A 98,890-nucleotide genomic window follows, 5' to 3' on the forward strand; every position below is an offset into this window, starting at 1 on the left:
GCCGTTTGATGACACCCTTCAGATCGCCACCGTGATAAAAACCCTTGGCACTGGGGTCATAGCCGGTCTTGAGCCGATCACCGGTCAGCCCGCCACGATCATTTGCCGGATCGCCATTTTCGAACCGATCGGGCAGCAGAAAATAGATGACCTCGTCCTGGGGCAAGCGATCGCGATAGCTTGCCCCCGCCGGTGCGGTCTGCGCCGCCACCGGCAAGGCAGCAGCCACCGGCAAGGCAGCCGCCATCAGCGCCACGGCACCGAGCACACGGGCGATCATGCCGCCACCGTTTCGACAGCCGGCGCGGCGCAATGGCGCGCGATAAAGGCGGCATGATCGGGCAAAGCGACAACCACCCGATCGGTATGCTGACGGGCAAGCGTCATGAATTCGGCCAACTCCTGGCGGGAAAGCTGGTCGGCGAGCGGGTGGTAGCCAGCCGGATCGATCCCCTGCCCGATCAGCACCTGTACCCAGCCAAGCTCGGTAAACAGCTCTTCATGCTCCCGAAATATCCGGCCATTGGCCTTAAACAGAGCGAGCTTGTGGGCCAGGCTATCGGGAATCGTCATGTCGCGGCACGCCGCCCAAAAGGCGCCGTCACGCGCATTGGCGTGATAATGAAGAATCAGAAAGTCGCGGATCGATGCCCATTCGAAATCAGCCTGGCGATTGAATTCGGCAATATCGGCGGAATCGAACCCGGCGGCCGGGAAAAGCTGGAGCAGGCGGGCAATGCCCGATTGGATAAGATGAATGCTGGTCGATTCCAACGGCTCCATGAATCCGGCGGCCAGACCGAGCGCGACGCAGTTTTTTACCCACATCTGCCGGCGCTTGCCCGTGGCGAAGCGCAACGGACGAGGATCGGCGAGCGGCTTGCCGTCAAGCTTGGAGAGCAGCTGCTGGGCAGCCTCTTCATCCGCCATGAACGCGCTGCAATAGACATGGCCGTTGCCCGTGCGATGCTGCAGCGGAATCTGCCATTGCCAGCCAGCGTCGCGCGCGGTTGATCGAGTGAAAGGGGTTAGTGGTGCGGTGCGCGCACTCGGCACCGCGAGTGCACGGTCACACGGCAGCCAATGCGACCAGTCCTCATACCCGGATGCCAGCGCCTGCTCAATCACCAGGCCGCGAAACCCCGAACAATCGATAAACAGATCGCCGCTGATCCGTGCCCCGCCCGCCAGCGTGACGGCCTCGACAAAGCCGGTCTCGCCATTCAGGACGACATCGGCGATCCGCCCCTCGGTACGGCGAACGCCCAACCCCTCGGCAAAGCGACGCAGAAAAGCCGCATAGAGGCCAGCGTCGAAGTGAAAGGCATAATCCATGCCCGAAGGCGCTTGCCCGGGCTGATCCTGCAGGGGCGCGAAGCGGTGCTGCGCGGCGGCCTGCGCGCTGGCCGAAAACGCCCAGAGCGCCTCGCTGCCGCCCTCGGCGCGATGCCGGAGCCAATAATGGTGAAAGGGAATGAGCCCCAGTCCGCGGCCGATCCCGCCAAAGGCATGGATGTAGCGCGCGCCGGGCGTGCGCCAGCCGTCAAATTCAATACCGAGCTTGAAGGTGGCATTGGTCGCGCGGACAAATGCCGCTTCGTCGATGCCGAGCCCGGCATTGAACAGCTTAAGCTGCGGGATGGTCGCCTCGCCGACCCCGACCGTCCCGATCTCGTCGGATTCAATCACGCGAATCGATGCCTGAGCACCGACGAAACGCGCCAACGCCGCAGCAGCCATCCAGCCTGCCGTGCCACCACCAATGATGACGATCTCGCCGATACGCGCTGAAGCCATCAATTTGTCGCCTTGCCGAAATTCCGTCCGGCCGGGGCCGGACGGAATTTTACGGATCATAATCGTCAATAGCGGAAGGTGAAGCCCGCAAGCAGACGCCGACCATAAGTCTGATAATCAATCACGGCGCGCGGGTCAGCGGTTCCGCCGTCGCGGGTCCGCAGCGGCGTATCGGCCAGGTTCTGGCCCTGGATGAATACCGACAACCCGTTGAGTGGCCCAGACTTGAAGTCATAACCGATCTGCGCGTCATAGATGGTCTCGGCAAGTACGGTGCGCAGCGTGCGGTTGGCACCAAAGCCCGACAGTTCGCCGAGGAAGCTGGAGCGATAGCGAACACTGCCGCGGACGTTCCACCCCCATTTTTCGAAGAAGCCTGTGCCGTTGAGGACAACCTGCGAATAGCCGGGCAGCGCGAACGCGGCTTGGGTCGGATCGGGCTTGATCGTCGATTCAGTATAAGAACCGCTGCCCGTTACACCAAAGCCCGACAGCGCCGAGGTAAACACCTCGAACGGCAAGGTGGTGGCGACTTCGACACCGTATAGCGAACCGCCGCTGCCGTTGATCGGACTGGTCAGGATGCCATTGGTCGCAATTGGAATCTGCCGACCCGTCCCAGGATCGATCCCGGGACTGGAGAGAACCAGGGTGCCGGTGTTGACGAGGTTATCACGGGTGAAGATGTAGGTCTTTAGATCCTTGTAAAACCCCTGAATGGCGATGTAGCCGCGCGTGCCGAAATATTTCTCGACAGTCAGATCGAACGCATTGGCCCGCCATGGGCGCAGATTGGGGTTGCCCGAATTGCCCTGCACCACGGCAAATTGCGAGCCCGCTGCACCGAAGATATTGTAACTATAGCTGGTCGAAGCGCGCATGTCGTCCAGCCGGGGCCGGATAATTTCGCGGGCGCCCGAGGCACGGACCACCCAGTCGTTAGGCAGGCGCAGGGACAGGTTGAGGCTGGGCAGTACATCGATATAGTCGGTGCTATTGTTGCGGGTCGTAGCGCCGATATTGGGTGATCCATTGGCATTCGTGCCAAGATATATCGCCGTCGCCCCGCGCGAATTCTGATCGGTGGTGATCAGCTGGACGCCGAAATTGCCGGTCAGCTCGCTCGAGCCAATCTGCTGTTTGACATCGGCCTGGAGGTACCCCGTCAGCAGCTTCTCGCTGACCCGGAACGCCTTGAGGACAACGTCGCCATAGGCATTGGGGACGCGCTGATAGATCCCGGCATTGAGCAGCGCGATCGGATCATAGCTGATCACCGGGCCAAGCCCGTAGAGCAGGTTGGTCGTGCCGAGCCGGAATTGCGTTGGCACCGCCACGCTGGTCGTGCCGTTGGTATTGGCGACGAGCCCCAGAAACGCTTCGTCCGGGGTCAGCGACTTCGACCGATCGGTATAGTTCAGGCCAACGCGCACCTTGCTGATAAAGCTGTCATCGAGCGCCTTCGACACCTCGACCCGGTACTGATGGATCTCATCGCGCACGATGCGATTGTTATAATAGCCATCCTGGCCGCCGACGATCCGGGTGCCGTTGACTGCGGTCTGATTGCCGCCCCAGCCCTGCGGGCTGGTCAGCAGGATCGTGTTGTAATCGCCATAGTTGAGCGTCGGCCGGAAGGACGTGCCCGTGTTGGTGCTGGTAAAGCCGATCGTGTCGGTGGCGCCATTGCCGATGCCGCGACCGGTGCCGGCGTAGCTTTCCAGCACCAGTTCATTGCGGTCGGTGCGCGAATAACTCAGATCGAGATACGCGCTCCAGCCGTCGTCGCCGGCATATTTCAAATTATAGCCGAACGAATAAAGCTTGGCCTTGCGGTCGGCAACGTCGTTGCGGACAACGCCCTTAACTCCGGCAAAGGTGCCGCTGTCCACACCGCCGTTGGTGACGGACGGATTGCGCAGCGTTACGTCATTCGGCCCCGGGGTTGGGCCATAATTCGCCGCAAAACCGAGCGGCAGTTCAATGCCCCGCTTCTGCTGAATGTCATCGAAATCCGAATAAAACCCGTCAAGCGTCGCGGTCAGCTCCGGGATCGGCCGCCATTCAACCGTCCCCTGCAGGCCCAGCCGCTTCAGCGTGGTCGACGTATTATAGGATTTCGAGCCGCCGATGACGGCACCCGCTGGCGCGCCGGCATAGCCCCAGGCGTTGAATTCACGATTCTGATAAGGCTCATCAAGATAGCTAGCCGACAATGCGACACCCAGGGTATTGTCGAAGAACTGATCGACATAGGTGCCGTTGACGCGATAGCCATATTTCGTCGAGCCAGCGTTGAGGACGCCGTTATCGACATAGGTGCCGCGCCCGCCAATCGAAATGACGTGCTTCCCATATTCAAGCGGACGGATCGTCTGAAGATCGACCGTTCCCGAAAGCCCCTGCCCGACGATCGACGCGAGCGGCGTTTTGTAGACCAGCACCTGGTTGACGATTTCCGAGGGATATTGATCATATTCAACCGCGCGGTTGTCGCCGGTCGACGTCTGTTCACGTCCGTTGAGCAACGTCGTCGAGAAATCCGGGGCAAGACCGCGGATCGAGATCGACTGGGCACGCCCCGAAACACGCTGCGAGGTCAGGCCGGGCAGGCGCGCGATCGATTCAGCGATCGACGCGTCGGGCAACCGGCCGATATCTTCCGCCGATACCGATTCGACCACCTGATCGCGGCTCTTCTTGGCGTTGACGGCGCTGGTCAGCGAGGCGCGATACCCGACGACGACCATCGGATCATCGTTGACAACATCGATCTTTTCCTTGGCGGCGTCGCTGCTGCTGTCCTGCGCAATGGCAGCCGTGCCGCTCGTCGCCATGACGAGCGCCAGCGCGAGTGCCGCGGTGCTGACGCCGGAGCGCGTGCTGCTGTTGAAAGACATGATAATCCCCCCCTGTGCTGATCCGCCCCGTTTTCGGGTGGCCGGACGAATTGTTGCACCGACACCACATGCCGGCCGATTGAACAGCCCTGCATGTCGCGCCGCTGGCCAATAAAGCCAACAACAACACATACGTATTCACACCGATTCGCAGTCGCCCTTTCGCCGTGCCGCTGGCCGGTCTAGGTTGTCGCTTAACGAACCATTACAGTCAGGAGAGGCGCCGTCGCCCGCCGATGAAGGAAAGACCGACTTCTTTTGACATCGCGCAGCTGGCCGGGGTGTCGCAACCCACCGTCTCGCGGGCGCTGAGCGGCAGCCCGTCGGTCAGCGAGGCGACACGCAAGCGGATCGAGGCGATCGCGCGGCAGCTCAACTATACCGTCGACAAAAATGCCTCGGGGCTGCGGCGGCGGCACTCCAAGACGATCGCGCTGCTTTTCTTCGAAGACCCCACGCCCGATCAATCGCTGATCAACCCGTTTTTCCTGTCGATGCTGGGGTCGCTGACGCGGACCTGCGCGCTCAGGGGCTATGATCTGCTTACTTCGTTCCAGCAAATGTCGAACGACTGGCATGTCGACTATGAAGACAGCCACAAAGCCGACGGCATCATCCTGCTCGGCTATGGCGATTATGAGCTCTACCGCAGCCGGCTCGCCGCGCTGATCGAGCAGGGCACGCATTTCGTCCGCTGGGGATCGGTGCAGACGGGCGAGCCGGGCATTACCGTCGGCGGCGATAATTTCAGCGGGGGCCATGACGCGACCGCGCATCTCATCGAGGGCGGGCGGCGGCGGATCGCCTTTATCGGCCAGGCGTCGAGCCATTATCCCGAATTCCACGATCGCTATCGCGGGGCGTGCGCAGCGCAGGCCGCCGCCGGGATCGCACTTGATCCCGGGTTGCAGGTCGATGCACTCAACACGCAGCAGGCAGGGTACGACGCCGTCATGGCACTCAAGGCCCGCAGCACCGCCTTCGACGCGATTTTTGCTGCCAGCGACACGATCGCGATCGGTGCGCTCAGCGCGCTTGAAGAACTCGATCTGGCGGTCCCGCGCGATGTCGCGGTGATTGGTTTCGACGATATTCCCGCCGCCGGGCTCACCCACCCGCCGCTGACGACGGTAGCGCAGAATTATCTGCTGGCCGGTGAAGTGCTGGTCGATACCTTGTTGCGGCTGATCCGCGGCGAGCCGACCGAGAGCGCCACCCTTCCCGTCCGCCTGATCATGCGCCGATCGAGCCTGCCGGCAGGATAGCGCGCCATCACCCTGCAATCGGGCGAGAAAATCGTGATTGCCGCTGCCCGATCGCCCTGCCACCCTCGCGCGCGACAATAAGTTTGGGGAGAGCGATGAACATGCGGCCGCGCCAGTCGCCCATTGGGCTGTGGAATATCTCGTTCGGATTTTTCGGCATTCAGGTCGCGTTCGGGCTGCAAAATGCCAATGTCAGTCGCATCTTCCAGTCGCTTGGCAGCGATGTCGACAGCCTTGCTTTTTTGTGGATCGCAGGCCCGGTTACAGGCCTGCTGGTGCAGCCGCTGATCGGCCATTTCAGCGACCGGACATGGGGCAGGCTTGGTCGCCGACGGCCCTATTTTCTCGCGGGCGCCGTGCTGGCGGCAACGGCACTGGTGCTGATGCCCAATGCCGGGCTGCTGATCGCCGCCGCCGTGCTGCTCTGGATGCTCGATGCGTCGCTGAACGTGTCGATGGAGCCATTCCGCGCCTTTGTCGGCGACATGGTGGGGCCGGCGCAGCGTACCGCCGGCTATGCGTTCCAGACCGCGTTTATCGGCGCCGGCGCCGTGCTCGGCTCGCTCGCCCCCGCCCTATTGTCAGCAATGGGGGTGGCGAATACCGCCCCCGCCGGCACCATCCCACCCTCTGTCGTTTTTTCTTTCTATATCGGCGCGTTCGCGATCCTGGCGAGCGTGTTGTGGACGGTCGTCACCACCCGCGAATATCCGCCCGAGCAACTGCGCGCCTTCGAGGAAACCGGCGAGCATCGCGCCACCGATAGTCCGCCGACGGCGCCGCCCCACGGCTGGCGATGGGTGGCGGCAGGGGTTGCGACGCTGGCGCTGGTCCTGCTGCTACGGCTGGAGCGTGACCTCTATGTGTTGGGGGGGGCGCTGCTCGCCTTTGGCCTGGCGCAGCTGGTCGCGCGATCACAGCTGCTGGCCGGGCGGCACCACGGTGCCCTCGTCCAGATTATGAGTGACCTTGTACAAATGCCTGAACAGATGAAGAAACTTGCCGTCGCACAGTTTTTTTCCTGGCTCGCTCTGTTCATCATGTGGATCTACACCACCCCCGTCGTCACCCAATATGTGTTCGGATCAACAGACACGACGACCAGGGCCTATAACGCTGGCGCAGACTGGGTGGGCATCCTGTTTTCGGTCTATAACGGGGTCGCTGCCATTGCTGCCTTCTTGCTGCCGCCGCTCGCCAGGCGGCTCGGCCCGGCGCGCACACACATGGCCTGCCTGCTGGTTGGGGCAGCGAGCTACGCGGTGATCGTCTTCATGCGGGACGCCGACCTGCTGATCCTGCCAATGATCGGCATCGGCATCGTCTGGGCCTCAATCCTGACCATGCCCTATGTCATTCTGGCCGGCGCGCTTCCCCCTGGAAAGCTGGGCATCTATATGGGAATCTTCAATTTTTTCATTGTCCTGCCGCAGTTGATGGTGGCAACGATCATGGGCGGGGCGATGCGTGCCTTTTTCCCCGGACAGCCGATCTGGACAATGGTCGTGGCCGCCTGCGTCATGGCGATCGCCGCGCTCGCGATGTTGCGGATCGACGACGGTTCGACGCTGGCCCGGCAGCGATAGCACCGCATGATGCCGCCGCTGGCGCCATCACGCGGTGCTATTCCATGCGGGGATCAGCGTCTTCCCTATCGTCCCCCAAGCGGTGGTGGATGATGTTCTGGACTTGCGCACGAAAACTGCGGCCAACGGCGAGTTCCTGGCCATTGGTCAGCGTGATCCGATAGCCGCCGGTTGCCCGCCGTCGGATCGACACCGCGCAATCGCGGTTGATGATGTAGGATCGATGAATCCGCAGGAACCGCTCGCCGTCCAGCCGCCGGATGATCGAGCTGATCGGCTCCCGGTGCAAGTAGCTGGTCTCGCCGACATGGAGACGGACATATTCTCCTTCGGCGGCGACCCAATCGACCAGATCGAGATTGACCCGCACGGTTTCGCCGTGCCGCGGGACCCAAAGATAATTGCCGCTGCTCAAATTCCCGCGGCGCTCCTCGCGCAGCATCGACAATTGCGCGACGAGATCGTGCAGTCGACGCTGCGCATCGCGATCCTCGATGGCCGCGCGAACCCGTTGGACCATCGTTTGTAATCGGCCCAGTCGGACAGGCTTGGTCAGAAAATCGGTCGCGCCGGTATCAAAGGCATGGGCGGCAAATTGCGGGTAGGCGGTGACAAAAACGATCAGTGGCGCTGCCTGATTCCGCCGACCAAGTTCCTCGACCACGTCAAATCCATCGAGCGCCGGCATTTCGATATCGAGCAACACAACGTCGGGTGACGTAGCGGCAATAGCATCCAGCGCCGCCTGGCCATTGGTTGCCACGCCGACGACCTCGACCCCCTCAATCCTGCCGATCATGGCCGCAAGCCGGTCAACCGCCAGCGATTCGTCGTCGCAAAGGAGCGCCCGGATCATTGCTCAAGCCGTCGCATAAGGCAGGCTGAAGGCGACGGCGAACCCGCCATTGCTATGGGCGCCTGCCGTGAGTGAGGCGCGATCGCCGAACCGGGTCGCCAGCCGATGCGCAACGTTGCTCAAGCCTACCCCGGTACTCTGGCCAGCGCAGGGCGGTGAACAATTCCCCGGGCCGTTGGCGATCGTGACATGGGTGCAACCAGCAGCAACATGCGCCGAGATCGTCAGCGTGATCGGGCAGGTGCTGCGGGCAACGGCGTGCTTGATGACGTTTTCGATCAGGGGCTGGAGCACGAGGCTGGGCACGAGCGCCGCCTTCGCTGCTTCGCTCACCTCGGTCCGCACTTCGAAACGATCGGCAAAGCGCACCGCCTCGATCGCCAGGTACAGTGACTGCAATTCCAGCTCGCGGGCGAAGGAGATGTCCTCCTGCGTGTCCAGCGACAGGCTAGCGCGCAGAAAATCCGCAAGGTTTTCAACCATCATTTCGGCCGGCTTCGGATCGCCGCGCGCGATCAGCGCCGCGATCGAATTAAGGGTATTGAACATGAAATGCGGGTTAAGCTGATAACGCAGCGCCCGCATCTGCGCGGCATCCGCAATCGCGCGCAGTTCCGAAATCCGGCGCTCTCGATCGGACAGATCAACGCTATAGGCAATCGCGAGTAAAAGCCCTGACAGCGCCAGATATGCCCAGAACCAGGAAATCAGCGATACCATATAGCTGACAAATTCGAACGGCAGCCAATCGGCACGCGGCACGAACAATCGAAAAATCAGGAAATTGCCGGCCGCGTGGAGATTGCACCCGACAAGCGCGCAGGCCAGCGCAATCAGCAGCCGCGTTCTCAGCGCCTTATCGGGGAACCGCTCGCTGATCCACATGATGGCGAAGGACAACGCTACGCCCAAAGTTGTTACGCACAGCCGCGGCAGAATGAAGGACAGGCCTTCTTCGGGCATCATCATCAACCGGTTCGCTGTCAGCAGGCTGAACTGCGTGGCCCAGAACAGGATGATGAACAGCACGCGGCCAAGCCGAACGCTCCTGATCTGCGGATAGGGGAAGAGCGTCGGCATAATGCCTTGTAGAACGCCCCATTGGTGCCAGCAAACATCACCCCGGTGTCATTGATGGTATTGGCGGGGTCGTTCGTGCCTAAAGGAAGGTAAATCCAGCAGATCGGGCACTTGAAGGGCCAGCGAAGCCAGGCCGGATTCACACGCGCCGATCAGGATCGTTCGCGCACCGGCCAGATCCGGCTCGATCATGAAGCGGACCCCCCAACCCTTGACGGTCTCGATCGGATTGGCGGCACCGATCCGGTCGAATTTGCGCCGGATTCGGTGAAACATGACGTCGCGGCTGCGAACGCTGGCGCCGAGCCGGGCCATCAGCACATCAATTTCGGTCCAGCGAACCCTGCCCCGCTGCACCACCAGGGCAAAGATCTGCGCCTCAAGGGACGATAGCGGCGCCAGTCTGCCGTTCCAGCGAATCTCGATCGGATCAAAGGTCAGCGTGATCGCGCCGCGCTTGATCATCGGCCGCCGTTCACGATCACGCGGCACGAGACCAACGGCATGGTCGGCATCATGCCGCGCCATCGTCATGCGCGTCTCGATCAACTCGGCAAATTCGGCGATCGATAGCGCCGTGTCCTTGCTCGCCAGTGTGGATCGGAGCAACGCCACCGCGCGGTGCGCCTCGACCGCAATGGGATGACCGTCCGCCCGCTGTTGCCAGACGGACAGGATCTGCTCCAGCCGGCCGCCAAGCGGGGCATTGATCTGATCCTGATATGTCGAGGCGAGCCAGTGCAGATCGGCCGAATCGCGATCGACAATCACCTGCAGATCGCGGTGGTCCTGGCAGGTGAGCAGTTGAAGGGCCTCGCCAGCATAGGCGGCAATCGCCTCGCGTCGCGTCCCCCCGTTCGTTACGGAAGATGGCAGCAAAGCCGTGGTGCGATCCAGCAAATGGACGATGACCGCACGATATAGATCGTGATGATCATTGAAGTGCCGCAGGATCGTCGCCCGGGCGATCCCGAATTGCCCCGCCATGCGGTCCAGCGAAAAGCAGCGATGCCCGTCGGCGACGATCAAGGCGCGGGCCTGATCGATCAGATGCCGACGCTCGGCCTCGCTATTGCGGCAATCTACCCGACTCCGGGGGGCGGGCTGAGCATGACCGCTATCGGCGGCTAAACTATCAGAAATGGTTGCCATGATGTTGAAAAGGCTAGGCAGCCCGACCGGCAATGAGAATCACAATGCTGCAAACCGTCGCCCGAAACCCACCAACGACCATCCTCGATGGACAGCCATTTCCACGCCACAAACGTCGCCCGGTGCCGATCGCCAGAGTCCTTCAACCCATCAAATGCACGACCTGTAAGGATTAGGCGCAGAGATTGCTTTGCTGACAATATGGTTCAGTCATACCGGCGTAAACACTCATGCAATCTAATTGTAATTTTGGTCGTCCTCTGGCTATAAAAACGTACCATAATTGCAACACCTTATCATTTCTCTCTCAAAATTAGCATAATTTTTCTTATTAGTTTCCTATCAACATTACACTTAAATAACATTATCGTCAATTTACGACTGTTACCGCCAAGCCACAGGCATTATTTGAAGAACCTACTGACCACTCTTGGCATGTTTACTTGTCGTTTTATTGCGATCAACTTTCACCATTCGACGCTCTCAGTTGCTTGCTGTGAGACCGTCGCAACAGGGTCGCGGCCGCTGCCGCGCCCGGGGGAAAGAAGGAAAGCCACGTGAATATACCGAAACATCGCAGCCATCTTGCACGCCTTTGTGCAGGCATTTCGTCGGCGAGCTTCCTGCTCGCCCTGGCCAGCCCCGCGCTGGCGCAGGATGCACCGACAGCGCCGAGCCAGCCCGTCGAAGACAGCAGCACGGCCCCCGATATCGTCGTCACCGGTTCGCTGATCACCAACCCCAATCTGGTGCGCTCGACGCCCGTGCTGTTCGTCAGCCGCGACGAGATCGAACTTCGGCAATCGAATGTCGCCGAAGAGGTCATCCGCAATATCCCGGGCGTCGTCCCCAATGTCGGTTCGGCGGTGAATAACGGCAACAATGGCGCATCCTATGTCGACCTTCGCGGGCTCGGATCGAACCGGAATATCGTGCTGCTCGATGGCGTGCGGATCACCCCGACCGGCACCGCCGGCAGCATCACCGGCCTGGGCGGCCGCGTCGATCTCAACAATATTCCGCTGGCGCTGATCGATCGTGTCGATGCGCTAACCGGCGCCGCCAGCACCACCTATGGCGCCGATGCCATCACCGGCGTGGTGAACTTCGTGACGCGGCGCGATTTCTCCGGTGTCGAACTGGCAGGGTCGAGCCAGATAACCGAGCGCGGCGACGGCTTCACCTATCGGGCCGATGCGACTGTCGGCGGCAATTTTGCCGACGGCCGCGGCAATGCGGTGCTGAGCGTCGGCTATCAGCATGCCGACGCGGTATATCAGGGCGGCCCGCGTGCCTATTCTGAAAATGCGATCGAATCGCTGCAGGCCGAGGCGGGCGGCGGATCGCCGACGGCGACCCCGTCTTCGTTCAGCGTACCGGGCCGGGGCCAGCCCCAGATCGACGCTTCAGGCAATCTGGTACCAGCGTTTTCGACCTTCAACTTCAATCCATTCAATATCTTTCAGACACCGTTCAATCGCTACAACATCTATGCAGCGGGACATTATGAAGTGAGCGACGGCATCGAAGCCTATGCTCGCGGCCTATTTTCCAAGAACACGGTGTCGACGATTGCCGCCGCATCGGGTGTGTTCAACCAATCGGTCACAATTCCGGTGAGCAATCCCTTCCTCCCGGCCGGCGCGCGCGCGACATTCTGCGCCAATAACGACTTTGATGCCAACACGCCCGGCGTCCAGACGCTGAGCGTGGCGCAGTGCAATGCGGCTGCCGTGGCGACGAGCCCGAGCGACCCCAATTATCGCACCTTCACCACCAATTTGCGCCGCCGCACGCTCGAAGTCGGCAATCGCACCAGCGATTATCAGACAACCTATTTCGATTATCGGCTCGGCTTCCGCGGCGATTTGACCCCGACGCTCAAATGGGACGTCTGGGGCTCCTATGGCGAGAGCGAATTGCTGCAGACGCTGACGGGCTACACATCGGTGCAGCGTGCGCGGCAATCGTTGCTGGCCACCAACCCAACCTCCTGCCTGCCCGGCACATTATCGACCTGCGTGCCGGTCAACTTCTTTGGCCCCCCGGGCAGCATCACGCCGGCGCAAGCGGCCTTCCTGAACGTCCAAAGCACGACCAATGTGCGGACCTCACAAGCCCAGGTTCACGGCCAGCTGAGCGGCGATGTGGGCTTTGCCAGCCCGGCTGCATCGGATCCGATCAGCTTTGCGGTCGGTGGCGAATATCGCAAATATACCGGCAAGCAGAATGCCGATCTGGTCGCGCAGGATCCCGGTGATCTGGGCGGCAGCGGCGCGGCGATCCTGCCGTTTCAGGGCGGATTCAACGTGTATGAAGGCTTTGGCGAGCTTGTCGCGCCATTGGTTCAGGACAAGCCGTTCTTCCGCAGCCTGACGCTGGAGGCCGGCGTTCGCCAGTCGCATTATACGGTCGATGCGCCGAGCAGCCCGAACTTCAGCACGACGACCTACAAGGCGGGCGGCAGTTGGGAGCCTGTCGAGGATCTCAAAATCCGCGGCAATTATTCGCATGCTGTGCGCGCACCCAATATCGGTGAGCTGTTCGCCCCGCAAAACACGTCACTGACCAATTTGGGCAATGACCCTTGCGCGGGCGTGGCACCACTCAACAACGCCAATCTGCGGGCCATCTGTTTGGCGCAGGGCGCACCGGCGTTCACCATCGGCAACATCGCCAACCCGGCCGCCGGCCAGCCCAATTCGACGTCTGGCGGCAACTTGAACGTCAAACCCGAATCGGCAGACACCTATACGCTGGGGGCGGTGTTCCAGCCGCGCTTTGTTCGCGGACTGTCGCTGTCGCTTGATTATTATACGATCAGGGTGTCGGGCGCGATCACCGCGCCAACGCCGGGCGACGCGATTTCGGCCTGTTTCGGGTCGAACCCCTCGTCCCCGCCGGCAGGGGCTGCATCCAGTGCGGCCTGTACGTCGATCCGGCGCGATCCAGGAACCGGCGGCCTTGATGGTGACGTCGCCACCACCCCCGGTCTCTCGTTGCTGCTTTCCAACCTCGGCACCCTGAAAACCAGTGGGCTCGATCTGGCGATCGACTACAAGACCGATCTGGGCTTTGCAAAGCTCGCGCTGAATTTCCTCGGCAACTACACTCTCGAGTCCAAATTCAGGGCCACGCCGTCGTCGATCAATCGCGAATGCGTTGGCTTTTACAGCGTAAATTGCAGCTTCACCGGCTCCATCCAGCCGAAATTCCAGTGGAGCCAGCGGACGACCTTGGACTTTGGCGGGGTGGATCTGTCGCTGCTGTGGCGGCATATCGACGCCGTCAACCTCGAGCCGCTGGCGCTCGCCGATCAGTTGGCAGCCGCGGCGGGTGATCCGGCCAATTGCCCCGATCCCAATGGTGCCGACCCCGGCGCCTGCGTGTTCGACCCGCAGTTCCGCCATATCAACGCCGCCGATTATTTCGATCTGTCGACGCGCTTCAAGGTGGGTGAGCATTACACGCTGACCTTCACGGTGCAGAATCTGCTGAACCGCCAACCCCCCGTGGTCGGCAATGACATCGGCGCCACCGCGTTCAACAGCGGCAATACCTATCCGTCGACCTATGACGCGCTGGGCCGCCGGTTCAACGTGGCGTTGAAGCTGAAATTCTGATCTCGGTGCACCAATCGATGGGGGGACGACGAGCCATCGCCGTCCCCCTTTCGATTCCCTTGAGGGATCAGCGCATTACCGGCATCAGCTCAGGCGAGCGCAGCGCCCAGATCAAGCGCGATGCCACGCTGCGCCGCCAGCGTCTCCGCCCACAGAGCGACCTTTTCGATTTCGTCGGCATGGCCGGCTTCGGCGGCACGCTGTTCGCGGCGGCGCTCGGCAGCGTCGAACGGCTTGTCGAATTTGGAATGCCGAGAAAAGGCCGGGCCGGCGACGATATCGGCAACATCGGCCTCGCCGACGCCAAGGCCGAACAGGTCTGCAACCCCCGTCATCGCCGCGGCCGGGCGCTCCAGCAGCTTTTCACTGTTCAGCGTGCGGACGCGTTCGGGACCGAAGGTCGTGACCAGCTTGCCGAACTGGACGTGCTGGGCAAGCCAGCCAATGGCGGCGATCTGCAGATCGGTCTGCCCGAGATAGGCGATCTCGTCGAAGCCCATATCGACCATCCCGTCCTGCAGCATGGCAACGAAAAACTCGCGCACCCACAATCGCCCCCACATCCCCTTCTTGGCGATCGATGCCAGATAGACGCGCAGCGGCGCGTAAAGCAGGACTGCGTGGCTGCTTGGCCGCATGGCGAGCGCCGCTCGCGCCAGCCCGTTGACGATGTTGGAGGGCTTCACGACCACCACTTCACCAGGTGCAAACGGCTGAGCGAGGAGGGTCATCGCGCCATCGAGCATTTCGGCGACAGCCGCCGGAGGCCCGCCGCGCCGCCGCCAACCGACAATATCGTTGAGGATGACGGGCTCCTTAAGGCCCATTGCCATGCCCGGCCGGTCCATCGCCCGGGCAAGCAACGTGGAGCAGCAATAGGCCGAATGAAAGATGAAGTGGAGCGGCGCGGCCCCGCCGCGCCCGGCAGCGACCGACGGGCCGCGTTCCAGCACCAGCTTGTCGGCATCGGCTGGCAATTCGGCGTCGATCAGGAAGGTCGCGGCGCGATGGTCGTCACGCGCCAGGCGCAGGAAGTGAACGGCATCATGGCCGGGGTCATATCGATGCGGAAACCACAAGGGATCTCGGGCGATACTGGCCAGTTCGGCGGTAACGATCATGACCCATCCCCCAATGATGCCGGCCCGGCCATAAACGGCCTCTAGGAGCAGACGAATGGATCAATCCTCATGGCTTTTGCACGATGCAATCAACGCCCAGGCTGCAGGCCGCACGCTGGAAGCCATGAACGGCTTCCAAGCGGTCATTCTGGCCAAGCCGGATCACGCGATGGCATTGAACGCATTGGGAATCATGGCGATCGATCGCCGCGACTATACGGTTGCGGTCGGCCTGCTTGCCCGCGCTGCAGCCGCCGACCCAGAGGCGATCCCGCTATGGATGAACCTTGCCAAGGCGCAGCGGGGCCTGGGCGACGACGAAGGCGAGCGGGCCAGCTTGAGCCGGGCGCTCGCCATCGACCAAACCGATTTCATGGCGCTCGTTCGGCTTGCCGAACTTCACCAGCGGCTTGGCGAAGCGGCGCAGGCCGCAGCCCGCTGGACAGGCGTGCTCGCGCTGGCGACGCAGATGCCCGATCGGAGCACGGCACTCGACGCGATGCTGGCGGCGGCACGGGCCTATGTTGACCGCCATCACCGCGCCTTTGCCGAGATCATCGATAGCCAGCTGGGCGCAGCACAGGCGGCGGCGAGCGGACGCGCCAAGCGGCGTTTTACGGCCTGCCTCGATCATGCGCTGGGGCGGCGGCCACTCTACACCAATCAATGCGCCGGCCTGCACTACCCGTTTCTGCCGGCCGACGAATTTTTTGACCGTGAGCTGTTCCCCTGGCTGGCCCAGGTCGAGGCGGAGACCGATGCGATCAGGGGCGAGGCGCTGCGTCTGCTGGCGGCGGGCGGGGCGGGATTCGTCCCCTATGTCGATCAGGCACCCGGAACGCCCGCCAATAAATGGACGCCGCTCGATCGCTCGACGGATTGGGGCGCGCGCTATCTCTGGCAATATGGGCAGCGGATCGATGACGGTTTTGAGGCCTGCCCGGCGACCGCGGCGGCATTGGACGCCGTACCGATGGCAACGATGCCGGCCCGCGCGCCGACGGCCTTTTTCTCATTGCTTCGGCCCCGCACCCGAATTCCCCCACATAGTGGCGTCAGCAATACCCGGGCGATCGTGCATCTGCCGCTGGTCATCCCGCCGGGCTGCGGCTTTCGCGTCGGCGGTGAAACCCGCCAATGGCAGGAAGGTGTCGCTTTTGTGTTTGACGACACGATCGAGCACGAAGCCTGGAATGACAGCGATGCGCCGCGCATCGTGCTGATCTTCGATGTCTGGAATCCGCATCTCGATGCGGACGAACGGGCGCTGATCTGTGATTTCTACGCCGCCGCCGACACCAGCGGGTTTCGGCCAGAGGCCATCGATGCGGCAGCAGCAGGCGACCCACGGCTGTAAATCGCCCGACCTTTCGGCACGATGATCCGGGTTTGATCGAGTGGGCACAATCCGCCCTCTGGCGTTCTTCGTCGAAAAAGGGCGGCCCCGTGGCCGATCGACGCCAATTTCATCATTGCCGAACGTCCCTCTCGGCATTGCAAAGCTAGATCATCGCCGGCAGTTCGTGCCGTTGGATGACGAGGGTGCGTGTTGGCTGGGCAGCGCCTGTCGGGATCAGCAGCATCAATGCATCCGCCGCCAGCGTCAGCAGCGCAACGCCGGCAACGACCGAGCCGATCTGTTCATTCGGCCCGAGAAGGATCGCAACCGCAGCGGCAAAGGCCAGATCCTTGTTGGGGACAAGCGGCAAACGCGAAAAGATCATCCGCGCCGCGATCAGCATGAGCCATGACTGCAGCGGGACTTGCGGCAGGGCAAAATGCCATGTCGCGACTGAAAACAGGCTGTGAACGACGGTACGGGCACTCAACGCAACAACCATGTCCGGCAGGCCGACGCTGCGCACCATCTTTTGCCGCAGCGTTATCAGCGCCAGCGGGATGGCGGCCAGAGCGACTGCAATGACGACGACCCGATCATCGAATTGCGCGCCGGCAAGGACCTGCAGCGGCCCGCGCATCTGAAACAGAAGAGCAAGCGTTGCGACATTGTTCACGAGCGCAGAGACGATCGCCATGTCGCACACCAGACCAAGGGCCGTTTTCGCATTGCCGATATGCCGTTGCAGCCAGGCAAGAAAGAGGGTGTCGCCCGCACAGCTGAAGAGCAGCATGTTGAGCGATTGCTTGCGCAGCAGCGGGGCGATCGTCTCCAGGCCGGTACCGAGCTGGCGACGCAAGATCCAATAGCCGGCAGCGGGCTCAACCAGCATCATGGCGATGAAGGCAGCCCAGAAAGCAAAGCCGCTGGTGACCAAGGCGACCAACGGTTGGCTGCCCTGCTGGCTGAACTGGTGAAGCGCTACCCCGAGCCCTCCCAACGTCGCAGCGCCGCCGATCACTGAAATCACCATTGGCTGAAAGCGCCTCACGACGGCAAGCGCGCGCTTGATCGACCGGCCGGCGATATCGTTCAACGTTCCAGTGTCGATGACAGGCATAAGGCGGGTTCCGGTTGTTCCTAACCCAAAGACCATGCCGATCGCCGAAATCCTCACCGATATGCCGGCAGGCGAGAAATTATTGCGCGCGCGCGATCCAATCATGGTGCGCTTTCCGGCCAATTCTGTCCGAAAAATGCGCCAATCGCGCCAGCGATGTGGGGAATACGGCGCCTGGCGTCGTCAACAGTGTGCAGAAGCGCAGTGCAGTGCAGATGCGCAGTGCAACGGATGACAACTCGATGACGATGCTTCGATTGATGTGGCCAAGGATTCCGGCGCAGACCCAGCCAATCGTTTCGCGCTGGTTGAGGCAGAATCCGGTCGCTGGGCCCCGGCATGGACGGATAGCCGGCGCCTTACCCGTTACTCAACAAGGGCATCGCTGATCGTGACCATCCCAATCTTCAAGTCGATCTGGCGCTGGTCCATCCGGCGGAAACAATTCACCGGTGATCCAGCCGTTCTCGACGCCATGTATCAAAAGCCAGATCCATGGAATCTTGTTGTTCGCGAACAGCCGCGCTTCGTCGCGACCAATGCCCTCATCGCGCAATATTGCCCGCGGGTGGAATCCCTGCTGGAAATTGGCTGTGGCGAAGGCGCGCAAACCCGCCATTTCAGCGGACTTGCCAAGCATGTCACCGGGGTTGACCTTTCGCCCACCGCGCTCGCACGGGCGCGGGCAGCGCTGCCGGCCCCTGTTTTTCTGGAAGGGCGGCTTGGCGACCTTCTGCCGTCATTGCCCCGTCAACGCTACGACATCGCCACGCTGTGCGAAGTGCTGATCTATGGCAATGATCCGGCCGGCCTAATTGCTGACGCGCAGCGCTGCGCCGACCATCTTCTGGTGACCAATTTTGAGCCGCAATCGCTGGTCCTCGCGCACCTGTTCCAGGGCGAGGGATGGCAGGAACTGCCAGCCATCGAAGTCGGTCAGAAACGCTGGAGAGCCTATTTCTGGACCGGGCCCGTCGAGACAACATAACCAGGCGGGAAATGCCGATCGCTGCCCCGACGCCAGCCTCAACCGGGGGCAGGACACTGGTAAATAATCAGTAAATATTCTTGTGCCCGCTACTGCGGAAACGCGAGCGCTGCATCGTCTTATCACCGGAGAGCAGGTTTGGTGCCGGCGCTCAAACTGCCGGGCGTTCACAGGAGGACCACCCCATCAGTTTGGCGACGGCACCGGCTTCTCGCTCGGACAGGAGAGGTGATGCGCATGTTTCTTGATCTCGATCGGCGTCGGCCTTCAGCCGCCCCCTGGGGAAATCGCGAGATCCGCAGCGACTGGACGGTCTTGATTCCGTTTTTCAACGAGCGCGACTATCTCGCTGCGACCATCGCCAGCATCGCCGCTCAAAGCCTGACTCCCTGGCTGATCCTGATCGATAATGGATCGACCGACGGCAGCGCCGATCTGGCGCGGGCGGCGTGTGAAGCCCATCGTTTGAACTTCATGCTGATCACGGAGACTTCGCCAGGCAAAACCGCAGCGCTCTGTGCCGCCATGCCGATGGTTTGCACGCCCTATGTCGCGACCTGCGATGCCGACACCCTTTATCCGCCGCATTATCTGGCAGCCGCCCAGAAAATCCTCGATCGTCCGGGTTGCGCTGTCGCGGGTGCCTATTTTGTTGCCCCTGGGACAAGCGAAGCAGACCGCGTTGCACGCGCGCGTACAGTTGCAGCCGCCGCGACATTGCTGCCCAAACAGTGCCATACCGGTGGAGCGGGTCAGGCCTTTCGGAGCGCCGCCCTGCGTGCGGCCGGTGGCTTCGATCCGACGCGCTGGAACTTTGTGCTGGAGGATCATGAGATCATCCACCGCGTCACGGCATTTGGCGCGATGCGCTATGCCGCAGACCTGTGGTGCATCCCTTCATCGCGCGACCGTGATCGTGACTCGATCCGATGGACGCTGCTTGAGCGCCTTGTCTATTCCATGGCCGCCCCCTTTGCAGGTGATTGGTTCTTCTATTCATTTCTCGCACGGCGGCTGCGACAGCGCCGGCTGAGCAGCAATCGGATGCGCGAGCGTCAGTTTCATCATTTGGAAGGGCCGCCCTTTGCCACGTCTCATCCTATGTGCTGACGATTTCGCATTTTCCCGCGCCGTGAGCGAGACGATTGTGGCGCTGGCCCAGGATGGCAAACTCAACGCGATCAGTTGCATGGCCGTGATGCCCGGCTGGCACGCCGACAGCCAGTTGCTGTCCGGTCTGCCGAAGCATGTGGACATCGGCCTGCATCTGACGCTGACCGGTGAACCTCCGTTAACGCCAATGCCCGCCCTTGCGCCGGCAGGTCTGTTGCCGGGCATCAATGCGCTTGGGCGTCGCGCGCGCGGGTCGCGAATCCCGCTGGATGAAATCACCGCCGAGGTCAGTGCGCAATTCGATGCGTTCTTCGCAGCGACGGGGCGTCCACCGGCCTTTGTCGATGGCCATCAACACGCCCATGCGCTGCCGGGCATCCGCGACATCGTCCTGAAGGAAACCGCGCGCCGCGCGCCGCGCGCGTGGCTGCGCAATTGCGTGGATCGGCCTCGGGCGATGATTGCCCGGCCTTTCCTTGGCAAAGCGATTGGCAGCGCCTTTCATTCGCGCGGCTTGCGCGCCGCTGCCGCCGCCCATGGCCTGCGCTGCAATGACGGTTTCGCCGGCCACTATGACTTTACCAGCGATTATGCCGGACTGTTCGCCGGTTTCTTGCGCCAACCGGGCGCGATGCATCTGGTGATGTGTCACCCCGGTGCCGGCAATCGGGCCGGAGATGATATCGCCGACGCCCGGCCTCGCGAAGCTGCCGCCTTGCGCCGCCTGCCAATTGCCGACATGGCCATGGCAGCGGGATTGGCGTTCCCCAGATGACATTCAAAGGGGCAGAGAAGGCGTGGCAGCAGACGGACTGACGGCCGTTTTCCTGGCGCGGCGGGTGATGCTCCTCCGGCTCTTCACCGCGCGGCTCGGCAGTCGCGACGAGGCCGAAGACCTGTTGCAGGAAATGTGGCTGAAGATCGACGGACTAAGTGACTATCCCGTCGCAGAGCCGGCTGCATTTCTCTTCCGCGTCGCTGCAAATCTGGCGACCGATCGGCGCATCGCTTCCAGCAAACGCGCCGCGCGCGATACGGCCTGGATCGAGCATCGCCCCGCCGCCGATGACGTCCCCGATGCTGAACGCGTGCTGATTGCCAAGGATGAATGGCGTATCGTCGAGGCTGCGCTGAACGATATGCCCGAGCGGATGGCCACCGCACTGCGGTTGTCGCGGATCGAGGGCAAGCCACAACGCGCGATCGCCGAAGCGCTGGGGATTAGCGTGAGCGGGGTCGAAAAGCTGTTACAGCGTGGCTATCGCAAAATTTATGACCAATTCGGTCAATCCGATGCGGATATGGGCGGTCGACATCGTCTTGATCAGGAAGGGAGCCCAGATCGTGCGCGCTGACCAGGACGTGATTGTCGAGCAAGCGATTGGGTGGCACGTGCGGCTCGCCGAAGCGGGTGAGGACGACTGGGCCGATTTTATCGACTGGATGGAGGCAAGCCCGGAAAATGCGGCGGCCTATGACGAGATCGCCAAGCAGGACCGCGTGATCGCCGGTGCCCGCTTTCCTGAACCGGTGGCGGCGGCGGCCAACGACAATGGTCGCAACCATTGGCTGCGGGGGGCAGGTGCTATCGCGGCTGCGGCTGCGATAGTTGCCCTCGCCCTGCCCAGCCTGCTGGCGCGGCATGCTTCGCCCTACGAGGTCGCCACGGCACAAGGAGAGCGCCGCGCCATAACGCTAGCCGATGGCACCAGTATCGAGATTAGCGGAGGAACGCGGCTTCGGCTCGATCACGATGACATGCGGATCGCCGTACTCGAACAGGGTGAAGCGACTTTCCATGTTCGCCATGATGCGGCCCGGCCGTTTGTGGTGATGGCCGGCACCACCAAAATCAGAGATCTCGGCACGGTCTTCAACGTCGCGCGCCAGGATAAAAACCTGTCCGTTGAAGTGGCGGAAGGGTCGGTACTGTATCAGCCCGACAGCGAAGCGGTGAAGCTGCTACCCGGGGATGCCCTGAGTGCCGACGAGACGCGTGGACGGGTAACATTGTCAAAGATCGCCCCTGCCCTGGTGGGCGGCTGGCGGTCTGGCCGACTGAGCTTCAGCGGCCAATCGCTCGATCATGTCGCGGCTACACTCAGCCGGTTGTATGGCACAAATCTGATATTGGCGGCCGACTTGTCGGCGCGGCCCTTTACAGGCATGGTTCACTTTACCGGGGACGCCGAACGGGATGTACCGCATCTGGCATCTCTGATCGGGGCAAATTGGCGGCGTGACGGCAAGCGGTGGATATTATCTGACGGCGCGCCGCTTTCGCGCTAGTCTTGCGCCGATACTCCTTGGGGTGTCGGCGGCAATATCGGCACCTGCCAACGCGCGCGAGACGGCGATGTCGATCCCGGCAACAACGCTCGACACGGCACTGACAGCCTTGGCGCGGGCGGCGAATGCGGAAATCGTCAGCACCGAACCCGGGCTTAATCTCATCCGTACCTCGCGGATCGACGGACAGATGTCAGTGCGTCAGGCATTGGCAAGGCTGCTCAAGGGTACCGGCCTTCGCGCCATTGCTGTTGGGCGTGGCGGTTATCGCATCGTTCGCGCAACGCTGCCGAAATCGATGCGCGCACCAGCACGCGCTGCGCCGTCCAGCGAGCCCAAGCCCGCAGACGACATTCTGGTGACCGGCAGCAAGCAGCGGGTGCCATTGCTGCGCTATCCCGGCAGCATGATCTTGATCGAAGGCGGGACGGCCCTGCCCCCGCAGGGCGCGGGCAATCTGACCGATGCCGCGCAGGGGCACCCGATTCTCCAAAGCACCCACCTTGGTGCCGGGCGCGACAAGATATTCATCCGTGGCGTCGCCGACAGCAGCTTCAACGGCAGCACGCAGGCGACCGTCAGCCTGTATCTTGACGACGTGCAGCTCAACTATACGGGGCCAGATCCGGGGCTTCGCTTGTATGACTTTAAGAGCGTCGAGATTCTGGAGGGGCCGCAGGGGACGCTTTACGGTTCCGGCGCGATCGGCGGGGTGGTCCGGCACACATCAAATCCAATCGATCTCCATCGGGCGGCCGGGTCGATTGGTGGCGGCGCAACAGCGACGTATAGCGGCGCGCCGGGGTTTGATCTTGCCGGCATGATCAATCTGCCCATCCTCACCAATACACTCGGGCTACGGGCGGTTGCCTATCGGGTGCGGGACGGCGGGTATATCGACGATACCCGGCGTGGCCTTGCCGATATCAACCAAGGCGATACCGTGGGCGCCCGTCTCGGCCTTCGGCTCGATCCCGGCGATGCGTGGCGCGTCGAGATGAGCGGCGCCTATCAACGCATCGACACCCGCGATGGCCAATATGCCGAGCCCGTATCGGGCACGCTGGCACGGCGGTCCCGGATTGCGCAACCTTTTGACAATCAATTGTTGTTCGGTCGTTTCGCGCTGTCGAAGGATTGGGACAGCGGCCTGCGCTTCTTTTCCTCCACCGGCATTGTCGGCTATCGCTCGACCGACCGGTTCGACGCGACCCCAATGCTGCCCGTCGGGAGCAGGCTGGTTCCGGTGACCTACACAGCGGCCCGCAACAAGCTTTTGTTGAGCCAGGAAAGTCGGCTGTCGCGCTCACTCGACAATGGCAGTTCCTGGGTCGCCGGCTTTTCCTATATCAGCGATCGCGACATTCTCTCGCGCGCCATCGGCTCGCCAGACAGCGATCCGAACATCATCGGCGTCACCAACGTTACCCAAGCGGTGTCAGGATTTGCCGAGGGGACCGTAAAAATCCTGCCGACAGTTTATGCCACCGTCGGTGGTCGGGTGACGTTTGCACGGGTCGACGGCGAACCATCCAGCACGCCGCGTTCGAGCAATTTCGTGCGCGGCCGGTCAACGCGCCGAATCGATCCGACGGTTGCCCTATCGTGGACCATCGCGCGTCATCTGTCGCTTTTTGCCCGCTTCCAGTCGGGTTATCGAACCGGTGGTCTGGCGGTGGATCGCGGGATCGGGCGTGTGGCGGATTATAAATCCGATTCGATCATCGTGGGCGAGATCGGAATCCGCAAATTGCGCAGCGGCGAGACTGGCCTTGCCTTCTCGAGCAGTTTGTCGCTGGCCCGCTGGCGCGGCATCCAGGCCGATCTCATCAATCGGCTGGGGCAGCCTTTTACCGCCAATATCGGCGACGCGCAGATCGAAACGATTGAGGGCAGCGCGGACTGGATCCCGGTCAGGGGCCTCAGGGCCGACGGTTCCTTTCTATACGCCAACAATTCGGTGACAGGGCCGATGGCTGATCAATCCAAGCGCAACAACCGACGCCTGCCGGAGACGCCACCATTTGCCGCGCACCTTGGCATTTCCTATGAATGGCAGGCCGCCGCCATGGCGCCGCGCATCGGCATTACCGCAGATTATGTCGGCCGATCGGTGCTTGGCACCGGCGATCTGTTCGACATCAGCCAGGGCAATTATTATGCCGTCGGCCTGATGTCGGGACTGCGCTGGAAAGCGATCGATGTTGCCCTGACGGTCGATAATGTGACCAACCAGACTGCCAGCCGCTTTGCCTTCGGCAACCCGTTCAAATTGGCTGCACGCGATCAGACGACACCGTTGCGGCCGCTCAACGCTCGTCTCGGGATTTCTGTTGCCTGGTAGCGATGTCAGCCAAGGTAGAGCCGACCTTACGCTGTCCAGCTCGCCCGCGCCGACCGGCGGAGATCGAACCACACGACGATGCCGCCGATAACCGAGATGTCGCCGATAACCGGTTGATCAGATGGGGGGGCTGGGATCCACCGATACATTGCGGCAGCTACCGCGCACCCGGCATTGAAACCACCGTGCGCGGCCCCGCGCTGGGATTATATTTCCAGCTTATCGTCTCAGCGAACAAAATGGTGGAGCCGTGGGGGATCGAACCCCAGACCTCTGCAATGCCATCGCAGCGCTCTCCCAGCTGAGCTACGGCCCCATCCTGTTCGCTAAGAAGCGTCGCCATTATCGAGGCGACGCTTCCTTGGCAAGTAGCGCGATGTGCGCTTTTTCATTCGAGGGCCTTTTAGCGCTCTTCCTCGTCGTTGGACGTTTCCACGCCCAGATCATCATCCCCGCCGAGATCGACTTCGTCATCGGGCGAAGGCTCCTCGTCGTCGGCAGCGATGTCCAGATCCTCATCGTCGCCAGCGAGATCGTCATCGGTCTTTTTGGCCACGACTGCCTTGGGCGCGTCGAATGGCAGGGGCTGCTTCGATTTCAGAATCGGCTCCGGCTCCCAGGCCTGGCCGCATTCGATGCAAGTCACCGGGTCATCCTTGCCCAGATCGTAAAAACGCGTTGCGCATTTCGGACACGTTCGCTTCGTGCCCCATTCCGGCTTCACCATGAGGTGCGTGACCTTTTCACCATGAGGTGCGTGACCTTTCAAAGAGATGGGATTTTGTGGCTGTTGAGCCGCAAAGTGGGGCGCGCCTTGCCATAGCGCAAGCGCGCTGTCAAAGCCGCCGCCAATGTCGCACCCTGCCGCCTCCCCTCGCTCTTTTGTCGCCCATGGTCCGTTACGCGGGCAGATGACGGTGCCCGGCGACAAATCGATCAGCCACCGCGCCTTGATGTTTGCGGCTTTGGCTATTGGCACCAGCCGGATTGAGGGATTGCTGGAAGGCGAAGATGTGCTCGTCACCGCCGCCGCGTTGCGCGCGATGGGGGCAACCATCATCCGGCATGATGATGGCATTTGGGAAGTCAGCGGGGTCGGCGTCGGTGGGCTGCTCCAGCCGACCCAGGCGCTCGACATGGGCAATTCGGGCACCTCTACCCGGCTGCTGATGGGCCTTGTCGCGAGCCACCCGATCACGGTGACCTTTGTCGGCGACGCATCCTTGTCAGCCCGGCCGATGGGGCGGGTGATTGAGCCGCTGTCACAGATGGGCGCCGACATCACCGCCAGCCCCGGCGGCAAATTGCCGCTGATGGTGCGCGGGATCTGCCCCGCCGTGCCGATCAGCTACACGCTGCCGGTTGCCTCTGCGCAGGTGAAATCGGCAGTGCTGCTCGCGGGCCTCAACACGCCCGGTATCACCCGCGTGATCGAGCCAATCGCGACGCGCGACCATAGCGAGCGCATGCTGAAGGGCTTTGGCGCGACGCTAAGCGTCGACGAAACCAACCAGGGCCGACTCATTTCGATCACCGGGGAGGCGGAGCTCAAGCCGCAATCGATCATCGTGCCGGGCGACCCGTCTTCAGCCGCTTTTTTTGCAGTAGCGGCGTCGATCATCCCGGGGTCCGATGTGTTGATCGCCAATGTCGGCCTGAATGTCACCCGCACCGGCTTGTTCAGCGCGCTGCGGATGATGGGGGCTGACATCACCAAGGAAAATCCGCGCGAGGTGGGCGGCGAGCCGGTCGCCGATTTGCGCGTCCGGCATGCGCCGCTTCGGGCGATCGATGTGCCGCCCGATCTCGCCCCCAGCATGATCGACGAATATCCGATTCTGTTTGTCGCGGCCGCGCTTGCCTCGGGCCGGACAGTGGCACGCGGCGCGCATGAACTCCGGGTTAAGGAATCAGACCGGATCGCGACAATGGCCGCGGCACTGACGGCAATTGGGGTGGAGATAGAAGAATTTGACGACGGGCTGGCGATTACCGGCTCAGGCGGCGCGATGCTGCCCGGCGGCGCAACGATTGCGTCAAAGCTCGATCACCGGATCGCGATGAGTATGGCGGTTGCCGGCCTCGTCGCGCAGGCCAGCGTCACCATTGACGATGTCGCCCCGGTTGCGACAAGCTTTCCGTCCTTCTTCGAAACGCTTGACGCACTCGCCGGTTAGGGCCTTTGGTACGCAAATGATCATCGCCGTCGACGGACCCGCCGCTTCAGGCAAAGGCACCCTCGCCCGTGCCCTGGCGAAACATTATCGCTTGCCGCACCTTGATACCGGATTGCTCTACCGAGCGGTTGGGCTGAACGTGCTGCGCCAGGAGCTAAACCCCGAAATCGAAGCTGATGGCTTTGCCGCCTGCGATTTCGACGACTCAATCCTTGGCGATCCAGCGTTGCGCAGCGATGAGATCGGCAAGATCGCTTCGGTCGTCTCGGTGCATCCGCTGGTGCGTACCGCCCTGCTCCACCGTCAGCGGCGCTTTGCCAACCAGCCGGGCGGTGCGGTGCTCGACGGGCGCGATATCGGCACGGTGATTGCGCCGAATGCCGATGCCAAGCTGTTCATCAAGGCCACCCCGCAAATCCGCGCCAAGCGCCGCCATGCCGAACTGCGTACACAGGGATCAACCGTCAGCCTCGACAAGGTGCTCGCTGACATCCGCGCGCGCGATTTGCGCGACATTGGCCGGGCTGCCGCGCCGCTGGTGATGGCGGACGACGCCAATTTGCTCGACACGAGCTTTTTGTCGATCGAAAGCGCTGTGCAGCGGGCGATCGAACTGGTCGAAGCGCGGGTGCGCGCCAAGACGAGCTGAACGGGCGTCGCGCCAAGCCTATCGGTTCACGCCCCTGGCTTCGCCTCGCTCGCCAGCCGCTTGTTGAGAATTTTCGTATAGTCAGCGCTCAGATTTCGGCAGCTCTTGGGATCAACAAACGGGTTCGGCACGGCGCGCCGCTCAAACTGCGCGAACTTTGTGTCGCCACCCGAATTATCGGGATGGGCCGTAAACAGGATATCGCAGGGCATCGCTGCGACCCTGCTGATCGTCTGCCGGAACGACGCGACAATCGACCGGTGGGCCGGGTCCGAGAAACGATAGCCATCAACCGACACCGGATTAAGGCTGGAGGCGAACACCATATTCAAACAGCGCTTGGCTTCACAGGATTGCCAGCGCCAGCTCATGCTGCCGGCGGTATGGCCAGGCGTCGCCTGTGCCAGCACGCGGGTAGCGCCCAGCCGAATGACCTCGCCGTGGCGGACGACCCGCAGCTTGCCGGTGATCGCGGGCAGATCGGCGAGCTGGCCGAATTGCGGATCGTCGGCGCCGCTTCGGCCCTGGCGCAGCACCTGGGCTGCGGCGGCGCTGGCGACCACCGTTGCGCCGCTATCGCGCGCCAGAGCGGCAATGCCGCCCGCATGATCATAATGCGGTTCGGTGCTGAGGATCAGCTTCACGTCGCTGACCTTGAAACCAAGCGCACGAATATTGGATTCCACCGAGGATACCGATTGCGGCAGCGCGCCATCGATCAGGATTAACCCCGCGCCGGTATCGATCAGCGCGACATTCATCTTGCGAAAGCCGACCAGGTAACTGTTGCCGAAGATGCGCTTGGGCGGCTGCGGCGCGAGCCAGCGCGCGGCAAATTCTGCAGCGATGGGCCGGGTCAGCGGGTCGACATCCGCCTGCGCAAGGGCTGCACCGGCAATCGCGGGCATCGCCATCGCCGCAACCGCCAATTGCAAATTCCGCATCACCTAATCCCCCTGCTAATGCGAACCCGATACACGCAAAGCCTTTGGGGCATCAACCGGATGGGCCCGCTTGCCTCTTGCCCCCCCATGCGCTAAGGCGCGCCCGTCCGGCGGGCAGGTGCTCGCGGTGGAAGGCGCGGAGGCATGTCCTCTAGCGCCCTTTTCGCATTTTGCGTCTAGGCCCCTTCCCCGCTTCCCCGCGCGCCCGGATGCCGCGACCGGCAACCGGCCGCCGCGGTAACATGGCCAAAGACCGCCGGATACAACCGGCTGGCCGGACAATGAACTTGGGATACTGAAATTTTATGGCCTCTTCGGCAAACCCCACGCGCGATGATTTCGCCGCCCTTCTTGAAGAAACCCTTGGCGATGCAGACGGCTTTGAAGGCCGGGTTGTAAAGGGCACCGTTACCGCCATTGAGAATGACCTTGCCGTCATCGATGTCGGTCTGAAGAGCGAAGGCCGCGTGCCACTGCGCGAATTTGCGATGCCGGGCCAAAAGGCCGACCTGAAGGTTGGCGACGAAGTCGAAGTCTATGTCGACCGCGTTGAAAACATCCACGGCGAAGCAATGCTGTCGCGCGACCGCGCCCGCCGCGAAGCCGCTTGGGACACGCTGGAAACCGAATTCGCCAAGACCGCGCGCGTCGAAGGCGTCATCTTTGGTCGCGTGAAGGGTGGCTTCACCGTCGACCTGAACGGTGCCGTTGCCTTCCTGCCCGGTTCGCAGGTCGATATCCGCCCGGTGCGTGACGTGACCCCGCTGATGGACATTCCGCAGCCCTTCCAGATCCTGAAGATGGACCGCAAGCGCGGCAACATCGTCGTTTCACGCCGCGCGATCCTGGAAGAAACCCGCGCTGAACAGCGTTCGGGCCTGATCCTGAGCCTGGCCGAGGGCCAGATCATCGACGGCGTCGTCAAGAACATCACCGATTATGGTGCGTTCGTTGATCTGGGCGGCATCGACGGCCTGCTGCACGTGACCGATCTCAGCTACAAGCGCGTCGGCCATCCGAGCGAAGTGCTCAACATCGGCGATACCGTGAAGGTGCAGATCATCCGCATCAACAAGGACACGCAGCGCATCTCGCTCGGCATGAAGCAGCTTGAGAGCGATCCGTGGGATGGCGCGATGGAGAAATATCCGATCGGCGCCAAGCTTTCGGGCCGCGTGACCAACATCACCGAATATGGCGCGTTCGTCGAACTGGAAGCAGGCATCGAAGGCCTGGTCCATGTCAGCGAAATGAGCTGGACCAAGAAGAACGTCCACCCTGGCAAGATCGTGTCGACCAGCCAGGAAGTCGATGTCATCGTCCTGGAAGTCGATTCGGAAAAGCGCCGCATCTCGCTTGGCCTCAAGCAGGCGATCAGCAATCCGTGGGAAGCCTTTGCCGAAGCACACCCGGTTGGCTCGACCGTCGAAGGCGAAGTCAAGAACGCCACCGAATTCGGCCTGTTCATCGGCCTCGACAACGATGTCGATGGCATGGTCCACATGTCCGACATCGCCTGGGGCGTATCGGGCGAGGACGCGCTCAACCTGCACCGCAAGGGTGAGACCGTCCAGGCAATCGTGCTCGACATCGATGCCGAAAAGGAGCGCATCTCGCTTGGCATGAAGCAGCTTGAGCGTGGTGCCCCCGCCGTTGGCGGTGGTGCAGCGACCGAAGGCGGCGAAGTCGGCGGCGCACGCCTCAACAAGAACGCCATTGTCACCGTCACCGTGCTTGAAGTCCGCGATGCGGGCCTTGAAGTGCAAACCGGCGACGCTGGCGCGACGGGCTTCATCAAGCGCACCGATCTTGGTCGCGACCGCGATGAGCAACGTCCAGAGCGTTTCCAGGTCGGGCAGAAGTTCGATGCCATGGTGACGGGCTTTGATCGTTCAAAGAAGCCGACCTTCTCGATCAAGGCGATGCAGATCTCCGAAGAGAAGCAGGCCGTTGCGCAATATGGTTCATCCGATTCGGGTGCATCGCTGGGCGACATCCTGGGTGAGGCCCTCAAGGCAAGGTCGGGCGACACTAAGAAGTAACATACTCAAAATGGGGACATTGCCCGGCGCAATGTCCCCATTTTCGTCATTTTGTGACGTTTTGTTGCGCCGCGTTTCTGGCCAACTGAATAACATAAGGATAACAAGGTGCTTGAGCGCATCGCTGCGGGGGCGGCGGTGCGTGTGTTTTAAAATTGGGGAGAATGCTATGATACGCTCGGAGCTTGTGCAGCGCCTTACGGACGATAATCCTGACCTCACCCCGCGCGAAATCGAAGCAATCGTCTCTACCTTCTTCAACGAAATTTCCGCTCGCCTCGCCGCTGATGGCCGGGTTGAGCTGCGTGGCTTCGGTGCCTTTTCAACCCGCGCTCGTGACGCACGCACCGGTCGCAACCCGCGCACCGGCGAAGTCGTCGATGTCTCTGCAAAGCGCGTTCCCTATTTCAAACCCGGCAAGGAAATGCGCGCACGTCTCAATTGTGAGGCGTGAGTCGTAACCCTGCTTGACCTGTGGCCGGCATTCGGCTTGCGTATCCGTCAAGCGGACGTGGCGAAACCGGTAGACGCAGGGGACTTAAAATCCCCCTCCTATGGAGTGCGGGTTCGAGTCCCGCCGTCCGCACCACCGACTTGATCGGGCCGGTGGCGTCCGACCGCAAGCGATGGCAAAGGAGAGTCATGACTCTCGCCGCCAACCCGCACCACCGGTTAACTGTGCGTACCGGATCGAAAATCGGTCGCCTTTTCTGCGCCGTGATACTGCTGGCCGGCTGCAATCAGCGTAGCGATGTTGGCCCGGTAATCGTCAGCGCGATTGGGGCGCCACCGGCAATGGTCGATCCAGGCAGGGCCGAACTGGGCGGCCCCAGCCGACTGCTGCTTGATTCGGTCGCGCAGGGGCTGGTCCGGTTTGATGCGGCTGGTCAGATCGCCCCGGCGCTGGCCGAGCGCTGGATCGTCATCGACGACGGCATGAGCTATATTTTCCGCCTGCGCGAAGCAACATGGCGCGACGGCAGCAAGGTGACCGCTGCACAAGTCGTCCAGCGCCTGCGTCGTCAGCTTGCACCCCGATCGCGCAACGCGTTACGACCCTATCTGAGCGCCATCGACGAGATTGTCGAAATGACGCCGCAGGTTATTGAAGTTCGCCTGAAGCGCCCCAGGCTGGATCTGCTCAAGCTGTTTGCCCAGCCGGAACTCGCGGTGATCGACGAACGGCTTGATAGCGGCAGTGGTCCGTTTCGGATCAATTCGCGGGGCAAGATCAGTGTCCTGCTTCATCCGGCGATCGATCCGGTACGCGCGGTGGATGACGAGATCACGGCATCGGGCCCCGAACAATCCGTGCAGGTGATCGGCGAACGCGCCTCTCGGGCAATCGTGCGCTTCATCGAACGACAATCGGATCTCGTCACTGGCGGCACCTTTGTCGACTGGCCATTGATTGCGTCCGCCACTGTAGCCCCGGCCAATTTCAAGCTCGATCCAGCGGCTGGACTGTTCGGGCTGGCGATCGTCAATCGCGATGGTTTCCTTGCTGACGCCCAGAACCGGGTCGCACTTGCCCAGGCGCTTGACCGCGAGGCATTGGTCGCGGCGTTTGCGCCGGGCTGGGCAGCGGCAAGCCAAATCCTGCCCGACCAACTCGATTCCGCCGCCGCCCCAACGGTCCCCGCCTGGGTCAACCTGCCGCCTGAGGAACGCCGCAGCGGCGCGCGCGCGCGGGTAAGGCGTTGGAAGGAAACGCATACGGCCCCGCTGACGCTGCGGATCGCCCTGCCCAAAGGGCCGGGATCGACGATATTGTTTGGCTTTATCGGTGCGGCTTTCCAATCGATCGGTATTGAACCGCGCCGGGTGGCAATGACCGAAAAAGCCGATCTACGGCTGGTCGATGCGGTTGCCCCTTATGACAGCGCGCGGTGGTATCTGGCGATGGCCTGCCAGCGGTGCGGCCCGGCAGCGCAAGAGGCGCTGATCAAGGCGCGCGATGCCAATAGCCTGGCCGAACGCGCGCAGAACATTGCGGAGGCCGATGTCGCGGTTGAACAGGATGCCGCTTTCATCGTCATCGCGCGTCCGCTACGCTGGTCGCTGGTCGCGTTGCGGCTGCGCCAGTGGCAAGGGAACAGCCGGGCCTGGCATCCGTTGAATGCATTGCGCGACAATAGCCAGTAAACCAACCAGAGCTGAGGGCCATGGCCAACCGTACCACCCGCATCGACCCCGAACAGATCCGCAAGATTGCCGCGCAACTGCCGCTGGGGCGCGATCCCGGCACGGTCCGACGCCGGATCGAAGCGATGGAGCAGTTGCTCGAAGGATTGATCACCATTCCGGGCATTAATCGCAAGGTCGGGCTGGACGTGATCCTTGATTTCATTCCCGTCGCCGGGCCAACGATCGCGGCCGCGATGGGCGGCTGGATGATGTGGGAGGCCCGCAATCTGGGCATGACCAAAACGCACATGGCGCGGATGGCTGGCAATATCGGCTTTGATTATCTGCTCGGGCTAATCCCCTGGATCGGCGCGGTGCCTGATTTCTTTTTCCGCTCCAACACCCGCAATTTGAAAATGATCAAACGCTTCCTTGATCATCATCACCCGGCAACCGCGATCATCCAGGGCTGATCCGGCGCCTTAACGCACCCCGCGCCAGATCTTGATCGGCTTGGTGGGGGCCAGCCCGCCCTGATGCGTCGGGCAGCGCGCATAGCGGGTCTGGGTATCCAGGCACAGCCACACCTCGTCCAGCCAACCCTGGCGATTGGCGGTGATCCGCATCATCTCCGCGCTGATCCCGGGATTGGCGCGGGCAATCGCACTGGCGAGCTGCCCGGCAGTGAGGCGGCGGCGCGACAGCGCGTTCATATCGGGATAGCGCAGCCGAGTGAACAGCCGGGTCGCGCGATCAAAATAGGCCTTGGGGCTGTCGCTCATGCAGGTGCCGTGCTTGGCCCATTCATGCTGCAGCAATTGCGCGGACGGCGTCGCACAGAGATTTTCGCGGATGACAGCCGGCGGCAGAATATCGGCAGCGCGGCAATATTGCGGCCATTTCTCGCCCTCACCATCGGGCCATAGCCCGTGCAGCGTGAAGCCAAAACGGTTGCCCCTGCCACACTGAAACTGAGCAGAGGCATCGCGCGCATTGCTGCGGCAATATTGCGGCGCCCAGCTGATCGCCAGCGTATAACTGCCGATCGGGAGCACGCGCTGGGGCTGGCTGGCGCTGGGGCCATCGGCGCGCGGTACGGGCAGATCGGCGGGGACCGCGCAGCTATAGGCCTGGGCGCTGGCTGCGGCGGGCAGGCCCAGCATGACGGCGGCGACAATGATCGTGAAATGCCGCATTACCGAGTCTCCCTGGAGAACCATGCCCGTGCATCCTTCCTAAACAGGCAGATTACGGCAAACAACTGCAAAGAATAATTGATGATTGTGACCACGAACTGGATCGGCGTAACCAGCGCAAGACGATGTCCAATCGTTCCACTGACCACGCCAGTCAGACCCAACAGGAAAAACAGCGTAATGAGCCATTTTGCAACTACACTTCTGCGCCGACCGGCTGCGTAACAAAGTAACAGGCCGATCAATATGCTGAATCCGGTCATCAACGCTACCAACCCAAACCCAAGCAGTGCAAACACTACCCCGATCGCGTGATTAAAGAGGTAATTTCCAACAGCACTCATAATTGTGATAGCGGTGGAACCAAGATAAAACTGCTCAAATCGGACGATTGATACCGGGCGTTCCATGAAATACCCCTTTGTTGACAGGGTAATTTCCCAACTATTTCATGATATTTCGTTAAAATCCAGTCCGATGTCCGCTGCCGGCGCCGATTGCGTCAGCCGCCCCACGCTAATGAAGGTCACGCCGGTTTCGGCAATCGCGCGGATCGTGTCGAGCCGCACGCCGCCCGATGCTTCAGTCGGCACGCGCCCGCCGATCAGCGTCACTGCGCCGCGCAGGATCGGCGGCGGCATGTTATCGAGCAGCAGATGCGTCGCCCCCGCCGCCAGCGCCGGTTCGATCTGATCGACGCGGTCAACCTCGACGATGATGCGCGCGATCCCCGCCACCTTGGCGCGCCGCACGGCTTCTCCCACCGATCCGGCGACCGCGACGTGATTGTCCTTGATCATCGCTGCGTCCCACAACCCCATGCGGTGATTGGTCGCGCCGCCCATCAGCGTCGCATATTTTTCCAACCGACGCAGGCTCGGGATAGTTTTGCGCGTATCGAGCAGGATTGCCCCCGTCCCCCTGATCTTGTCGACATAGCCGCGCGTCATCGTCGCGATTCCCGAGAGATGCTGGACGGTGTTGAGCGCCGACCGCTCCGCCGTCAGCATCGCCCGCGCCAGCCCTTCGATCCGCAGCAAATCGGTGCCCGCCGCCACCCGGTCACCATCCTCAACCAGCCGCTCAATCCGGACATCGGGATCAAGCGCGCGGAAAAACGCCTCGGCGATCGGCAGCCCGGCGACGATGATCGCATCGCGGCTGTCCATCACCCCCGTGAAACGGGCATCGGCCGGGATAACGGCAGCGGAGGTGATGTCCCCACCCTCCCCCATATCTTCGGCCAAGGTGGCGCGGACGAAGGCGTCGAGATCGAAACCGGGGAGTGTAAAGGTCATGATTTCCAACGAAGTTGCGGACGTTGCAGGTCACCGTCGCGGGGTGCAACGGGACGCACCGGGCGCATCGGTGCGGGCGTTGGCAGGGCGATCGAGCGAGTCATGATGGCATCTGTGCCACACTCAATGGGGTTTAGGACAGGTCAATCAGCGGCGCGGTTATCTTGCCGTAGCGGGGAGAACGGTGCGCCAGTCAAGCAGACTAAAAATCATTAATCCCTGAAAATAAAGGACATTTGTTGGCCTGATCAGCCGAAAATAGCATGCCCGATATCCAACCCGATCTGAACACCAACGGCACCGGCGTAAAGCCACACCGCGCCCAAAGCGGTCCATGCGAGGCGGCGTTGCAATCGTTCATTCAGCTGCATGGTTTGTAACGATCCCCTTTTGCGGCGGGACGAGGATCGCACAACCGTGAAATGACCGCAACTTGGGCAATTGGACGCGCAATCGGCCCCTATACCGTATCATGGAGATAGATATTTACATCCGTTTTGAACATAATCGTTGCTGCCAGCCGATTTGGGGCAACCCTTTTGCGGTGGTGGGGGATAGGCCGGAGCGGGATGCCGCCCCCGGCCTGTTCTTTTTGCGGGTGCCGAGAAATTCCCCCTATCCCTTGCGTGCGCATCACCAAAATCAAGGCTAACGGCCAAAAAGGTGCGTCATGTCGATGAGGCTTAACTCCATTTTCACCCATCCGCGCGTAGGTGAAGCCAACGCAAGGGAGTGCACCAATGATTTTTCGCAAGTTCATCCGTAACAATCGCGCTGCGACGGCAATTGAATACGGCTTGATCGCTGCGTTGATCGCCGTAGCAGCCATTGCGGCGATGCAGGGTCTCGGCAACAAGCTCAAGACAACCTTCTCAAACGTATCGACCAATATGAAGGCGACCTAATCGGTCGCCGGTGGCTGTTGCTTGGCGTCCTGATCGGCTAGCCGATTGCGCCCCAGGCCCAGAACAGCAGCAGGGCAAAGCCGATGGTGCCAATGGCCGCGTGCACGGCGAGCGACCCGCCAATAATGCCGGGTCGCGATTTGGCGATGATCGGCACGAACAGCCCGGTGGCCAGCGCACCCGCGACGATGAGCGCGACGGTCGAACCCATGGCATGGCGGGGCAGCGTCTCGCCGCTCGGTGCGCCGCGCAGCAGCATCACCAGCAGTTCCAGCCCACCCGCCCCCAGCAGCAGGTGCACCCCCGCCAGTGTTTGCGAATTGCGCTCCCCGCGCAGATAGCGATAGCCCATATAGGCACCTATCGCCACGCCCATGCCCAGCAAGAACACTACCGGTACCACGGTCATTGCCTGCCTCCCCCTGCTTTTCCCACTGCCGCAGCATACCGGAACTTAGCGCAGCATTTTTGCTTTTTACATGCTAAAACAACATCCTAAACATCGCTCATCAGGAATGACTTACGGCTGAGACCTGGCCGGGAAACGCGATCAATTGCCGACATCGCCCTTTCAAGTCCCTCACCATCCCTGCGTCGCCGTGCCCGCAACCACATAGAGCGTCACCAACAACCCCGAAATCAGCGCGCCCGGCCGATAGCTGCCGGTGCGCCGCCACGTGAAGATCGCGATCACCGCCACCGTCGCCAGCACGACCGGGAATTGCAGCGCGATCACCGTGCTGAGCGGATCGAGCGCGGTCGGCAATTGGCCGGTGACGAAGAACACGCCGTAATCGAGCAGCAGCATCACCACAAAGCCAAGCGACAGCGCGAGCTTTGCCCAGCCATACTGCGCCACCCAGCCATCGCCCTGCACCGTCAGCCGCTCGACCAGCGTCTTGACGCTCGCCAGGAAGCCGATCGTCAATGGCACAACATAAATAGCGGCAATCGCCAATTGCGTGGCGCTGGGCAGTTTCACCGCAATGATCCAGAGCCGGAAATCGGTGTGGAAAGCGCGATCAACCGCGAACAACAGCGCATAACCCGCCGCCACACTGAGCAGCGCGGCGGTGATCGACTGCCCCCAATCCGATTGCCGACCGCTGACCATCTTGCGCCCGATCAGCCAGCTGATCCCTGCGCCGACCAACCCCCAAAGCGTGATCTGCGTGGTCACTGTCTGCGGCAGGATCGGGTTGGGCTGGACGAGCAGGAAAACTGCGACGAACACCGGGAAAAACGTGATCGCGGGCAGGAAAGCGGTGAGCAGCAACGCGCGCCACCAGCCGCCGTCACGGGCCTCGACGCCGGGCTCGACCGGCCCGCGCATCGCGGCAAAGGCGGGCAGCCGCACCAGCAGATCGAACACCGCCAGCACGACCATGACGAAGCCAATCAGGCCCAGTGCCGTGCCCGCTTCTTTCCAATACCAGATTTGGTTGGCCGACGGGATCGGCGTGCCGCCCTTCAGCGTGACTGAAAACCAATCGATCGCGCGGGCAATCGCCTCTGGCGAGATATGGTCGCCCGGATGGGTGACGGCAGGCGTGGCAAGGATGCGCGCGGTGCCGTTCGCGATTGATCCATAGAGCTTGCGTGGGACGATGCGCTCGCTGGTGCCGAATACTGTTTTCAGCTTGGCCGAATCGCCAATGTCGCGCGCCTTATCGACGCCCCACATCAGCTTCGAAAATTCGTCATACTGGCTATAAACCAGCCCCAGATTGCGCGGCCAGCTGGGGCTGCCCTCGCGCGCATAGGGTGCGCCGGTTGACGATCCCTCCAGCACAATCGCCTTATAATCATCGGGATAGGCAGCGGCGGCGGCGAGCACCGTCCAGCCGCCCATCGAATGGCCTTCCAGCCCGATATTATTGGGATCGACCATCGACAGCGAACGGAGATGGACGAGCCCGTCCGGCCCGCCAAAGCCGTTCGCAAAGGCCGGGCCATCGCTATAGCCATGGCCGGTCTGATCAAGCGCGAGCACGACATAGCCGCGCCGCGCAAATTCAATCGCAAAGCCATCCTGGGTTTCGCGCGAATTGATATAGCCGTGGACGGCAAGGATGCCGGGGGCCTTGCTGGTGGCGGTCGCGGTTGAGGGCACATAGAGCAGTGCGCTCATCGTCTTGCCGCCGGTGCCCTGGAAACGGATGTCGCGCACTTCGATGCCGCCGGTCGTCTGGATGCGGCTGGCCAGCATCGCCCCGCCAATCGCCAGCGCCAATCCAAGGATCAGCATCCACCAGCCGCTTTTCGGCAATCCTTGCGCCATGATTCCGCCCCCGATTGACCGACACGCCGAAACTGGCAACGTCGCGCCTCATACCAAAACCGTTGGAGAGCCGAACATGGCCAAGGTCAAGATGCTGGCGTTCGATGTGTTCGGCACGCTGGTCGATTGGCGGACGAGCATTGCACGCGAAGCACAGGCAGTGTTTGCGCGCGCAGGGCGCGACGACATTGATCCAGCCGGGTTCGCCGATGCCTGGCGCGGGCTGTATCAACCCGCGATGGAGGCGGTGCGATCCGGCAAGCGGCCCTTTACGCGGCTCGATGTGCTAAACCGCGAGACGCTGGATATGCTGCTGGCGGCCCATGATGTGAAGCTGGACGACGCGGCTGCGCAGGATTTCGCCTTTGCGTGGCGCAGGCTCGATCCCTGGCCCGATGTCGTCGACGGGCTCGCGCGGTTAAGGGCGCTCTTTCCGATCGTCACGCTTTCCAACGGCAATATCGCGCTGACGATGGAAGTCGCGCGGCGCGGCGGGATGACCTTCGATGCAATATTGGGGGCGGAAGCCGTGCAGGCGTTCAAGCCGATGCCAGCGGCCTATCTGCGCACCGCCGATCTGCTGGGCATTGCACCAGGCGAGCTGTGTCTGGTGGCGGCGCATCACAGCGATTTGGCGGCGGCGCGGGGCTGTGGCCTGACATGTGCCTATATCCACCGGCCGATGGAATATGGCGGCGCGACCGCTCCGGATGACCATATGGCGCAGGATTGGGAATGGTCGGCGGGCAGCTTGGTCGAGTTGGCGGTAGCGATGGGCGGATAATGTTCGTTGAACTCGCCGACTAGTGGGGACCGCCGTTACGCGGTCTTTTTGGCTCTCCGAATTTCATCACGGCGTACATCGCCGCCATCTGAGCGAAAAAGATCACGATGAACAACGGCATCCTGCCCGCTTGGAGGTTATAAAAATTGAAGACAAATGTAGCTGCGGTGATCAGCAACAGTGCCAAGTTTTTGGCGTAGGTTGGTTTGATGCGGTATTCGTCATCGGTCATGGCGATTTCCTTGCCGGTCGTTTGTTGCCGAATGCGGTGATGGACCCTGGCCGTAGTAAATTATCAAAAGATAACGGGCGAACCCCATATAAGACAAGCGGTTGCACGACTTTTTTTGCTTATCATCGACGCCCATCGTGGCGCAAATTTTGATCTGCACACGGGACCTGGCGAACTACACGACAACGTTCGCCCACCCCCCCGGGGTGACGGCTGCCGCAAACTTCGCCACAACCTCGAAAAATCATAAAACTGGAGACGATCAATGAAAGCAGCGGTCTATTACAGCAATGGCGATCCCAGCGTGCTGGTGTACGAGGACGTCGCTGACCCCGTCTGCCACCCCAAGGGCGTCGTCATCCGCGTTGAGGCGGTCAGCATCGAGGGCGGCGACACGCTCAACCGCTGGCGCGGGCCGCTCGTCACCACGCCGCACATCGTTGGCTATCAGGCAGCGGGCGAGATCGTCGAGGTCGGCGCCGAAGTCACCCATTTGAAGGTCGGCATGCGCGTCGCGACGGTTGACGCGTTCGGATCGCATGCCGAGCTGCGCCCTGTCCCTGCGCGCAATTGCTGGCCGATCCCCGCCGGGCTTGACCCCGCCAAGGCCGCCGTCGTCCCGGTCGCGTTCGGGACGGCGCATGAATGCCTGTTCGGGCGCGGTGGCTTGAAAGCCGGCGAGGTCGCGCTGATCCAGGCGGGCGCGAGCGGCGTCGGCATCGCCGCGATCCAGCTGGCGAAGCAAGCAGGCGCGACGGTGCTCGCCACCGCATCGAGCGACGAGCGGCTCGATCGGCTGAAGGCGTACGGGCTGGATCACGGCATCAACTACACGCGTGACGAAGTAGCCGCCGAAGTAAAGCGGCTTACCGGCGGCAAGGGCGCGGACGTGGTGGTCGATTCGGTCGGCGGCACCACCTTGCAAGGATCGATCGATTCGCTCGCCTATCGCGGGCGGCTGTCGATGGTCGGCGCGGCGGGGCGGGAGGCGATGAAGGTCGATGTCGGTTCGCTGATGGGCGGCAACCGCTCCTTAAGCGGCGTGTTCCTGGGGGCCGAGATCATAACCGACCGCGTGCATGACATGATCCAGGGGCTGATCGAGGATGTCGCGGCAGGCAAGCTGGACGTGGTGATCGACCGCCGCTTCGCGCTGTCGGAAGCAGCGGAAGCGCATGCCTATATCGAGAGCCGGCAGGCCGTGGGGCGGGTTGTGCTGGTACCTTGAGGACAACAGGTTGGTATTAGTCTGCCGCTATTTTTGCGGTTTTTTCGAAATGAGCTGCAACCAGAATCGCCGCGCCTCCCACCAGCTTCGATGAATACAAAGCGCCGCCGGACGATCGGCAAATATCGGTGGCGCATCCGCCCTTTCACTGCGCTTCGCAACCTCGGTGAGAAGCGTTGCAACCTCTGTCGGAGATACGAGGTCAAGATACAGTAGCCGTGTCCGTAACGGATCAAACCCCATGCCGGCGGCGCGATCAGCATCCAGCAGCCATCGCGTGAGCGCCGCGCGACCGGCAGGGGTAATGCTATAATCGCTTCGTTGGCGTTTACCCGTTGAGGCTGCATGCGCCTCCAGATAGCCGCGTTCGGTCAGCCGCCGAACCAAGGGGTAAACCGCGCCCGCCGATCCTGACCAATATTCCGATGGCGATTCTGCAAAAGTGTTGGCGATGACATAGGTGGTCGCCGTTCCCCGCCGCGCGACCTCCGCCAGCGTTGCCCCTTCGAGATCAGTCAGATCATTCATCTCCTTCCCATTGACACGATCGAGCTTAAGCATCAATTAGTATATTACGAATCGTAATATGTGGAGAGCGAGAAATGCGGTTGTTGCTTTTGAGCGTGCTGGGGATGGGTGTCAGCAGTTTCGCGCTTGCGAAGGACAAGGTACCGACCGTCGCGAAGGCACCCGTAGACGTCAGCATCCCTGTCGACCTGACATCGGGCCGACCCGCGGTGATGGCGCGAATTGCAGGCGGGGAACCGATCGCCGTCGAGTTCGACACCGGATCGCAAGGCGCGGTCATTCCCCGGGCGCTCGCCAATAAACTAGGATTGAAGGAAACGGGTGAAATCCAGTTGGGCAGTCCATTTGGCGGCAAGCCGATTACTGCCAAGACCGTATCACTCGGTACGCTGGAGATCGGTGGCGTGGCGGCAACAAATGTCACTGCCGTCGTTCAGGAAGATGCGAGCTTTATGGGGCCCGATGCGCGGCTAGTGATTGGGCCAGCGCAATTCGGCAACAAGGTGGTCGCGCTTGATTACCCCACGCGGACGCTTCGCATCGCGAACCAGATCAACGCCGATAACCGCCGTTGGCAGCCGCTAAAGAACGGCCTGCTGAAAACCGATCTTCTGCTCGCTGGAAAATCCATTCCGCTGCATATCGACAGCGGCAACCCCGGCACGTTGATGCTACCAAAGTCCGTTGTCGGAACCTTATCGCCGAAGCCAGACTTGCGTGAAGTCGGTCGCGCGCGCACCGTCGACAAGGAATTCGTGATCTATGTCGGCAGCGTGAATCGTGATGCAACGCTTGCGGGCGTTCCGATTCGGCTGGGCGACATCGCTTTTGGCGATGTGCCATCCGCCAATTTGGGATCACAGGGACTGGCGCAATTTACCGTCATCGTCGACTTCAGCCGCAAGCGCTGGCAGCTCGTCGTCCCCGAAGGTGTGACGCCGTTGATGACGGCGCGTCAGCGAGCGCCCCAGCCACAATAGCAGGTCTCCTATTCCGCATAGCCCGGATTATGCCGATCCAGCTTCCTGAGCAGCGCCGGCCACGCCAGCCCCTGCGCGAGCATCGCCATCCCCGCGCCGCTCGATTGTTCCTCGACCTTGTGCTCCACCCCCTGTGGCGGGTTGTGCAGGCCGCTGCGCCCAGCGCTCAGCATATGCACCTGCGCTTCGCACGCGCGTTCCAGGAAATAGAGCCGCAGGAACGCCTGCGCGACCGTCGCGCCCACCGCGAGCGTGCCATGGTTGCGCAGAATCATCGTGTGCTTGGTGCCGAGATCCTCGACCAGCCGCTCGCGCTCCTCGAGCTCGGTCGCGATGCCTTCATATTCGTGATAGGCGACATCGTGCCCCGCAATCATCGATGTTTGGGTGTGCGGCAACAGCCCATCCGACATCGCCGACACCGCCTGACCATAAGGCGTGTGGAGATGCATGACCGATGCGGCATCCTCGCGCGCCATATGGATCGCCGAGTGGATCACGAAGCCCGCGCGGTTCACCGGCGCAGGCGTATCGTCAACCTTGTTGCCCTCGACATCGATCTTGACCAGCGCCGAGGCGGTCATTTCCTCAAACATATGCGTATAGGGGTTGATCAGGAAATGATGCTCCGGCCCCGGCACCCGCGCCGACAGGTGCGTGAAGATCAGATCGTCCCAGCCATACATGGCGACAAGCCGGTACGCGGCGGCGAGATCGACCCGAGCCTGCCATTCCTCAGGCGAGCAGCGGTCGCGGATCGTTTCGGCGGGCTTCAGGGCGGTGGCCATGTCGTCTTCTCCTGGTATCACGGTCAAGTTGCGCTGCAGCATATGTTGCGCAGCATAAATAACGGCACAGCATGTAACGCTAGCAGGCCAAACGCCGCTTGACGAGCCGAGACAGCGGGTGAAGGATAGGCAAATGGCTGGCCCTACCCCGACTGATCCCGCAGCGCTGTTTCGCGAAATGCTTGGCCAATGGGAATCAATGGCCAATGAATTTGGCGGCAACCTGATGAAAAGCGGCGAATTTACGCGCGTGATGCACGGCGCGAACGCTGCCAATATGAAATTCAAGGAAGCCCGCGCCGAGATGATGGACCGCGCGCTCGACGCCGCCAACATGCCGACCAAGGCCGAAGTCGGTGATCTTTCGGCGCGACTCCACCGAATCGAGGCGACTGTCGACCGAATCGAAGCGATGCTGGCGGCGCAAGCCGGCGGATCGGCAACGCCCGATCGGCCCAAGCCAAAACGCACCCGCAAGCCCCCTCAAAGCAAGGCGGCCGGGTGAGCGACGGGAGTCCCGGCATTGTCGAGCAGGCCCGTGTCGAGTTCGACCGTGCGCTGAAACGCAATATCAAAGGGCTCGGCTATTTCATGTCGTCCGCGCCCGTGCTGGGGGCATCGCCCAAGGATCGGCTGATCCAGCGCGGCACGATGAACCTCTATCATTATCGCCCGATGTCCGACGAAGTGTACCGGGTGCCGTTGCTGCTGGTGATGGCAACCACCAATCGCGGCTATATCTTTGATATGGTGCCGGGACAGAGCCTGGTCGAATATCTGCTGCGGGCTGGCTACGACGTCTTCATGCTCGATTGGGAAGCGCCGCGCGCTGACGAGAAGCATCTGGGCATGGCTGATTATGTGCTCGATTTCCTGCCGAGCGCGATTGCGCGCGTGCAGCAGGAAACGGGCGAAGAAGATTTCACGGTGGTCGGCTATTGCTTTGGCGGCGCGCTGTCGGTGCTGTGGGCGGGTCTGCACCCCGAAGCGCCAATGAAGAACCTGGTGTGCTTCACCACGCCGATCGATTTTACCAAGATGGAAATGTTCCAGGCCTGGTCCGACAAGCGCTTTTTCGATGTCGATCGACTGGTCGATACGTTCGGCAATTGCCCCGGCGATTACCTCTATACCGCGTTCGACATGCTGCGGCCGGGCGCGCGGATGGTCGCCAATATCCGGCTTTACGACAATATGTGGAACGACGAATTCGTGAAGTCATACCGCATGTTTGATCGCTGGGCGGCGGACATCTTGCCACTGGCGGGCGAATATTTTCGCGAAACGACCAAACAGCTGATGTGGAACAACGAGCTCTACGAAGGCAAAATGACCGTGGCGGGGCGCAAGGTCGATCTGGGCAAGATTACCGCGCCATTCCTGCACGTCACCGCCCAGCACGACCATATCGTCCCCGCTGCCGCCTCAGCGCCCCTCATTGAGATGATCGGATCGGCCGACAAAGAAGCCGTTGAGCTGAAGGGCGGGCATGTCAGCCTGGTCGCCGGGGGCAATGCAATCAAACGGCTATGGCCGAAACTGGCCGACTGGCTTTCGGAGCGATCGACATGAGTTACAGCATTCGCCGGTTCGTGAGCAGCGATCAGGCGGCAATGCTCGCCTTTACCGCGACGCTCCCCGACCATGACCTGCTGTTCCTGAGCCGCGATGTGCAGCATCCCCGCGTGGTGGAGGCCTGGGCGCAAGCGATCGGCGAAGGGGTGATCGACAGCCTGGTGGCGGAGGATGGTGGCAAGATCGTCGGCACCGCCGCGCTCGTCCGCGATCCGCTAAGCTGGAGCCGCCATGTTGGCGAGGTCCGCCTGCTCGTCTCGCCCGATCGCCGCGGCGCTGGCCTTGGCCGCGATTTGCTGGAGGCGATTTTTGCGATCGCGCAGGCGCACGGCACCACCAAGCTGATCGCGCAGATGACGCCGGACCAGACCGGATCAGTCGCCTTGTTCGAATCGCTGGGTTTCCGGGGCGAAGCAATGCTGCGCGATCATGTTTGCGACCGTTCGGGGCAGTTTCATGATCTGGTGATACTCAGTTTACGCATGGGCGCGCTCGCCGCGAGTCACCAAGCGTTCGGCTGGACCGAATGAACAAATGAAAGAAGCCGGGCATTGATCCCGGAGACGACAGGAGAACGACCGATGGCTACCCAATTCAAACCGCAGGCTGATGTCAGCCCGCCCTCGCTGCTGCTCGCGCTGACGGAATTGCCGCGCGCGATTGCCGAGCTAACGTCGCTCGCGCCAGCGGCGCCGTTGCTGGCAATGGCACCGCGTGGTGACGGCCACCCGGTGATGGTCTTGCCCGGTTTCGTGACGAGCGATATCTCGACAACGTTGCTGCGTCGCTTTCTGACCGGGCTTGGCTATCACACCCACGCCTGGGACCTCGGCCGCAATCTGGGGCCGAAGGCGATTGGCTGGGGCGGCGAAAAACTGATCGCTCGGCTTGACGAAATCCACAAGGACACCGGCAAGCGCGTGTCGCTGATCGGGTGGAGCCTGGGCGGTGTCATGGCGCGCCAACTCTCGCGCCGCGTGCCCGACGCCGTGCGGCAGGTTATTTCGCTCGGCTCACCCTTTGCCGGCACGCCCAAGGCAACCAATGTCTGGCGTGCTTATGAAATGCTGACCGGCCAGAAAATCGACGACAAGGATACGCGCGATCAATTGCGCGAAAGCGCAACCCCGCCGCCGGTGCCATCAACCTCCATCTACACGCGCGAGGACGGCGTGGTCGCGTGGCAGAATTGCGTCGAGCCCAAGGGTGCCGAAACCGACAATATCGAGGTGCATGGCAGCCATTGCGGGCTGGGCGTGAACCCGGCGGTGCTCTACGCGGTGGCGGATCGTCTGGCGCAGGATGAGGGCGACTGGCACCCGTTTGAGCGCAAGAGCGGGCTCAGGCCGCTGGTATATCCTTTTGCGGGGCATGCGTGATATCGAAACCCGAACATCCCTTTGCGGTCCGGTCGTTGGCCTTTGAGGCGCTACACATTTCACCGCGATGGTAGGGCTCTGAAGGGATATTCGCGTTGATGGTTCTCCTGAGCGCCGCGCTTTCCGGCTCCATGTCCATGGCGCCCGCTCCTCCACCAGCGTCTGGTCCGGTCACCGTTTTGGCGAAGGACCAGCTCGCCTTGGCAATTGCCGAACGAGACCTTTGTGGAAAGCGGGTTGCGTTGCTGGGCGAAGGACCGACGCATGGCGACGGCCATACCGAAGCCTTCAAGGTTGAACTGGTCAAACGACTGGTCTCGCGATGCGGGTACCGGGCAATCGCTTTCGAAAGCGGAGTCTATGACTTTATTGCCCTGAACCGCGCCCTGCGCGCCAACAGTGCCACACCTGCCATGGTTGCCGATGCGGTTGGGGCGGTGTGGAAATTTGATCGCGAATTCCAGCCGCTCATCGACTTTTTGTTTCCCCTGGCCGCAGCAGGCCAAATCAAACTTGCCGGGCTCGATTTTCAAATTGGCGGCCTGGGCGAGAGCTTTACGAACGAACAAATGATCCCTGAATTGACGCTCGATTTGCCGCCTGAGCAGGCGAACGCGTGTCGTGCAGCCTTCGACCGTCACATCAAATGGGCTTATTCCACCGCCCAACCTTTTGGACCAACGGCGAACGCTGCGCTGCTAGCCTGCGTCGCAGCGATGAAGCGCGCGGTCGCTGCCAGCACAGCGACCGATGATCGCACCCGAAAAGAACGAACCATGATGGTACAGAATCTGGACTCGATGCTGCGGCCAAGCCTGGGTACCGATGGGGAAAAGATCCTTGCCCGTGAAGACGCCCTGTACCAGAATTTCACCACCTTTGCGGGAAGGCTGGTTCCCCGCACCAAGATCATCATCTGGGGGGCAACAACCCATTTGGCTAAGGATCCTGGTGCAGCATGGGGGATTCCGGAATTTCGGTCCTTGGGTGCGCGTGTTCACGATCAATATGGCAATCTGGCGGTATCGATAGGTTTCTCCGCGCTGAAAGGCAGCTACCGCAATTCGCGCAAGCAGATCGCCATTGCGCCGCCGCCAGCGCTCGCCCTGGAATTGGAAGTCATTTCGAACAGCACGTCCAGCGCTGTTTATCTCAACCTGGCGCTGTTACGCGCCATCGGCACCAGGCCCGCCGCGGCACTGGACCATGTCTACCGCACGTTGGATTGGTCGCAGGTCATGGATGCGATGGTGATTTTTGAAGAAGAATGGCCTTCGCACACCATGCGACCTGGATATGAGGACGTTAGTCCCTAGGTTTGCGTCAAGTTCGGCGCCTTGCCATCTGGGGTGACCCAGAGGACAAAATCAGGAGGCAGGCTCCGTCTGCCCAGCTCCCCTGTCCGATCAGGCACGCGCCAATGCGTCGATCAGTGGGTCTTCCCCCGACGCGACAATCGCGCGGAGGCGAGTGAGCGTCGCGCGGCGGACCTGCTGCTTTACCAAACCAAAAGCGGGCTGATCGGCAAGCTGGCGCACACGGGCTTGTGCCGTCGACAGCAGATCCTCCGCTGAACAAAGTTCGTCAATCACGCCGTGCCGGTGCAGCGCCGCTGGGGACAAGGTCTGGCTGGTCAGCGTTAATCGACGCAGGAGTTCGGGCGATAATTCGGCCTTGATGATCTCCAGCGGGGCTGCCGGAAAGGGGACCCCTGCTTTGGCTTCGGTCAGGCCCAATTTCGCCTTGTCGTCATTGACCGCGATTCGAACGTCACCGGCCAGCATCACCACGAACCCGCCACCCAGGGCGTGACCGCCCACGGCGGTGACCACGGGACAAGGCAGCGCATAAAGTGCTGTAATCATCGCCGAGATTGCCAGGATCATGCGCGCCCGATCTGCTGGCGTATAGGAGCCGAATGCCCGGGTATCGACACCAGCACTAAAGCACTGTCCGCCACCACAGAGCACAACCCCCTTTGGCGGCGCGGCAGCCATGCCGATCGCGAGATCACGAAGCTGTTCGACCGTTTCGACATCAAGGGCGTTTACGGGCGGACGGCTTATCGTCAGCAAGGCAACGCCGTCCGAATGCGCTAGATCGATGTTCATCCTGCCCCCTGTCGGTTTCGTCTGGCCAGCAGAGGATCAGGCTTGCGTCAAACTCAGCGCGTTGCCGTCCGGATCGTTGAAGAACGCAACCTTTGCCTTGCCATCTGGCGCGGTCCAGATGCCGAGGCCATCCTGCCCCATGCCGTCATAGATGGTGAAAGTAACGCCGCGCCCCCGCAGCGCCATGACGGTCGCCGTAATGTCGTCCACCTGCCAGCCGAGCACTGGGTGCGCAGCGGGCGTGTGGCCCGGCACTTCGGTGATCCGCAGCGGCACGCCTGCAAGGTCGAACACCGCCGCAAAGCCGTCATCGACGACGAACGGCAGGCCGAGCGTGTCACGGTAGAAGGGCTCCGCGATTTTTCGATCACGCGTGATAATGAAGCTGATTGGGGTTTGCGCAGCAAGGGTCATGGGCTGTCCTTCAAGACCAAAAAGCCCCTCCCCTTCAGGGGAGGGGTTGGGGTTGGGGCTGCCCCCATGCAAGTCGGTCTCGGTGAGACTGACAGCCCCCACCCCCGGCCCCTCCCCTGAAGGGGAGGGGTGGAAGTCACCTCATTTCTTGCCGCTGAGCGGTGCAACCGCCTCTTTGCCAAATTGCATGATCAGGTCGCCAATCTCGCGGGCCTGGCTCATGCTGCGGGTGCCCTGGTCGCGCAGGAAATCGCCCTGCACCTTCATGACCTCGGTCAGGTCCTTGGCCTGGGCGGCGGCGCGCATCGCGGCGAAGGCCTGCCGCGTGTTTTCCTCGGCCTGGTCAAGCATTTTCATGCCCACAGTCGATCCACCCTCGGCAAGCTTGGCGCCCGATGATTTCATGGCTTCGCCAGCCTTTTTCGCCGGGTCAACGATCTTTTCGTTGATCGTGTCCTTCACCTTGTCGGCAGTCTTTTTGGTATCGGCCATTATGCGGTTTCCTTCGCTTTAGCGGCCGGCTTGCGCGCGGCAGCGGTGGTTTTGGGTTTGGGCGCAGCAGCCTTCTTTGTGGGTGCCTTGCGATCGGCAGGCTTTACCGCAACCGCTGCTGTCTTCGCAACTGCCGCAGCGGCAGCCGCCGGGTCCGCCGCTGCCGCCTTCAGTGCCTCAAAAGCGGAGCGAAGCGATGCGGCATAGACATCGGGATCGGGCATCATCACCCGGTCGCAAGTGAAGGAAATCGCGATCGTATCGGTGTAGCTGTAGATCGTGTTGATCAGCCCCATCGAATCAAACACTGGGCCCAGGCCATACATCGCCACCATTTTCGCGCCGCAGAAGAACAGCGGTACCCGGCTGCCGGGCACGTTCGTGACGACGCAGTTGAACACCGGCGCGTGCGCATTGGCAGCGCCAACCCGCGTGTAGAGCCGCGCGGCGAGGCCTGCGAGTCCCGACGGGATCAGCTGGCTATAATCGGTCAGCGTCCGTGCGCCGACCGCGCCCGTCATTGCCTTGGAATTGGCGGCCTCTGCATGGACGTGCGCCAGGCGCTCGAGCGGATCGGCGATATGCGTGCCCAGCCCCACCACCATTGCCGAAACGAGATTGCCGAGCGCTGCCTTCTCGCCTTCTGCGCGCACCGAAATCGGCGCCATCGCGGTCAGCGATTCGGCCGGCAGCTCGCCCTTGGCGTCCAGATAGCCGCGAAGGCCACCGCCGACGATCGCCAGGATCACATCGTTGACGGTCGCGCCCGGCACGGCGTCCTTGATCGCGCGGATGTCCTTCAACGGGAAAGGGGCCGCATCAAACACGCGGTGCGCGGCGACCTTGCCATTGAAGCGCGTCTTGGGCGCGAGCTTGGTGTTGGCGATGCTGATCTCGCCCTTGCTGACGCTCATCGTCAGCTTGGCCATGCCGGGCAACGACCGCCCGATCGTCTCGGCCACGCGCATCGGCTGGCGCAGCGAGTTGAAATAGCTGCGCATCAGCAATTCGGCGACATTGGGCATCGATTCAGGCGACCACGCATCGGTCGCCTCGCGCGGGCGCATGCTGGCGTCGAGATCATGGACCGCGGCGGACATTTCGACGCCGGACATACCGTCGATCGCGGCGTGATGCACCTTGGAGACGAGCGCGAAACAGCCGGGCGGCAGCCCCTCCACATTGTCGAGCCCTTCGACGATAGTGAATTCCCACAAGGGCTTGTTCAGATCCATCGGTCGCGAATGCAGCCGCGCCACCTGAATGCACAGCTGCCGCCAGTCGCCGGGCTTGGGGAGCGCGATGTGGCGGACGTGGAATTCGATGTCGAACTCCGGGTCCTCGATCCAATAGGGATGATCGAGATCGAACGGCACCCGCACGAGCCGCTGGCGGAAACTCCGCGCGCTGCCCAAGCGGCTGGCGATAAACTTCAGGATATCCTTGAAGCGCACGAACCCGCCCGGCGCGGTCGATGGATCATAGATGCCGACCGAGCCAATATGCATCGGCGTGTGCGGCGTCTCCAGATAGACGAACGATGCGTCCTGACCTGATAATTGTAGCATTGCTTCCTCCCCGCTCTAATTCCTCCCCAGTGTGGGGAGGGGGACCATTCGCCTCTTTCGGCGAATGGTGGAGGGGGCTCACCACCAGCGCGACGCTTGTGGCTCGCCCCCTCCACCGCTTCGCGGTCCCCCTCCCCGTGCCGGGGAGGAAAGTTTTTTACTTCCCGAACCCGAACACATCCTGGTGGAAGCGTCCAGCCTCGATCATTGCTTCAAGCCAATCGGAACCGCTGGCGTGGTCGCCGTCCTGCTTGTCCGCCGCGATGCGGATCAGCGCGTCGCGGACGGCGGGGGCCATGAACTTGCCGTCGCCGCACAGATAGATTTGCGCGCCGGCTTCGGTGGCTGACCAGATCGCGTCGCGGGCGTCCCACATCGCGTCCTGCACGAAGCGCCATTTGAAATCCCTCACAGCGGAAAAGGCAACATAGGGCGCAATCACGCCGTCCTTTGCCCAAGCGTCCATCTCCGACCGGCAATACCAGTCATGATCGGGGTGGCGACAGCCAAAGAACAGCAGCGATTGCGCGACCGCTGCCCCGCCTGCCATTTGCGCGGCGCGTTCGGCGATGAAGCCGCGCAGTGGCGCAAAGCCGGTGCCGGGGCCGATCAGGATCATCGGCACGCTCGCGTCCTCGGGCGGGGCGAACGGTGGATTGGGGCGCCGGACATAACCGAACACCGCATCACCGGGCATCACCCGCTGCATATAGCTCGAAGCGAAGCCGCGATGTTCGCCAAGTCCCGACCAGGCGGGTGCCTCCATCGTGCCAACGATCAGGTCAGCGATATGGGGATCGACCAGCGGCGAGGAAGCGATCGAATAGAAGCGCGGGGCGATGGCGGAGGAGAGCTCGACCAGGCTGTCGAGCGAGAGTTCCGCCGCCGGGTGCATTTCGAGCAGATCGACAAGGGTGAGCCGCTTGGCGGCAATCTCGGCGTCGAAGGCACCCTCCAGACGCGCCAGTTCCTTCTTCGTGTTCGGGCAGCGCGTCTGTTCCGCGATGACCGCCAGCGCACGGCGCGGCAACGTATCCGACAGCTCGATAAAGTCGCTCAGCAGGTGCCGCACCGTCACCGTTTGCCCTAACGGCAGATGGCGGAAGCGCCCGCCTTGCGCGTCAATCCTGAGCTGGGTCGCACCATCTAGCGCCAGCACCGCAATCGCGCGGTCGACCAGTTCCGGGCGGTTATGCGCATAAACTGCGATGTGATCGCCGGTGTGGTAACGCTGCCCCTCGGGCAGACGCACCCGGATGAAGCGCGTTGAGGGGCGCGGCGGCTCGATGGCGAAATCCCATAGGCCATCGGCGGGCGCGACCATCTCGTCATTGGCGATGATTTCCAGCCGCTGGGCGTGTTCAGGCAACACCTGCGCGCGGGTGGCGGCGGCGTCCACAGGCTGCAGCGACAGCGTCGAGCGTTGTTCTGAGGGCGCAACTTCGCTGCCCAGGGCCTTCCACAAATCGCGCACAAAACTGGCGACTGCGCCGTCAAAATCGCCCTGCCCGTCCGCCTCGCCGCGCGGGACCAGACGGGTGGCGCCAAGCGCTGCAATCGTGTCGTCCACACGCTTGGGGAAATGCTGGTAATTGGGCCATTGGCTGTTGCCGATGCCGAGCACCGCGAATTTCGCGCCCGACCAGTCGAGCACATCGACCTGCCCTGAATCGATCAACCGCTCGATTTCCACCGCGCTGTCGGGCGCGCGGCCATTATAGGTGGCGGTGACGATGACGATCACCTTGTCCTCGGGCAAATGCCCGGCAACAAACGCCTCGTCCATCGATCGGACAGCGGTTTCGAAGCCATCGACGCTGGCGCGTTCGGCGATCTCCTCGGCGATGTCGCGGGCGGTGCCCAGGCTGGTGCCATAGAGCACGGTGAAGCGCTGGCCATTGCCCGATACGGCGGCGGCGGGGGCGGTTTCGGTCGGGACCTTGGTGGCGGGGGCGACCGACATCCGCTCATGCGGTTGGCGGAGGCGGACCCGCATAAAGAACTGGTCGGGCTTGATCGACAGCGTTTCCTTGATCCGAAGCTGATACATGTGCGGATCGCCGATCGCGAATTTCTGCAGGATCATCGCCAGCGCGAGCTTGGCCTCGACCATTGCGAATTGCCGACCGATGCACGCGCGCTCGCCATTGCCGAACGGCTTGTAGCTGTGCGGGTGGTGCTTCGCCTCATTCTCTGGCAGCCAGCGATCGATATCGAACTCATCGGGGTTGGCCCAGGCGCCGGGAAAGCGGTGCAGGCCGGGCGAAAAGACGTTGACGGGGCGGTCCTTGCGCAGGGTCCACTTGCCGTCGCCGATGCTCGTGTCCTCGAACGGGGCGAGGGTGAAGGCGGGCGCGGTCGGCCAGAGGCGGAGCGCTTCCTTCAGGATGCGCTCAATCACCACCAGTTGTGCGTTCTGCGCATAGTCCGGACGGGTATCGCCGGGCAGGACGCGGTCAACCTCGGCATAGGCCTGCGCCAGGACGTGCGGATTGCGCAGCAGATGGTAGAGCGCGAAGGTCAGCATCCCCGACGTGGTTTCATGCCCCGCGATCAGGAAGGTCAGCACCTGATAGCGGATGTTGATGTCGTCCAGCGTCTCGCCCGTTTCGGGGTCGGCCGCCGCGATCATCAGATTGAGCAGGTCTTTGCCGTCGTTTGGATGCGCGCGGCGTTCGGCGATGATACCGTCCACCAGCGCGTTCATCAGCGCGATATCGGCCTCGAACTGGCGCTCGGCCTTTTTGGCAAAACGTTGCTGCATCGGCAGCCGGGTGATCATGTTGAGCGATTCGCCGAGCGCCCGACCCAGTGCCTCCAGAAACGGATCGAGCTCCTCCATCTCGAAGCTGTTGAAGCGGTGACCGAATCCCGCCACCGCGATCGAATCGAGCGTGAAGCGGGTCATGTCGTCCGCCACCAGCACATCATTGCCCGACAGCCGCGACCATTTGGCGACGAGCTGGTCCGCCACCTCCAGCATCATGTCGAAATAGCCCTTCATCGCGCGCTGGCTGAACGCGGGGAGCAGGATGCGGTGCGCCTTCCGGGAAATCGCGCCCTGCGTGCAGCAAATAGCCGATCAGACCCTGGCGGATGATGTGGTGAAGATGGCCGACAACGGGCAGCGCAGGGGGCGACGGAAAGGTCGACGCTTTCTCGATTACGGACGCCATTTATTCTTCTCTCCCGCTTGGCAACACATCACCACATGGGCGGCGGAAGTGCAATGCGTGCGGTGGTTAGGGGTTGAGAGGGCTGGAGGATGTGGTGTGCTTTTGGGTTGGACGCGAACGTTAGGCGCGCCCATTGCAGAAGGCGTGAGGGGTACCACGGTTTTTCGGATTGTAATCGATGTGCACTACCGTGCAGCCACCGTCCGAGATCGAAGGCAGATCACGTGCCTGTTCTATCCACCGGCGTTGCCCTATCGGCAAATCGTAATATCTGTTTTGCTGATCAAAGTCGGTTATATAGACTCCAATCACGTGACCGCCATCAGTGGCGTAATAACGAGCGTAATTATGCAGTTTCTTCGTATGTTCGGGAAGCTGAACGCGCTGCTCGATATCTTGCATTAGGAGCTGATGTTGGCGTTCCGTTGCATCAGAGCACCCCGCTAAAAGCAGCGCTGAAAGTACGATGAGGCTTTTCATCGCTTTATATTGTCACAGCCGGCAAAAGACCGCAACTGCGACGCAAGCTGACATCCTTGATTACCGTCACCCCGGACTTTATCCGGGGTCCCGCTTTTTCTGACGCGGGCGAAGGCAGCGGGACCCCGGACCGAGCCAAGATTGGCGGCCGCATGCACCGATGCTTTCCTACATCATACTGCGCTGCTACCCTTCGCCCGCTCTTTCACATCGTCGACCGCCATACGCGCGCAACCGGGCAAGCCCTGCCCGCTTTGTCAAATTGCTGCCCTGTCGAAGCCATTTGGCGCCCCTCATGGTCAGTGCGACCATTAGGGAACATTCGCCACCGTACCGCGCCGAATCGACCTCCGCTGACCGAGAATCGTCGGATCATTTGGAATCGGAGCGTGTGGATGCAAACCGCCACCCACACCCCATCGTCACCCCGGACTTGATCGGGAGTGACGGTTAGGGTTTTTGACCGTCGATAGCGCCCGCCACCGCCAGCACGCGTTCCGCCTCCACCAGATGCAACCGCTCGACCATGCGCCCATCGAGGCGAATCGCGCCCTTGCCTGCGTGCTCCGGCATCGCAAATGCTGCAGTAATGCTGCGGGCACGGGCGATCTCCGCTTCGGTTGGCGAGAACACCGCGTTGCAGGGGCCGATTTGTGCCGGGTGGATTAAGGTCTTGCCGTCGAAGCCGAGCGCCAGGCCTTGTTCGGCCTCAACGCGGAACCGATCGAGGTCACTGAAATCATTGCACACCCCGTCAAGCGCGATCAGCCCGCGCGAACGCGCCGCGGCCAGCGCAAATGTCAGGATCGGCAGCATGTTCGCGCGATCGGCCATTGTCCGGCTGCGCATTTCCAGCGCGAGATCGTTGGTGCCCATGACGAAGCCCGCTAGCCGCGTGGTGCGCGCGGCATCGGCGATGGCCTGCAACCGGCCGACCGCCAGGCATGTCTCGATCATGACCCACAGCTTCAGCCCCGGCTGCGCTGCGGCGAGCGCTGCATCATAGCGGGCGATATCTTCCGGCCCGTTCACCTTGGGCACCAGCACCGCGTCGATATCAAGCGTTGCCGCCGCCGCAAGATCATCGGCGCCCCATTCGGTATCGAGGGCATTGACGCGCAACACCTTCAGCCGATGGCCGAACCCGCCTTCAACAAAGGCCGCCACCGCTGCCATCCGCGCGGCCACCTTCATTTCGGGCGCAACGGCATCTTCCAGATCGAGGATCACCGCATCGCATGGCAGGGTGCGCGCCTTCTCGATCGCTCGGGGGTTTGATGCGGGCAGGTAAAGCGCGCTGCGGCAGGGGCGGATTTCGTATATCATACGGCTCTTGTACCGGGTGGGGCTGGACAAATCGACGCCCAAGCAGGAAGCGGGCGGCAGGTAATCGCAGGAGCATGCACGATGAGCACCATGGGCCGGTTCGACTGGGCGGATCCCTTCAACCTCGACGATCAGCTCGACGAGGATGAACGCATGATCCGCGATACCGCAGCGGCTTACGCGCAGGACAAGCTCGCCCCGCGCATCATTGACGCGTTCCAGCACGAGACGACCGATCCCGACATCTTCCGCGAGATGGGCGCGCTCGGGCTGCTCGGGCCGACGGTGCCGGCCGAATATGGCGGCGTGGGTGCTTCCTATGTCGCGTACGGCTTGGTTGCGCGCGAGGTGGAACGGATCGATTCGGGCTATCGATCGATGATGTCGGTGCAATCAAGCCTGGTGATGTACCCGATCCACGCCTTTGGCTCCGAGGAGCAAAAGCGCAAATATCTGCCCAAGCTAGCGACGGGCGAATTTATCGGTTGTTTCGGGCTGACCGAACCCGATGCCGGATCCGACCCCGGCGGCATGACGACCAAGGCAGTAAAGATTGATGGCGGCTATCTGCTTTCAGGCGCCAAGACCTGGATCTCCAATGCGCCGATCGCCGATGTCTTCATCGTCTGGGCCAAATCCGACGCGCATGGCGGCGGCATTCGCGGCTTCATCCTCGAAAAGGGGATGAAGGGGCTGGTCACCCCCAAGATCGAGGGCAAATTGTCGCTGCGCGCGTCGATCACCGGCATGATCCAGATGGACGAGGTCGAGGTCAGCGAAGACGCGCTGCTGCCCGAGGTGCAGGGGCTGAAGGGCCCGTTCGGCTGCCTCAACCGCGCGCGCTACGGCATCAGCTGGGGCGCGATGGGCGCGGCGGAATTCTGCTTCCATGCCGCGCGGCAATATGGGCTGGATCGCAAGCAGTTTGGGCGGTCACTGGCAGCGACGCAGCTGTATCAAAAGAAGCTGGCCGATATGCAGACCGATATTGCGATGGGCTTGCAGGCGTCGTTGCGCGTCGGGCGGTTGATGGACCAGCACAAGTTCGCGCCCGAAATGGTCTCGATCGTCAAGCGCAACAATGTCGGCAAGGCGCTCGATATCGCGCGGGCGTCGCGTGATATGCACGGCGGCAACGGCATTTCGGGCGAATATCAGGTGATGCGCCATCTGATGAACCTGGAAACGGTCAACACCTATGAAGGCGCGCATGACGTCCACGCGCTGATCCTGGGGCGGGCGATCACGGGGATTTCGGCGTTCTGATGAAAGAGCCGATGCCGTTTGATCCGCAACCGACCTTGGTCGGGCCGATGGTGACGCTGTCGCCGCTGCGCGCGGAGGATTGGGATGCACTGTTCGCGGTCGCCGCTGATCCGCTGATTTGGGAAGTCCACCCGGCGCATGATCGCTGGCAGGAGCCGGTGTTCAAGCAGTTCTTTGCCAATGCGATGGAGTCGGGCGGCTGCCTTGTCATCCGCGACAAGGCGACCGGCGCGGTAATCGGGTCAAGCCGCTACGACCTGACCCGAGTTGAACCCGGCGAGGTCGAGATCGGCTGGACGTTCCTTGCCCGCAGTTACTGGGGGGGTGGCACCAACCGCGAGATCAAGACGCTGATGATCGCGCATGCGCTGCGCTGGTTTGATGCCGCCGTCTTCTATGTTGGTGCCGGGAATATCCGGTCGCGCCGCGCGATGGAGAAGATTGGCGGAGAATTACTGCCTGGCCGAACGATTGATTTCGAAATGGCGGGCGTGCCGACAGCGCATGTCGTGTACGCCATTCGGACACCGCTATCGTAATGTCGCGCAAGCCAATCATCCTTATTCTTCGTCACCCCCGCGAAGGCGGGGGACCCGCTGCCTGTTCAGCGCTCGGCAAGAAGAAGCTGGATCCCCGCCTTCGCGGGGAAGACGGTGGAGCGTGATCTGATGAAACCCCTGTCTGGCATCAAGGTGGTGGAACTCGCGCGCATCTTGGCGGGGCCGTGGTGCGGGCAATTGCTCGCTGATCTGGGTGCCGAGGTGGTCAAGGTCGAGCGTCCCGGCGCGGGTGACGACACCCGCCATTGGGGGCCGCCCTTTATGATCGGTCCGGACGGGGCCAATCTCGACGCGGCTTATTACCATTCAACCAATCGCGGCAAATCATCGGTGGCGATCGATATCGCGACGCCTGAGGGGCAGGCGCAGGTGCGCGCGATGATTGCCGACGCCGATGTCGTGATTGAGAATTACAAGGTCGGCGGCCTCGCCAAATATGGGCTTGATCATGCCACCCTCTCCGCGATCAACCCGCGGCTGATTACCTGCTCGATCACTGGCTTCGGGCAGACCGGGCCCTATGCCCACCGCGCTGGATATGACTTTATCATCCAGGGCATGGGCGGCAGCATGTCGATGACCGGCGAGCCCGATGGCGCGCCGCAAAAGTCGGGCATCGCCTATGCCGATATCTTTACGGGCGTCTATTCGGCGGTCGCCATCCTGGCAGCGTTGCGCCAGCGCGACGCCACGGGAAAAGGCGCGCATATCGATATGGCGCTGCTCGATACCCAGGTGGCGGTGCTCGCCAATCAGGCGCTGAACTGGATGGCATCGGGGGTGGTGCCGCACAGGATGGGCAATGGGCATGCGAACCTGACCCCGTATCAGTCTTTCGTCTGTGCCGATGGCGACCTGATCATCGCGGTCGGCAATGACGGGCAGTTTCGCAAGCTGTGCGACGTGCTGAACGTGCCGCTCGCCGATGATCCGCGCTTTGCCACCAATCCGCAGCGTTTGGGCAATCGCGCGGCCTTGATCGCCACGCTTACCGCAACGATTGTCACCTGGCGCAAGGCCGATTTGTACGAAGCACTTGAAGTGGCAGGCGTGCCGGCAGGACCGATCAACCGCGTCGACGACGTATTTGCTGATCCCCAAGTGATCGCGCGTGGCATGCAGATCATGCGTCAGGGCCTGCCCGGCGTCGCCAGCCCGATCGTGATTGACGGCAAGCGCATGGTCGCCGAGCGTGCCAGCCCGCCCCGCCCGGCCAAAGGAACCGCCGCATGACCCGCTTCACGGTCAACAACCAGCCCGTCGAATATCGGCTCGATCCGAAAACGCCGCTGCTGTGGGCGCTGCGCGATGCCTCAAACCTTACCGGCACAAAATATGGCTGTGGTACTGGCGACTGCGGTGCCTGCACTGTGGATATCGATGGCGAAGCCGTGCGTTCCTGCCAGGCGACGATCGGGTCGATCGAAGGGGCGTTTGTCACCACCATCGAAGCGCTGTCGCGCGAGCGGGCGCATCCCGTTCAGCAAGCCTTTATTGCCAAAAACGTCCCGCAATGCGGATTTTGCGTGCCGGGAATGATTATGGCCGCGGCGATACTGATCAAAAAAAATCGCGACCCATCCGAACAGGATATCGAAGAGGCGATCACCAATTTGTGTCGCTGTGGCATATACCCACGGATTATTGAGGCCATTCAATTGGCCGCTCGTGTGCAGCGGGGCGACGAAACCATTGAAGTCACTGCCGCGCCGGATATCAATCATGCTGATGCCGCCCGGTCGATCCCGGCGCTGACACCCACCACCGGACCCGCCAAGGGGGCGACCACGCCACCGAGCCGACGATAGTTTCCTTTCGCTAACCTTACATCGCAATTCAGAAACGGCTCATCGACTCTGTTCCATTACGGGGCATCGCTTCTCCGGACCGTTCGGGCAGCGCGTGATGTGGAGGAACTTATGCGTAGATCGTTACTAGTCACTTTGCTGGCGGCGACCGCCATGCTCCCAGCCTCCGTCATGGCAAAGCCACAGCAAGCGGAAAATGAGCTTCGCACGGCTAATGAGGTGGACCAGGTCGCGCAGAATGATGGCGGTCGCCGCGGTGGTGGTGATTTTCGTCAGGCCCCTGCCGATCGCTTCCAGAATGACCGTGGCAGCCGCCCGCCGCGCTTTGAGCGTCAGCAAAGCGCCCCGCCGCAAACCGAATTTCAGGCTCCACGCCAGGCCGAACCTCGGTTCCAGCCTCAGGTCCAGCAACCTGCGCTGCCTGCCGTTGTGCAGCAGCAGCTGCAGCAACCGCAGCGCGACTTCCGACAGGGTCGCCAGGGCTTCGGCCAGGATCGGCAGGGCTTTGGCCAGGATCGGGGCCAGGATCGGGGCCAGGATCGGGGCCAGGATCGCCGAGCGTTCCGCCAGGACCAGCAGCGCGGGTTCAGCACCCCGCCTGTCGTAACCACCACACCCCCGGTCGCGCAGGTAGATCGGCAGGACTTCCGGGCGGATCGCCAGGGTTTTCGCGACGACAGACGTGATGACCGGCGTGATGACCGGCGTGATGACCGGCGCGACGCCCGGCAGGGCCAAGGGTTTGTCCAGCAAGACCAGCGCTTCAACCAAAATGATCGGCGTGGCCCAGCGTTCAACAACCAGGGTTTCAATAACCAGGGCTTCAACAACCCAGGCTATACAAATCAGGGGTATCGCGGGCAGCAATTTGGCAATCGCAATCGCAGCTTTAACGATCGCGGGCGCGAATTTAACAATCGCGGCAACTGGAATCGCGGCTGGCGGCAGAACCAGCAATTTAACTGGCAGGGCTATCGCGGCTATAACCGCAATGCCTTTCGGCTGCCGCGTTACTATGCGCCCTATGGCTGGAACTATGGCTATCGCCGCTTCGGGATTGGCTTCACGCTGAACAGCATCCTGTTCAACCAGAGCTATTGGATCGACGATCCCGAATATTATCGCCTTCCGCCTGCCTATGGCCCCTATGAATGGGTGCGCTATTACAACGATGCGCTGCTCGTCGATATTCGGACCGGCTATGTCGTTGATACGGTGTACGATATCTTCTGGTAATCGTGGTTGAAAGGTTCGTTCGTCGCGAAGGGTAAGGCCCGGTGGGTAACCACCGGGCCTTGCTTTTTATGCGCCCCCCGGCAGAGTGATGGGCATAATGAGATGGTTCAAAAAGCCTAGCAACGCCTCGCCCCTTCGCGCGCATATCGGCACGCAAGTCGGCCAGCGACTAGCCGCCAATCCCGCCGCGCAGCAGGTCGTGATCCCCGGCGTTCAGGTCTATTATGTCGAAGATTTCCTCGATGCCGCCACCTGCAAGCGGCTGATCGGCCTGATCGATGCCAATCGGCGGCCATCGACGCTTCTGACCGACAACCCGGATGAGAATTACCGCACCAGCGAAAGCTGCGACATGGATCGCTGGTCACCCGATGTTCGGCCGATCGATGAAGGCATTGCCGGGCTGCTCGGTCTCGATCCGCTATACGGCGAAACAATGCAGGGCCAGCGTTATGCGCCCGGCCAGCAGTTTCGCGCGCATCATGATTATTTCTTCCAAACCGAAAGCTATTGGGAACGCGTCACCCAAGATGGCGGCCAGCGCACCTGGACGGCGATGATCTATCTCAACACCGTCGAAGAAGGCGGCGCGACCTGGTTCCCCCAGGCGGGTATCCGCATCGCCCCCAAACGCGGCCTGCTGCTCGCCTGGAACAATATGAGCGCCGATGGCAGCCCCAACCAGCTCACCCTGCATGAAGGGATGCCAGTGATCAGCGGCGTCAAATATGTGATCACCAAATGGTTTCGCGAAGGGCCGTGGATCAAGCCATAGCCACGCCTAATCGCCCGCCCCCTTTGGCACCTCGCCATCGCCGGGTACCAGATCATAGGGCGCGACGAGGGTCCATATATGCGCGGGGATCATGGATTTCATCCGGCGCGGCTTTTCCCGGCGGAGATGGACGACGGTTTCGGCCGCCTTCATTTCCACGCGCGTCCGCGCAAATTCCAATCCGCGCGGGCCAAAGCGCGGCATTAGCCAGCCGACAATCGGGCGCACCCATTCGGGCATTCGGCGGAGCGGTAGGCCACCTGCCGCGCGCTCAACATTGACGATGAACCCCTTCACCGCGCTTGCGCGCTTGCCGGCATTGCCGGGCGGGGCGAGCTTCACTTCGTCACCCAGCAGTGCGAGCAATTCCGCACCGCGTTCATTGCGAACGACCAGCCATTGCTCCCCTTCCCCTGCCATATAGCCCACCGTCAAGTCAGCGAGGACATTGGTGTAATCCACGCAAGTGCGGCAGGTGAGCGGGAAGAAATCAGGTGGCAGCTTCGAAATCGGCAATTGCAGGAACGGAATCGCCTTCACCCGGCCATCGGTGAAGCGCAGTTCGACATGATAATCGGCGCGAAATTCCAGATAGGTGATGCTGTCCGGATCGTCCGCCAGCAACGCGAGAAAATCGTGGAACCGTTCGGTGGTGGTATTATCCGAGCACGGCGTGCCGATCACATAGACGCGCTCGAACCCCAGGCTCGCTTCGATCTTGCGCAGCGCATGCACCTGACACGGGATACCGATGACGGCGATGCGCTTATACCCCGCGTCGCTGGCCGGCTGGAGCAAAGCGAGCAGCGGCGCATAGCCCATCCGCATCCCCCGCACCTGCGCCATCCCCTCTGGCCTGGTGACCAGCACCGGCACCGGCTTCCAACGGTCGTCCGGGTCAGGCGCCATCGTCAGCACCGCATCGACCGCATCTGTTTCGAGCAGCTTTTCGGCTAGTCGCGTAGTGATCCCGGTCCATTGCGCACCCGGCAAGGCCTTGCCCAGCCGCGCGCGAAACATCTGGCGATAAGGGCCAAAGAATAGCTCATCACCCTTGGCCGGATCACGCGCACGGCCATGCACTGCCTTCTCTGTCGCTGGATAATCAGGCTTGATGAACTGGCAGGCCGCACCGCAGCGTTTATGCTCGGGCGTCCGCGAGATGCCGCAATCGGTGCACAGATCGCGCGGCACCGGTGCTGCCAGCGATGGTGCCCAGAGCGGCGCGGAATCATGGGGGCTGGTCGGCAATTCGGGCAAAGGCATGGTCTCTGAAAAAGCCGCCGGGCGGACACACCGGCCCGCGAAGGTTCGGCGATCCGCGAAACAATGTCTACCACCAGATTTGGCAATGACCCGGCCCGATTTCCCTCCCTGCTGCAAACCGCTAGAGCCGTGCTGATGAATACTGTCCTCAACATCAGCCACTCGATCCTCGGCCAGCCCTGGCGCTGGCGCGCGCTGAGCGCCGATGCGCGCGACCCGGATTACGCACCCGATGATCTTGTCACCCAATTGCTGATGGCGCGTGGGTGCCCGCGCGAGGAGCTCGATTCGCACCGCGCGCCGAGCATCCGAGGCTTCATGCCCGACCCGTCAATCTTCAACGACATGGATCGCGCCGCAGAGCGGCTGGCATCGGCGATCATTGCGGGGGAGAATGTCACCATCTTCGGCGATTACGACGTAGACGGGGCAACCTCTGCCGCGTTGATGATCCTGCTGCTGCGTGATCTGGGGCTCGAGGCGAAGGCCTATATCCCCGATCGGCTGATGGAGGGCTATGGCCCGTCGGGCGAGGCGCTGGTCAAGATCGCCGCCGGGGGCGCATCGCTGATCGTCACGGTCGATTGCGGCGCGCAAGCGTTTGAGGCGCTGGAGATGGCGCGGACGGCCGGCGTCGATGTCATCGTCGTCGATCACCACCAATGCGCGACCGCGCTGCCGCTGGCCTATGCCCTAGTCAACCCGAACCGCCGCGATGAGGGCGAAGGTGCGGCGCACGGTCATCTGGCGGCGGTCGGCGTTGCCTTTCTGCTCGGCGCGGCGCTGATCCGCACGCTGCGGGCCAAGGGCCATTTCGTCCCCCGCCCGGAGCCACGGTTGCTCGATCTGCTCGATATCGTCGCGCTCGGTACGGTCGCCGATGTGGCGGCGCTCAAAGGACTCAACCGGGCCTTTGTCGCGCAGGGGCTGAAGGTAATGGCCGCGCGCCGCAATATCGGGCTCAATGCCCTGATCGAAGCGTCGCGACTCACCCGCGCGCCGACCGCGACCGATCTGGGCTTTGCATTGGGGCCGCGCATCAATGCCGGCGGGCGCGTGGGCAAGTCCGATCTCGGCGTGCGCTTGCTCACCACGCGCGACCCCGACGAAGCCCGCATGATCGCGACCGAGCTTGATCGCCTCAACGAGGAGCGCCGCGCGATCGAGGGCGAGGTGCAGGTCACCGCCGAAGCGATGGCCGTCTCGCAAGCCAACCGCGCGGTCATCGTCGTTGCGGGTAAAGGCTGGCATCCCGGCGTGATCGGCATTGTCGCTGGGCGGCTGAAAGAGAAATATGGCCGCCCCGCCATTGTTATTGCGTTGGACGATGCCGGGATCGGCAAGGGTTCGGGCCGCTCGGTATCCGGCGTCGATCTCGGCAATGCCGTGCTCGCCGCCAAAGACCATGGCCTGCTCGTCGCCGGCGGTGGTCACGCGATGGCGGCTGGGCTGACGATTCATGCTGACCAGATCGGGAGCTTTGGCGATTTTCTTGAGGAGCGTCTTGCGGCCGGCGTTGCCCGCGCATCGGGCGACCGGGCGCTGCTCGTCGACGCCCTGCTCGCCCCTGGCGGCGTAACCCCGGCATTGGTGGCGGCGCTGGAGCAAGGCGGCCCCTATGGCATGGGCTGGCCCGCGCCGCGCGTGGCGGTGGGGCCGGTGCGGGTGATCAAGGCCGATATCGTCGGCAACGGCCATGTCCGCGCGGTGGTGGCAGGTGATGACGGCAAGAGCATCAAGACGGTCGCCTTCCGCCAAGCCGATTCGCCGCTTGGGCTAGCCTTGCTGGGCGCCCCGCCCCACCGCCGCCTGTGGATCGCCGGGCGCGCGAAGATTGATGACTGGAGCGGGCGCGGGACGGCCGAAATGCATCTCGACGATGCCGCCTGGGCGGATTGAAGAGGATGAAGGGGGCCTGCAATGTTCAGCCATATTACGCTTGGCAGCAACGACATGGCACGCGCCCGAGCTTTTTATGCGCCCGATCGCGCGGCCGTTGCTGCCTTTTACGCTGCCGCGCTAGCCCATGGCGGCAGCGACGAAGGGGCACCGGGTTTGAGGCCGCGCTATCACCCACATTATTATGCCGCCTATGTCCGCGACCCCGATGGCAACAAGCTGCAAGCCGTCTGCCATCATGATACCGACGATAGAGCGGGTTGACCGCGTGGCCGCATTTGCCTAGGCGCTTTTTCCACGCCAACCGGTCGAACCGGCAATGGCCCCTTCGTCTAGCGGTTAGGACGCGGCCCTTTCACGGCTGAAGCACGGGTTCGATTCCCGTAGGGGTCACCATCACCAAGCCAGAATCGTCGAGATCCAGGGCTTTTTGCCGGTATTGCGAAATCCGCACCCACTTATGATCCCACATTTTTGATCGGCTTCAATGGCGGCCTCAACCCCCGCAATGGCAGCGGGATTCAACTACTGAACCCTATGGGCGCCGGATCCACCACAATGCCACAATCCCCGCCATGGCAGGCACCCCGATCGCAGCGATAACGGCGGGGAGCGAGGGTATCGCGGTTGGTCCCGCTGCGGCGCCAGCAAAGGCGTAAAGCGCGCCGAGGCAGAGATTGGCGAGCGACGCCGTCGCGAGCACACCAGACATCCGCGCACGGCCTGCGCCGGCAACGATCAACGATGCTTCGCCAAGGACCGGCACCGCGCGGCATACCAAGATAGCAACGAGGCCGTGGCGCCCGACCCAGGCTGCAAACGCATTGAAGGCGCTTTCGCCGAGCAATCGCCGCGTCAAAGCGGTGCTGGTCCATCCGCCGAGGAAGCCGATCAGGCATCCCGCCGTCAGCCCGAGCGCATTGACCAACGTGCCCAACCAACCGCCCAGCACAGCTCCCATGACGGTCGCCACCACGCTCGACGGCACCGGCAGGGCAATATCCGCCGCCAGCAGCGCGAATCCACCTAGGCCCACCAGATCCTGACTCTTTCCAACCAGAGCGATTGCCAGATCGTCGAGATATCCGCCGAAAAACGCAAAGGGCAAGATGATCACCGCCAGCAGAATCGTCATGACGCCGGCACCGCGCGCCAACGGCCCGACCGCCAGTTCAGAATCGCGGATCATGCGGACGGTGTCCTGAAAAAATTGCTGGGGCAGTATTGTGACACCCGTTGATTCCCTCCCGCTGGCCGTGAATCCTGCCCCAACCCGAACCAGGCTCGGAATTGATCAACCTGTGGCATCAATACCCCCGAATATCGCCGCTTCAGGCCTCGCCAGGGAAGCCGCCGACGGGCGTATGGCTGATCGGCCCGTTTGGCGGATCCCGACCATCACGCGCATTCGGCAGCATGCGATTTTGGCGCTCAGGGCTCTGAAGCGAATCTATGGCTTCCAGCGGCCGATGTCGCCCCAAGTCGGGGCCCGCTTTCGCATCGCCTTGCCAAGTTTTTCAGTACCTACTTTCGAAGCTGGGGGATTGAAGAGCTGGCAGGCGGGCAAGGTGGTCGGATCGATGCCGGCAACCTCAGACCAGAGATCCTGGCTGGGCTGGGTTGGCGAGAGGCCGACATAATTCTGGCTGACGATGGGCGCGTTGGCGGGATCGAGTGGATAGCCCGAAAAATAGAAGGACTGAGGCATGATCTTGCCCGTCTTGTCCGTGTCGAAGCCGTAGCCGAACAAGATGCCGCCGTCGGCGGTCCGGTCTGGGCTTGCGCCGACCTGGATCACATAACCATTGGCTGCGCTGATCCAGAAGGAATAGGCTTGACCGCCCTTGCCGATCCGCTCGCTGTCGGCAGCGCTATAGGGAAGATGTTTTACAAAATCGCGCCGCGGCGGGTGGTTCAATGGCGAGAACAGGCAGAGGCGCGGCATCCAAGTCGGCCGCCCCTCCCCCGCCACGAAATAAGCGACATCGCCCAGCGAGATGAATTTGCACGAATAATGATTGTCGATCGGGAAAATCGGCAGACAATAATCGTCGTACCGCTCCACCATCGCGCCTTCGCCCGATTTGCCGCGCCAGCTTGAATCATAAAAGGTCGCGCCGTGCGAGGTTTGGTAATCGACGCCGTCCTTGAGCGGCGCAGGCGGCTTGCCGACATATGGGGGCGGAAATTTATCATAGCCCGAATAGACCCGATACATGGTCCAGTCGGATTGCCAATATTCCGGCCAGATCGGGTTGGCAGGCTCCCCGGCACTGCGCTGATATTCGCAACCTTGCACAGCACATGGGCTGCCATTTGGTGGATTATGAGTACCATAGGTTTGGTATTCTTGAGCGTGCGCGCTCGACAAAAACAAATTCAGCCAGACTATCAGCAGCGGGATCATCAATGATCTACGCATATTTGTCTCCTATAGTTCATCACTACTGATACCCTATGGGCATTTTATCAAGTGTTTCAACTATCCTACAATCAAATCTGACGCAACGAACTCGTGATAATCTGTACAGCACAATTGATTAACGTACAGCTTGCGACTCACTGGCTTTTGCCATAACACTGTACACATCATTCTACGCTTCTGACTAGATTTATCCTCAATATCTGCATTGATCCGATTCGGATGAATTGGTGGTCGTTTCGGTTTTTGAAATTTTTTGTACAAACAGTCTTTGATTGCGCGTCATCAGTTGTTCGCAGGCGGCATATTGCTCATCGGCAAGACATGAGCAGCCCGCCGATTTGGAGGGGCCATGATCAGGGTACAATGGAATGAACCGGACAACGTCACCGACGTTCAAGGATTAGTGCAGAGCGCGATTGATATCGAGTTCGCCACCCTACCACCCTATCTCTACGCGCGCCTCACGATCCTTCCTGACACCAACGCGGCGGCGGCAAGCCGGGTGCAATCGATCATCGGACAAGAGATGATTCATATGTGCCTGGCGTGCAACATCATGAACGCGATCGGTGGTTCCCCTGCAATCAACCCGCCACATTACCCCGGAACTTTGCCGCATGACGTTGGCGGCGGACTGGAGCTGCACCTGCTGCCCTTTTCCGAGGCAGCCATGCAGCAAGGCATGGCGATCGAGGAGCCATCAACGCCGATCGATCCGCCAAGCATGAAGCTCGCCGCCGAACCCGGGATTACTATTGGGGAATATTATGAGCGACTTAAACTCGCGCTGAAAACCCTGCCGACATCGGCCTGGACACCCAATCGCAACCAGATCGACGATTCGCAGTTCTTCCAGGGGCAAGTCTTCGCAGTAAACGACTATGACGATGCATGTCGGGCCATCGACAATATCGTCTCCGAAGGCGAGGGCACACCTGTTTCGCCCGGCACCACAGGCAGTCCGCTCGATTTCCAGAACGACCTCGCGCATTATTATCGGTTCTGGGAAGTCGCGAAGAACCAGGTGCTGATGAAGGCCCCCAACCCCGTCGGCTATGCTTGGGGTCCGCCGCTAGGGGTTGATTGGCACGCGGTCTATCCCGCGATCGCCGATCCCGAACTGCATGATTTCGCGCAAGACCCAGTCGATGCCCAGGCGGCGCAGATGGCGTGCAACACCGCTTATTCCGCCATGGTCGATGCCCTTGTCGGTGCCTTTAATGGCAAGCTGGGTGGGCTCGGCGAGGCGGTCCGTGCGATGTTCGATCTTCGCATGGCGGCGATCAAGGCCCTGAACACACCGCTGGCCGACGGGCGTTCGGTCGCGGGACCCGCCTTTGTCTATCTCGATCAAAATAAGGGAGCGGCAGCATGAGCGTTCTCGAGATTCCCAGGATCTACTATAAGGGCGAAATCAGCTGGGACCCCGTCACCACTAACAATTATGCGCCGACTAGCGCCCCGGCTGGTTATGATGAGAATGATTGTGACTCGACGCTAGATCAGGCGACCGTCCGCGCTGCCCAAGTTGCGAATTTCCGCGACGCCGCCGTTGCCGAGATTGTCAATAGCGGCAACTGGAACCCGGCCGGCAGCTATCGCTCGTCCTTCTTCAACAGTTGCATCACCGGCGTGGATACCGGCGGTGGACTTGATACCAGCGACCCGTTCGTCAACGCGCCAGCATCGTTCACCGGCATGCTTGTCGACTGCGAGCCCTATGGTGCGCTGTCGTCGCAGCTGTTCTTCGATGGCATGTCGTTCGGCATCGCCGGGGGGTGTCGTGTCGCGGGCAAACGCGTATCGCGGTTCAGCGACCGGTACATCAACTTTTCAGCCAACCCCAACAACAACATGGTCGCGGGCGTCGCGTCGGTGCTGTGGCAGACCTGTTTCCCCAAGGATGCCGGGCTGGAAATCGACGCATTTGATTCCGTCGCCTTGATGCGGCTTGCTCAAGCGATGGATAATCCGAACGTCCTTGGCGTGATGACTCGCTTCGTCACCTATCGGACGGTCTATTATGACGACCCGACGCTGTCGAACGGATCAGCCGGCAGCGTCACAGCTGGCACAACGCTGCAGCAGAAATTCGCGGCCAAGGGGTTCCAGCCCAATCCCGCACGCAGCCTGCTGGTCGGCACGATCGGCCTGTGGATGCGGGACGATCCATTTCACGAACCGGCGAACCGTGCGCTGTTGACCACCAGCGTACCGATTACCGTCAGTACCAATCCAAAGATCGGCCCAGCCGTGTGCGGCACTGGCTGGGCATTGGTTGGCGAAGACCGGATTTCGCTCGACCTATCGAACTGCATTCCTTGGGCCAGCCGCGCTCCGGACAAGGTCGATCTTGGCGTGCTGACCCTCACCGCCGCCGATCCGCCACCCGCCGTTGCGATTATGGAAGTCGCGCAAATCCAGCCCGACCAATATGATCAAGCCGCGTATGAGGCGACGTCGGGCATTATCGACATTCCCCTAAATCCCGGCACCGCCGAGCTGCTCAAGAATATGAATCTGAGCCTCGTCGGCGGCGACGGCACGAAATATCTCGATGAGGCGCCGCTGCGAGCGATCCCCAGCGAGCCCAACCTTTATCTCAACGAAGGTGATACCCACATCACGACCGTTCGGGTCTTCGGTCGCGGGGTCCCGGCCGGTCCTGGCGTCAAGGTCACCATGTCAGAACTTGGCGCGGGCCAGAATACGGGTGTGACGCTGTCGACCGACGCGACCGGGATCGTGCGTTTTCCGCTTAGCGCCACCCAAGGCAGCGTGACGGGCCTGGTTTTCCAGCCCGGCGACAATCCCAAACTGCCTGTCACAAACCGAGCTTTCGATACCCAGACCTATACCTATATGTACCTGCGGGTGCTGCCGGCTGAAGCCGATATCGGCGCGATGGATCCGACCTGGGACAATGTCCACAATTTCGTCCTGTCGAACTGGGAAGCGATGGCACCGTGCATGGACAATTGGTTGCTGCTCGGCGACGAGCATCAGGTAAAGTCCTATGCAAACGTGATCCGCAAGCTCACCGACCCTGCCAATTTCGAGCTGTTCCGCTTCATGCCGGTGACGCGCGACATGACGATTGGCCAGCGGACATTGCTCTATAATTTCCTGAACGACGCCATCGTGACCAAAGCTGTCGTCGGCGCCAGTCCCGGCCTGATGGCCAAGGCAGAAGCCGGTCGTGACTTCGACAAGCTCAGCCGATCGATGCGCGCTCCTTGAACGACTCCGGATTGCGGCGCGCCATTGCGCGTCTTTCACTGGTCGCAACGGTGCTATTGGCGCCTTCGGTTGCCGATGCGCAAAGTAAACCGGTCTGGGATGCGGATGGCAGCATCGTCGTCACGGCGTCGCGCATTGACAATGCAACCGACGTTGCCGTCACCGACCGCGCGGCAATCGAGCGCCGCCAGGCGAGCTCGCTGCTCGATCTGCTTGATGACGTGCCGGGCGTCCGGGCATTTTCGACCGGCGGCCCTGCCGGCGGCAGTTTCCTGTCGATCCGCGGCGGCGAGCCCAATTTCACGGTCGTGTTGATCGATGGCATCCGCCTCAATGATCCGACCAATAGCCAGGGCGGCGCATTTGATTTCATGCTGCTGGACCCGTCGGCGGTCGAGCGTGTCGAGGTGCTGCGCAGCGCGGCATCGGCGGTGCATGGATCAGATGCGCTGTCGGGCGTGGTGCAGATCATCACAAGACCACCAACCCGCACCGGGGTGGATGCCGCCGCGCAGGGCTGGATCGACAGCAATTATGGCGGCAACGCTTCGGCCAATCTGTCCGGTGGCTGGGGCAGCGGCGGGGCACGCGTTTCGGGCGGCTATTTTGACAGCGGCGACGGCAACCCAGCGGGCACGCTGCGGCGCAGTCACGGGCTTGCCCGCGCGCGGCAGCAGATTGGCGGTTTCAGCCTCAACGCGATTGGGCTTTATGCCGATACCGATGGCACCGCCTATCCCCAGGACAGCGGTGGCCCCTTGCTCGCCAACAATCGCCAGCGGGAACTACGCCATGGCTCGCTGGCGGTCGCCGGGCTGTCGTTGACGCGCGACCGGTCGGCAGTGCTGCGGCCCAGTTTGTCGTTCAATCGATCGCTGCAGCGCGGGGACAGCGATTCACCCGCAATTGCCCCGGGTGCGCTTGGCGGCGTTCCCGCAACAGTCGCCAGCACCCGTTTTGAGCGGATCGAGGCCATTGCCGCCATAGTGGGCGACCTTGGCCGAGTGACGGCGTCGGCCGGCGGGGTTTTCCTTCGCGAGGATGGACGCAGCGACGGGTTTCTCGACGTCGGTTTTCCCCTGCCGACGCGGTTCGCCCGCGTGCGGACAACCTATAGCGGCTTTGCCGAGGCAAGCGCCGCCCTGCCCGCCGGCTTTTCCGTCAGCGGCGCGCTGCGCTATGACAGGCAGGCGGGCAACGGTAATTGGACCGGACGCGGCGGTATCGGCTGGTCGACCGGCGTGGGGGGACCACGTTTCAACGCAACGGTCACGACCGGTTATAAGCTTCCCAGCCTCTTTGCGATCGGCCACCCGTTGATCGGCAATCCCGCTCTACAGCCCGAACGAAGCCGCACCGTGGCTTTGGGCATGGAGTGGCCCTTTCAGCAGGGCCATGCCAGCGTGACGCTATACGATAATCGCTACAACGACCTCATCGACTTTGACCCCGTTGCTTTCCGGCTCGTCAATCGCGCGCGTGTCGGGACGCGCGGCGCCGATGCCGACGTGGCGGTGCGCCTGGCCAGCGAATGGTCACTTGCGGCGGCGGGTGGCTATCTCGCTATCGACAGCCCGACACCGTTGCGCGGGCGGCCGGCCTGGAAGGGCAATATGCGCCTCACTTGGGAGCGAAGGCGCTGGCAGGCGACGGCCGCCGTGCGTGCCAACAGTGCATTTAACGACAGTTCGATCCCGACCGGCGCGAGATTGACCGCGGGCCATGTCGAGGCCGATGCCGGAATCCGCTATACTGCCAGCGATCACCTGACCCTTCGCCTGACATTGCTGAACCTGGGCGACAACCGCAGCTGGGATGCCGTCGGCACCCCCCGCCCCGGCCGCAGCCTTAGGCTGACGATCGTGGTTGAATAGATCTGCACGCCACACCCGTGATGACAAAACAAGAAAATCATACGCTGGCTTCGTCACGCTACCTTCAATCAAGCTGCGGATTTCGCTTGTCGATGATCTCTAGATTGACACGATCGGCGTCGCCAGTGCGCGAACGGGTGCCAACGCAGCAAGCGCCGGGGGCAGGAAATCATCGATGCTGAGGCCTGGGTGCAGATAATGGAACTGTTTGACCGCCATCGGCAGCACGACGCCCTCAGCGAAGCCGGGCATGAAGTAATTGCCCTGATAGCGGTTGGGCCGGGTCATTTCCGTATCGCCTGAATAAACTGCGCCGATCGAAGCGTATTGCAGATCGGTACCGAAAACGGCCATCGGCGCGTTATCGCGCAGACCATCGCCAACAGCGAAACGCCCGCTTCAAGGCGCGCGACATGCCGGTGCCGAATTTCTCTAGTCTGTTACCGCAAGTCCACAGCAGGCTCTCGGTTGCCCGCCCACGCATAACCCTCACCCACGGCATGGCAGCAATGGGCACGCACCAGCCAATGGGCGGCAACATCATCCTCGACAGCGACATTGCCAGGCGATTGCCCCGTGTCTGTCGCCTCAGGAAAGCCGTGCACTGTCGCTGAGGGCATGAAAATCCTCCAGCAACTTATCGAAGAAATGCAGCCGCGGCGCATCGAACGTCACCATATAGAGCTGCCCCTTGGCCAGCGCCGCGCGGGCCTCCCCCTTGCGGGGCAGGTTATCATTGTCGACATATTCATAGCTGAACCGGATCCCGTCCTGCCCCAGGAACCGATCCGGTGCGGAACTGATCACCTTGAAACTGCCGATATCCTTTGCACTGCGATAGGTTGCCTCCAGCAGCTCGGGCAGTTCCACCAGCAAGGTGGCGCTGGTGAATTTCGGCAGGGGTTTGCGCTTCTTGCTAATCTCGCGCACCAGCGGTTCGCCCGGCGCAATGCCGCCGAACCAGGTCACGTCGTTTAGCTGCTCACCGTCCAGCGTCCATGTCTCTGCCTTTTTGCCAGGCTTGATGGACAGCTGGTTCCAGTCACGCGATGGCGTGACGATCATTGCTGCGTTGGCAACCGGCACCGGCTTGTCCTTTGCGCGATAGCCGTTTGCGGTCGCCGGCGACATGGCGAGCGCTACCGCCAACGCCATCGGAACCAATGGGCTGATCCATTTTTGAGTGATGCTCACAAACTACCCCCGTTCGTTGCGGCCAGCAGACCAATCATGCTTGCGTCCGACGCATTTGGTTTAAGCTCGAGATAGCGGCGCAAAGAGGCCTGCCCCTCCGTCCGCCGACCGATCTTCATCAAGGACAGCCCAAGCCCGCGATGCGCCTCTGGCAGCGCCGGTTCCAATGCCACCGCATTGCCGTAAAAATCCGCCGCATTGACCAGGTCACGCGGGTTGCCGCGGGCGCGATACAAATCGCCGCGTGCCAGCCACAGTGGCGCCGTCCAGCCGTTCCCGGCCAGCGTCGTGATGAGGTAATCGCTCCCGCCGAAATCGTTGAGCTTGACCTGATCGTCCAGAAAGATCGGCAGCCATGGTGCCATGGCTTGTTTGTACCGCGCTGCGCCATCGTCGCGCGCCGCGCCCTCTGGTGCGGCAAGGCTGGCCAATGTCGCTGCGCGCTCGGCCTCAGGCGGATGCGTGGCAAAGAACGCAACCTTGTCGAACCGGGGCTTCTTCAGCCCGCGCGCTTTTGCGGAAGCTTCGGCCTCGGCGATGATGTTCTGCCAAACCACGGATGCAGACTGTGGGCGCAGCGCACTGGCGTTGAGATAGCCCACACCGAACCGATCAGCTTCGCGCTCTTGATCGCGGCTGAAGTGATAAAAACTGCCGTACACCGACAATTGAATCTGGTCGAAATTGGATCGCGCGCCATAGGTCGCCGCCGTCGCTGACAACACCGTTGCCCAGCTCAACAAATCAGTCGCACTTCGCTGCACCTTGAATTCGGCAAGGCTGTGGCGGCGCTCAAAATGCCCGAATTCATGGCCCAGCACCGCGCCCAATTCGGCCTCGTTGCGCGCCCGCAGCAGCAATCCGCTTAACACCCGCATCGCGCCATTCGGCATCATGCTGGCGTTGAAGATGGGCGTGCGTAAAATGTAGATCCGTGCGCTCTTGCAGCGTTCGGCACCAACGGTGTCGCATAACACGCGGCGGACATAGGCGTTCAGCGCCTCGTCGCGAATGACGATCGGGGCGTTGGCAAGCATCCGCTCGTCTTCATCAGCATCCTTCCACACGCCAATCTCGTCCACGCCGTTCGGCTGATAGACGCCGGCATAAGGGGGCGGAGGCGGCGCGACATCCTTGGGCGCTGGCCCCGTCACTGGCACCCCAAGCATCGCGCTCGCAGCGATCATCGGGGCAATCAAGGCAATCACTGGCCGGTGGCCGGTTTGGGTTTAGCGCTGCCGGGAAAGTCCTCCAGCAGCTGTGCAACGCGCTTTTTGGCGCCTTCCGGGGTACGGACATCGCCCCCCATTGCGCTATCGGCGTTGAGCCAAAGCAAGTCACCCGTCTTCAAATCGACAAGCCCCGCATAGCCGGCATGCTCACCCGATTTGATCGCGATACCCGGCCCCAAAAGCGCAACCACCTGGAGTAACTTGCGCCCAGTCGAGCCATAGGCATCCTGGTTGTAGATAAACAGCGCATAGTCTGCGTCCTTCGCCCCAGGCAACGCGGCGATACCGCTGCCCAACGACCAGTCGAACACATTCGCACTATTGTCGCGCTTCTTGGTCGGCAGCCGATTGCCGACAAAAAACTGATAGTCGATGACCGATTTCGACACCGCCGCAAACAGCGCTGCATATTCCTCGACAAGCGCCGCATCCGCCCCAACGGCATCAGGCGCCGCGATGACGCGGTTGCCAAGCGTCCCCTGCTGGTCAGCCAGTGCAGTCTCGATGTTTTTCCGCGCTTCGTCGGTCCAATCGCCATTGGGTTCGAAAAGACCACCGGTAGATTGTGCACCGACGCGAACCGACGGCCGCAAGACCAAAATCGTCTTGCCGCCGTCAGCGGGCAGCGCAAACCCGGCCCTTGTGGCGCTGCGCTCCTGCGCGGCAACGGGTTGTGCCATCACCGCCGCCGTCAACAAAGCAGCCAGCACGAAACCGGATCTCATGTGCACCCCCCCCCTTTTGCGTTCTTAGCGACGCAAACGATGCACAAACCAAAAACAAGCTTCCGTCCAATGATTTAACTATCGCTACAGTCCAGAAATGGATGCGAATAAGCCCAAGCGCGGCGCCATGAATAAGGAAACAAGGTCGCAATCGCGCGCAACACTGAAAAGCGTCATCATCGACGCGAGCCCCGCCGATAGCAGCGGCGCGCCTGGAAAAGCGCGCACCGCGCCGTCGTGGCTAATCCCTATTCGTCATACATCGTCGCAACCCGGGCAGCGACGCCACGCGGGCCGAGCACAGAGAAGCCCGTATCGATCAGCGCCAAATCGCTTTCGACCATCTCATGCACCAGTTGATTGAACCCGATCCGCGGCGCCCAGCCAAGCACGCGCCGGGCCTTGCTGGCATCGCCGCGCAGCGCATCGACTTCGGTCGGGCGGAAATAGCGCGGATCGATGGAAACCAGTGTCCGGCCTGTTACCCTGCAACGGCCGATCTCGTCCGCCCCATGGCCTGCCCAATCAATGCCGATCCCGACTTCGCCAAAGGCGGCTTCAACAAAATCACGAATGGAGTAATCCACACCGGTCGCAAGCACATAATCGTCGGGCGTGTCCTGCTGGACGATCTGCCACATGCCTTCAACATAATCGCGCGCATGCCCCCAATCGCGGCGCGATGTAAGATTGCCCAGGACCAACCGATCCTGACGATCACGGGCGATCGCGGCGACCGCACGGGTGATCTTGCGCGTAACAAATGTTTCACCGCGCAACGGACTTTCATGGTTGAACAAGATGCCGTTGGACGCATGCATCCCATAGGCTTCGCGGTAATTGACGACGATCCAAAACGCATAAAGCTTGGCGACGGCATAAGGGCTGCGCGGATAGAAACGCGTCGTTTCCGATTGCGGCGGCGGTGACGCGCCATACATCTCTGATGTCGATGCCTGATAGAGCTTCGTTGTCCGTTCAAGTCCCAAAATTCTAATCGCCTCCAACAGCCGCAGGGGGCCAACGGCGTCGGCATTAGCGGTGTATTCAGGCGTCTCGAAGCTGACCTTCACGTGGCTTTGCGCGCCGAGATTATAGATTTCATCCGGCAGGATCGATTGCAGGATGCGGATCAGACTCGATGTATCGGTCAGGTCGCCATAGTGCAGAAAAAAGGGGATATCCGCCTTTTCACGCTCGATGATGAATTCGTCGAGTCGCGGCGTATTGAAGCTGGAAGATCGCCGCTTGATGCCATGAACTTCATAACCCTTGGCCAATAAAAATTCTGTGAGATATGCTCCATCCTGCCCGGTGATGCCAGTGATCAACGCCTTTTTCATCATCATCCAACCTAGGTCTGCACTGCACCGTGCTTGGCATTTGGCTTTGCCAGTGATGCCTTCGGAAGGAGATGATAGCAACCATGCGACGCTTAATAGCGCCAATGCTTCTCAGTAAAGTAACCCGATAGATCGCGCAGCCGCAAAGGAACGACACGCCACCGGACACGTTTATTGTCACATGAATTGAGCGCGCGGGTGTCCTTTCAAGGACACATATTCCGATAACTGATCAGGAAGCGCGACCGAAAGTTCGGCTGATACTTGCATTGCAAGTCCGACGATCATGCCCGGCAAACAAGCCGCCAATGGCATTATATCAGCGTGAATCCCAAGTCTGCGATCGGCCCGGAAGTTATCCGCGCCCAATCGAGTAATAGGTGAAACCGGCCCGCTCAGCATCGATTGGCGGATAGATATTGCGCAGATCGACCATGACCGGTGTCACCATCGTGGCGGCCAAGCGTTTCAGATCGAGCGCACGGAAGATATCCCATTCGGTAACGATCGTGACGGCATCGGCCCCGGCTGCTGCTTCATAGGCATCGGTACAGAAAACAACGCCCGGCAGCATCGCCCGCGCCGGTTCCATGCCTTCTGGATCATAGGCGCGGATCGTGGCGCCCGCGTCGAGCAGGGTTTGAATAATCGCAAGGCTCGGTGCATCGCGCATGTCATCGGTGTTGGGCTTGAAGGTAAGGCCCAGGACCGCAACTGTCTTGCCGCGCGCTTCGCCGCCAAGCGCAGTGATCACCTTGCGCCCCATGGCAAGCTTGCGGTTGTCATTAACCTCCACAACCGCCTCCACGATGCGGATCGGCGTCCCAAAATCCTCAGCGGTCTTGAGCAGTGCAAGCGTATCCTTTGGAAAGCATGACCCGCCATAGCCTGGCCCGGCATGCAGGAATTTCGACCCAATCCGGTTATCCAGCCCAATGCCGCGCGACACATCCTGCACATTGGCGCCGACTGCCTCGCACAGGTCGGCGATTTCGTTGATGAAGGTGATCTTGGTCGCCAAAAAGGCATTGGCGGCATATTTGATGAGCTCCGCCGTGCGGCGTGCCGTGAACAGGATCGGGCTCTCGTTCAGGTAGAGCGGACGATAAATATCGCGCATCACTTGCATTGCGCGGGCATCTTCCGTGCCGATGACGATGCGATCAGGGCGCTTGAAATCGCCGATCGCGGCGCCTTCCCGCAGGAATTCCGGATTGGAAACGACCGCCACATCCAAATTGGGCGCGATCTCGCGCAGGATTGCTTCTACCTTATCACCAGTGCCGACAGGGACCGTCGATTTGGTGACAACGACACTCGGGCCGGTCAGCGCTTCTGCAATTTCTCGTGAAGCATCGAACACATAGGTCAGATCGGCATGGCCATCGCCGCGGCGCGACGGCGTGCCGACCGCGATGAAGATAGCATCAGCCCCCGCAACGGCTGATTTCAGATCGGTCGTGAAGGTCAGCCGCCCAGCATTGACGTTAGTGGCAACCAGCCCGCTCAGCCCGGGCTCGTAAATCGGCATCCGGCCTGCCTTCAGCGCCTCAATCTTGGCCGCATCCTTGTCGACGCAAATCACGTCATGGCCGAAATCCGAAAAACAAGCGCCCGAAACCAAGCCCACATAGCCCGAGCCGATCATCGTAATCCGCATAAGTCAAAACCATCCCTATTCGCGGCGTGCCCGCCTGCAAGCGCAGGCCCATCTAACTCAATCTCCTCCGATTGCCAGTACTCGCTGCCCCTAGAAGAACAGCTTACGGACTGACAGCCGGATCGATCGGCCGACAGGATCGAGATAACCGGGCTGATAGCTGATTGGCACTAAGCCATTCTGATCGGTCACGCGTTGGCGTTCATTGAACAGATTGTCGACCGACAGCACGACGCGCATGCCCCGCATCCACGGGTATTTCTTCAGCAGATCGAGCCGCTGGCCAAGATCAGCAAACAGCCGCAGATTGGCCGTGCCCAGCGACGAAAAACGAAGCGTATCGGGATTGAGGTTGGTGCCGCTGACAACGGTCGTGCCGCTCCGCCAGTTCACCGATAGGCGCGCGCCAATGCCATTATTGTTATAGCCAGCCTGCGCCTCCAGCTCGTGGCGGACCTGCCCGCCGCGATCACCAATCGTATCACCGCGCAGGAGATCAAGCGTCGGACCAGTCGCCCCGATCTGGACGCGATTGGTGAGGTGGATGGTGTCATAAAGGGCAAATTGCAGGCGCCCCCCACCGGGACCGCCGCGACCGCCGCCGCCACCGCCAAAACCACCACCACCGAAACCGCCTCCCGGCGCGCCACCGAAACCACCGCCCCCCGGTCCACCACCAGGTCCACCACCAGGCCCGCCACCAGAGCGCGCGCCGCCGGGGCCATCGCCCTGCCCAGCTCCAGGCGGTCGGCGACCGCCCGGCGGAATCAGCCCGGCAAAGGGATTGGGGCCAGTGCCCGCGCGAAACGCCTCAATCTGCTTTTGGATCTTGGATTTCAGCACGGTGGAAAAATTCACCCCGAGCCTGATCTCCGAACGGCTGGTCTGCGCAAAATTGATTGAGCGCTGATCGATTGTCAGCAACCGGCCATTCCCATCGCGCGTAAATCGATCAGGAAAAGCATCGGTAATCGCCGCCGTCACGCTGGGGAAGCCGGCGACCGGGTTATTGGTGCGGCTATCAACATAATTGGCCGAGAAGGTCAGCTCCTGCTTGTCGAACGGCTTGACCGTCAGCCCCAGCTTTTTGACGAGCCGATTCTCGCTGATCAGGCCGCGATTGCCCCCCGTTACGACAGACACCAGCGCATTTTCGCCGCGAACATAATCAAACACGACAATATTGGGCGTCGTGATCGCCGGATTGCCAAGTGCCTCCTGGGTTGGCGCTTCGTCCTGCTCAGTGACCGATGCGATCACGCGAACGGGCTCAATCGGGGACCAGTTAAGGCCATAGCCCAGCGTGCGGAGCGCGTTGAAATCCGAAAGATAATCATAGGCGATATTAAAATTCGCCGACAAGTTACCCGCAAAACTCAAAAAATCAGTTTTGCGGCTGGTGATCGGGACGTCGATATTGACCTGCCCATTGGCGACATTGCGCGTCGACTGCGCGGGCTGCACGATACCGGCGCGGATGGCGGTAGAGGAAAAATCGGTAACGACGCCACCAACCCGCACGCTTGTTGAAATCGCGCCGGCCGGCAATTTCCACAGCGACCCGCTAAACAGCGCCGTCGCAGCTCCGCGATTGCGATTGGAGATGGACTGGATGCCAGGCAGTGGCCCGAAATCATCGGCAAGCACGGGACCGAACGGGTTCGCTGTTGGATCATTGGCGCGCAGCCGGGCCTGATAGCTCGTGATATCAAAGCCAGTGTCAGTGATCGTCTCGCTGTCATTGCGGTCATAAGTGCCCGTGAAGGTCCACTGCCATTTGCCCAGCGTGCCGTTGAGCGTCAGCCCCAAATAGCCCGAAAACACCTTGTTGCGCTGGCTAAGCGGGCTCACCCCGTCAATCAGCGCGCGATCGATCATTACATCCTGCGAAAAAGGCGAAAAGCGATTGCCGACCGGCAACGTCAGCGCAACGCCGGGCAGGCCGAGCAACCGGTTGCTGTTTGACGTGCCAATCTGCCCGTTAAGACTGGCGCTGACATCGCCAAAAATCGTGGTCGCATACACCACGCTCAAGTTGAAATTGGTCGACGATGGCGACAGCGTTCGAAAGGGCGTGAGATCGGTGACATTGGCGCGGTTGGCTGTCGCTGCAAAATCATTGAGCGTGGGGGGCTGAGTTGCGGCACTGGCCGGCACACCAGCCACGGTAACCAGCGATCCGGCCCGCGCGCTCAACAATGGATCAATCTCGCCCCCGGTGCGGCCGACAATATTGCCGCCAACGGCAAACAGATTAGGCGCAAGGGTAATGTTGCGATCAGCCTCCGTAATCGATTCGCGACCCTGCACATCGGCATGGACAGTGATGCGACCGGTGCGGTTGATCCGAAGCAAGTCAAATTCGCCCTGCGGGCTGGCGATACCGCCTTCGGTCGTGAAACGACTGTTCAACTCGGTCGTCACCGCCCGAAAACGCGGGCGAAGGACGAAATTGATGACGCGCTGATCAGCGGCAAAGCCATATTTCAGCGCCACTTCTTCGGGCAGAATATCGACGCGCAAAATCGCTTCGGTTGGCAAATCGCGGATCTCGCCAAAGCCCGCCACCCGCTTGCCATTCACCAGCACCACCGGCGCGCCGCCGCTCCCGCGCCCGCTCCGCGTCTGCGGGGCCAGCTCGGCAAGCAGATCAGCGACGGAACTCACCCCATAGGACCGGATATCGGCTGGGCTAAGCTGTTGCTCGGGAGGAATATCACCAGCGACCGATCCCACCGGACGTGCGCCACGGACAACGATATCGGCATCGCCAGCATCACCATCGTCGGCGGCTGGCGGCGTCGATGGCCGGTCCTGCGCGCGCGGCACAACCGGCGCGGTCTGGGCCGATACTGCGGCTGGCGCCACGCCGAGCAAAAGAAGGAAGCTAAGTCGAGAGGTACGCATAAAATCCATTCGCAAGGGGCAAGCCGCCTGAGCCAAGACTGGCTCAGCGCCACCTATCGGCCATGTGTCGCAAAACTATGTCGGAATTGGGAAAATCGGCAATCAGTCGAGAACCGCTTCGCGCACAATCAACCGGCTGGTGGCCCGCCCCCGAAACGAACACAAGATGCCAAAGGGCCGTATTGCCATGATGCGATCTTTTCTTTCTTCGTCACCGCCTTGAACGAAAAGCCTCGGACCTGCATTAGGCAGACACAGGGACAATCGCAGGCCGCTAGGCCGCAACCAGGGCGGATGATGCTAGCAATGTCGTTATCGAGCAGAGCAGCATGGTCGGCCCCGTTGCAAATCACCCTCATGTTGCTGGCTGGGTGCGGTGGAGGTGCCGAAGAATCGGGCGGCAAGGCTGGCAAGGGCGGCACGCCTGAAGTTGGATATGTTGTCGTCCAACCGGGCGCTGTTCCGGTCATCGCCGATCTCGCCGGGCGGACGAGTGCCTATCAAACGTCAGAGGTGCGGCCGCAAATCTCCGGTATCATCCGCCGCCGATTGTTTAGCGAAGGCTCTTTCGTCCATGCTGGGCAAACGCTCTATCAAATTGATTCAAGCCTTTACCGGGCGGCCAGTGACGAAGCGCGCGCAAATCTGTTGAGCGCCCAGGCAAGTGCCGATGCCGCGCGCACCAAGGCCGATCGATTCAAACCGCTCGCTGCGATCGAGGCGGTGAGCGCGCAGGATTATACCGATGCTCTCGCTCAGGCACGGCAGGCGGAGGCGCGCATTGCCCAATCTCGCGCCCAGCTTGCCACGGCGCGGATCAATCTGCGCTTCACCAATGTGCCCGCGCCGATCAGCGGGCGGATTGGCCGATCGTTGTTTACCCAGGGCGCCCTGGTTACCGCCAATCAGGCTGATCCGCTGGCGGTGATCCAGAATTTCGATCCCATGTTCGTCGATATTCAGCAATCAAGTGCCGATTTGCTGGGGCTGCGCAGGGCACTGGCGGCAGGCCAAGCGCTACCCAGCAAGGCGGCGGTGACGCTGAAGCTGGAAGACGGCACTGATTATGGCCACACCGGCACTGTCGAGTTCACCGAAGTCACGGTGGACCAGGCCACGGGCACCGTCACCTTGCGCGCGCGTTTCCCCAACCCGGAAAATCTGCTGCTGCCCGGCATGTTTGTGCGGGCAATGTTTGTCCAGGCCGTGGCGACCAACGCGTTTCTGGTGCCCCAGGCCGGGCTCGCCCGCGATCCGCGCGGCAATGCCACGGTGTTGCTGGTCGGCCCGGGCAATAAGGTGATCAAACGCGCTGTCACTGCGGATCGCACCCAGGGGCCAAATTGGATCGTGTCTGCCGGCCTTTCGCCTGGCGACAAGGTGATCGTCGAGGGGACGGTGCGCGCCAAGCCGGGTGCTCCGGTAAAGCCGGTACCAGCCGGCTCGCCGCAACGCATTGCCCCGCCCAAAGACGGCGACGCCGCCCGGCCGGGTCGCTGAATCGGGCATGATTTCCCGCATCTTCATCGATCGGCCGATCTTTGCCTGGGTGATTGCGATCATCATCATGCTGGCGGGTGTCGGTGCGATCCTGACACTGCCGATCGAGCAATATCCCGATGTGGCGCCGCCCCAGGTCAACATCCGGGCGAGCTATCCCGGCGCTTCAGCGGAAACGCTGGAAAACAGCGTAACGCAGATCATTGAGCAACAGCTGACCGGGATCGACGGGCTGCTCTATTTCAGCTCGACGTCCAGTTCGCGGGGGCAGGTGAGCATTTCGGTCACCTTCGAAAAGGGCATCGACCCAGACATTGCCCAGGTGCAGGTGCAGAACAAGGTGCAGCAGGCGATCTCGCGCCTGCCCCAGCAGGTTCAGCAACAGGGGCTGAGTGTCACCAAATCCAATCCCGATTTCCTGATGATCTTTGCGATCTATGACACAACCGATCAGGCGACCAATCAGGATGTTTCCGATTATCTCGTCTCGACCTTACAAGATCCCATCGCGCGGCTGCCCGGCGTTGGCGACACCAATGTGTTCGGCGCGCAATATGCCATGCGGATCTGGCTGAACCCCGAACGGCTGACCGCTTATGCGCTCCAGCCCGGCGACATCATCGCCGCGATCCAGGCGCAGAATACCGAAGTTGCCGCCGGTGAAATCGGCGGGCAGCCGATGCCGGATACGCAAATGCTCAGCGCCACTGTCAAAGCGCAGTCGCGGCTGAGTACACCTGCCCAATTCGCCAACATCATCGTTAAATCCGCGCGCAATGGATCGGTTGTGAAGCTATCCGATGTTGCCAGGGTGGAATTGGGCGCGGAGAATTATACGACACGCAGCCGCATCAATGGCCATCCCGGCGCGGGCTTTGCCGTTTCGCTTGCCCCAGGGTCTGATGCGCTGAAAACCGCCGAGCTCGTCAAGGCAAAGGTGGCAGAGCTGACCCGCGCACTGCCGCCCGGCTATGCCGTCGCCTACCCGTCGGACAGCACGTTGTTCATCAAAGTGTCGGTCGAAGAAGTGGTCTGGACGCTGATCGAGGCGATCATCCTGGTCGTCATTGTCATGTTCGTCTTCCTGCAGAACTGGCGCGCAACGCTGATCCCGACGATCGCTGTGCCCGTGGTGCTGCTCGGTACCTTCGGGATTTTTTACCTTGTCGGCTTTTCCATCAACACGCTGACGCTGTTCGGGCTGGTGCTGGCGATCGGTCTGCTGGTCGATGATGCCATTGTCGTGGTCGAAAATGTCGAGCGGCTGATGGACGAATATCCGGAAATGAGCCCGCGTGAGGCGACGATCAAGTCGATGGATGAGATCACGATCGCCCTGATTGCTATCGCGCTCGTGCTGTCGGCGGTGTTTCTGCCGATGGCGTTTTTCGGCGGATCAACTGGCGTTATCTATCGCCAGTTTTCGATCACGATCATTTCAGCAATGGTGCTCTCCGTCGTCGTCGCCTTGGTGCTGACCCCGGCGCTCACCGCCACGCTGCTGCGCCGCCGCGCTGATGAGAAGCAGGATGGCTGGTTCGCCCAGCGCACTGCGGGGGCACGCCTTTGGTTCAATACGGGCTTCGAACGGATGGTCGATCGCTATGCCGGTAGTGTCGAAAAAGTCGTCGATCGGAAATTCCTCTTCCTGTTAATCTATGCCGGGGTCGCTGCGCTGCTGATCCTGATGTTCGTGCGGTTGCCAACCGGCTTCCTGCCTAATGAGGATCAAGGCGGCGCGCGGGTGCAATTCACCTTGCCGCCAGGAGCTACCCAGCCGCGCACCGTCGCGGTTCAAAAGGCGATTGAGCGCTATTTCCTCAACGACGAAGCCGCCAATCTAAAGGCGATGCTGACCGTCAGCGGCGGCGGTGGAGGCGGGGCGGCCGGCCAGAATGAAGGGCGCGGCTTTATTGCGTTCAAGGATTGGGACGAACGAACGGGCAAGGCCAATACCGCAGATGCCATCACTGCACGTGCCGCCAAGGCGTTTGCCGGCTTCCGCGATGCGCGCGTCAATGTGCTGGTACCGGGCGCCATTCGCGGGCTAGGCCAGTCGAGCGGTTTCACGCTCGAACTGCTCAACAGTGGCAACCTGTCACGGGAGGCGTTCAAGGAAGCGCGCGACAAATTGTTCGCCGAAGCCGATGCCGACCCCGTGCTTGCCCAGCTTCGCTTGACCGATTTGGACGACCAGCCGACGCTTGATGTCGACCTTGATCAGCAGAAACTGCAAGTGCTCGGGCTCAGCCAGACTGACGTCAACAATACGCTCGCTACCGCCTGGGGCGGGCGGTACGTCAATGACTTTACCGATCGTGGCCGGGTGAAGCGCGTCTATGTCCAGGGCGACGCCCCCTATCGGTCGCGCCCGGAGGATCTGTCGCAATGGCGTGTCCGTGCCGCCGACGGATCAATGACGCCCTTTTCGTCCTTTGCCCGGACAAGCTGGTCGGCGGCCCCGCCCTCGCTGGCGCGTTTCATGGGGGTGTCATCCTATGAATTTTCCGGCCAGGCTGCACCGGGCAGAAGTTCGGGCGAAGCGATGGACCGGATAGCCAAGCTTGCCGCCAAATATCCCGGCACAACTGTCGCGTGGAGCGGGCTTTCTTACCAGGAACGGCTGACGTCGGGACAAGCCCCGTTGCTCTATGGCCTGTCCCTTCTTGTCGTTTTTCTGTGCCTCGCCGCGCTGTATGAAAGCTGGACGATCCCGGTCGCGGTGCTGCTGATCATTCCGCTCGGGCTGGTTGGCGCAGTATTCTTCGTCACACTGCGCGGGCTGCAGAATGACGTTTATTTGCAAATCGGGCTGCTGACGACGATGGGCCTCGCCGCCAAAAACGCGATTTTGATGATCGAATTTGCCGAACAAGCCGAAAAAAAGGGCAAGCGGGTGATCGTCGCCGCGATTGAGGCCGCACGGCTGCGGCTGCGCCCGATCCTGATGACCAGCCTGGCCTTCATCTTCGGCGTATTGCCGCTGGCGATTTCAACGGGCGCGGGCGCGAATAGCCGTATCGCGATCGGCACATCGGTGATCGGCGGGATGCTGACCGCGACGGTGCTGGCGATCTTCTACATTCCGCTGTTCTTCGTGCTCGTCCGCCGCACCACCCGCGACACGCTGAAGCGCTTGCATCACGAACCCAAGGCACCGCCGAGCGAGGCAGGGATATGATAGATCGCCGGCTATCGATCACGCTGCTGTTGCCGCTCGGGGCCTGTTCAATGGTGCCCACCTATCAGCGCCCTGCCCTACCCGTGCCGACCGCGCTGCCAACTGGCGCGGCCTATGGCGAGCCCAGCCCCAATAGTGCCGATGCGGCGCTGCCATCACTGCCCTATCGCGACGTTTTCCGCGATCCCCGGCTGCAAGCCGTGATCGATCAGGCGCTCACCAATAACCGCGATTTGCGCATTGCAGCCGCCAATATCGAGATCGCGCGCGCCCAATATCGCGCCCAGCGCGCCGAGCAGCTGCCGCTGATCAACAGCAACAATAGCGTCAATATCGTCGATGCCGGTACCGGTCGGACGAATATCGGCGGCTCACCAGTCACGGGCGGTCAGCGCACCAATTATGCGCTGAATTTAGGCCTGACCCAGTTCGAGATCGACATTTTCGGGCGACTAGCAGCGTTGAGCGAGGCGGATCAGGCGCGTTATTTTGCCAGCGATGTCGGCGCGCGAGCGACCCGGCTGGCGCTGATCGGCGATATCGCGACTGCCTGGCTGCAATATGCCACCGATAAAAGCCTGCTGAGCGTTGCCCAGCAAACCGTCGATAATGCCGGTGCCAGCGTCAAGCTGATCAAGGCGCGGTTGGATGGCGGCATCGCACCACGCACTGATCTGGCCCAAGCCGAGACCGTGCTGGCAACCGCGCAGTCGGACCAGGCCCAGCAACTGACGGCGCTGGCGCAGGATATCAACGCGCTGCAATTGCTGGTCGGCGCGCCAATCGATACCGCGCTGCTCCCCGGATCGATTGCTGAGGCCGCTAACGGTATTGGCGACGCCCCGGCCACGCTGGAATCGACAATATTGTTGCGCCGGCCCGATGTCGTTCAGGCAGAATATCAGCTGCGCGCCGCCAATGCCGAAGTCGGCGCGGCGCGCGCGGCACTGTTTCCGCGGCTGTCGTTGACGTTGCTGGCCGGGCTCGGCTCCAACGGCCTGTCGCAGCTCTTCACGACGCGCGCTTTCAACTATTCGGCCACGCCCGGGGTCAGCTATCCGTTGTTCGCGGGCGGGCGCAACAAGGCGGCGCTGGCGCAAGCGCGCGCGCAACTTGATGTGGCCGTAGCGGTTTATGAACGATCGATCCAGATTGCGTTTCGCGAAGTTGCCGATGCGCTGGCGCGGCGCGGGACGATCGACGATCAATTGGGCGCGCAGCAGCGGCTCGCCCAAGCAACGGCGGTCTCGTTGCGGCTGACCGATGCGCGCTATCGCGGTGGGATCGACAGCTTCCTCGCCAATCTTGATGCGCAGCGTTCGGCCTATCAGGCACAACGCTCGCTCGCGCAGACGCAATTGGTGGCGGCGGCGAACCGGGTGACGCTGTATCGGGTGCTAGGCGGCGATGCGTTGACCGATATGGGACCAAAAGGGCCAGTGCCCGCGATCAATGAAAGTCCCGCGACTTCGGAATGATCCGCACGTTGCGCGGGTGACTGCCGCGCGGCTGCGCATTGTGCGGGATCTTGCCACGCGGATGCTGGGGGTTGTCGAACTCGTCGGCGCGTGAACGTTCAACTGGCGTCTCGCCACGTTCTGATAGCGTATCGAGCATCGTAGTCCGGTCGATGATCCGGCTCGCCATCAAATGCACCACGCCCTCAACGCTACGCTGCAATTGCCCCTCGACCAGCATCAGCCGCGACGCCATCACGTGCCGCCTGAAAATCTCGAACTGCCGCGCCCAGAGCACGACATTGGTGACGCCGGTTTCGTCCTCGATCGTGATGAAAATCGCATTGCCCTTGCCCGGCCGCTGGCGAACCAGCACGATCCCGGCGGTACGGACGCGGGTATCGTTCTTCGCGGCACTTGTCTCGGCACAGCTCAATATCCCCTCGGCGCGCAATTCCTCGCGCAGAAACGCCATCGGATGCGCCTTCAGCGACAGCCGCGTCATCTGATAATCGGCGACGACATGCTCGGCGGGCGACATGATGGGCAGCGCGGTGTCCTGCTCCTCGCCCAGCTCACGCGCGCGGGCAGCGGCGAAGAGCGGCAACTCGCCGGTCGGGGTACGCCGCACCTCCCATAACGCCTCGCGCCGGTCGAGTGCGATCGAGCGAAACGCATCGGCATCGGCTAGCAAGCGCAATGCACGTTGCGGCAGGTGCGCGCGGCGGGCGAGGTCTTCGATCGAGGTGAAGGGCGCCGCGGGGCGGGCGCGGACGATAGCCTCGGCCCATTCCTGCCGGAAGCCGGTGATCTGGCGGTAGCCGAGGCGGAGCGACTGGCCCGTATCCTCCAACCCATTATCCCACCCGCTCGCCGCCACGTCGATCCCACGCACCGCCACCCCATGTTCGCGCGCATCGCGGACGATCTGGGCGGGCGCGTAAAAGCCCATCGGCTGCGAATTGAGCAACGCACAGGCGAATACCGCCGGATGATGGCATTTGATCCATGACGACACATAGACCAGCCGCGCAAACGCCAGCGCATGGCTTTCGGGAAAACCATAGCTGCCAAAGCCCTTGATCTGTTCAAAGCAACGCCGCGCGAAATCGGCCTCATAGCCCCGCGCGACCATGCCGCCGACCATCTTCTCCTCGAAAAGCTCCATCCCGCCGGCATGACGGAATGTCGCCATCGACTTGCGCAGCCGGTTGGCCTCGTCGGGGGTGAATTTGGCCGCGACGATGGCCAGCTTCATCGCCTGTTCCTGGAACAGCGGCACGCCGAAGGTCTTGCCGAGCAAGTCACGCAATTCATTGGCCGGGCCATGTTCGGGGCTTGGCGAAGGATATTCCACCTTCTCGCGCCCCGACCTGCGGCGCAGGTAAGGATGCACCATATCGCCCTGGATAGGCCCCGGCCGGACGATCGCGACCTGGATGACGAGATCATAGAGCTCGCGCGGTTTAAGGCGCGGCAGCATGTTGATCTGGGCACGGCTTTCGACCTGGAACACGCCAATGCTGTCGCCCTTGCATAGCATGTCATACACTGCCGGATCATCGGCCGGAATGCTGTCGAGCTGGTGATCGGCCAGCCCCTCCGCGCGCAGCATCTCGAAACTTTTCTGGATGCAGGTCAGCATGCCAAGCGCCAGCACATCGACCTTCATCAGCCCGAGCGCGTCGATATCGTCCTTATCCCATTCGATGAAGGTACGGTCGGCCATCGCGGCATTGTGGATCGGCACCAGTTCGTCGAGCCGCCCCTGGGTGAGCACAAACCCGCCGACATGCTGCGACAGATGGCGGGGGAAATGCAGCAACTGATCGACCAGCGTTTTCAGCCGCAGCATCGCCGGATCGTCGAGGCTGAACCCGGTTTCAGCGAAGCGCTTCTCCTCCATCGCGCTGGCATAGCTGCCCCAGACGGTGCTGCTGATCCGCGTCGTCACATCCTCGGTAAAGCCGAGCACCTTGCCAACCTCGCGCACCGCGCTGCGCGGGCGGTAATGGATGACGGTCGCGGCGATCCCGGCATGGTCGCGACCGTAACGCGCATAGATATGCTGCATCACCTCCTCGCGGCGTTCATGCTCGAAATCGACATCGATATCGGGCGGCTCGTCACGCTCGGACGACACGAAGCGCGAGAAGAGCAGGTCATATTTCATCGGATCAACCGAGGTGATGCCGAGCAGGAAACACACCACTGAATTGGCCGCCGAGCCGCGCCCCTGGCACAGGATCGGCGGGTCGACTGAGCGGGCGAACTTGACCATCTCGTACACGGTCAGGAAATAATAGGCGTAGTTGCGCTCGTGGATCAGATCGAACTCTTCATAGAGCAGCCGGCAGAGCTTCCCGGGCAGCGCGCCGGGGTAGCGGGCTTGCGCGGCGATCAGAACGATGTGCTGGAGCCAGGCTTGCGCAGTCCAGCCATCGGGGACGGGCTCGTGCGGATATTCATAGCGGAGCTGGTCAAGCGAAAAGTGGATTTGGCTGATGAGATTGGCGCTCTCGGCGATCGCCTGCGGGTAATCGCGGAACAGCCGGGCCATGTCGTCGGGGCTTTTCAGGTGGCGCTCGGCATTGGCCTCGAGCAATTTGCCGGCGGCGGCGATCGTCGTTTTATTGAGGATGCAGCTCAGCACATCATGCAGCGGCCGCGCCGCCGGGCTGGCGTAGAGCGCATCATTGGTCGCGATCATCGGCACGCCGAGCTTGGCGGCCAGCGCCGCCCGCCGCGTCAGCATCCGCCGATCACGACCGCCATAGGGCATCCGCGCGGCGAGCCAGACGCGGTCAGGCGCGGCCTTCAACAGCCAGCGCAGGCGATCCACACCCCCGCTTCCCTGGCGCAGGCGGGGGTCCAGTGCGTCAACCGGCACATTCTCCTCGGCGACAAAACTCGTCTCGGGCAGGATGATCAGCAGCAGGTCGTCGGCATGCGCGATCAGGTCGCTCAAGGCGAGCAGGCACCCGCCCTTCACCGCGCGCCGATTGCCCAGCGTCAGCAATCGGCACAACCGCCCCCAGCCATGCCGGGTTGCGGGGTAGGCGACGATATCGGGGGTGCCATCGGCAAAGACGAGCCTGGCGCCGACGACGAGTTTGAAGGCGATATCGGGGGTTTTTTCCATCGCCTCCCTCACCGCAACATGCGCGCGGACGACCCCGGCGACGGTGTTGCGATCGGCAATGCCGATGCCCGATTGGCCGAGCGCGATGGCTTCGGCGACCATCTCCTCCGGGTGCGATGCACCGCGCAGGAAGGAATAGTTGGTGGCGGTGACGAGGTCAGCGAACATTGGTTTTTTAGAAGAAGAAGGGTGGTTCGCGCGGAGGCGCGGAGGCGCGGAGGGGGTACGCGGCTTGGCGATGGCGCTTTGTGATCATCAGGGGGCGGTGCTTGCTGCAGCCGAAATTGAAAGCCCGCGAAGCGGGCAGAAAATCTTCCGCCCGAAACTTGCAGAGCGACGCTGCACCCTGGCGCACCCCCTCCGCGTCTCCGCGCCTCCGCGCGAAAATCTCTTCGCTCTGCGGAGCGTCCCGCCGGGCATGATCCCTGGCGATGACGGTTTCGACAAATAACGATTTAGAAGGGGGTTCGCGCAGAGGCGCAGAGGCGCGGAGGGGGTGCGCGGCTTGGCGATGGCCCTTTGTTAGCTTCAGAGGGCGGTGATTGCTGCAGCTGATATTAAAAGCCCGCGAAGCGGGCAGGACAGCTTTCGCCCGAAACTTGCAGTGCAAGGCTGCCCCCAGGCGCACCCCCTCCGCGTCTCCGCGCCTCCGCGCGAACCCAATTCCATTCAAGCCAGTGAGGTGCCTTATCGGCACCAAGGCCCGCCCCCCACCAACCCCACTCACGCGAATAACCCGTGCATGTACCAGCCCGGGTTGACCTTCTCGGTCCCGTACAGCCCATGCCGGAAAATCCAGAAGCGCCGCCCGCGCGCATCCTCGACCCTATAATAATCACGCGTCAGCCCTCCCCCCAATCCTGAAGGACCACCCGCCCGCTTCCACCATTCCGCTGCGATCCGTTCTGGCCCCTCGAAGCGCGTCACTTCGTGCAGCGTGCGCCGCCAGCGGAAGCGGTGCGGCGGGCCGTCGGGGACTTCGGCAATCACCTCGATCACTTGCGGCGGATCAAACAGGTGAATCGGGCGCAAGGGTGGCTCCCCCGCTTCGGGTTCAGACCAGGGCGCCGGTTCGGGCGCATCGATCGCGGGCAGTGCGAGCGTCGCCTGCTCGGGGATATGTGTGTCCTTCGCCCGCAGCCGTCGAAAATGCCCACGCCCCACCCGCGTGCTCAGCCGGTCGATCAGCGCGGTCAGCTCGCCAGACGCCACCGCCCCGCCCTCAAGCTGCAACTGCGTCGGCGCGAGCGGCTCCAGTACCGGCACCGCCAGCCGGATCAGATCGAAGCCGAAACCGGGATCGATCGGGTCGTTCAAGGACTCGATCCGCTCAGCAAACAGCCGCATCACCACCTTGGGATCGCGCAGCGGCAGGCTCACCTCAATGCCCAGATCGCGTACCATCCCATCACTGCGATACAGCCGCACAGCGAAACGCCTGCCGCCCTTGTGCTGTTCGAGCATCGCCGCCGCCGCTTCCCCCGCCAGCTCACCCAGCACCGCCAGCGCATAATCGGTCTGCGCGATCGGCTCGGCAAAGCGGCGTTCGAACAACAGCGCCGGTTCGGCGCGGCGGGGCGAGATGCGGCTGTCCGATTTGCCGAGCAGCCGTGCCAGCATATCGGTCGTCTCCGCGCCGAACCGCGCCGCAAGCGGTGCGCTCGGACGGCCCGCGAGATCACCGATCATCTTCAGCCCTGCCCGCCGCAGCGCTAATTCGGTCTCGTCATCAGCGCGCAGTGCGGCGATGGGCAGGCGCAATATGGCGGCCTTTTCATCGGTGGCTGGCACCGACTGGTAGCGCGCCAGCGCCTGCGCCGCCTCAGGCGTGCTCGCCAGCGCATAGCGCAACTGCATCCCGGCCCGCCCCGCCCAATGCTCGACATCCTCCACCAGACCGGCCTCGCCATCCTTATGCGGGCAGCCGGTGATATCGAGCGTCAGCGCCGCCTCATCGAGCGCAACCATCGGCGTGAAGCGATCACAACTATCGGCCAGCCGATCGAGCAAAAGCTGATCGGCAACCGGATCATCATCGACCGCGAGCAGATCGGGCACCCGCGCCCGCGCATCGGCAAGCGCGAGGCCCAGATGCGCGCGCGCTGCCTCATCCGCTGCGACAATCCGCATCGCGCCGCGCTGTTTCTGGGTGAAGACAACGCCGTCAGCCGGTGCGAGATTGCCCATCCGTCGCCAGCGATCCGCCGCCAGATAGGGGAACCACAGCGCGAGAAAGCGCCGCTTCCCGGAAGATGCCTTGGTCACGATCCCACTCCATTTCCCACTGTCGATCGGCACTGCCGCCACGCTGGCGCAAAAGGCGCACCGACAATGTCGGGTATCCAGGAGCCTCTGCCTCCAGCGGCACCGCCGCGGCAGAGGCAACCGACCAGCGTGTTTGTGCCGCGCTTGGCCCCGGTTCGGCATCGGCGCGCAGCATCAGCACCGTGACGCCCGATGCTTCGGCCGCCACCGCCAGCCGTCGGCTCGCGGTAAGATCGAGTACGCGCGGGTTCTTCCACAATTCGATCACCGCAACATCGATATCGGGGCAACGCACCACCTCCGCCGCCACCCGGAGCAGCCCCAACGCATCATCCATCACCCCCAAAATCACCCGCCCCGGATCAATGCCCAGTTCGGCAAGTCCCGGCGCATGCAGGCACCCCCCCCGCGCCTCCGCCGCCCTTTCGCGCAGCCAGAAGATCGTCGCGCCAGGTCGCGCCAGCTGCATGCCAAGCATCGCCGCAAAACCAGCCGCGCTGCCGCCATCATCGATCGTTTCAGCAAAAATCTCATGCAGCCGCGCGCGCATGATCCCGCCGCCAATCGCCGCATCGACAGCGTCATGCCCCATCGGCACCACCACCGGCGCATCGCGCGCGCGCGCGCGTTCTACGTCCGCTATACGGGCGCGCAGCATCCTGATCGTCTCGGGCGAATCATGCATAATTGTTCCTGTTATGTTCTAATTCGGCGCATGCCAATGCCGAGTCAAGCGGCACAGCGCGAAACCTGATCAAACGCCCCAAGCCAAAGCCGCAGGCTACAGGAAGCTAATGATAAAATGCTGTCCCCAGAGCGGTGCCGGGATCTCTGGCCAAGAACGCTTGCCAAGACCGCTGGCTGGGGCGGCAGGGTTCGAACCTGCGAATGGCGGCATCAAAAGCCGCTGCCTTACCACTTGGCGACGCCCCAGCAGAGCGGGAGGCTTTAGGGGCAGATGGTGCGGGTGAAAAGGGGCAAGCGACGCTCTTTACCCCAAATCGTCATTTTCAATCGATGCGGTCTACCCAGCCATAGGGATCGGGCGCGGTGCCGCGCTGAATTGCCGTCAATGTTTGGCTGATACTCTGGGTCAGCTGACCCGGGCCACCGCTACCGATCACAAATTCATTTTCACCCAGCGTCATCCGGCCGATTGGCGTCACCACAGCGGCGGTGCCGCAGGCAAAGGCCTCGACCAGCCTTCCGCTCGCTGCATCGGCCTGGCACTGATCGATCGCATAGGGCGTCTCTGCCACCGTCAGGCCACGATCGCGCGCCAGCTGGATGATCGAATCGCGCGTGATGCCCGCCAGGATCGTGCCCCCCAAAGGCGGCGTCCTGATCGATCCGTCATCGAACACGAAAAAGATGTTCATGCCGCCCAGTTCCTCAATCCAGCGGCGTTCGACCGCATCGAGGAACAGCACTTGATCATGGCCTCGCCGGGTCGCCTCGGTCTGCGCCACCAGGCTGGCCGCATAATTGCCACCGCATTTCGCCGCCCCGGTGCCGCCGGGGGCCGAGCGCGTAAATTCCTGCGACACCCATAACGACACCGCCGGAGCCTCACCCTTGAAATAGGCGCCGACTGACGAGGCGATCACGGCATAGATATATTCAGCCGAGGGTTTGACGCCCAGAAACACCTCGGTCGCGATCATGAATGGGCGCAGATAGAGCGATCCACCCTCAATCGGCGGAATCCAGTCGCGCTCGACCTTCACCAGCCGCCTGACCGATTCGAGGAACAACTCCTCGGGCAGCGGCACCATCGCCATGCGTTCAGCAGAAGCACGAAAGCGCCGGGCATTCGCCCGGGGGCGGAACAGCGCCGTGCCGCCATCGGGCAGGCGATACGCCTTCATCCCTTCGAAGATTTCCTGCGCATAATGCAGCACGCCGGCGGCGGGATCCATTTGAAAGGGCGCGCGTGGGCAAATCTGCGCGTCATACCACCCCTGGGCCTCGCTATAGCGGATCGTCGCCATATGATCAGTGAAGACGCGCCCGAAACCGGGATTTTCCAGCCGCGCCGCGCGCTCGGCGGGGGGCGTCGGCGACGGGTGCGGCAACTCGACGAAGCGCAGCTGGCCCGGCATGTCGCTGGTCGTCTGGTCGAGCATCATCCTCACCGCCTAAATTTTCAGGGCTTGACCCCTCTATGGAAGGCGGCAAAGTTGGTCAACATGGCTGCCCCACCGCCCTCCGCATCGCCGCTCTTTCTGCGCGAATCAGAAGTGCGGCGCGGCATTGAACTGCTCTATTTCGGCTATAGCAACCTTACCCGTGCTGCTGATCAGGGCCTGGCGACGCAGGGGCTTGGCCGTGCCCATCACCGCGTGCTGTATTTCGTCGCGCGCCAGCCCGATCTAACGGTGAGCCAGTTGCTTGGCTTACTCGCGATCACCAAACAATCGCTTGGTCGCGTACTGTCCGAACTCGCCGAACGCCAGTTGGTCGAGGTACGCCCCGGCGATCGTGATCGCCGCCAACGCTTGTTGCGGCTGACGCCCACTGGCCAAGCGCTGGAGGCCGAGTTGTTCGATCGGCTGCGTGCAAAACTGTCTACCGCCTATACCAGCGCCGGGCAGCATTCGGTTGGCGGCTTCTGGGCAGTGCTTGAAGGGCTGATCCCAGACGAGGACAAGGCGCGGGTCGCGGCGCTCAGGGATTAACGCGCCGCCGCCGCCATCTCGGCATTGCGCCTCGTCGATGCCGCCAGCGTCTCACTGATCAGGCGGAACAGCGCCTTATCCTTATCGAGCACATTGAGCCCTTCGCGGGTTGAACCACCGGGGCTGGCAACTCGATCAGCGAGCGTGGCGGGCGGGGCGTCGGCACCTGCCGCGAGCAGCCCTGCCCCTTCTACCGTCGCCAGCGCCAGCCGCGCGGCTTGATCAGCGGGCAGGCCCAGCGCAGCACCGGCCGCAGCAAGGGCATCGATAAAGCGATAGACAAAACCTGGCCCGCTGCCGGCCAGCGCCGTCACCGTATCGAACAAGGCCGCATCGACCCATTCGACCAACCCGAGCGGTGCCATCAGCGCAGCAACGCCCGCGCGGGTGGCTTCATCGGCGTTGTCTGTGTGCAGGGCGACCACGCCCTTGCCGATGCCGACGGGCAAATTGGGCATCGCGCGGACAATCGCCCCAGCGCTGAAACGGCGCGCCAGTGCCGCCTCCTCAACCCCTGCCAGAATTGACAGCAAGATCGGCACGCCATCCAGCCGTGCGCCCCACTGCGCCGCAATGTCGTCAAGCTGCTGTGGCTTCACCGCCAGCATCACCAGATCGGGGAGTGGCCCATCGGGCAGCGATCGGGCCTGGCGAACCCCCGCTGGCAGATCGCGATCGCTTCGGTTGACGACATCGACCTGATCGGCGGCAACAGCGCCACTGGCGATCCATTGGCGAAGCATCGCCCCGCCCATATTGCCGCAGCCGATCAACCAGAGCCGCTTTGGGGTCACGCCTCGCCCTGGGTCTCAGTGAGCGCAGCGGCGAGCGCTTCCTTGGGGCTCTTGCCGCCCCACATCACAAATTGGAACACGGGATAGAAGCGCTCACATTCGTCGATCGCCGATTCAATCAGCAATTCGGCCGCCGCCAGCGACAAGGTGCCGCCATCATCGGCATCGATCAGCGCGGCATGGCGATACAGCAAGATGCCGCTCGACGACCAAAGCTCGAAATGGCCAACCCAAAGCTGTTCGTTGACCAGCCCCATCGCTTCATAAACGGCGCTGCGCCGTTCGTCGGTCACGCGGATATCGGGGAAGGCCAGAAATTGCAGGACGCTGTCTTCCTCACGCCATAGCGCGCGCAGCTCATATTCAGTCCAGCTGCCCTTCACATGGGCAACCACCTCGTCATCCTGGCGTTCATGCGTCCAGCCATGGGCCGCAAAATAGCTTTCCAGCATATCGATCGGCGCTGCATCCTCGCGCTCGTCATCGGCTTCGTGAAGCGTCACTTAATCAATCCTTGCCAACGCACCTGTCGCCTGATGGTGCGTGCCAATATGCCCGGCGATCGGCAAGGCTGGGCGCCCGCCGGGTAACAGAAATCTGTGGACAATATTGGCGTCGCCAATCAGGCGGCGCCCGACGACTTCTTGGTCTTGGCAGGGGCCGACGCGGCTGGCTTTGCAGCGGCTTCGAGCGCGTCGAGCCGGGCGCGCAGCGCTTCGGCTTCGTCGCGGGCCGCCGCTGCCATCGCCTTGACCGCCTCAAATTCATCGCGCGAAACGAATTCAAGCCCGCCAATCCATTCCTTGGCGCGGGCGCGGGCGCTCTGTTCAGCCTCACGGCCAACACCGGCGAGCGTGCCAGCGGCCCCGTTCACAAATTTGGCGAAGTCATCAAACAGGCGATTTTCGGATTGCATCGTGAATTCCCCGATTCGGTCAGCGAATGATTTGGGTACTCGTCGACGATGGCACAAGGGTTTCCGCGCCAGGATTAAGCTCACCGATCATATAAGTGAGATAACCTGCAAAGACGATCCAGCCCAGATACGGCACCATCAGCAGCCCCGCCCCCGTCCTGATCCGGCCAAAGGCAATCATCGTTGCAAAGGTCAGCGCGAACATTGCGCCAAGCGTGATCAGCGACCAGAAAATCTGGTGGGCACCAAAAAATAGCGGCGTCCAGACCAGGTTGGTGGCCATCTGTGCGGCAAACAAGGCCACTGCTGCCCCCCGCATCGTCGATCCGCGTGCGTGGATAACCATCGCCAGCGCCAGCCCGATCAGCACGTAAATGACGATCCAGGCGACCGGGAATGCCCAATCGGGTGGGGTTTCAGCTGGCTTGACCAGGGCTGCATACCAACGATTGGCCGATCCGGTCGGCACACTCCGCGCCGACGTAAAGCCCAATAACAGGATGAACGGCACCGTCACGACCGCCCACCGCATAAACGCCAGTCGAAGCTGCTGCTTCGATGCAATTTCTCTCACACCCATTCCTTCACGACTATATGTCCGGGCAACTGGCCAAAATCCAGCACGAGACATATTCGGACATCTTTCGTGCCGCCAAATCAGCGGATCGGCAAGCACCGATAGGTACCTTAATAGGTTAAATTGACACTTCGTCGGTGATCCGATGCGCGGCAAGCAGGAATTCAACATTCCCTTCTGGCCCGGTAATCGGGCTTTGGCTGATGCCATCGACCCGCCAGCCCTGATCTGTGAACCAGCCTGCTGCCGCATCGCACACGCGCAGGTGAATGGCGGGATCGCGCACGACGCCCCCCTTGCCCACCTCTTCGCGCCCTGCCTCGAACTGCGGCTTGACCAGCACCAGGGCACGCGCATCGGCCCTGGCAAAGGTCAGCGGCACCGCCAGCACCTTGGCGAGCGCAATGAAGCTGGCATCGCAGACGATCAGATCAACCGGCTCGGGGATATGCACCGCCGTCAGGATGCGCGCGCTGGTCTGTTCATGGACGATGACGCGGTCGTCCTGGCGAAGCTTCCATGCGAGCTGGTTGGTCCCGCTGTCGACCGCATAGACACGCCGAGCGCCCCGGCTGAGCAGCACATCAGTAAAGCCGCCGGTTGACGACCCGACATCGATCGCAACCGCGCCAGTCACATCCCAGTCAAAATGATCGAGCCCATGCGCCAACTTCACCCCGCCGCGCGATACCCAAGGATGGTCGCGCCCCTTGACCTCAATGGTGGCGTCATCGGGCACGGTCTGCCCGGACTTTTCGATCTTGCGGTCGCCGGCAAAGACCAGCCCCGCCATCACCAACGCCTGCGCCCGCGTCCGGCTCTCGGCCAGGCCACGGTCGACGAGGAGTTGATCGATGCGGATTTTGGACACCTGTCCAGCCTAGCCGCGAAAACCCCCGTTGTCAGTCTGCGCCAATGACTTTATGTTTGGTGCGAAAGGTTCCTCGCATGGACGCCCTCAATCTTGATCCCGAACTTGAAGCACGCTTGACCGCGATAGTCGCCGAAACCGGCAAGACAAAAGTGTTTCACATCGAAGCCGCGCTCGCCGATTATCTCGACGACCTGGAAGACCAGGCCCTGGCCGAGGAAGGGATGCGCGATTATGATTCGGCACAGAATGTCCCGCTCGACGTTGTAAAGCGCGATCTTGGCCTGGACAGTTGAGGTAGCGCCACGCGCTCGGAAGGCATTGGGCAAGCTCGATCGGCAAGTTGCCAACCGCATCATCGCGATGCTCGAAGACATCTCGGCGCTCGAAGACCCGCGCATTCGTGGTCATGCCCTGACTGGCAAGTTCCTGGGGCTTTGGCGCTACCGTGTCGGCGACTGGCGCGTCATCGTGAAGATTGAGGAGGGACGGCTAGTGATCGTCGTCGTTGCAGTCGGCAACCGACGCGATGTGTATCGCGACAAATAAAGTCAGGAACGCCGAAATATCGTTGATTTCTTGTCGTGATTGAATGCCGCATTTGCCGCTTCACAAAAGGCTCACGCCCGCACTTCTCCGACGGCTTCTTCGTTCCAGCGGAGCGCCTTTAGCACGGCGTCAATGATCGCGTCAGCGTCGAGTTTTGCCTCGGCGTATTGGAGTTCGGGCTTGTCGTGGTCCTGGAAAATGTCGGGCAGGCGCAAGGTGCGCAGTTTCAGCCCGGCGTCGATCAGCCCGCTGTCGCTGGCATAAGTCAGGACGTGGGCGCCGAGGCCCCCGACCGCG

At 62.0% G+C, this 98,890-nt stretch carries 87 protein-coding genes, 4 tRNA genes and 2 pseudogenes; 45 read left to right on the top strand and 48 right to left on the bottom strand.

All coding sequences use genetic code 11. The features are described 5' to 3' along the window. From B7Y43_RS16885 to B7Y43_RS16895, 3 genes and pseudogenes are all read right to left on the bottom strand, one after another. Positions 1-280, bottom strand: a pseudogene (locus B7Y43_RS16885) (alpha-amylase); the annotation flags it as partial. Next, entirely contained in the window at positions 277-1,797 is a 1,521-nt protein-coding gene (locus tag B7Y43_RS16890) for a tryptophan halogenase family protein (RefSeq protein WP_374132850.1), read from the bottom strand. The gene B7Y43_RS16890 and the pseudogene B7Y43_RS16885, both read right to left, overlap by 4 nt. A 65-nt stretch (positions 1,798-1,862) precedes the next feature. Next, on the bottom strand, positions 1,863-4,697 hold the full coding sequence (locus tag B7Y43_RS16895; RefSeq protein WP_374132851.1) for a TonB-dependent receptor: 2,835 nt from the start codon (positions 4,695-4,697) through the stop codon (positions 1,863-1,865). Positions 4,698-4,933: 236 nt separating this feature from the next. Between B7Y43_RS16895 and B7Y43_RS16900 the strand changes: the two genes are divergently transcribed. Further along, positions 4,934-5,962 carry a LacI family DNA-binding transcriptional regulator gene (locus tag B7Y43_RS16900; protein WP_374132852.1) on the top strand — a complete coding sequence of 343 codons (1,029 nt, stop codon included), beginning with the start codon at positions 4,934-4,936 and terminating at the stop codon, positions 5,960-5,962. A 95-nt stretch (positions 5,963-6,057) separates the two neighbouring features. Further along, positions 6,058-7,548, top strand: coding sequence for an MFS transporter (locus B7Y43_RS16905; RefSeq protein WP_374132853.1), 1,491 nt, complete (start codon positions 6,058-6,060; stop codon positions 7,546-7,548). Between the two features lie 37 nt (positions 7,549-7,585). Here B7Y43_RS16905 and B7Y43_RS16910 read toward each other — a convergent pair whose 3' ends face one another. The 3 genes from B7Y43_RS16910 to B7Y43_RS16920 are packed head-to-tail and all read right to left on the bottom strand — an operon-like array spanning position 7,586 to position 10,636. Further along, positions 7,586-8,404: a LytTR family DNA-binding domain-containing protein gene (locus B7Y43_RS16910; protein ID WP_374132854.1), complete on the bottom strand. Its 819-nt coding sequence runs from the start codon at positions 8,402-8,404 to the stop codon at positions 7,586-7,588. Positions 8,405-8,407: 3 nt separating this feature from the next. Further along, the gene (locus tag B7Y43_RS16915; protein WP_374132855.1) at positions 8,408-9,484 is read right to left on the bottom strand and encodes a sensor histidine kinase; all 1,077 of its coding nucleotides are present in this window, start codon (positions 9,482-9,484) and stop codon (positions 8,408-8,410) included. 48 nt (positions 9,485-9,532) lie between these two features. Then, positions 9,533-10,636, bottom strand: a complete 1,104-nt coding sequence (locus B7Y43_RS16920) for a hypothetical protein (RefSeq protein WP_374132856.1) — start codon at positions 10,634-10,636, stop codon at positions 9,533-9,535. 557 nt (positions 10,637-11,193) lie between these two features. On the opposite strand from B7Y43_RS16920, the gene B7Y43_RS16925 reads away from it, so the two are divergent. Then, entirely contained in the window at positions 11,194-14,259 is a 3,066-nt protein-coding gene (locus B7Y43_RS16925; RefSeq protein WP_374132857.1) for a TonB-dependent receptor domain-containing protein, read from the top strand. 89 nt (positions 14,260-14,348) lie between these two features. Here the strand turns inward: B7Y43_RS16925 and B7Y43_RS16930 are convergent, their stop codons facing one another. Next, on the bottom strand, positions 14,349-15,380 hold the full coding sequence (locus B7Y43_RS16930) for a hypothetical protein (RefSeq protein ID WP_374132858.1): 1,032 nt from the start codon (positions 15,378-15,380) through the stop codon (positions 14,349-14,351). Positions 15,381-15,435: 55 nt separating this feature from the next. Here B7Y43_RS16930 and B7Y43_RS16935 point away from each other — a divergent pair, with 55 nt between their 5' ends. Then, the gene (locus B7Y43_RS16935) at positions 15,436-16,737 is read left to right on the top strand and encodes an aspartyl/asparaginyl beta-hydroxylase domain-containing protein (RefSeq protein WP_374132859.1); all 1,302 of its coding nucleotides are present in this window, start codon (positions 15,436-15,438) and stop codon (positions 16,735-16,737) included. Positions 16,738-16,882: 145 nt separating this feature from the next. On the opposite strand, the gene B7Y43_RS16940 is transcribed toward B7Y43_RS16935, so the two are convergent. Continuing rightward, positions 16,883-17,839, bottom strand: a complete 957-nt coding sequence (locus tag B7Y43_RS16940; protein ID WP_374132860.1) for a hypothetical protein — start codon at positions 17,837-17,839, stop codon at positions 16,883-16,885. Positions 17,840-17,873: 34 nt separating this feature from the next. Between B7Y43_RS16940 and B7Y43_RS16945 the strand changes: the two genes are divergently transcribed. The 7 genes from B7Y43_RS16945 to B7Y43_RS16975 all read left to right on the top strand — a co-directional run bounded on the left by B7Y43_RS16945 (position 17,874) and on the right by B7Y43_RS16975 (position 24,573). Continuing rightward, the gene (locus B7Y43_RS16945) at positions 17,874-18,074 is read left to right on the top strand and encodes a hypothetical protein (RefSeq protein WP_374132861.1); all 201 of its coding nucleotides are present in this window, start codon (positions 17,874-17,876) and stop codon (positions 18,072-18,074) included. A gap of 156 nt (positions 18,075-18,230) precedes the next feature. Then, positions 18,231-18,827: a class I SAM-dependent methyltransferase gene (locus B7Y43_RS16950; RefSeq protein ID WP_374132862.1), complete on the top strand. Its 597-nt coding sequence runs from the start codon at positions 18,231-18,233 to the stop codon at positions 18,825-18,827. Positions 18,828-19,058: 231 nt separating this feature from the next. Next, on the top strand, positions 19,059-19,937 hold the full coding sequence (locus B7Y43_RS16955) for a glycosyltransferase family 2 protein (RefSeq protein ID WP_374132863.1): 879 nt from the start codon (positions 19,059-19,061) through the stop codon (positions 19,935-19,937). After that, a complete protein-coding gene (locus B7Y43_RS16960; RefSeq protein ID WP_374132864.1) occupies positions 19,912-20,715 on the top strand; it encodes a ChbG/HpnK family deacetylase in 804 nt (267 codons plus the stop codon). The genes B7Y43_RS16955 and B7Y43_RS16960 overlap by 26 nt, the downstream gene beginning before the upstream one ends. Positions 20,716-20,737: 22 nt before the next feature. Continuing rightward, positions 20,738-21,295 (top strand): RNA polymerase sigma factor, encoded by a 558-nt coding sequence (locus B7Y43_RS16965; protein ID WP_374132865.1) that lies wholly within the window; start codon positions 20,738-20,740, stop codon positions 21,293-21,295. After that, positions 21,285-22,229, top strand: coding sequence for a FecR domain-containing protein (locus tag B7Y43_RS16970; RefSeq protein WP_374132866.1), 945 nt, complete (start codon positions 21,285-21,287; stop codon positions 22,227-22,229). The genes B7Y43_RS16965 and B7Y43_RS16970 overlap by 11 nt, the downstream gene beginning before the upstream one ends. Continuing rightward, complete coding sequence (locus tag B7Y43_RS16975) at positions 22,180-24,573, top strand: TonB-dependent receptor plug domain-containing protein (RefSeq protein ID WP_374132867.1); 2,394 nt, start codon at positions 22,180-22,182, stop codon at positions 24,571-24,573. Before B7Y43_RS16970 ends, B7Y43_RS16975 begins: the two co-directional genes overlap by 50 nt. Positions 24,574-24,813: 240 nt before the next feature. Here B7Y43_RS16975 and B7Y43_RS16980 read toward each other — a convergent pair. Together B7Y43_RS16980 and B7Y43_RS16985 are read right to left on the bottom strand one after the other, a co-directional pair. Further along, positions 24,814-24,889 (bottom strand) — tRNA-Ala (locus B7Y43_RS16980). Between the two features lie 87 nt (positions 24,890-24,976). Next, positions 24,977-25,300 (bottom strand): FYDLN acid domain-containing protein, encoded by a 324-nt coding sequence (locus B7Y43_RS16985; protein ID WP_374132929.1) that lies wholly within the window; start codon positions 25,298-25,300, stop codon positions 24,977-24,979. A gap of 124 nt (positions 25,301-25,424) precedes the next feature. Here B7Y43_RS16985 and aroA point away from each other — a divergent pair, with 124 nt between their 5' ends. Both aroA and B7Y43_RS16995 read left to right on the top strand, forming a co-directional pair. Then, on the top strand, positions 25,425-26,750 hold the full coding sequence (gene aroA, locus B7Y43_RS16990) for a 3-phosphoshikimate 1-carboxyvinyltransferase (protein WP_374132868.1): 1,326 nt from the start codon (positions 25,425-25,427) through the stop codon (positions 26,748-26,750). 16 nt (positions 26,751-26,766) lie between these two features. Further along, the gene (locus B7Y43_RS16995) at positions 26,767-27,399 is read left to right on the top strand and encodes a d(CMP) kinase (protein WP_374132869.1); all 633 of its coding nucleotides are present in this window, start codon (positions 26,767-26,769) and stop codon (positions 27,397-27,399) included. Between the two features lie 26 nt (positions 27,400-27,425). Here B7Y43_RS16995 and bla read toward each other — a convergent pair whose 3' ends face one another. Next, positions 27,426-28,343, bottom strand: a complete 918-nt coding sequence (gene bla, locus B7Y43_RS17000; RefSeq protein WP_374132930.1) for a subclass B3 metallo-beta-lactamase — start codon at positions 28,341-28,343, stop codon at positions 27,426-27,428. Positions 28,344-28,648: 305 nt separating this feature from the next. On the opposite strand from bla, the gene rpsA reads away from it, so the two are divergent. The 5 genes from rpsA to B7Y43_RS17025 all read left to right on the top strand — a co-directional run bounded on the left by rpsA (position 28,649) and on the right by B7Y43_RS17025 (position 32,985). Beyond that, positions 28,649-30,385 carry a 30S ribosomal protein S1 gene (gene rpsA / locus B7Y43_RS17005; RefSeq protein ID WP_374132870.1) on the top strand — a complete coding sequence of 579 codons (1,737 nt, stop codon included), beginning with the start codon at positions 28,649-28,651 and terminating at the stop codon, positions 30,383-30,385. 169 nt (positions 30,386-30,554) lie between these two features. After that, positions 30,555-30,839 carry an HU family DNA-binding protein gene (locus B7Y43_RS17010; protein WP_374132871.1) on the top strand — a complete coding sequence of 95 codons (285 nt, stop codon included), beginning with the start codon at positions 30,555-30,557 and terminating at the stop codon, positions 30,837-30,839. A 51-nt stretch (positions 30,840-30,890) separates the two neighbouring features. After that, positions 30,891-30,974: transfer RNA gene (locus B7Y43_RS17015), tRNA-Leu, on the top strand. A gap of 53 nt (positions 30,975-31,027) precedes the next feature. Next, positions 31,028-32,530 carry an ABC transporter substrate-binding protein gene (locus tag B7Y43_RS17020; RefSeq protein ID WP_374132872.1) on the top strand — a complete coding sequence of 501 codons (1,503 nt, stop codon included), beginning with the start codon at positions 31,028-31,030 and terminating at the stop codon, positions 32,528-32,530. Between the two features lie 20 nt (positions 32,531-32,550). Next, complete coding sequence (locus B7Y43_RS17025; RefSeq protein ID WP_374132873.1) at positions 32,551-32,985, top strand: DUF4112 domain-containing protein; 435 nt, start codon at positions 32,551-32,553, stop codon at positions 32,983-32,985. Positions 32,986-32,994: 9 nt separating this feature from the next. On the opposite strand, the gene B7Y43_RS17030 is transcribed toward B7Y43_RS17025, so the two are convergent. From B7Y43_RS17030 to nadC, 3 genes are read right to left on the bottom strand one after another with little or no spacing between them, the layout of a single operon-like run. Then, positions 32,995-33,708, bottom strand: coding sequence for a ribonuclease T2 (locus tag B7Y43_RS17030; RefSeq protein ID WP_374132874.1), 714 nt, complete (start codon positions 33,706-33,708; stop codon positions 32,995-32,997). Further along, entirely contained in the window at positions 33,708-34,118 is a 411-nt protein-coding gene (locus B7Y43_RS17035) for a hypothetical protein (RefSeq protein ID WP_374132875.1), read from the bottom strand. Before B7Y43_RS17035 ends, B7Y43_RS17030 begins: the two co-directional genes overlap by 1 nt. Before the next feature lie 39 nt (positions 34,119-34,157). Continuing rightward, positions 34,158-35,006, bottom strand: coding sequence for a nicotinate-nucleotide diphosphorylase (gene nadC, locus B7Y43_RS17040; RefSeq protein WP_374132876.1), 849 nt, complete (start codon positions 35,004-35,006; stop codon positions 34,158-34,160). Between the two features lie 740 nt (positions 35,007-35,746). Between nadC and B7Y43_RS17045 the strand changes: the two genes are divergently transcribed. After that, positions 35,747-35,911, top strand: coding sequence for a Flp family type IVb pilin (locus tag B7Y43_RS17045; protein WP_374132877.1), 165 nt, complete (start codon positions 35,747-35,749; stop codon positions 35,909-35,911). A 37-nt stretch (positions 35,912-35,948) separates the two neighbouring features. Here the strand turns inward: B7Y43_RS17045 and B7Y43_RS17050 are convergent, their stop codons facing one another. Together B7Y43_RS17050 and B7Y43_RS17055 are read right to left on the bottom strand one after the other, a co-directional pair. Then, positions 35,949-36,320 (bottom strand): hypothetical protein, encoded by a 372-nt coding sequence (locus B7Y43_RS17050; protein WP_374132878.1) that lies wholly within the window; start codon positions 36,318-36,320, stop codon positions 35,949-35,951. A gap of 171 nt (positions 36,321-36,491) precedes the next feature. After that, positions 36,492-38,192: a S9 family peptidase gene (locus tag B7Y43_RS17055; RefSeq protein ID WP_374132879.1), complete on the bottom strand. Its 1,701-nt coding sequence runs from the start codon at positions 38,190-38,192 to the stop codon at positions 36,492-36,494. 76 nt (positions 38,193-38,268) lie between these two features. Here B7Y43_RS17055 and B7Y43_RS17060 point away from each other — a divergent pair, with 76 nt between their 5' ends. Next, positions 38,269-38,976, top strand: a complete 708-nt coding sequence (locus B7Y43_RS17060) for a haloacid dehalogenase type II (protein WP_374132880.1) — start codon at positions 38,269-38,271, stop codon at positions 38,974-38,976. A 19-nt stretch (positions 38,977-38,995) separates the two neighbouring features. On the opposite strand, the gene B7Y43_RS17065 is transcribed toward B7Y43_RS17060, so the two are convergent. Beyond that, positions 38,996-39,208, bottom strand: a complete 213-nt coding sequence (locus B7Y43_RS17065) for a hypothetical protein (protein WP_374132881.1) — start codon at positions 39,206-39,208, stop codon at positions 38,996-38,998. 265 nt (positions 39,209-39,473) lie between these two features. Here B7Y43_RS17065 and B7Y43_RS17070 point away from each other — a divergent pair, with 265 nt between their 5' ends. Then, positions 39,474-40,436, top strand: coding sequence for a zinc-binding alcohol dehydrogenase family protein (locus tag B7Y43_RS17070; RefSeq protein WP_374132882.1), 963 nt, complete (start codon positions 39,474-39,476; stop codon positions 40,434-40,436). A gap of 27 nt (positions 40,437-40,463) precedes the next feature. Here B7Y43_RS17070 and B7Y43_RS17075 read toward each other — a convergent pair whose 3' ends face one another. Further along, the gene (locus tag B7Y43_RS17075; RefSeq protein WP_374132883.1) at positions 40,464-40,964 is read right to left on the bottom strand and encodes a PadR family transcriptional regulator; all 501 of its coding nucleotides are present in this window, start codon (positions 40,962-40,964) and stop codon (positions 40,464-40,466) included. Between the two features lie 74 nt (positions 40,965-41,038). On the opposite strand from B7Y43_RS17075, the gene B7Y43_RS17080 reads away from it, so the two are divergent. Then, positions 41,039-41,944, top strand: a complete 906-nt coding sequence (locus tag B7Y43_RS17080; RefSeq protein ID WP_374132884.1) for a retropepsin-like aspartic protease — start codon at positions 41,039-41,041, stop codon at positions 41,942-41,944. Between the two features lie 8 nt (positions 41,945-41,952). On the opposite strand, the gene B7Y43_RS17085 is transcribed toward B7Y43_RS17080, so the two are convergent. Next, on the bottom strand, positions 41,953-42,732 hold the full coding sequence (locus tag B7Y43_RS17085) for a class II aldolase/adducin family protein (RefSeq protein ID WP_374132885.1): 780 nt from the start codon (positions 42,730-42,732) through the stop codon (positions 41,953-41,955). Between the two features lie 133 nt (positions 42,733-42,865). Here B7Y43_RS17085 and B7Y43_RS17090 point away from each other — a divergent pair, with 133 nt between their 5' ends. From B7Y43_RS17090 to B7Y43_RS17110, 5 genes are all read left to right on the top strand, one after another. Beyond that, positions 42,866-43,237 (top strand): poly(R)-hydroxyalkanoic acid synthase subunit PhaE, encoded by a 372-nt coding sequence (locus B7Y43_RS17090; RefSeq protein ID WP_374132886.1) that lies wholly within the window; start codon positions 42,866-42,868, stop codon positions 43,235-43,237. Next, complete coding sequence (locus B7Y43_RS17095) at positions 43,234-44,304, top strand: alpha/beta fold hydrolase (protein WP_374132887.1); 1,071 nt, start codon at positions 43,234-43,236, stop codon at positions 44,302-44,304. Before B7Y43_RS17090 ends, B7Y43_RS17095 begins: the two co-directional genes overlap by 4 nt. Beyond that, positions 44,301-44,837 (top strand): GNAT family N-acetyltransferase, encoded by a 537-nt coding sequence (locus B7Y43_RS17100; RefSeq protein WP_374132888.1) that lies wholly within the window; start codon positions 44,301-44,303, stop codon positions 44,835-44,837. Before B7Y43_RS17095 ends, B7Y43_RS17100 begins: the two co-directional genes overlap by 4 nt. A gap of 51 nt (positions 44,838-44,888) precedes the next feature. Next, positions 44,889-45,686 (top strand): triacylglycerol lipase, encoded by a 798-nt coding sequence (locus tag B7Y43_RS17105; RefSeq protein WP_374132889.1) that lies wholly within the window; start codon positions 44,889-44,891, stop codon positions 45,684-45,686. A 98-nt stretch (positions 45,687-45,784) separates the two neighbouring features. After that, the gene (locus tag B7Y43_RS17110) at positions 45,785-47,002 is read left to right on the top strand and encodes an erythromycin esterase family protein (RefSeq protein ID WP_374132931.1); all 1,218 of its coding nucleotides are present in this window, start codon (positions 45,785-45,787) and stop codon (positions 47,000-47,002) included. Positions 47,003-47,092: 90 nt separating this feature from the next. On the opposite strand, the gene B7Y43_RS17115 is transcribed toward B7Y43_RS17110, so the two are convergent. The 7 genes from B7Y43_RS17115 to B7Y43_RS17145 form a co-directional block, all read right to left on the bottom strand. Beyond that, the gene (locus B7Y43_RS17115) at positions 47,093-47,797 is read right to left on the bottom strand and encodes an enoyl-CoA hydratase/isomerase family protein (RefSeq protein ID WP_374132890.1); all 705 of its coding nucleotides are present in this window, start codon (positions 47,795-47,797) and stop codon (positions 47,093-47,095) included. 36 nt (positions 47,798-47,833) lie between these two features. Further along, complete coding sequence (locus B7Y43_RS17120) at positions 47,834-48,211, bottom strand: VOC family protein (RefSeq protein ID WP_374132891.1); 378 nt, start codon at positions 48,209-48,211, stop codon at positions 47,834-47,836. Positions 48,212-48,352: 141 nt separating this feature from the next. Then, positions 48,353-48,703, bottom strand: coding sequence for a phasin family protein (locus B7Y43_RS17125; RefSeq protein ID WP_374132892.1), 351 nt, complete (start codon positions 48,701-48,703; stop codon positions 48,353-48,355). Continuing rightward, the gene (locus B7Y43_RS17130; RefSeq protein WP_374132893.1) at positions 48,703-50,271 is read right to left on the bottom strand and encodes a wax ester/triacylglycerol synthase family O-acyltransferase; all 1,569 of its coding nucleotides are present in this window, start codon (positions 50,269-50,271) and stop codon (positions 48,703-48,705) included. Before B7Y43_RS17130 ends, B7Y43_RS17125 begins: the two co-directional genes overlap by 1 nt. A gap of 157 nt (positions 50,272-50,428) precedes the next feature. After that, positions 50,429-53,275 carry a cytochrome P450 gene (locus B7Y43_RS17135; RefSeq protein WP_374132894.1) on the bottom strand — a complete coding sequence of 949 codons (2,847 nt, stop codon included), beginning with the start codon at positions 53,273-53,275 and terminating at the stop codon, positions 50,429-50,431. A 292-nt stretch (positions 53,276-53,567) separates the two neighbouring features. Further along, on the bottom strand, positions 53,568-53,927 hold the full coding sequence (locus tag B7Y43_RS17140) for a hypothetical protein (protein ID WP_374132895.1): 360 nt from the start codon (positions 53,925-53,927) through the stop codon (positions 53,568-53,570). Positions 53,928-54,377: 450 nt separating this feature from the next. Beyond that, on the bottom strand, positions 54,378-55,253 hold the full coding sequence (locus B7Y43_RS17145) for a CoA ester lyase (RefSeq protein ID WP_374132896.1): 876 nt from the start codon (positions 55,251-55,253) through the stop codon (positions 54,378-54,380). Between the two features lie 81 nt (positions 55,254-55,334). On the opposite strand from B7Y43_RS17145, the gene B7Y43_RS17150 reads away from it, so the two are divergent. The 4 genes from B7Y43_RS17150 (at position 55,335) to B7Y43_RS17165 (ending at position 58,887) form a co-directional block, all read left to right on the top strand. Next, positions 55,335-56,519 carry an acyl-CoA dehydrogenase gene (locus B7Y43_RS17150; RefSeq protein ID WP_374132897.1) on the top strand — a complete coding sequence of 395 codons (1,185 nt, stop codon included), beginning with the start codon at positions 55,335-55,337 and terminating at the stop codon, positions 56,517-56,519. Continuing rightward, a complete protein-coding gene (locus B7Y43_RS17155) occupies positions 56,519-57,058 on the top strand; it encodes a GNAT family N-acetyltransferase (RefSeq protein ID WP_374132898.1) in 540 nt (179 codons plus the stop codon). The genes B7Y43_RS17150 and B7Y43_RS17155 overlap by 1 nt, the downstream gene beginning before the upstream one ends. Positions 57,059-57,187: 129 nt before the next feature. Continuing rightward, the gene (locus B7Y43_RS17160; protein ID WP_374132899.1) at positions 57,188-58,312 is read left to right on the top strand and encodes a CaiB/BaiF CoA-transferase family protein; all 1,125 of its coding nucleotides are present in this window, start codon (positions 57,188-57,190) and stop codon (positions 58,310-58,312) included. Beyond that, on the top strand, positions 58,309-58,887 hold the full coding sequence (locus tag B7Y43_RS17165; RefSeq protein WP_374132900.1) for a (2Fe-2S)-binding protein: 579 nt from the start codon (positions 58,309-58,311) through the stop codon (positions 58,885-58,887). Before B7Y43_RS17160 ends, B7Y43_RS17165 begins: the two co-directional genes overlap by 4 nt. 126 nt (positions 58,888-59,013) lie before the next feature. Here the strand turns inward: B7Y43_RS17165 and B7Y43_RS17170 are convergent, their stop codons facing one another. Further along, the gene (locus tag B7Y43_RS17170) at positions 59,014-59,844 is read right to left on the bottom strand and encodes a hypothetical protein (RefSeq protein ID WP_374132936.1); all 831 of its coding nucleotides are present in this window, start codon (positions 59,842-59,844) and stop codon (positions 59,014-59,016) included. A gap of 123 nt (positions 59,845-59,967) precedes the next feature. On the opposite strand from B7Y43_RS17170, the gene B7Y43_RS17175 reads away from it, so the two are divergent. Both B7Y43_RS17175 and B7Y43_RS17180 read left to right on the top strand, forming a co-directional pair. Continuing rightward, positions 59,968-60,123, top strand: coding sequence for an RcnB family protein (locus B7Y43_RS17175; protein ID WP_374132932.1), 156 nt, complete (start codon positions 59,968-59,970; stop codon positions 60,121-60,123). Positions 60,124-60,220: 97 nt separating this feature from the next. After that, on the top strand, positions 60,221-60,898 hold the full coding sequence (locus B7Y43_RS17180) for a 2OG-Fe(II) oxygenase (protein WP_374132901.1): 678 nt from the start codon (positions 60,221-60,223) through the stop codon (positions 60,896-60,898). A gap of 6 nt (positions 60,899-60,904) precedes the next feature. On the opposite strand, the gene B7Y43_RS17185 is transcribed toward B7Y43_RS17180, so the two are convergent. Continuing rightward, positions 60,905-62,164 carry a Coenzyme F420 hydrogenase/dehydrogenase, beta subunit C-terminal domain gene (locus tag B7Y43_RS17185; RefSeq protein ID WP_374132902.1) on the bottom strand — a complete coding sequence of 420 codons (1,260 nt, stop codon included), beginning with the start codon at positions 62,162-62,164 and terminating at the stop codon, positions 60,905-60,907. Positions 62,165-62,299: 135 nt separating this feature from the next. Here B7Y43_RS17185 and recJ point away from each other — a divergent pair, with 135 nt between their 5' ends. From recJ to B7Y43_RS17200, 3 genes are all read left to right on the top strand, one after another. Then, positions 62,300-64,063 carry a DHH family phosphoesterase gene (recJ, locus tag B7Y43_RS17190; protein WP_374132903.1) on the top strand — a complete coding sequence of 588 codons (1,764 nt, stop codon included), beginning with the start codon at positions 62,300-62,302 and terminating at the stop codon, positions 64,061-64,063. A 21-nt stretch (positions 64,064-64,084) separates the two neighbouring features. Continuing rightward, complete coding sequence (locus B7Y43_RS17195; RefSeq protein ID WP_374132904.1) at positions 64,085-64,327, top strand: hypothetical protein; 243 nt, start codon at positions 64,085-64,087, stop codon at positions 64,325-64,327. A 57-nt stretch (positions 64,328-64,384) separates the two neighbouring features. Continuing rightward, positions 64,385-64,459: transfer RNA gene (locus B7Y43_RS17200), tRNA-Glu, on the top strand. A 139-nt stretch (positions 64,460-64,598) separates the two neighbouring features. Here the strand turns inward: B7Y43_RS17200 and B7Y43_RS17205 are convergent. Next, positions 64,599-65,252 carry a VTT domain-containing protein gene (locus B7Y43_RS17205; protein WP_374132905.1) on the bottom strand — a complete coding sequence of 218 codons (654 nt, stop codon included), beginning with the start codon at positions 65,250-65,252 and terminating at the stop codon, positions 64,599-64,601. 261 nt (positions 65,253-65,513) lie between these two features. Beyond that, positions 65,514-66,485, bottom strand: a complete 972-nt coding sequence (locus B7Y43_RS17210; protein WP_374132906.1) for a hypothetical protein — start codon at positions 66,483-66,485, stop codon at positions 65,514-65,516. A 352-nt stretch (positions 66,486-66,837) separates the two neighbouring features. On the opposite strand from B7Y43_RS17210, the gene B7Y43_RS17215 reads away from it, so the two are divergent. The 3 genes from B7Y43_RS17215 to B7Y43_RS17225 are packed head-to-tail and all read left to right on the top strand — an operon-like array spanning position 66,838 to position 71,602. Next, on the top strand, positions 66,838-67,863 hold the full coding sequence (locus tag B7Y43_RS17215; RefSeq protein WP_374132907.1) for a ferritin-like protein: 1,026 nt from the start codon (positions 66,838-66,840) through the stop codon (positions 67,861-67,863). Then, positions 67,860-69,728 carry a hypothetical protein gene (locus B7Y43_RS17220; RefSeq protein WP_374132908.1) on the top strand — a complete coding sequence of 623 codons (1,869 nt, stop codon included), beginning with the start codon at positions 67,860-67,862 and terminating at the stop codon, positions 69,726-69,728. Before B7Y43_RS17215 ends, B7Y43_RS17220 begins: the two co-directional genes overlap by 4 nt. Further along, on the top strand, positions 69,725-71,602 hold the full coding sequence (locus tag B7Y43_RS17225) for a TonB-dependent siderophore receptor (RefSeq protein WP_374132909.1): 1,878 nt from the start codon (positions 69,725-69,727) through the stop codon (positions 71,600-71,602). The genes B7Y43_RS17220 and B7Y43_RS17225 overlap by 4 nt, the downstream gene beginning before the upstream one ends. A 99-nt stretch (positions 71,603-71,701) precedes the next feature. On the opposite strand, the gene B7Y43_RS17230 is transcribed toward B7Y43_RS17225, so the two are convergent. The 7 genes from B7Y43_RS17230 to B7Y43_RS17260 form a co-directional block, all read right to left on the bottom strand. After that, the gene (locus tag B7Y43_RS17230; protein ID WP_374132910.1) at positions 71,702-71,890 is read right to left on the bottom strand and encodes a hypothetical protein; all 189 of its coding nucleotides are present in this window, start codon (positions 71,888-71,890) and stop codon (positions 71,702-71,704) included. Between the two features lie 300 nt (positions 71,891-72,190). Further along, positions 72,191-72,796, bottom strand: a complete 606-nt coding sequence (locus tag B7Y43_RS17235) for a hypothetical protein (protein WP_374132911.1) — start codon at positions 72,794-72,796, stop codon at positions 72,191-72,193. After that, positions 72,793-73,983, bottom strand: coding sequence for a M48 family metallopeptidase (locus B7Y43_RS17240; protein ID WP_374132912.1), 1,191 nt, complete (start codon positions 73,981-73,983; stop codon positions 72,793-72,795). The genes B7Y43_RS17235 and B7Y43_RS17240 overlap by 4 nt, the downstream gene beginning before the upstream one ends. Positions 73,984-74,000: 17 nt before the next feature. Beyond that, positions 74,001-74,753, bottom strand: a complete 753-nt coding sequence (locus B7Y43_RS17245) for a hypothetical protein (protein WP_374132913.1) — start codon at positions 74,751-74,753, stop codon at positions 74,001-74,003. Positions 74,754-75,001: 248 nt separating this feature from the next. Beyond that, positions 75,002-76,102 (bottom strand): GDP-mannose 4,6-dehydratase, encoded by a 1,101-nt coding sequence (gene gmd / locus B7Y43_RS17250; protein ID WP_374132914.1) that lies wholly within the window; start codon positions 76,100-76,102, stop codon positions 75,002-75,004. Between the two features lie 349 nt (positions 76,103-76,451). After that, positions 76,452-77,756, bottom strand: coding sequence for a UDP-glucose/GDP-mannose dehydrogenase family protein (locus B7Y43_RS17255; RefSeq protein ID WP_374132915.1), 1,305 nt, complete (start codon positions 77,754-77,756; stop codon positions 76,452-76,454). Between the two features lie 90 nt (positions 77,757-77,846). After that, positions 77,847-80,663 (bottom strand): TonB-dependent receptor, encoded by a 2,817-nt coding sequence (locus tag B7Y43_RS17260; RefSeq protein WP_374132916.1) that lies wholly within the window; start codon positions 80,661-80,663, stop codon positions 77,847-77,849. A 357-nt stretch (positions 80,664-81,020) separates the two neighbouring features. Here B7Y43_RS17260 and B7Y43_RS17265 point away from each other — a divergent pair, with 357 nt between their 5' ends. The 3 genes from B7Y43_RS17265 to B7Y43_RS17275 are packed head-to-tail and all read left to right on the top strand — an operon-like array spanning position 81,021 to position 86,822. After that, complete coding sequence (locus B7Y43_RS17265) at positions 81,021-82,163, top strand: efflux RND transporter periplasmic adaptor subunit (RefSeq protein ID WP_374132933.1); 1,143 nt, start codon at positions 81,021-81,023, stop codon at positions 82,161-82,163. 7 nt (positions 82,164-82,170) lie between these two features. Continuing rightward, positions 82,171-85,344 carry an efflux RND transporter permease subunit gene (locus tag B7Y43_RS17270; RefSeq protein ID WP_374132917.1) on the top strand — a complete coding sequence of 1,058 codons (3,174 nt, stop codon included), beginning with the start codon at positions 82,171-82,173 and terminating at the stop codon, positions 85,342-85,344. Continuing rightward, complete coding sequence (locus B7Y43_RS17275) at positions 85,341-86,822, top strand: efflux transporter outer membrane subunit (RefSeq protein ID WP_374132918.1); 1,482 nt, start codon at positions 85,341-85,343, stop codon at positions 86,820-86,822. Before B7Y43_RS17270 ends, B7Y43_RS17275 begins: the two co-directional genes overlap by 4 nt. Here B7Y43_RS17275 and B7Y43_RS17280 read toward each other — a convergent pair. The 5 genes from B7Y43_RS17280 to B7Y43_RS17300 all read right to left on the bottom strand — a co-directional run bounded on the left by B7Y43_RS17280 (position 86,794) and on the right by B7Y43_RS17300 (position 94,337). Next, positions 86,794-90,111 carry an error-prone DNA polymerase gene (locus B7Y43_RS17280; protein WP_374132919.1) on the bottom strand — a complete coding sequence of 1,106 codons (3,318 nt, stop codon included), beginning with the start codon at positions 90,109-90,111 and terminating at the stop codon, positions 86,794-86,796. The two genes, B7Y43_RS17275 and B7Y43_RS17280, sit on opposite strands and share 29 nt — an antisense overlap. A 555-nt stretch (positions 90,112-90,666) precedes the next feature. Then, positions 90,667-92,130 (bottom strand): DNA polymerase Y family protein, encoded by a 1,464-nt coding sequence (locus tag B7Y43_RS17285; protein ID WP_374132934.1) that lies wholly within the window; start codon positions 92,128-92,130, stop codon positions 90,667-90,669. Continuing rightward, positions 92,108-92,893 carry an ImuA family protein gene (locus B7Y43_RS17290; protein WP_374132920.1) on the bottom strand — a complete coding sequence of 262 codons (786 nt, stop codon included), beginning with the start codon at positions 92,891-92,893 and terminating at the stop codon, positions 92,108-92,110. Before B7Y43_RS17290 ends, B7Y43_RS17285 begins: the two co-directional genes overlap by 23 nt. Before the next feature lie 173 nt (positions 92,894-93,066). After that, positions 93,067-93,141, bottom strand: a tRNA-Gln gene (locus B7Y43_RS17295). Positions 93,142-93,218: 77 nt separating this feature from the next. Continuing rightward, positions 93,219-94,337 (bottom strand): branched-chain amino acid aminotransferase, encoded by a 1,119-nt coding sequence (locus B7Y43_RS17300; protein ID WP_374132921.1) that lies wholly within the window; start codon positions 94,335-94,337, stop codon positions 93,219-93,221. Positions 94,338-94,397: 60 nt separating this feature from the next. Between B7Y43_RS17300 and B7Y43_RS17305 the strand changes: the two genes are divergently transcribed. Next, entirely contained in the window at positions 94,398-94,886 is a 489-nt protein-coding gene (locus B7Y43_RS17305) for a MarR family winged helix-turn-helix transcriptional regulator (RefSeq protein ID WP_374132922.1), read from the top strand. Here the strand turns inward: B7Y43_RS17305 and proC are convergent. The 5 genes from proC to B7Y43_RS17330 all read right to left on the bottom strand — a co-directional run bounded on the left by proC (position 94,883) and on the right by B7Y43_RS17330 (position 98,044). Then, positions 94,883-95,680, bottom strand: a complete 798-nt coding sequence (proC, locus tag B7Y43_RS17310; RefSeq protein WP_374132923.1) for a pyrroline-5-carboxylate reductase — start codon at positions 95,678-95,680, stop codon at positions 94,883-94,885. The two genes, B7Y43_RS17305 and proC, sit on opposite strands and share 4 nt — an antisense overlap. Then, positions 95,677-96,132: a YbjN domain-containing protein gene (locus tag B7Y43_RS17315; RefSeq protein WP_374132935.1), complete on the bottom strand. Its 456-nt coding sequence runs from the start codon at positions 96,130-96,132 to the stop codon at positions 95,677-95,679. The genes proC and B7Y43_RS17315 overlap by 4 nt, the downstream gene beginning before the upstream one ends. Before the next feature lie 170 nt (positions 96,133-96,302). Beyond that, positions 96,303-96,596, bottom strand: coding sequence for an accessory factor UbiK family protein (locus B7Y43_RS17320; RefSeq protein WP_374132924.1), 294 nt, complete (start codon positions 96,594-96,596; stop codon positions 96,303-96,305). A 19-nt stretch (positions 96,597-96,615) separates the two neighbouring features. Next, complete coding sequence (locus tag B7Y43_RS17325) at positions 96,616-97,176, bottom strand: TspO/MBR family protein (protein ID WP_374132925.1); 561 nt, start codon at positions 97,174-97,176, stop codon at positions 96,616-96,618. Between the two features lie 115 nt (positions 97,177-97,291). Then, entirely contained in the window at positions 97,292-98,044 is a 753-nt protein-coding gene (locus B7Y43_RS17330) for a TlyA family RNA methyltransferase (RefSeq protein WP_374132926.1), read from the bottom strand. Positions 98,045-98,121: 77 nt separating this feature from the next. On the opposite strand from B7Y43_RS17330, the gene B7Y43_RS17335 reads away from it, so the two are divergent. Both B7Y43_RS17335 and B7Y43_RS17340 read left to right on the top strand, forming a co-directional pair. Continuing rightward, positions 98,122-98,340, top strand: coding sequence for a hypothetical protein (locus B7Y43_RS17335; RefSeq protein ID WP_374132927.1), 219 nt, complete (start codon positions 98,122-98,124; stop codon positions 98,338-98,340). Then, complete coding sequence (locus B7Y43_RS17340; RefSeq protein WP_374132928.1) at positions 98,324-98,593, top strand: type II toxin-antitoxin system RelE/ParE family toxin; 270 nt, start codon at positions 98,324-98,326, stop codon at positions 98,591-98,593. Before B7Y43_RS17335 ends, B7Y43_RS17340 begins: the two co-directional genes overlap by 17 nt. A gap of 71 nt (positions 98,594-98,664) precedes the next feature. Here B7Y43_RS17340 and B7Y43_RS17345 read toward each other — a convergent pair. After that, positions 98,665-98,890, bottom strand: a pseudogene (locus tag B7Y43_RS17345) (1-deoxy-D-xylulose-5-phosphate synthase); the annotation flags it as partial.

It is taken from the genome of Sphingomonas sp. 28-62-20, from assembly GCF_002281505.1.

Coding starts and splice junctions, on each gene's coding strand:
- B7Y43_RS16940 (WP_374132860.1), bottom strand. CDS start 17,839: ATGCCTGTCATCGACACTGGAACGTTGAACGATATCGCCGGCCGGTCG.
- B7Y43_RS16920 (WP_374132856.1), bottom strand. CDS start 10,636: ATGGCAACCATTTCTGATAGTTTAGCCGCCGATAGCGGTCATGCTCAG.
- B7Y43_RS17315 (WP_374132935.1), bottom strand. CDS start 96,132: ATGCTGGAAAGCTATTTTGCGGCCCATGGCTGGACGCATGAACGCCAG.
- B7Y43_RS17080 (WP_374132884.1), top strand. CDS start 41,039: ATGCGGTTGTTGCTTTTGAGCGTGCTGGGGATGGGTGTCAGCAGTTTC.
- B7Y43_RS17165 (WP_374132900.1), top strand. CDS start 58,309: ATGACCCGCTTCACGGTCAACAACCAGCCCGTCGAATATCGGCTCGAT.
- B7Y43_RS16910 (WP_374132854.1), bottom strand. CDS start 8,404: ATGATCCGGGCGCTCCTTTGCGACGACGAATCGCTGGCGGTTGACCGG.
- B7Y43_RS17045 (WP_374132877.1), top strand. CDS start 35,747: ATGATTTTTCGCAAGTTCATCCGTAACAATCGCGCTGCGACGGCAATT.
- recJ (WP_374132903.1), top strand. CDS start 62,300: ATGAATACTGTCCTCAACATCAGCCACTCGATCCTCGGCCAGCCCTGG.
- gmd (WP_374132914.1), bottom strand. CDS start 76,102: ATGATGATGAAAAAGGCGTTGATCACTGGCATCACCGGGCAGGATGGA.
- B7Y43_RS17130 (WP_374132893.1), bottom strand. CDS start 50,271: ATGCTACAATTATCAGGTCAGGACGCATCGTTCGTCTATCTGGAGACG.
- B7Y43_RS17150 (WP_374132897.1), top strand. CDS start 55,335: ATGAGCACCATGGGCCGGTTCGACTGGGCGGATCCCTTCAACCTCGAC.
- B7Y43_RS17090 (WP_374132886.1), top strand. CDS start 42,866: ATGGCTGGCCCTACCCCGACTGATCCCGCAGCGCTGTTTCGCGAAATG.
- B7Y43_RS17240 (WP_374132912.1), bottom strand. CDS start 73,983: ATGATCGCTGCGAGCGCGATGCTTGGGGTGCCAGTGACGGGGCCAGCG.
- B7Y43_RS17035 (WP_374132875.1), bottom strand. CDS start 34,118: ATGGAACGCCCGGTATCAATCGTCCGATTTGAGCAGTTTTATCTTGGT.
- B7Y43_RS17125 (WP_374132892.1), bottom strand. CDS start 48,703: ATGGCCGATACCAAAAAGACTGCCGACAAGGTGAAGGACACGATCAAC.
- B7Y43_RS16905 (WP_374132853.1), top strand. CDS start 6,058: ATGAACATGCGGCCGCGCCAGTCGCCCATTGGGCTGTGGAATATCTCG.
- B7Y43_RS17290 (WP_374132920.1), bottom strand. CDS start 92,893: ATGCATGATTCGCCCGAGACGATCAGGATGCTGCGCGCCCGTATAGCG.
- bla (WP_374132930.1), bottom strand. CDS start 28,343: ATGCGGAATTTGCAATTGGCGGTTGCGGCGATGGCGATGCCCGCGATT.
- B7Y43_RS17300 (WP_374132921.1), bottom strand. CDS start 94,337: ATGATGCTCGACCAGACGACCAGCGACATGCCGGGCCAGCTGCGCTTC.
- B7Y43_RS17280 (WP_374132919.1), bottom strand. CDS start 90,111: ATGTTCGCTGACCTCGTCACCGCCACCAACTATTCCTTCCTGCGCGGT.
- B7Y43_RS17285 (WP_374132934.1), bottom strand. CDS start 92,130: ATGGGCAATCTCGCACCGGCTGACGGCGTTGTCTTCACCCAGAAACAG.
- B7Y43_RS17305 (WP_374132922.1), top strand. CDS start 94,398: ATGGCTGCCCCACCGCCCTCCGCATCGCCGCTCTTTCTGCGCGAATCA.
- B7Y43_RS17265 (WP_374132933.1), top strand. CDS start 81,021: ATGTTGCTGGCTGGGTGCGGTGGAGGTGCCGAAGAATCGGGCGGCAAG.
- B7Y43_RS17230 (WP_374132910.1), bottom strand. CDS start 71,890: ATGACCCGGCCCAACCGCTATCAGGGCAATTACTTCATGCCCGGCTTC.
- B7Y43_RS17140 (WP_374132895.1), bottom strand. CDS start 53,927: ATGAAAAGCCTCATCGTACTTTCAGCGCTGCTTTTAGCGGGGTGCTCT.
- B7Y43_RS17050 (WP_374132878.1), bottom strand. CDS start 36,320: ATGACCGTGGTACCGGTAGTGTTCTTGCTGGGCATGGGCGTGGCGATA.
- B7Y43_RS17060 (WP_374132880.1), top strand. CDS start 38,269: ATGGCCAAGGTCAAGATGCTGGCGTTCGATGTGTTCGGCACGCTGGTC.
- B7Y43_RS17245 (WP_374132913.1), bottom strand. CDS start 74,753: ATGAGATCCGGTTTCGTGCTGGCTGCTTTGTTGACGGCGGCGGTGATG.
- B7Y43_RS16895 (WP_374132851.1), bottom strand. CDS start 4,697: ATGTCTTTCAACAGCAGCACGCGCTCCGGCGTCAGCACCGCGGCACTC.
- B7Y43_RS17320 (WP_374132924.1), bottom strand. CDS start 96,596: ATGCAATCCGAAAATCGCCTGTTTGATGACTTCGCCAAATTTGTGAAC.
- B7Y43_RS17215 (WP_374132907.1), top strand. CDS start 66,838: ATGATCAGGGTACAATGGAATGAACCGGACAACGTCACCGACGTTCAA.
- B7Y43_RS17155 (WP_374132898.1), top strand. CDS start 56,519: ATGAAAGAGCCGATGCCGTTTGATCCGCAACCGACCTTGGTCGGGCCG.
- B7Y43_RS17195 (WP_374132904.1), top strand. CDS start 64,085: ATGTTCAGCCATATTACGCTTGGCAGCAACGACATGGCACGCGCCCGA.
- B7Y43_RS17325 (WP_374132925.1), bottom strand. CDS start 97,176: ATGGGTGTGAGAGAAATTGCATCGAAGCAGCAGCTTCGACTGGCGTTT.
- B7Y43_RS17335 (WP_374132927.1), top strand. CDS start 98,122: ATGGACGCCCTCAATCTTGATCCCGAACTTGAAGCACGCTTGACCGCG.
- B7Y43_RS17030 (WP_374132874.1), bottom strand. CDS start 33,708: ATGCGGCATTTCACGATCATTGTCGCCGCCGTCATGCTGGGCCTGCCC.
- B7Y43_RS16930 (WP_374132858.1), bottom strand. CDS start 15,380: ATGATCGTTACCGCCGAACTGGCCAGTATCGCCCGAGATCCCTTGTGG.
- B7Y43_RS17120 (WP_374132891.1), bottom strand. CDS start 48,211: ATGACCCTTGCTGCGCAAACCCCAATCAGCTTCATTATCACGCGTGAT.
- B7Y43_RS17010 (WP_374132871.1), top strand. CDS start 30,555: ATGATACGCTCGGAGCTTGTGCAGCGCCTTACGGACGATAATCCTGAC.
- B7Y43_RS17210 (WP_374132906.1), bottom strand. CDS start 66,485: ATGCGTAGATCATTGATGATCCCGCTGCTGATAGTCTGGCTGAATTTG.
- B7Y43_RS17085 (WP_374132885.1), bottom strand. CDS start 42,732: ATGGCCACCGCCCTGAAGCCCGCCGAAACGATCCGCGACCGCTGCTCG.
- B7Y43_RS17145 (WP_374132896.1), bottom strand. CDS start 55,253: ATGATATACGAAATCCGCCCCTGCCGCAGCGCGCTTTACCTGCCCGCA.
- B7Y43_RS17135 (WP_374132894.1), bottom strand. CDS start 53,275: ATGAAGGGCTATTTCGACATGATGCTGGAGGTGGCGGACCAGCTCGTC.
- B7Y43_RS17055 (WP_374132879.1), bottom strand. CDS start 38,192: ATGGCGCAAGGATTGCCGAAAAGCGGCTGGTGGATGCTGATCCTTGGA.
- B7Y43_RS17255 (WP_374132915.1), bottom strand. CDS start 77,756: ATGCGGATTACGATGATCGGCTCGGGCTATGTGGGCTTGGTTTCGGGC.
- B7Y43_RS17260 (WP_374132916.1), bottom strand. CDS start 80,663: ATGCGTACCTCTCGACTTAGCTTCCTTCTTTTGCTCGGCGTGGCGCCA.
- B7Y43_RS17275 (WP_374132918.1), top strand. CDS start 85,341: ATGATAGATCGCCGGCTATCGATCACGCTGCTGTTGCCGCTCGGGGCC.
- B7Y43_RS17205 (WP_374132905.1), bottom strand. CDS start 65,252: ATGATCCGCGATTCTGAACTGGCGGTCGGGCCGTTGGCGCGCGGTGCC.
- B7Y43_RS17075 (WP_374132883.1), bottom strand. CDS start 40,964: ATGAATGATCTGACTGATCTCGAAGGGGCAACGCTGGCGGAGGTCGCG.
- B7Y43_RS17025 (WP_374132873.1), top strand. CDS start 32,551: ATGGCCAACCGTACCACCCGCATCGACCCCGAACAGATCCGCAAGATT.
- B7Y43_RS17100 (WP_374132888.1), top strand. CDS start 44,301: ATGAGTTACAGCATTCGCCGGTTCGTGAGCAGCGATCAGGCGGCAATG.
- nadC (WP_374132876.1), bottom strand. CDS start 35,006: ATGACCTTTACACTCCCCGGTTTCGATCTCGACGCCTTCGTCCGCGCC.
- B7Y43_RS16915 (WP_374132855.1), bottom strand. CDS start 9,484: ATGCCGACGCTCTTCCCCTATCCGCAGATCAGGAGCGTTCGGCTTGGC.
- B7Y43_RS17220 (WP_374132908.1), top strand. CDS start 67,860: ATGAGCGTTCTCGAGATTCCCAGGATCTACTATAAGGGCGAAATCAGC.
- B7Y43_RS17180 (WP_374132901.1), top strand. CDS start 60,221: ATGAGATGGTTCAAAAAGCCTAGCAACGCCTCGCCCCTTCGCGCGCAT.
- aroA (WP_374132868.1), top strand. CDS start 25,425: ATGTCGCACCCTGCCGCCTCCCCTCGCTCTTTTGTCGCCCATGGTCCG.
- B7Y43_RS16995 (WP_374132869.1), top strand. CDS start 26,767: ATGATCATCGCCGTCGACGGACCCGCCGCTTCAGGCAAAGGCACCCTC.
- B7Y43_RS17070 (WP_374132882.1), top strand. CDS start 39,474: ATGAAAGCAGCGGTCTATTACAGCAATGGCGATCCCAGCGTGCTGGTG.
- B7Y43_RS17160 (WP_374132899.1), top strand. CDS start 57,188: ATGAAACCCCTGTCTGGCATCAAGGTGGTGGAACTCGCGCGCATCTTG.
- B7Y43_RS17110 (WP_374132931.1), top strand. CDS start 45,785: ATGGTTCTCCTGAGCGCCGCGCTTTCCGGCTCCATGTCCATGGCGCCC.
- B7Y43_RS17020 (WP_374132872.1), top strand. CDS start 31,028: ATGACTCTCGCCGCCAACCCGCACCACCGGTTAACTGTGCGTACCGGA.
- B7Y43_RS16985 (WP_374132929.1), bottom strand. CDS start 25,300: ATGGTGAAGCCGGAATGGGGCACGAAGCGAACGTGTCCGAAATGCGCA.
- B7Y43_RS17185 (WP_374132902.1), bottom strand. CDS start 62,164: ATGCCTTTGCCCGAATTGCCGACCAGCCCCCATGATTCCGCGCCGCTC.
- B7Y43_RS17115 (WP_374132890.1), bottom strand. CDS start 47,797: ATGAACATCGATCTAGCGCATTCGGACGGCGTTGCCTTGCTGACGATA.
- B7Y43_RS16945 (WP_374132861.1), top strand. CDS start 17,874: ATGCCGATCGCCGAAATCCTCACCGATATGCCGGCAGGCGAGAAATTA.
- B7Y43_RS16955 (WP_374132863.1), top strand. CDS start 19,059: ATGCGCATGTTTCTTGATCTCGATCGGCGTCGGCCTTCAGCCGCCCCC.
- B7Y43_RS16900 (WP_374132852.1), top strand. CDS start 4,934: ATGAAGGAAAGACCGACTTCTTTTGACATCGCGCAGCTGGCCGGGGTG.
- rpsA (WP_374132870.1), top strand. CDS start 28,649: ATGGCCTCTTCGGCAAACCCCACGCGCGATGATTTCGCCGCCCTTCTT.
- B7Y43_RS16890 (WP_374132850.1), bottom strand. CDS start 1,797: ATGGCTTCAGCGCGTATCGGCGAGATCGTCATCATTGGTGGTGGCACG.
- B7Y43_RS17105 (WP_374132889.1), top strand. CDS start 44,889: ATGGCTACCCAATTCAAACCGCAGGCTGATGTCAGCCCGCCCTCGCTG.
- B7Y43_RS17065 (WP_374132881.1), bottom strand. CDS start 39,208: ATGACCGATGACGAATACCGCATCAAACCAACCTACGCCAAAAACTTG.
- B7Y43_RS17270 (WP_374132917.1), top strand. CDS start 82,171: ATGATTTCCCGCATCTTCATCGATCGGCCGATCTTTGCCTGGGTGATT.
- B7Y43_RS16935 (WP_374132859.1), top strand. CDS start 15,436: ATGGATCAATCCTCATGGCTTTTGCACGATGCAATCAACGCCCAGGCT.